The organism is Ruegeria sp. C2, from assembly GCF_056537765.1.
Genome location: NZ_JBQFRZ010000003.1, coordinates 287,652 through 402,994 on the forward strand (window position 1 = coordinate 287,652; position 115,343 = coordinate 402,994).

Here is a 115,343-nt window from a genome sequence, read left to right on the forward strand (position 1 = left end):
TGTAAGCTGGCATTGAACACTGCGGCACCAGTTTGAGGCGGCGCCGAACCAGGCCAAGCTATTCACGCAAAGCCTGATCTTTTACCTTCAGAACCGGTTGGATGAGGTAATCAAACACCGTTTTCCTACCTGACAAGATATCAACCTCTGCAATCATTCCAGGGATGATCTCAACAGCCAAGCCACCCGAATCCAGCATGGTACCTGTGGTCTGGATCTCGACCACAAAAACCTCTTCGTCATTGCGCTCTGAGCGCGTAATCGTGTCGGCCCCGATGCGGACAATTTCACCATCCAGGCTTCCATAGCGCGAAAAATCGTAGGCTGTGATCTTGATCTTTACCGGCTGGCCCGGATGCAAAAAGGCGATATCGCCAGGTTTGACAAAAGCCTCAACCAGCAATCGATCATCCAACGGAACAAGCTCGATCAATTCCTCACCGCTGCGCGCCAGACCGCCTATGGTCGTGCGATGGATGCGGTTCACGACCCCCCGCATGGGCGCGCGTATCTGCGCACGCGACACGCGGTCGCGCAAAGCGGGTAGGGCGGGTTGCAATGCAGCCAATTCTGCGGTCACCAGCGCCAAGTCGGTCAAGGCCGCACTGCGGAACCGGTTGCGGGTGGCGCGGACTTTGTCATCAACCTCATCAAGGCCGATTTTCAATCTGCTGATTACAGCTTCCGCACGAACCTTGCGCCCCTTCCACTCCGCCTCACTGCGTCGTAAAGCCAACAGAGTCGTGATGGGCTCCATACGTTGCTCTACCAATGGCACCATCAATGCGCGTTCTTCCGCCAGAACGTTCAATGTTTCGACCGCTGTCACCTGATCGACCAGCCCCTCTTCGTATTCGCGTTGTCTTTGTTCGCGCTGCTTATGAAGAATGGCAATTTCAGCCGCCAGTTCGGCTTGTCGACCCTGATACAGCGCCGTCTCAGAACGAACGACGCCGGGAGCACCACTCAGCAACTCACCATTGAATATCAGGTCTGTCTCATCGATTTCAGCTTGCAGCCGCTGGGCCCGTGCCATCAAGCCATAGACGCGTTGTTGTTCTTGGCTCAACTCGCGCGCAATCTGGTTTGTGTCGAGTTCCATCAGCAAGGTGCCCGCATCAACCAGCAGGCCTTCTCGTACATGCAAAGCCCGCAATACGCCTGCCTCGGTGGCTTCAATCACCTGCACGTCACCCGAGGGCACAATCCTACCGTCGGCGCGCACCACATCGTCAAGTTCCGTGAAATAGGCCCAATTAAACGCACTGATCATGCAAACGGAAATCATGATCAGCAGCAGCGAACCCCGAAGCGATGTGCGCCCACGCATTTCGCGGGCAAGAGTTTCAAGCTCAGGATGTCGCGACATTCAAATGCCTCCCGGTCTTACGCACGTGTTGCGTAAGCAGGCTTTTGGGCCCGTCGATGCCAACCTTCCCATTTTCGATTACAATCACCCGATCGACAAGTTCGAGCAGGCTCGAACGATGGGTGACAACAACTACCGTTTCCTGCTGTGTGGCTGATTTCAGACGCCGTATGATCTCGGCTTCGGATTTGATGTCCATCGCGCTGGTGGGTTCGTCCAGCAGCAGAACCGGCGGCCGTCCAACAAGTGCCCGGGCCAAAGCAATTGCTTGTCGCTGACCGCCCGACAAACCTTCGCCACGTTCAGCCACGCGCAGGTCATATCCGTGCGGATGCCGCGAGATAAAATCCTCAACCCCAGCCAACAGACCCGCTCTGATCAAGTCTTCATCCCGAACCCGAAGCCCGCCACTCGCGATGTTCTCTCGGACGGTGCCTGAAAACAGCCAGACATCCTGCAATACCGACCCGACATTGCGACGTAGATCGCCCGGATCAATCTGACGGATGTCCAACCCATCCAGCGTCACCGAACCCACCCGAGGACGATAAAGCCCCAACATCAATCGTGTGATGGTGCTTTTGCCTGAGCCGATTTGGCCGAGAATGGCAACTTTCTCACCTGGCTCAATGGTAAATGATACCCCATTCAAAGCGTCATCCACTTGGTCTGGATAAGCAAAATAAACATTGTTGAACGAAATTCGGCCTTTGAATTCGGGACGACTTATCCATTGGCGTCCATTGGGTCTTTCGCTTTCGACATTCATCAAAGTGTCGAGATTGCGATAGGCGCTTCGCGCCTGATTAACACGCGTCAAGGTCTGAGCCAATTGCCCCAACGGTGCCAGAGCACGCCCGGTCAACATCACCGATGCGACAAGCGCGCCCATGCTCGTCTGCCCATCGGTAATAAGAAATACACCATAGAAGACGACCAAGACTTGTGCCGCCTGTTGCGTAAAACCGGTCAGGTTCAGTGCGAATTGTGTAATCGCCCTGGTGCGTGATCCGTGGTTCGATTGCCGTTTGATCGCCTCTTCCCATCGAGATCGCATCAACCGCGAGGCTCCTGTGGTCTTGATCGTTTCAAGGCCTGTCAGGGCTTCAACCAGAACAGATTGTTTTGATTGGCCATCCGAAAAGCTTTGCTCAGCCAACCGGGACAGCATCGGTTGTATCGCAAGACCGGTCAGTAGGACGACTGGAATCGCCAAGGCAGGAATCAACGCCAGTGACCCCCCAACCAAATAGATCGTAAAAAGAAAAAGAGCGATGAAGGGAAGGTCGACAACAGCGACCAGAGTTGCCGAGGTGAAAAATTCACGAAGGGTCTCAAATTCGCGTACGGTATTGCTCGTAGCACCGGTTGACCCCGATTTCCCAGCCATGCCGATGTTGATCAACTGATCGAAAATGCGTCGACCCATCGCCAGATCCGCCCGCTCACCCGCGCGATCAATAAATCCTGCACGCAGTATCTTCAGTAAGAAATCGAAGAGTAGCGCAAGGCCGACACCAAGGGTCAAAGCCACCAAGGATGCTGTCGCTTCGTTTGGCAGCACGCGGTCATAGACGACCATGATAAAAACGGAAGTAGATAACCCGAGAATGTTGGCCAACGCAGCCGCCATCGCGACCTGCGCATATGTCCATCGGCTCGCGGCGAGCGCTGACCAGAACCAGTGGCCTTCGTGGACGTTCCGACCCGTTGTCGCGCGATCCTGATACGCTCTGCGAAAAAGCAACGCGTAACCAGTATAGCTGTCTTTCAGAGCGCTTTCGGGGATTTCCCCAATCCCTTCATCCAAATCGGGATCGAATATCAGAAAGTCACCGTTGTCAGACCGGCCATGATAGACCACTGCCCGCTCGTTTTCCAACAAGAGGATGGCGGGGAAGAGGGTCGTATCGAAATCAGGCAACTTCATTGAACCAAAACCCACCTGCAATCCGGCCCGCTGAGCGGCAGCGATGGCGTCGCGGATCGTCAGATTACCGCTCTTTCCTGATTGCGCAGCATGTATTGATGCGAGCGTCACAGGTCGATCGAGCGTTACGGCGACATTCAGCAAACACGCTTCCAACGCAGTAATAGGGCTGTCCTGAAAACTCATGGTGTCCCGTTCCAATTCGTGAAACTCAATTCGAGCAAATCAAGAATGTCACCGGTCAGGTTTAGAACGGCGTAATTGGTCAGAAAGTAACTCTGTTCCGCCAGGATTAACCTTTCCTGCGCATTCACGTAGTCCCGTTGAGCGTCCAGAATTTCGATCAGGCTGCGTCGACCGATGGTAAATTGTGCGCGGGCGGCAGTGACGCTTTCGGCATTGGCCTGCATCGCCAGCCGGGCTTCTCGCAAGCGATCCGCGCCCGCTTTCTGATCCGATCGTATAAACCCAAGTTCACGCCCGATTTCGCGGATCAAAACCTCACGCTCGGCCTCGACCTGCTTGACCTGTTCCTGCGCTGCGGCGATTGCGGCACGGCGTTGACCAGTGCTGTCGAGTTCGTAGTTAACCGACAAATCGACGCCGAAATCCGTATCCGAGAAATCATCGTGATTGGCAAAAGCGGTGAGGCGCACATCCGGTTTACGCCTGGCCTGAGCCGCAGCCCACTCGGCACGAGCAGCAACCAACGCGGCATCTGCACGTCTAATCTGAGGGCTATCAAGCACGATCTGCTCGTCGCTGCGACTGAGTTCAGGAGCAGGAACTGCGGGAGGAAGAGTTCCCGCAGGTATTCCGAACACTTCCTGAAACCGGGCCTCAGCACGATCCACCCTTGTTCTTGCATCAGCAAAACGTGTTCGCGCATCTGCGGCGCGAGATTGTGCTATAAGAATATCGGCCCGAGATCCAACGCCGCTGTTCACCCGTTCAGAAATTTGTTGCTCAATTTCTTGGTGAACCTCAACATTGCGCTGCGATATGTCATAGATTTTGCGGCGATCCAAAACCACGACATATGCCTCTATCGCAGACAGAGCAGTCGCCGCAGCGGTTTGCAGTTGATCGCCACGGCTTTCCAGCACGCGCGCGCGTGCGGCAGTAAGCGAATTGGCGGCAGCTCCGCCGTCATAGACAAGCTGTGATACACGCACGTAAGGGGTGAGGTCTTCCCGATCCGAATACGTTCGTTCCGAACGCGCATTGAGCCCCAGTGAAACCTGGGGTAGAAATTCACCTCTCGCGGCATCACGATTGGCTTCTGCAATTCCCATCCGTGATGCGCTCTGCGCCAGAGCAGGGCTGTTTTGAACTGCAGCGCGAACGCGTTGTCCAAACCCACTTCGGATCAATGTTGTCGAAGGGTTTATTGCACCGGAGCCTGTCGATCCGTCGGCAAAGGACATGGAAACCTGCGTTAATTCAGGAGTTTGAGCGCAGGCCGACGTCAGAGCCAAGAACACGAGGGAAGAATAACATCTCAAGCCAGACCTAACCCTGCGCATAGGTCACCCGATTTTCATGCTGCAAACGGATCATGTCTTGACCCAACGCTGAGACGAACCCGCATAAGCCGGAGTTCGGCTTTGGTCGGTATTTCTGCCGCTGGCTTTGTGCTTCTGACAGCCACTCGCAATGTGACAACGAAACCTGGTGTGCGTGGATCATCCGCAACGCGGTGACGGGGATGGGTTCATTGGAACCCGAGCCCAAGTATTCAGCCAACTCGTCTTCGTCGACCATCAACAACTCAGGCAGAGAATTTGACCCCGAAGCAGGCCCGAACCGAGAAAACAAGCCCAAAGACTGAATTCGCTTGCATATTTTGTGCGTCTCTCGCACCGCAGCTTCGCGCATTCGGAAGAAGTCCAGAACGCTCTGCAGTTCGGTCGTAACACGCCCGTCTCTCGTGAAGAAAGGCATGTCTTCTGGATCGGATGAAATAAGGCCCGATGCTTCATCGACCAGAAGTCGGTATTGCTTTTCACTCAAGCGCTCAGCTCGAAATGGAAAGCACCGAAGGGCGGACGGCACGTAGCAAGCGAGCCATTTACCATCGTCAGAGACAAACGGCGACGTGAGCCCTGCTGTCATGGAGAATAGAGCAACAGGTTCGATACGCTCACCATCCGACTGAAAGAGCATCGGATATGCAGCCGCTACTTGCAGAACCTCGGGACTGACCACGGGACAAGTAACCTGGCTGGCAGCAAAATCGTAAGTGGTGAAACGCTGCCAGTACCGATGCCCATGCCGTTCATGAGTTACAGGAACAACGCCAATATTTGCCATGATTTTATCATCCATCTGCACCACCAGCCTCAATCAGGCGCTTGCACCCGTTGGGTCCGAAAGCAAAATATTATCTGCATTGAGATCAGTCAGATCAGCGAGCCCATCGAACTGTGCTATCGTCTCAACTGTGGCGGTATCAGATGATGAGTAATCGACTTTCACCAGAAGACTGTCATTCCCATCCGTTGCCATCAGATAGATTTCGTCACCCGCTTGCGCCCCGCCAAAGGTTTCCGCTGCGGCTGCAATCGTGTCGCTATCGAGGTCCGATAATGCCGTCTGCAATCCGACGAAGCCTGTGTCTTGCCCTATCGATCCTCCGAGGTTCAGGCTCTCAAAACCGGTGCCGTTTCCACGCAAGCTGCTGGTATCGAGCCCCGCGAACCTGATTGCATCGGTGACTTCGGCAGCGGGCCCCAAAGTGAAGCCCGTGATCGTATCTGTGCCGTTGATCGTTGGATCAACCTCGAACACGACAACGTCCCGTCCTGCGCTGGTGAGGTCAATCGCATCGTCGCCGCCAGCCCCGCGAATGACATCGTCAAGGGCGCTTGCAGTCAGCGTATCGGCCCCATCCGTTCCCAGGTGAAACTGAGATGGGCCGCCATCCGGGGTTGTTAGTGACAAGATGATCGGCTGCGACGCATCCTGTACGGTCATCGTGAACGTCATGATAGGTTGTGACAAATCACTAAAACTTGTCGAAGCACCTGCGAAACTGATGGTTGCAGCCCCTTGCGGATTTGCGAGGAAGAAGGTGAAATCGCTGTTTTCAACCTCCGAGCTGGTATCATAGGTTGCAACCGCCGGGTCAAACCCAAGATCCGCAGTAAAATCCAGCCCCCCCGAGATATCTCGGTCTGGGTCGGCATAAACTTCGAAGGTCACTGTCGATCCGCTTCGACCAGCTTCAGCGATCGTGTAGGCCGCAGGCATGTGGGCGATGGCCTGATTGGTGGCGGGCGTAGGGTCTTGTCCCGCTGCAACCGATGCCTGCGCTTCAAAGCTCAGGTCGTCCCCGGCTTCGACAGATACGAACTGTGAAGCCGGGATGCTGAGCGACCAGGAGCCATCGACGGCAACAGTCCCGCTGCCTACCGGAGCGCCATTGAACGTAACTGTAACGGCCTGTCCGGCACTCAGCCCAACCGAACTACCTGTAATCGTGGTGCCGCCATTCTGCAAATCGCTCAGCGACAGAGCCTCATTGGTTCCTACGTCGCTCATACTCAGTATCGGGCGGAAATCCGTGGTAAGAGATGTCGTGGCATTCGCAGCCGCATTTCCCGCGGCATCTTGCACTGAAGCAGTGATCGAGAACGTACTCGCGTCCGCCAAAGCGGCCAGATCCAGTGCGGGAACCGTTGCGACCCAACTGCCGTTTGTCACGGTCGCAAAATAGTCCTGGCCATTCAGGTTGACGGTAACGATTTGACCATTCTCTGCGCTTGTTGCGCCGGTGATCTGCAGATCCGTCGCTTGTTCGAGAACATCCAGAGTTCCCCCGACCGCAAGCGCATCTAACGAGAGGGTGGGTGCGCTCAGATCGGTATCAAAGCTGGTATTTGTGCTCGCGCTGTTGCCTGCGGCGTCCGAAACAGAAGCTTTTATCTGGTAGGTTGCTCCATCCTGCAATCCACTCAGATCACCCGAGGGGGCCACATAATTCCAGATCCCGCCGCTTACGGTCGTTGTGCCGCTTGTTTCGAGCGAACCGTCAGGGCGAAGTATCTCGACTAGAATTTGCGAGCCGTCGACAGCATCAGAGGTGCCCGAGATCGTCAGGCCGCTGTCCCTTTCAACCGTGTTCAAAACAGCCCCCCCAGATGTCGTTGCGATTGAAAGGGAAGGTGCAGAGAAATCCGTGTCAAAGCTGCCGGTTGCCTGCACTGCAGGGTTGCCGGCGTTATCAGAGATGTCAGCGGTTACATTAACTGTTGCCCCATCCGACAAAGAACTGAGGTCGGCCGTCGGTACCGTTACGCTCCATGCGCCGCTCATTGTGGTTCCGGTGTACGGCTGGCCTTCGAAGGTAAGCGTCACTGTTTGACCGTCTTCGGCGGTTGTCGACCCGGTGATAACCAAATCCACGCCTTGCTCGGTGGCATTCATCACCGCACCCGCCGAGAATGTATCAATACTCAGCGATGGCGGGGTTGCATCCTTAACAAGCCCGATCCCTGCCTGCGGAGCGCTGAGCCCGTCGGAATCGCTGACATCAGCGGTTAACGTGAATGCGACACTATCTGCCAGTGATATAAGATCCGCGCTGGGGATGGTAACGTTCCACGCACTGCCGGAGACAATTCCGGTATAGGTTTGACCATCCAGAGTGACTGTGACGGTCTGACCATCTGCAACATTCCCAACCGTGCCATTTACCACCAAATTTGAACCTGCCTCAGCCGCATTGAGCACATCCCCAACCGATAGCGGATCGATGGCGATAGATGGACCCGTCAGATCTACGGGCACAGACGCCGAGACCGGCGTTGCGGGGTTGCCTGCGGAATCTGTGACAGCGACCGAGATGGCGACGGGGGTGCCCGTCGACAGGCTGGCTAGATCCTCGCTCGGAATAGTCACGTTCCAACTGCCTCCGGACACAGCGCCGGTGTAGTTTTGTCCGTTGAAGGTAACGGAAACCTGCTGACCGTCCTCGGCGTTCGACAATCCGTTCAGAATCAGATCGGCGCTCACGTCGATCAATTCGATTGACCCTCCGGCAACCGGGTCCAAAGTCAGCGTGGGCGCGCTGAAATCGGTGTCGAAACTGCCACTTGCTTGTACTGCCGGGTTACCGGCGAGATCGGAGACGTTCGCGGTTACCGATATCGTCGCCGCATCTGATAGCGAGGCAAGATCGCCCGCGGGAACCGTAACGCTCCATGCTCCGTTCGTAACGGTGCCGCTGTAATCCTGACCGTTGACCGAAACTGTCACGACCTGTCCGTTCTCGGCATCGGTTGCCCCAGAGATTGTCAGGTCGATCCCCTGTTCGGCTGCATTCAGAACCACGCCATGGGAAAAGGTGTCGATGGAAAGAGTTGGGGGTATGGTATCAACATCAAACTGCGCGACCCCAACCGACAGGACTGTTCCATCACCGTCGAGATATTGAACGGTCACGGCCGAAATCCCCTGAGAGAGGGCCTGAGCCTCGGCCTGTGTTAACGACACACTCCAGCTTCCGTCGACTGCTGGGGTAGCGGTTTTGGTAACCGTTCCGATCATGACTTCAACTGACGCCGTCCCATCAGGTGCAACGGTCTGTGTGCTGATATCGCTGAGCGCGTTAGATTGCAGCTCAGCCAGATTTAGGCTTGGAGGTCGGGGCGTGGGGGGAACCACGGAAGGTTCCTCGGTATTCTCATCATCACGACCCCCACCACCACCGCCACCTCCGGCGGCGGCTGCCGCACCGGCAAGGCCGAGACCGCCCAACGCCAGTCCGGCACCACTGATGCCACCGCCCGCAGCGGCTGCGCCCGCAACTTCGACAGCCGCGAGCTGTGCAATTTCCATCGCAGCTTCGTCAGCGATCATGATTGAACCGTTTTCAAGAACCTGAATGTTCTCGGCCTCTACAACGACTGTACGTCCATCCATCATCTTCAGTTGCACGTCCCCGTTCGGCATGAGTTGTGCCGAGCGCACACCAGTAATTGCTTCGGCGAACTGGAACGAAGAAAGCGCATCATCCGTGGCCTGCGCCAGCGCAGGCAGAGCCATTAAGGTGGTGCCCAACCCCCCCAGCAATCCGCGACCTGCCCAGCGTTGAAGCTTCTTGTCGATCCAGCTCCGCGTCTGTCCATTGTGCTGTGATGTCTCGGAGATCCGAGTTTCGGTCGAATCGATGTCTTTGGTCATCTTCCCTCACAATCGGTGGTCGCGTTCTGTCAGTCGACAGATGGCAACCCGCCGGAACCGGTTGGTCTTCCCGTCCTGATGGCAATGGGGCCAGATGGGAAAACTTGAATAAAACTGAAACCGAAGTCCTTGTTTTCACCACATTCCTGCTCTGGTTTCGCACCGGAGCATCGGGTCATTCTGATTGCAGTGCCGATGTTGGCATTGGGGGCAAACAACGATGATGCTTCAGTTCGATAGAGTGGTTGCAACGGGGACCGCAGCGCTCGATTCAGGTATCGGCGATCTGGCTTTAAAAACGTTTAACGGCGAAACGTATCTCTATAGTGCGACCGGGCTGCAGGGGGGGATTGCCTCGTGGCACCTGACAGATACCGCTGCTCCGGTATTGCAGGATCAGGAATATTTTGGAGCCTCCATCGCACAGCAGGTCGGGCGCGGCGGAGCACTTGTTACTTTGGGCACCGAGACCCGGTTGATATTGGATGTAGATACCGCTGCGGGGCTGGTCGGGTATGATCTGAACACCGATGGGACCATCGGTGCGCTGCAAGAAACCACGGGGCTTTCGGGCGGAGGCGATATCTCGGCCGTGGCGCAATCCGCGATCGGAACCGACAGTTTTTTAACCCTTGCACACACGGATAGCGCCCAGATTGGCACCTATCGCGTGAACGGAGATGGGGCTCTGACCCTGACGAGTCTGACCTCGGGTCGCGCGGACGCGATGCAGGCCGCGCAATCGGGTGGAAACCACTTCATACTCACGGTGGATACGGCAAGCAGCACGATCAGAAGCTTTGCCGTAGATCCAAACACGGGGGCTCTGACCCTCACGGATGGGGCCGCCAGCCTTCAAACGTTGGGTATCGGCGCGCCGACCGCGATTGAGGTGGCGCAGGCATACGGTAAGTCTTGGGTTGTTGTCGCGGGCGCGGACAGCAATTCCATTAGCGTCATGAGCCTGAGCAGTAACGGAACGCTAAAAGCAACCGATCACGTGCTCGATACCTTGCATACGCGATTTGCATCGGTGCAGGACCTTTCGGTGATCGAAGTTGATGGCCGCGTCTTTGTCGTCATCGGGGGTGGGGATGATGGCATTACCTTGTTTACAATGACCCCGGATGGTCAGCTGATCCATATGGACAGTTTCGAAGACACGGCCGCAAGCGGGTTGCAAAATGTCGAAACGCTAAGCGTTGCGCATATCGGGGACGAACTGCAGATCTTTGCAGCCTCACAACAGGACCCGGGCCTCACGCAATTAAGTGTTTCGGTCGCAATTCTGGGTATTATCGATCAAGGTTCTGGGTCGCTCAGCGGTACTGCCGGGGATGATATGCTGAAAGGCGGGCTCCTGGATACCAATCTGAACGGCGGGGCAGGGGATGACATTCTGATCACGGGCACCAGCGCAACCACCATGACGGGTGGGACGGGCGCAGATATCTTCGTACTGCGCGAAAGCAGCGGTGTCACAACCATCACAGACTTTGAGGCCGGAAACGATCGGCTTGATCTGACCGACTATTCATTTCTACGCTCCCCGGCGCAATTGAGTTTTACCACAACCGCGCAAGGTGCTCGAATTGCATATCGCGAAGAAACGATTGAGGTAATTTCGGCGCAAGGCACCTCTCTAACCAGCACGGATATCTTTGGCACCGGCTTTGACGGCCCGGACCATATCCCAACAAATCTTGGCAGCGGACCGGACAACAATGCATCTGATGGGGTTTCCGGCCCGGTTACCATTGACTCAAGCAGCCAGAACCCGGCGTTGACCGATGCGGAAATCAGGTTCACTCCTGACGGCGGCGCAACCGTCGTGGCACAGGCGGATGAGCAGGGCGTATTCGATCTGAATGTCCCCGATGGCACCTTTTCCGGCAAGCTGGATATCGTCAAATCCTATTCGAACGCGAGCAATGATATCACCGCCCTTGATGCGCTTCAGGTGCTACGCATCGCGGTCGGGCTGGACCCAACCTGGGGACCCGCGACACCTCAGAACCTCATAGCGGCAGATGTCACGCAGGATGGAAAGGTGAGTGCACTGGACGCTTTGGTCATTCTGCAAACTGTCGTCGGCCTACCCTCTCCGCACGAACCGGAGTGGGTGTTTCTGGAGGCGGATCAGGACCTGTCAGGGATCACCAGAAACAATGTCGACTACACTACAGGAACGGATATCACCATTGTCGATGGTGCATTCACCACCGACATGACATCAATCCTGCTCGGCAATATTGAGGCCCCGTAAGGCTTATTCCCTGAACGCGCGATAGAAGTAGTCCGCCAGCGGTTTGATCAGATAGGACAGGGGGGTACGCTCATCTGTCTTGATCATCGCCTCAACCGGCATACCGGGCAGCAACTCCTGACCGTTCAGGCGTTCAAGTTGTCCGTCATCGGGCTCCACCTCGGCGCGGTAGAAGGTAAAGCCGGTCGTTTCATCGGTGAATGTATCTGCGGACACGTTGATTACATGACCGTCAAGCTCGGGCGTTTCGCGCTGGTTGAAGGCAGGAAAGCGCAGGGCGACCTCCTGCCCGCGGTGCAACTGATCGACGTGCAATGCATCAACGCGTGCGGCCACAAGCAAAGGCGTATCCTGCGGAACAACGTACATCATGGGCTCTGCAGGCTGAATGACCGACTGGATGGCAAAGACCTGACTGTCGTAAACGGTGCCTGCCACCGGTGCACGAATATCCAGACGCGACAATCTTTCGGTCAATGACAAACGGCGTTCGGCGAGTTCCACAACCCGGGATTGGACATCCCGAAGCTCAGCAATCGCCTCTTCCCGACGGGTTGCTTTCAGCTGAACAATCTGGATCTCGGTAGTGGAGATTTGTCCATTCAGGCGTGCAATCGTGGATTCCAGCTGTCCGATTTCACCGTTCAAACTGGCCTCTTCCCGCTGCAGCGCCGAGACGCGGCTGGCCTGTGTCAGGCCGCGTTGCAGCAACCCTTCCTGATCTCTCAACTCATTGGTGATCAGCTCAACCTGCGTGCGCAATGCAGTCAATTGCGCCTGTATACCCTCGATTTCATCTTCGATCTGAATCTTCTGCTTACCCAACTGGTCAATCTGCTGAGTGAGCGTGTCCAGACGCGCATCGAACAGGCGCTGCTGGCCCGCTAGAAGGTCCTCTCCGATATGCTCCTGCGCCTGAAGCTCACCGAGACGGGCATCTAGTTCGGTGGCGTCTACACCATCTCGTTCTGATTCCAGCCTCGTTTTGCGCGCCATAAGCTCGAACAGCTGTGACTCAACGATCGTCTTCTCGGACGCAAGAAACGTGTCATCGAGACGCAACAGCAATTGCCCGCGCGCGACGTCGTCGCCATCGCGCACAAATATCTCGCCGACCACGCCACCATCGGGATGTTCGATCACCTGACGGTTGCTTTGGACTTCAACCACCCCTTGCGAGATGATCGCGCCCGCCAGTTGAGTCCGGATGCTCCAAACGCCTAGTCCCAGAACAAGAATGGCCAGCGCCAACAGCCCGACCAAAGCGGGTGCCGTGATGCTCCACGCCGTCTTTTCACCCTTCTTGAACATTACTCACCCACCTTGTTCAGATGCCGTTTGATAACATTGGCATTCTGCACCATCGTGCTGAGCACCTCATCGCGCTTGCCAGATTTCACGATCTGGCCTTTTTCGACGACCACCAGATCATCACATTCCGAAATCGCTTGCGGTCTGTGCGTCATGATGATGACGGACTTACCCGCGGCCTTGAACTCACGCACGGCGTTGTTCAGCGCAAGCGTACCATCTGCATCAAGGGCCGAGTTCGGCTCGTCCAGAATCAGCAACACCGGGTTTCCATAAAGCGCACGCGCAAGAGCGATACGCTGTTTCTGGCCACCTGAAAGCTGGCTGTCATTGCCTTCCAGAAAGGTATCATACCCTTTTTCGAGGCTTAGAATAAGCTCATGCGCATTTGCGGTTTTGGCCGCGGCGACCACAGCCTCTGGGTCCGGAGTTTGTGACATCCGTGCGATATTTTCGGCGACGGTACCGTTAAACAGTGTGACTTCCTGCGGCAGATACCCGATGTGGCGCCCCAGATCATCCGGGTCGTACTGATCCAAAGTGGCTCCGGCCAAACGGATCTCACCTGCGGCAGGCATCCACAATCCAAGCAGAGCTTTTGCAAGTGTTGTCTTGCCCGAACCGCTTTTACCGATCACGCCCAGAGCTTTTCCCGGTTCGAGGTTCAGGTTCGCATTCCGCAAAGTGGGAATTTTAGCGCCGGGTGGCACCACCGTCAGAGTCTTGGACACAAGATGCGCCTTGGGCACCGGCAGCTTCGTACGCGACGCCTCGGGCGGTGTGGCATCCAGAAATTTGTTCAGGTTGATCCAGGCGGTGCGCGCCCGTTCGATCATCGACCATTGCCCGACAGCCATTTCCACGGGGGCAAGTGCGCGACCCAGAAGAATGGTCCCCGCAATCATTGCACCCGGCGTCATCTCATTGCGCAGAACAAGCAATGCCCCCAAAGCGAGCATCGCAGACTGCAGGAATAGCCGCAGAGATTTGGTCAGCGAGGTAAAGCTGCCTGTCCAGTCGCTGGCGGAGATCGATTGAGACAACGCTTCGGATCGCTGTTTCATCCATCGGCGCGCCACGTCCTCCTGCATACCTTGCGAACGGACAACTTCGGCCGCCTGTCGCGCATGCTCAGAGAACGCATTAGCCTTGGCCGACGCACTCTGTGCTTCGGCGACCTTCCGGTGGGTCAGCATTTGGTTCAGCATGGCGATCACTATGAGAAGCGTACCGCCGCCGACAGCCAACCATCCCAGAAGCGGGTGGAACAAGAAAATCGCGGCGACAAAGATCGGCGTCCAGGGCAAATCCATCACGGCCAGCAGCACGGGTGATGCACAGAGGGACCGGATCGATTCAAGATCACGCAAGGCAGTTGCAGGGGCCGAGCGGAATTGCGGAAACAGTGCCCGCCGCATCGTTCCTTCGAAGACCCGTTCATCCAGCGAGGACTGAAACCGTGCCCCGAACCGGGCAACGATACGCCCGCGCGCATAGTCGAGCATGGCCATCAAGCCGTAGAGCAAGGCGACAAGTAGGAACAACGCCGACAATGTCTCGACCGAGCGCGATCCCAAAACGCGATCATACACCTGCAACATAAACAGAGGGCCAGTCAGCATCAGAAGATTGACAAAAACGCTGAACAAAAAGGCCAGCGCCAGAAAGCTTCGCCCCTGACCCATCACCTTTCGCAGTTCATGGCGCTGCGACGCATTTGGCTGATTTTTCATACTCACTAAAGTTGGCCCCCAACCAATGATAAGTAATACGCGCCCGAAGCCGAACATTCTGATCTTATACGCGACCTGACCTGCGGGCTAACTATATCTATCCCCCAAACCACGAACAACGGGCGTTTAATTCAGGCAAACAGGTTTGAGCAAGCAATGAACAGGTTCGCGCGTGCTGCAGGCAGAATTACGCTGAACATCACAACTCCTCGCTGGTCTCGGGATCCGGTCAAGACAAGGTTAATCGCATCGAAGGTTTCAGAGACCGCCAAAGCTGTCGGCGACTTTCAACCCTTCCAATGAGGTGGACGTATGTTGATTGTTGCAGTCGGTAATCAGGGGTCAGAGCCGGTTAAACGGGTTCCTTTGAAATCGGCGTTTCGCCAAACCGTGTCAATTTGCGCGCCCAAACACGATTGATCCCAATCCAATCCTGATTTATGGGAGGCCCTGTCAAATCAGAGTCATCCGTGGGGCGTCACCGCCTCGTTACGGCTCGGTGCCAGTATTGAGCGTTGGCACACACTCTTGGATCGCACGCCCCGAAAGGCTTTAAAAAAGGTAAGGGAATATGGCAGAAAAATCGAACTTCGATATATTGTATACCATTGTAGACGAAGCGCCGGAGCTGGCGAGCGCATCGTTCCTGCCCATCATCCGCAAGTTCGCATCCGCCGCGGGCGTCAGCGTCGGAACCAAGGATATTTCTCTGGCTGGGCGCATCATTGCCACCTTCCCGGAAAACCTGACTGACGAACAGCGAATCACTGATGATCTGGCTGCTCTGGGTGAACTGGTGAAGACACCCGACGCCAATGTGATCAAACTGCCGAACATCTCAGCCTCGGTACCGCAATTGGTGGCCGCCATCGAAGAACTGCAATCGCAGGGCTATGACATCCCCAGCTATCCGGAAGAACCCTCAAGCGATGAGGAAAAGGCGATCCGTGCGCGTTACGACGCCATCAAGGGCTCAGCCGTGAACCCTGTTCTGCGCGAGGGGAACTCTGACCGCCGCGCGGCGCGTGCGGTGAAGAACTACGCCCAGAAGAACCCACACTCGATGGGTGAGTGGGCTTCGGACAGCAAGACAAAAGTATCGTCGATGTCCGGCAATGATTTCTATGCGAATGAGAAATCAGCGACCATCACAGCCGCGCAAGCAGGCGATGCGAAGATCGAATTTGTTGGCAATGACGGCAACGTCACCGTTCTGAAAGACGGCTGGCCTTTGGCTGAAGGCACCGTGGCCGACGCAACCTTTATGTCGGTAAAGGCGCTGTCGTCCTTCCTGGCAGATGCCATCGAAGACACCAAGAACGACGGTACCATGTTCTCGCTGCATATGAAGGCGACCATGATGAAGGTCTCTGACCCGATCATCTTCGGTTACGCGGTCAAGGCGTGGCTGGCCCCGGTGTTCGAGAAGTTCGGCGCAGAGCTGGACGCGCTGGGTGTGAACCCGAACTCGGGTCTGGGCGACCTGCTGGAACGAGTGAAGGACAATGCAGATATCGTGGCGGCCATCGACGCGCTGAAAGGTGACCGCCCGTCGATGTACATGGTCGACAGTGACAAGGGCATCACCAACCTGCACGTGCCGTCTGATGTCATCATCGATGCCTCAATGCCCGCCGTGATCCGCGCGGGTGGCAAAGGCTGGGACGAGACCGGTGCCAAAGGTGATACCAACTGCGTCATCCCCGACCGCTGCTATGCGCCGGTGTATGACGAGGCGATCAACTTCTTCAAAGCCAATGGTGCGCTGAACCCAGCCACTGCTGGCGCCGTCGCCAACGTTGGCCTGATGGCGCAAAAGGCGGAAGAATATGGTTCGCACCCGACCACATTTGAAGCGCCCACGGATGGCACCATCCGCATTGTTCTGGCCAATGGTGAGACATTGCATGAGCATGCGGTGGAAAAGGGTGATATCTGGCGTGCTTGCACCGTGAAGAAGGCACCGATCGAGAACTGGATTCAGCTGGCGATGGATCGTCAGCGTTTGACAGGCTCCGAGGCGATCTTCTGGCTGGACGCGAACCGCGCCCATGATGCCGAGCTGATCAAATACGTCAAACCGGCGCTGGAAGCTGCTGGCGTAGCCGACAAGTTCCTGATCATGGCGCCGCGCGAAGCGACCCGTCAGTCGTTGGAAACCATCACTGCAGGGAACGACAGCATCGCTATCACCGGTAACGTGTTGCGGGATTATCTGACCGATCTGTTCCCGATTCTGGAGCTGGGCACCTCGGCCAAGATGCTGTCCATCGTCAAACTGATGAATGGCGGCGGCCTGTTCGAAACCGGTGCTGGTGGCTCGGCCCCGAAACATGTTCAGCAGTTGGTTGAGGAAAACCACCTGCGCTGGGACTCGATGGGTGAATTCTGCGCGCTGGGGGAATCCTTGAACTTCCTGGCAGACAGCAAAGGTAACGCCAAAGCTGGTGCGCTGGGTGCCGCTGCCGAGGCTGCAACGCAAGGCATTCTGGACAACAACAAGTCGCCCAGCCGCAAAGTCGGTCAGCCGGACAACCGCGACAGCCACTACTGGTTCGCACGCTATTGGGCCGAGGCTTTGGCTTCGCAGTCAGATGATGCAGATCTGGCAGCTGAGTTTGCGCCTTTGGCAAAGGAACTGGCTGACAAGGAAGGGCAAATCCTGTCTGAGCTGGCAGCAGCCCAAGGTGCGGCGGCAGACTTGGGAGGTTATTATCATACCGACCCGACCAAAACAGCGGCTGTAATGCGCCCCAGTGCAACACTGAATGCACTGATCGGCTGATCGCCGCCTCAAATTTGTTGATGAATGATCAAGCCGGCCCTTCTGGGCCGGTTTTTTCGTTGGTCCAATAAGAAAAGGGTTGGCCCCCATAGCCAACCCTTTTCTGAGTGAGTGGTGGGGCTGACGCCTCACCGGTGCTGTTGAATCCACATTACGCGGAATACTCGCGCTGAATATTGGGGGATTCCCGTAGCGAAGTGCTTTTTATGCGCTAAAAGAGGCATTCATATATATTATGACTATACAAAAAGGTGCATACCTTGTTTCGCAACCGTATGCGCTCCCGACGTAGAAGTGAAACCCGGTCGCACAACAAAAAAAGGGCCGGTCCTGAGACCAGCCCAAATTTGGTCTTTTCGACCGAGGGATTAGTTGGACGCCGCGTTCAGCTTTTCGTTCTGTTCGCGCAGCGTGTCCGAGATAATCGCGTACCATTCGCCGGATTCACGCATCTCAATCAGACCCTTGTTCATCATCGCGATGTATTCACGTGCGAACGGGTTGGTGCGATGCGCGAGGAAGCTCATCGACGACAGAGTGGATACATACGGGTTTTCAACGATGTCAGCCGAAGTCAAACCCATGTCTTTCATTGTCGACGCGAACAGGTCAACCTCGAACGCCGCCACATCTGCAGTTCCGGTCAATACCGCATCAAGGCATTCTCGGGCCGAATTGGGCTGAACAACAGTTGTATTCTCGCGGTTCAGACCTTGTTCTTCCAGCACCACCATGCTCCAGCCTGCCATGCGGCAAACGGTCGAGCCCTCAAGGTCGGAGAAATCCGTCGCCTTTGCGTATTCGCTTTCAGGCAAAGTGAAGAAGCCACCAACGATGTCATATACCGGAACTGAAGCGACAAATTGAGTACACCGGGCTTCGGTTTCTGCAGACCACTCATAGGAGCGGTTGGTACAATCCGGTACAGTCCACGCGATCGAAATATCAAATGCACCCAGTGGCAATAGTGTGTCCAGATGCGAACTCCAGTCATCTACGAAGCTGACCGAGAAGTCGCGGCTATTGCCTGCACGCTGAAGGCTTGTTGTAGCCAGGCGAGTCATGATGCCACCACCGTTCAGGGCTTCAGTCGTGAACGGCTCCCAGCCGTTGCCCGCAACCATCTTGATCGGCGGTGCATAAACATTCGAGCGTTTGACACTCGCTGCACGCTTTTCTTCAGCAGCAATAAGTTCCTGCGCGCTCTGGCCATTTGGCAGGCTGCCATCCTCACAGGGCAAAGCCAGAACCAAGCCATTTTCAAGCGAACCTGGATTGGTGATAGCGTTGCGGTTCGCATTGAAAATCGGCTGATAGTTCGAGGTGCCATAGGCGGCAATGGCGATGGTTGCCAGTGTATCACCATCCTGAACAGTATAGTTAGAGCAGGCCTCTTGCGCGGCAGCTGCACCTGCGCTCAGCGCGGTGAGGGCTGTTGCCGACAGTACTGCTTTCTTTAGTTTCTTGTTAAACATGTCCACTTCCTCCAGACTTTTGTTTTGCCAGGCCAATTGGGGCCTTAACCATTTTCCATTTGATGGCGCAGGGCGGTTGAAACGATATCGCGCCACTCGCCTGATTGCTGCATGATCGCCAGACCTTGGTTCAGCGTTTCGAGGATCGCTTCTCCATCTGGATTATCTTTGTGGGTCATAACGTTAAGCGACTTGATTGCCGCCAGATTGGGGTTTTCGATAATCTGATGTTCATAGCCCAGTCGCCCAATGGCCTCGACGGCCAGATGGGCTTCGACCGCAACGATATCGGCCGAACCATCCATCACCGCGTGGAAACAGTCATCAGGTGAGACCGGGCGTATCAACTTGATCGCAGGCTCATAAAGGCCGACCGCATCCATATGCGACAGGGACCATCCCTCGGGTCGGCAGATCGTGGCGTCGACGAAATCTGAATAGGTCAGAGTTTCCTCATAGCCCGAACCAGCCTTTGCGAAGAATGTATCGACCACTTCATAGAAAGGGTTCGAGAAATTGTAGGTCTCGCAGCGGGTTCGATCGCTTTCGGACAAGGCCTCAGCCTCTTCGCAATTCGGGCGCGACCACGGGAAGGTCGCGTCGAACGCGAGGGTCGGCATCAGCAGGTCCAGATGCGATGACCAGTCGTTGACGAACTGAATCTTGTAAGGCTGTTCGGGCGCAGCCCGTAGCATCGCGGTTTCGACTAGATCGGTATAGAGACCCCGGTTCGGCAGTGCCTCATCGGTGAAGGGTGCGTAGTTACCCCCGGTGATCAGCAGAAGCTGACGATCGCGGATTTCGGGACGTTCACCACCATCCGCATTGCGGATCAGCGCAGCACCCTCGGCGCGGGCGGCCTCGATCTCTTTCTTGGCTTCTACTTTGGCCGCGAGGACTGCATCTTCGCTGGCCTTTTTGGCCTCGGCCTCAGCTGCGGCGACGCGGGCCTCGGCCTCGGCGATCGCTTTTGCAGCACGCTCTTCTGCGGCCTTGACCAGTTCCGATGCCATTTCCGCTGCCATGCGGCCCGCTTCGGTATCCGGCAATTCAGGGGCGCGGCCGATATCTTCCAGGCAAGGGAAGGCCAGAATGTCGCCAACACGAATGATATTCGGGTTAGGACCGATGACATCGCGATTCACATCATAGATAAACCGGTAATCTTCGGTGGCGTAGACCTTTATCGCCAGTTCTCGCAGGCTGTCGCCACGCTGGATCTCGTAGGTCGAACAGGCTTCTTGCGCGGAGGCCGCACCTGTTGCGGCCGCAAGAGCCAGACTGGATATGATCAGATGGGTTCTCATGTTGTCCTGTATCCCTGCCTTGTTTAGTTCTGCGCCGGTTTGACCACGGCGATTGAGATATTGTCCTGATCCGGATCCGCCTTGGTATGCAGCGCCTGTATAAGCGCATCCGCGATGTCACGTGCCGGGGATTGCTTGTGCTGACGCAGAAGTTCTTCGATCTCGGCATTGCTGAGATATTGAAGCCCATCGCTCCCAAGGATCAGAATATCTGCCGCGCTAAGCGCCAGCGGCTTTTCGGGGCAATCCACCTTTGGAATAGCGGCCCCCATGATGACCGAGGTCAGCTGGTTGCGGTCAGGATGACCCTGCGCTTCTTCCGCGCTCAGCAGACCTTGCGCCAGCTTCGCATCGATCTCAGGCGCCATCGAGTGGTCCTCGTTGATCTGCGACAGAGTCTCGTCACGAAACAGATAGAGAGGGCTATCGCCGATCGAAATCCAGAACAGGTTCTGGTTCACCAGCAAGGTTCCCAGCAAGGTTGATCCCAGCCGGGCCCCGGAGGTTTCGCCATGGCTCGCCACCTCGGCATTCGCCTGCATCGCTGCCATGGGCAGGGCGTCGAGCAGAGCGCCCTCAGTCACGTCATTGCGTTCAAGCTGCGCGTCCAGCGCCTCTTGCCAGGCCGAGATTACAAGTTCGGATGCAACCTCGCCCGCGTCGTGCCCGCCCATACCGTCAGCGATCACGACATAACCCGCATTGGCCGTATCAAAGACCCGCGCGGCAATCGCGTCTTCCTGCGTGTCGCGCTGACCCTGGTCCAGGATCAGAGCAATGTCATATGCAGGGGTCGCCAGCATCAATCAGCATCCCGCCAGTCAAAGCCATCATCGCAGAAGGCGGCAAAGCGGATCGAAGTTTCGCTGATACGGATCAAATCGCCGCTGGACAGAGCAACAGTGCTGAGAACCGGCTTACCGTTCAGCCGCACGAGGTTCGCTTTGCCACCATGTCCCAGATAGCATTTCCGGTCCTCGGGATCATAGGCGATCACAGCATGGTTGCTGCGCGAGATACCGGTATCTCCGAAATCCAGTTGAATGGCCTGATCGTCGTTCCGGCCAATCTGCATCAGACCTTCGGTAAGGGTAATGCACGACCCACGGCCAGGACCGGCTGTGATGACGAGCCAGCCGACGGGGAAAGTCTGCTGCGCAGTTTCCGTCTTGGCAACAGGTTCGGCGGTTTCGATCAGTTCCTGAACATGCGTGTCTGCTCGTTCAAAACCCAGGAATGTGGTCTTTACGCGCGACCGGCGATCTTCGACCGGGGCAGGGGCCGCGACCGGAGCTTCAATGACAGGCGCTGGGGTGGGTTCCGGGGCAGGTTGGGGCTCCTCTGCCACAACCTCCGGCTCCGTTTCAGCTTCCGGCTGCAGCTCGGGCGTTTCTTCAGGCTCAGACGGTGCGGTCTCTTCGACAACCGCGGCCATGATATTTTCCTCTTCGATCTCTTCGACAGCCTGAACTGCATCTTCCGCGCTGAGATGAAGGGTAACGATCGGTTCTTCTTCTTCGACCTCTTCCGGTGCGGCAAGTTCTTCTTCGATCTCTACAGTTTCGACCGTGGATGCATCCTCATCGAATTCGGGCATCGCCTCTTCGGGGATCAACTCGTCTGAGTCTTCGTAGCTCTCCGTCGCCATATTGCCGCCACCCAGCGCAGCGCGCAGAGCGTTGAAATCCGCGATCGGTTCAGGCTTGTCCTCCTGTACCGCTTCGGGTTCTACGTTTTCTTCTTCTTTAGGTTTTCCGGCACCTTCGAGAAGCCGGCTGAGAGGGCTTTTATATTTGAACATGGTGTCGACACCTTCTTGAATTCTGACACGGGTTTCGTCCCGCGGGGCTGCTACAAACCGCCGTGCATCACGCACAGGGGCACTGATGAATGGGAAACATGGAAACTTGTAACTTCGCGCCGGGCCGGTTCCCGACGGGGTGACGATGATGCGCCACCCTCAGCACACACACGCTGGCGATTTTCACAATGAACCGGTTTGAATTACTCCTTTGCCAGCGGCATGACCGCCGAGCTTTCGCCGCCGTTGCGCAGAACACTCAGGCGCGCATCGGGTTGGTTTTCAGACACAAGCTGGGCAAGAACGGCATCCAGACTTTCGGGGCCGTCGATCGCGACGCCGGTCTGAGCCTCACGCAGCAGAATGTCACCAGCCTGCAATTCACCAGCTGCTTCGGCCGGGACAGCGGCTACAACGGTTTGCCAACCGGCGTCCCCCGCATGCCGAACATCGAATGCGTACCCATTTTGCAAGCCAAACATCCGGTAAGCGGGCAAAGCCAGTAACCCGTTTTGCGCCCGGGTCTGACCCAGCGGGCGATAACGCGCGGCGACACGAATATAGCCGTCGGGATCGACCGAGAAATTGTCCAGAATCTGTCCCGCGAGCGAGGCATCTGCCCGAACCGGCTCACCGTTCAGCGTAAAGATCGTAGCACCACGCTGCACCCAGTCACCGATCACCGACATATCCTGCCCCTCGTCCACGCCATTGATTGCAATGACGTTGCCGGTGGAACTGCGGCGTTTAGACATTGAGAACGGAACTTCGACGTCCCAATGCCCGAATGCAATCTGATCCTGCACTAGGTTGACCGCAGTTGTCGAAGCCTCTGCAACCTTGGCAGGCTCGGCCGCCGCCGCGTCAGGCGCCACTTCCTCAGTAGCAATTGGAGGCGTTTCCTCAGTTGGAACCTCAGTAACAACCGGATCCTCCAACGCGGTCTGCGTCTGCTCGACAGGTTGTTCTGGCGTAGGTTGTGGTTCCGATGCCAAAGCGGGTTCGGCCTGTTGCGGCTCTGTCGTGGCTTCGGCGGTCTGCTCGACCGGTTCCGGTTCAGCAGGCGCCAGAGTTGCCGGTGCCTGCGCTGTTGACGGGGTTGCCTCGGGCGTCGATTGATCGCCCGACATCGCGAAATATCCTCCGGCGGCAAGAGCCGCGACAACGACCGCAACCCCTGCAATCATCTTGCCGCTGCCACCCGAACCGCTTTTGACCACGGTATCAACGGCGGCGACGTTCTGCTCCTGCGGCGAAAACTGTGCCAGCTCGTCTTCGGACTTCTCTTCGTTGCCAAGTGTCAGATCCGCGTTTCCAGCCAGCAGAGCGGTCACAACGGCTTCGGCGTTTTCGCTTTCGGCCTTAATGCGTTCCTTTTCTGCCTGCTCATCCAGACGATCCATACCCACAATGACCGAGACCGGCCGATAGGCAAAAGTATCGAACATGACGCCCGGACCTCGGAACATCCGCAACCAATCCAGAGCGGATTGCAGGCGATCAGTGGTGTGGACTTCCATCGCTTTGTCGATCGCTTCGAGGAACCCATCAGGATAACCTTTGAAACGCCCGGCCAGAGGTTCATAGGGATCGTCTTGCCCGTTATTGAAGGCGTTCAGGCGGGTCTGGCCATCAATCGGGCGCTCACCGCTGATTGCGTGATAGAGCGTGGCAGCCAACACATAAAGGTCGCTGCTTGGACCCTGTTCCGCGCCGCGCACATAGAATTCATGCGGCGAATATCCATCCTTGATCACCCGCAGGGTCAGCAATGCCGCCGATTTGTTGGCCGCCTGTTCGCGCGCCGCACCAAAGTCGATCAGGATCGGTTCGCCGTTTTCATCGATCAGGATATTGTCCGGCGAGATATCGCGATGCAGCATGCCACTTTGATGGATGAACGAGACCGCCGACAGCATCTTTTCAGTGACCTGGACGATGAAGTCAGGGCCGCTTTTGTTTTCAGGGTTCTCGACATAGTCCAGCAGATCGCAACCCCGGATCAGGTCCATCGCGATATAGGCGGTGTTGTTGTCCTCAAATACCTGGTGCACATCAACGATGTTGGGATGGACCAGCCGGGCATGATTGCGGGCTTCCTGAATGAACAGGTCGATGATAGCACGCAAGTCGTCCTTGTGATCGGGATTGGCGGGCTCAACTAAGTCACCATTCCGTTGGCAGAGCGCACCCGGATAGCATTCCTTGATGACTACATCCCGGTCTAGGCTATCGCGTGCAAGATAGGTAATTCCAAACCCACCGTTGCTGAGGAAACGGAGGATTTCATACTGACCCCGCAGCAGCTTTGCGCCCGGTTGCAATCCTTCGATCTGAGGTTCGTCGTGCGTTGCGCCGACAGCCTGGTTGTGGCTCATATCTTCCCGCCCATATTACTCATTGTTGCGGTATGGATAACCAGGGCTTTAGCCCGCGAACTCACAACCAAACACAACCGCAGGACACTTGAGACGGTTAGACGTTTCAAATTTGACTTTATTGGGGCCGCCTGATGGCTTCACTAAGGATCAAAATTTTGTAAACAGCTTATTTTGTGTCTATATCGTTAGTGAATACTATATATTGTAATATACGGTGGAAAAATCTGAAGTCTATCTTCCAGAATTCGCTGTTTGGTCTACGAATTCGAAACAATAACGGATTGATTCTTGCAGCCTCGAATCGCCGCATTGCGGCTCAATTTTAGCGGGAAATTCTTAGGTGCCGGTTCTGGGTGGCGCAGACGCAACCGTGCTTCCAGCCCAGGCGAGGTTGTCGCTGAGCTGTGCGAGGATGCTGATTGCGTCCTTCAGAGGTGCATCGCCGCTCTCGAATTGCAGTAGTAGAAGCAAATCCGTTGCCTTTTCGAACTCTGCTGGAATCCAGTCGGCCTCTGGGTCGATTTCCTGACCGGACTCCAACCGTTCTGCAAAATCCTCGACGATCTCCTGACAGCTTTGAAGGAAGGCTGCAGGTTCGATTTCAGAACTTTCGCGCAGATCGTCATAGATGCTCGCAATCGCAGCCAGCCAGTCCTCGAGAATGGGGTTATCCAAAGGGGGGAGGGCGGATTCCAGGCTGGTGTGAACCGCGTGGCTTTCCGTGCTGATGATCTCGGGATCCTCACCTTTCAACTGATCCAGATAAGGCAGGAATTCCTGCGCCAAATCCTTGCGTGCCGCGTCCAGATCATGCTGACGATGATCCAAAGCGATTTGAAGCACCTGCTCGGCCAGATTTTGTCCACCGCAGGATTCCCAAAGCTCAAAATCAGGCTCGGGCTCGCGCTCCATCGCGCGTACAGCCACAGGGGTTCCAATCGGCACAACAGCACGAAACAGGCCGTCTTTTTCCTTGTTCAAGCGCCCAACCACCCGGTCCAATGCATCGCGAACGGGGGGGAGATCCGCGTGTGTAACGGCCAACAAGCTGTTATCGCGCAATTTTTGTGGAACCTTCGACCACAAATGACGCTCGGTTTCGCGCCACGCATTCGTACCGTTGGTGCACCAGATCGCGCAATCCACATATCTTAAAAGATCCAGGGTTGGCTTGTAGGTGTCGTCCAACGCACCCGCACCGGGCAGATCAAACAATGAGATTTCTTGCAGGGCAGGGGTGTTCAACCCAACTGAAATGAAGTCCGGATTGTCGGCTGCAGCTTTTTCCAAAGCGATCCCTGAATAGACTTTGGGCTCCTTGTCCCACCATCCGACAGTGGTTTCCGGGACCTCTGCATAGGCCACTATGACCAAAGGCAGTTTCAGATGCTGCGGCCCCGTTGGCAGGATGTCCGCACCGGCCAGCATATTGGCGAGGCTGGACTTCCCTGCGCCAAACTCCCCGGCAAACCCGATCGACACCGCATTCGACAGCCGCTCGGCATGGGCCAGAGCCCGAGCACGCATCTCGTCCAACTCAGACGAGGAAGGCTGCTTTTCGGTGACGGTCAAAAAGCGCTCCAACTGGCGCACTTCCTGCTCGGTTCCGGGGAATTCAATCATTCTGCAGCCTCTGCCTGTCGTGTGTCTACGGGCGCGGTGCCATGCACCGAGCCCAGCTCATCCGTAATGCGACGCGCCTGATCGACGGCTCGTTGCGCTTCGGCGCGTGCATTTGTGCCGCTGCCGCTCCGGTGTTCCAGATGTCCGGCCAACAGCGCCAGATAGTGATCCAGAACAGTTTGCAACCGTTCTGTCAGATCGCTACGGGCGGTGTCCACAAGATCGTCGCCGATCATCTCAAATTCCTGCACGATCATCCGCTCGGCCCGGTTCAGAACACTACGGCGCGAGATCAGGCGGGACAGCCACGTGACACGTAGCTCTACCGTAATACCCCGGGTCAGGGCGCTGGTATCCGGGCGGAACCACCGGACAGCGCTGGTGTTCATACGATTGTCCACCGGTTCCTGCCAACCGGGCAGGGCACGCAAGGCCGCGTTGCTTTGCATGTCGACAGCATAAAGCTCGCTCAGCATCCGCTGGCGCACGACCTGCGTCGCTCCTTGCACCAGTTCCCGCATCCGTTCGCGCAGAGGGGTAAAGTTCAGCTCGGTTTCGCCATCCTTGGCCAGCAGAGGCGATTGCCCATCGGGTCCGCGAACGACAATCGAGACCGCCTCAGCCACGGTGTCATCCATCACGCCTCGCAGATTGGCCAGCACGTTATCCATGTCATTGGTGATCGCCTCGGTCTTTTCGGCAACCATCGCGCGCAGTTCGGCCAGCGTCTGATTGTTTTCATCTGCATCTGCGGTATCCGGTTCGTCCTGCGCTTCGATCGCGCGCAGATGGGCGGTGCTGCGCTCCAGCTCGCCCTGCGCAAAACTGTTCAAGTGCTGCCACGCCATGTGCAGCTGTTCCTGACGCGGCCCTTCGGTCAGCGCCTTAGTGACATGCCGGCGTAAGTCGGGCAGCCCTGAGGCGATCATGGCTGCAAAACGCAACACGCCTTCGCGGCTGATAGGGCCGGGGCCTTGCTTGATCTCTTCGACACCCGACAGATATTGCTTCATCTGCTCTGGGTGCGCTCGCAACCAGGCCAGAATCTCATCGTGATCGATGCCGGTCTCATCCCCGGTCAGCGCGTAATGCGCCCACTGAGCACTGCCCATGAGTACATCGATATCCGAGTTTCCAAGTGCCTGTTCCAGCCCGTCCATCACGTCGGCGCGGACTTTCGAGGCATCGTCGGCGCCACCGCCCAGTTCATCCACACGGTTGATAAACACCACGATCTGACCCAATTCCAACGCCTGCATCAGGCGGAACAGTTTCAGATCTGCCCGCGAAAGGGCCTGATGCGCGGACAGAACGACCACGAAGAAATCAGATTCCTTGAGATACTGGCGCGAAATCTCTTCACGGATCAGTAAGGGATCATTGACGCCCGGCGTGTCGGTCACCGTAACCGGATACGGGAAATGGCCAATGTCGAAATAGACCTCGGCCTTACGGGTGATATCGCTGTACAGACCCCGGTCCGAGCCCGGGTCATGGCCACCTTCTTCGGTTGGATCATCCCCCGCGCACACGTAGCGGGCAAGATCATCCGAGGTCAGCTCGTCCAGATCGTGATGCTCGCCCAGAAGGTGCTTGTAGCTTTCGCCCAAACGCAGCTTAGCGCGGGTTTTCATCGCTTCGACCTGCTCTTCGATCATCTCGCGCTTATAGCTGTCCTCTTCATCCGGGAACATGTTGCGCAGCTCTTCGCCTTCGGCAATCAGGGCCTGCCATTGGCGGTTGTCAAAGAAATGGAACTCAGCGCCCGAGGTCCGACCCGAGGGATGGCCGAAATGCATGTCGGTGATCACGGTGGTCCAGGGGTTCACATCCGAAGGCAGATATTCGGCCTGACCGGTGAAGCCGTTGATCAGGCGCGACTTTCCTGCCTTGATCTGACCAACAAAGGCAATCGACGGCTTCAGGTTCGACAGATCGTCGATGATCCGCGAGATGAATTGACGGGTCTCGTCATTGCTCACCTCATTCATGTCTTCGGCTATGCGAATAAGTTCGCGACGATTCAGTTCACTCATTAGATTTACCCTGGTAACTCGTATTTTAGATTTAGTTTTGCAAAATGGACACTATTTGGCAGGAACGCGGTCATTCGACGGCGGTTTTCAAGGACTTCCACAGGTTTACGACGGCCCCCAACTTGCGGGCATCATGGACGGCAGCGGCGGTATGTTGACCGTCGCTTAGTACAGCAAGACCTGCACCCTGACCGCCTGACGGGCGCATGACGATCAGTTGCGGTTGTGACAGGGCATCAGATCCATCTGCATTCCATCCGGCAAGATCACGCGCGAAGCGGGACAGCAGATCATTTCCGGGATGTGCAGGTTGATCCGACGCGCAGATGCCATCAAAAGAGTGCTCCTCAGCATCTCCGATCAGGACCCGCCCAAGAGCAAACCGCTCAGATCCCGTGTAAAACTGCATCGCTATGTCGGATTCAGGCTGCTGATCGACATCGGGCTCGGGGTCAGGCACGACTGACATGCGAGGTTCATCAGAGATCTCGATTTTATCGCAGGCGGCTTCAATCTCAGAGAAGGTGATACCGACATCGTCCGCCTCAAGCGCGGTATCAGGGCGCAGCGACACCATCTCCAGCGGGCCAGTGGCCGTCGATATGTCCGTCACCAACTGGGCCAGTCGTTCCGTCAGATCTTCACGAGTTTCGGTTCCGAAATCCGGCACAGGCCCCGAGGCGCAGGTGAAAACTTCGGTGATCCGCGAGCTGTTGACCTCGATGGCCAATACCGCGCCATCCGCAGCAGTAAATTCGATCCGCCGAGGCAGGATCGTACGTCTGATTGTGCCCAGAACCTGCTGCCTGCGAGACTTGGCATTGTCACCCGCAAGAAAGGTCACCGGCGACAAACGAGCCACCGACGAACGCCCGATGTCTTCGAGCAGTTCCAGAATTTCGCTATCCATCATACCGTGACCCCCTCTGGTCCCGTCTAAACCGCCGCCGCTACCGGCCCGAGGCTGAGATGTGATTTCGTAAGTGCAAGTCCCACGTTCGTATTGTTGCGACAGATGTAGCACACCACATGATCAGGATATTTCTGCGTCCTGAGAAAGATGTGCAGACGATCGTCAGAAAACACCGCGATTTCCCCAAATCCCGGATGCTCAACGTCGTCAATCTGAGCTGTCCGCAACAGCTCCTCGAACCCTTTGACGCCCCGCCCTTGGAACAGGTTCGCCACCGCAAGTGCCAAATGATCCAGTGCATCTGCGCTGTCAGAATCTTCGGCGCTGGTCCCCAACAACATCCCGGTTTCCATATCGACATACCCGGCTGCAACGCAGTCGGGTATCGTCTCGATGGCCGAACTCAAAGCAAGCTCAATCGACATATGGTCACCTGCCTTCGTGTCTTGAAATCAGGTTCGGATCAAACCGCATGCCATTCCGCTCCGCCATTGTCGGTGGGTTTGGGAACCGCGCGTAGTACCTCTTTGTCCTTACGCGCGCTGTGTTCGCGGGCGATCTGATCGAACTCGGTCAGGAAGGCGGCAAAGGCGCTTTGCAGGCCTTTTGCATCATCCGGCAGAGTCTCGCTCGCGACAATTTCATTCCACATCGCAAACGCGCTGGGTTGTGTGCCTGGCGAAGCGTTCATCGCGCTGTCCACGGACGGAGTGGCCTCTTCAGCTTCGTCGGTTTCCGCATCCGATAGCTCAGAGTTCACAGCGACCACGCGTACCGATGTCAGCGCATTTGACTCCGGCTCTGGCTCATAGTCTTCGTCCTGCGCTTCGTCCTGTTCAGCAAGCAGTGCAGTGATCGAAGACACTGAGGTCGCAATGTCATCCTCAGAGCGCTGTTGCTCCTCTGCGCCTTCTTGGTCCTCTATCGCCGTCTCCTGCGTTTCCCGCTCGTCGGCATCGGGACCCAGGACGATCAGCTCTGCCTCGGCGTCATCTTCTTCATCGTCGTCTTCGACGAAGTCGAACTCATCGACATCAGTAACGGGATTTGCCAATAGGTTGAGATCAAGCAGTTCCTCTTCTTTTTCAGCGAAGAGGGCGCGCAGATCTTCCTCGGCCGGTTCTGCTTCAGCTTCCATTTCGGCCCGCATGCGCTCTGCTTCGCCCGCATCGATGCGGGGACGTTCAGCCTCGTCCGAGCGGCGTTCCACCCGTGCGGGGCGCACCGGGAAGCTAGTGACTACATCCACCTCATCCACAGGCTGATCTACCGGATCAACAAGCTTGAGCGGTGTCTCTTCCTCTTTCCCAGCCGGGCGCAAAGGCTGCACTTTCTGTGCGTCCGTCAGAGATTTATCGATCTGGTAACGCGCCAGCATGTCGGCACGGTTGTCCATGATCTGTTCTGTGATCTCAAGGAAGCTGTCCACCATTTTGCCGCCACCGCTGCGTGACCAAAGCTCGGCATCGCCGGTCTTGTCACGGGCCAGAATGGCGTCGCGGGCAGAGAACAGGATTGTGCGATTGAACAGATGCCCGGCTTCGCGGTTCACGCGGCGCAGGACTTTCTGGCGATCCTTTTGGTTCAGCGCGTCCGCTCGGGTCACCAACAACAGCGATTTATGCTGCAACCGTTCTGGCAGGGACACCCACGTGGCGCGCTCAGTTTCACGCCATGCTTGTGTCGAATGAGTACACCACAGGACGCCATTGGCCTGTCCTACGGCACGCTGCCACACATCGGTCGAGATTTTCGGATCCGAAATACCGGGCGTGTCGATCAGGTCGACGGCCTCAAGAATGTCGGCCTCAAGAAAAATCCGTACAAATTGCGCGTCATTGACGCCGACCTGTTCAAGCTGATCCAGTTCGATCGTCTGCGTGCTGCCATCGTGGCGTTTTATATATGCCGGTCGATTACCCCAACTGAACCAGATCGGTGGCAGCTGCGTCGCTGTAACCTGCGTTGGCAAGGCCTGCTTGCGCAAAAGAAAATTCATCAGCGTGGATTTGCCTGCGCTGAACTCACCCATGAGCGCAAACACTGGCTTGCGTCGGGACCACTGCTCGATGCGGTTCCAGGCCTTGGGAGAGACGAAGCGGGTTTGTGATTCTTTTACCATAACTCTTCTTATGCTGCTTCGTTACTAAGGTCTTTCAGGATGTCACCCAGAATGTCGTCACGCGACTTCTGCGGCTTCTGCTCGGCCACCTGTGCCGCAGCCCTGTCTGGCGATTGCGAAATACTGAGCAATGTATCTTTCTGCTCAGCCATGAAATCGGTCAGGGTAGCGCGGACATTTTCCAGAACGGCTGCAATCTGGTTTTCCTCGATATCCTTGGTGATCGAGTTCGCCTCTGACGCTATCAGGCGCGTGTAGTCCGCCGCATAGGCTTCGAACCCTTTGCGTTTTTGCCACCATCGGCGCCACCATGTGCTTTGCAAATCCAGCGCAATGGTGCGGCCAATCCCCAAAGGTGGCGGAACACGCGGTACGATAGGTGCTTCGATGTTGAACTCACCCAGATGGTTGCCCAACAACTTATGATAGAGCGCTTCGACATCCGCAGCGGCGGCCGCATACAGTGCACCGGCATCCTTCCGCATCGCCCGCGCAAAACTGAAATACGCCGCTTTTTGCAAGGTGCGCAGACCTGCGGGATCATATTGCCACGTCCCCTGCTCCCCATTCTGTTCCAAATGAGAAATCAGCGAATCCGTCGCGCGTTTGACAAAATTTGCCTCGGCTGAGGCCAATCGTTCCAACACCTTGTCACGCAGTTTGCCCGTAAGTTCAGCGACTTTCTTTTGGTATTCGTCGGACACCGTTGCGATAGCATCTTCCGGTGAAGCACCATCCAGATCACGGACAATGCCATCTGTGCTGGATAGCGTTTTGGCGACGGCGGTCGCTCGGATTTGGCTGGCAATGTTGCGTGCACGGTGGCGGACGCGATCCAGAAGGCGGCCCCCCGCCCCTTCGGCAATCCGTTCATTCATTGCAAGCAGCAGATCAGGCAGTCCTGAAAGCGCCCAGATCTTATCCAATGACGCGGCCTGATCACCGAACCCGGCGGCCAGATAGAATGTGTTCAGCGCCTCGCGTGATTCCTCAGTCAGAATGTCCGGGTTTCCGGTCAGCGCGGCCTCGGCCCACAGCGCACTGCCAAAAACAACGCTAGTGTTGGCGTCGATATTGTTCTGCTTCAGTGTGTCCTGAATGCGATCCCGAATCTCGGGCACCTGAGTAACCGGGTCGGACAGTTCATCGATCCGGTTCACGAACAGAATGATCTGGCGATTCTCAAACTGCGCGATGATCCGCATCAGCGCCATATCCATGGTGGTCAATGCCTGACTTGCCGCCAGCACCACGACACAAACCTCGGACCCTCGCAAGCTGCGCAGCGTAATCTGCTCGCGCACCATAAACGTGTCATTGACGCCGGGCGTATCGCACAGCTTTAGCGAGATCGGATATTGCGGGATATCCATGAACAATTCAGCCGACTTCGTGACGTCGGCGAAGCGACCGGTCTTGGGATTGATGTCCGGATCGTCTTCATCCCCAAGGCAGACATAGCGCTGGATCAGCTCGTCGTCGAAATAGTCGTACTGGTGGCTTTGGCCCAATATCAGATCAAAGTGCTTACCCAGGCGATCTTCGGATTTCGCTTTCATTTCAGCGATCTGACGACGGATATCGTCCATCTCGTCATCCGCACCGGCACGATTGGCAAGCTCACCAAGACGCCCACCGCCAACCATCAGGTTGTCCCATTCTTCCTGCTCGAAGAAGGTAAATTTGGACCTTGTATCGCCCTCAGTCCGGGTGTTGATGTTCAGGGTGGTAACAACAGATGTCCACGGGTTCACATCCGAGGGCAGCAAGTTCGGCCGACCCGCCAGAATGTTCACGATCGAAGATTTCCCCGCCTTCACCTGCCCCACAAGCGTGACGCTTGCGGTGAAATTCTCCATCTTGGTTTTCAGCGCCGCCAGCCGCGCCGAGGAGCGCGCATCCGCCACCTCTGTCAATTGATCGATCTGTGTCGTCAACGAGGACATTGCCTCTGTCATCTCAGACAGAGCCTCGTTTCCTACAGACAGAAGATGGTCGTTGCGCGCCATATTTAGCCTCCGGTGCCAGTTGCGGCGATCTGGTCCCCTGCACCGTCCGGCAGGCTCGCAAGCGTGTCGATACGTGCGATCAGGTCCAGCGCATTGCCGAGGATTGCGGCCTCGGAACGTGGGGAAATTGATTCATAAGCCAGGGAATCAGCCAAGATTTCGATCGAGCTGAAGCCTTCACCATTTTCCAGGCACGCCACGCGGCGTCCAGTTGGGAAGTCCTGGGATTTATGTGCAGGCAGCGGCATGCGGGCATTGGCCAGCAGGTATCGATTGCCTGAATGGGTACGAAGAGCGATCCCGAAACCCGTGCCAGGATGCTGGCGATTAAGGGTTTTCAGCTCGCCAATGAAACTTTCGCGTGCAAGACCTACAACGTCTTGCTCGGAGGCAGCGGTTTTGATCTGGTTGGTCACGACAGAGACCCTTGTACTGGAGTTGAGCAAAAACTCGTACGGTGCCAGATGGCAAAAAGACTCATTAACTCCTGCGCTTAATCAATTACGATCACCACGGTGTTATTTTGACGCGAATAAGATTTTTTGGCGTTTGAAATGTGGCGCAATTGTGGTCGCGCCCCATAGAAATGTCTCAACCAATGGGGGAGTGATGTTGAGCGTACCGCCCGAAATTCAGCATGCTTGATGTGCTGACTTTGTTTCAAGTGCAGGGTAACAGGCGCGTTTGAAATTGTACGTAGAGTCATATAATAACCATATCTATCAATACTCTATCCCTTAAACCCCTTTGCTCCTTTCAAAGCCTTGGCGGTCAAGAAAAGCCTCGCAATACCATCGCTCGGAAATATCCGGAAGCGATGCTCGGCTTGGTAAAATCAGGTATAATCTACCTAAAGTAGTAAAAATAACACTAGAAATTTGCACTTTGTTTCCATATTGGAAACGAAATTACGACCAAAGAGCTACGAATTAATGTGTGGACTTGATTTTATACGCTATACGAGGTGGATTAACGCCAAGGAACGAGTGCTTCCAACGCAAACACGATAGTATGCAACAAGCTGGCATCCAATCTGGCCCATAAAACGCCCATCCAGCGACTGTTTCCCAATGCCCCAAACATAATCTTGCGATGAGTTAGATTTTACCTCTCGCCCTCACCCAAAAGCTTTGCTATTCAGCGCCTCACAACGGTGCTTCGGCACCGGACTGCGGGTGTGGCGAAATTGGTAGACGCACCAGATTTAGGTTCTGGCGCCGCAAGGCGTGGGGGTTCAAGTCCCTCCACCCGCACCACAACTTTCTCAGATTAGACGCCGTAACGGGCCATGAACATATCGACTGCTTGCAACGCAATCTCGTCGATTTCGTCTTGTGAGAAACTGCTTTGAATGCCGAATGCCGCTTTGCCCCAAAGGCGAACCTTGCAGAGTTCTGAGAACTGTTCGGCTGCAATGCTTACATCTTCAATGGCCAACTCGCCTTTGGTGACGGCCTTGGTCAGGTATTCAGCCATCTTCTGCTGACCATTCTGCGGCCCGGCCTCATAGAAAGCGTTGCCAAGGTCGGGAAACCGGTCGCGTTCGGCCACGCAGATGCGGAACACTTGCTGCGCAAACTCTGATACGAGGAAAGCGGTAAGCTGTGTTGCCGCGATTGTAAGCACTTCGCGTGCAGGTTTGGATTCGTCGATCATGGCGATGATCCGTTCGGACATCAGTCGACACTCGGTTTGGACAACCTCGGTGAATAAAAGTCGTTTATCGGGGAAATAGCTATAAAGTGTAGCCTTTGACACGCCCGCTGCACGCGCGATGTCGTCGACGCTTGCACCTTCGAAACCATCTGCCATGAAGACCTCTCGAGCCCCGCGCAGAACCTGATCGAATTTTCGGCCTGTGCGCAGAATGGTGGCGGCTTGGGTCATGATGGCTCCTGATTTGCTTGCCCGTCACAGTATAAACCGGTCGGTTCAGTTTCAATGATTTTCGCCGGATTCGCGAATTTGTCGCGAATATCGATAACCTACGTCTTCGCGGTCTTGCCGCCGCAAAAAACCGTGCTACGACTTTCGCATGGTCGAGATTTTTCTGCGCACCCTGCCCTTTTTTGCAATCATCGGCCTGGGCTATTGCGCGGGGCGCGGCAGATTCTTTCCCCCTGAAGCAACGGCTTACCTGACTAAGTTCGTCTTCTTCTTTGCGCTGTCGGCAATGTTGTTCCGCTTTGCCGCCACGTTGCCCTTTGCCGAGATCTTCGATGGCCGACTGGTCATCGGGTATCTTCTGGGCACCGTCGGCGTTTATGCGCTGGCAACGCTTGTGGCTTATCTGCGCAAACTGGACATTCCGACCGCTGCGGTCGAGGCGCAGTGCGCAGCAATCGGGAATGTCGGGTTTCTGGGGCTGCCAATGCTGGCGCTTCTATTCTCTGAGGCTGCAATTGGTCCGGTGATGTTGGTCCTAACCGTGGATCTTGTGGTGTTTTCATCGCTGATCGTAATTCTGATCAACGGCGGGCGCGAAGGCCGGATCAGCGCCAGCACCTTGCGCCTGATCGGCCGCGGGTTGCTGAAAAACCCGATGATCCTGTCGATATCGGCTGGATTGATCTGGTCAGCTCTGCGCGTCCCCATGCCCGCGCCATTGAACGACTTTCTGACCATTCTGGGCGGAGCGGCCACACCAGGTGCGCTATTTGCAATCGGAGCATCGCTGGCCGATAAATCCGCAGAGCGCATACAGATCGCAGGCTGGTTGAGTTTCTGCAAACTGGTGCTGCACCCGCTTTTCGTGGCGGTCATAGTGATCTGGCTGATCCCGGTTGCGCCCTTCCCGGCCATGGTTGCGATTGCGGCAGCCTCGCTACCGGTGGCGGGCAACGTCTATATGCTTGCGGCGCATTACGGTGTGGCCCCACAACGCGCCTCGGCTGCAATTCTGCTGTCGACCATCGCGAGTATCGTGACCGTGCCTTTCGTGATCGGCTGGGTCAGTACGTTCTGATCTTCACCTTCCCGAAAAATACTCGCGTTAAAGGCGCTCGGACTTTACGCCAACGCCGCAGGGCGTTAGCCATGGCACAAACCCAATGCGAGGAACTAGCCTGATGGAAACCCTTTCGGAAAATGCCTGTTTCGGTGGTGTGCAGGGCGTCTACCGCCATGCCTCCTCGGCCTGCAAATGTGATATGACATTCGGTCTGTTTCTTCCCGTCGAAGCGAAGGACGGCCCGGTTCCGATACTTTGGTATCTGTCGGGGCTGACCTGTACGCATGAAAACGCCATGACCAAGGCAGGCGCTCAGAGCTGGGCCGCCGAACAAGGCATTGCACTGGTGTTCCCTGATACCTCGCCGCGCGGCGAAGGTGTGGCGGATCATGAGGATTACGACCTGGGTCAGGGCGCAGGGTTCTATGTTAACGCAACACAGACACCCTGGACGCCTCATTTTAATATGTGGGACTACATCGCCGAAGAGCTTCCCACGCTGTTGGCAGAGAATTTCGCAATCGATCCCGAACGTCAGTCAATCACCGGGCATTCCATGGGCGGGCATGGTGCGTTGACGCTTGCGATGAACCTTCCGGGCCGGTTCCGCTCGGTCTCGGCCTTTGCGCCGATATCGAACCCGACGGGCTCGGATTGGGGCCGCAAGCAACTGGGCGCTTATCTCGGTGAAGATGAGGCCGCATGGAAAAAACATGACGCCTCGCTGATGATGCGTAGTGTTGGTTTTGATGGCCCGATCTTGATCGATACCGGTGCAAATGATCAATTCATGGATCTGCTGCGCCCCGAAGCGCTGGCGCAGGCAATCGCCGAGCGTCGTCAGCAGGCCACTTATCGTCTGCAGCCCGGCTATGATCACTCCTATTACTTCGTGTCCACCTTCATGGAGGATCACGTCACTTTCCACGCCGAAGCGCTGTACGGAGACTGAGGCATGAGTAAATATGACTATGACCTGATCATAATCGGGTCAGGCCCCTCGGGCCGTTCGGCGGCTATTCAGGCTGGCAAATTGCAGCGACGCGTGCTGGTGATCGACCGCAAGGACCGGTTCGGCGGGGTTTCGGTGCATACCGGCACCATCCCCTCAAAAACATTGCGCGAGACTGTGTTGAACCTTTCGGGCTGGCGCGAGCGCAGTTTCTACGGACGTTCCTACAGAGTGAAGGATCAGATCCGCGCTGAGGACCTGAAAGCCCGGTTGCACATGACACTCGATCATGAGGTTGATGTGCTTGAACATCAGTTCAATCGCAACCACGTTGAAACCCTGAACGGGCTGGCGACGTTCACCGGCCCGCACGAGGTCGAAGTTGCCACGGACGCGGGCGAGACTACGCGACTCACTGCGGCCAAGTTCCTGATCGCCACCGGTACCAAGACCTATCGGCCCGATTATGTGCCATTCAACGGCAAGACTGTCGTTGATGGCGACGATTTCCTCGAGATGGAGGAGATCCCGCGTTCGCTCTGCGTGATTGGTGCCGGCGTGATTGGCGTCGAATATGCCACTATGTTCTCGGCGCTTGACGTCCGGGTCACCTTGATCGAACCGCGCGAGACGTTTCTGGATTTCATCGACAAGACGCTGATCCATGATTTCACCCATCAGATCCGCGAGAATGGCGTCGATCTGCGCTTGGGCTCGGCCGTCGAAAAGATTGAAGACGCGGGCACGCATGTCGAGATTACTCTGGACAATGGTCGCCACGTGCGTGCCGAGATGCTGCTGTTTGCAGCCGGGCGAATGGGGGCGACCTCGGCCCTGAATCTGGATGCTGTGGGGATCGAAACGGATCATCGCAACCGCATAAGCGTGGATCGGAAAACCTATCAGACCTCGGTGCCGCATATCTATGCAACGGGCGATGTAATCGGGCATCCTTCGCTGGCTTCCACGTCTCTACAGCAGGGGCGTGTTGCGGCTTGTCACGCGCTTGAGACCCCCACCCTTCCGGAAAGCCCGTGGTATCCGTATGGCATCTATTCGGTCCCCGAAATCTCGACCTGTGGCATGTCCGAAGAAGAACTGCAGGAGCGCGGCATCCCTTATGAGGTAGGCGTAGCCCGGTTCCGTGAAACCTCGCGCGGGCATATCATGGGGCTGGAGCATGGGATGCTCAAGATGCTGTTTTCACTGAAAACCCGCAGGGTTTTGGGCGTGCAGATCGTTGGTGAGGGTGCGACTGAATTGATCCATATCGCGCAGGCGGTGCTGAACCTGAAGGGTACGGTGGACTATTTCGTACAGAACACGTTCAACTATCCGACCCTGGCCGAAGCTTACAAGATCGCAGGTCTGGACGCGTTCAACCGGATGCCGATCCCCGAAGAGTTCAAGGTGCGCAAAGCAGCGGCCAAGGCCAAACCAGCGAAACAGGCCAAAGAGGCGTGACGACGCTTTATATCGACGGCGACGCCTGCCCGGTGAAGGCCGAGGCCGAGCGGGTCGCAACTCGGCATCGGGTACCGATGGCTCTGGTCTCGAACGGGGGGCTGCGTCCATCGGCTAACCCCTTGGTTCAGGTCGTCATCGTGTCCGAAGGCGCTGACGAGGCGGATAAATGGATCGCTGAACGCTGTGGGCCGGGCGATGTGGTGGTGACCTCGGATATCCCGCTGGCTGCCAAATGCGTCGAGGCCGAAGCACGGGTGCTGCGCCCCAATGGCGAGGCCTTCACGGCGGCCAATATCGGTCAACAACTGGCGATGCGCGACCTGATGGCCGACTTGCGTGCGGCGAACCCGCTGGGTGCAGGGGGTGGGGGCAAACCCTTTGGCAAGGCAGACAGATCACGATTTCTGGACGCGCTCGAGCGGGAAATCCGGGCGGCGTTGCGTCGGTAACGCTCCCGCCGGTCGGAGACGCATCAAAGATGCGCCTCCTTCCGTTGGGCCGGGCAGCGCATTCCGCGCTGCGGTTGACGCTTGCATATCGGCCCTGGGATTGGTTCAGTCCATGTGCACTGGAGCAGTTTGAACGGGATCGCATCATGGCCATCGAAGCCGTCATCTTCGACATCGGGAACGTGCTGATCGAATGGCAACCCGAACGCTATTACGACAAGGTCATCGGCGAAGAGCGCCGTCGCGCTATGTTTGCCGAGGTTGATCTGCATGGGATGAATGATCTAGTTGATCAGGGGCATCATTTTACCGACACAATCTATGATTGGGCCGAGAAGTACCCCAAATGGCGCGATGAAATTCGCATGTGGCATGACAAGTGGATCGAACTTGCAACGCCCGAAATACCGCATTCGGTTCGCCTGTTGCGGGCACTGCGTGCGAACGATGTTTCAGTTTTTGCGCTGACCAACTTCGGGGTGCAGAATTTCGATTATGCCACCACTGTTTATCCGTTTCTGAACGAATTCGACCGGCAATATGTCTCGGGCCGGATGAAAGCCGTCAAGCCGCACCAGCCGATCTATGAAATGGTAGAAGCCGATTGTGGTTTGGCACCAGAGACGCTGCTATTTACGGATGATCGCATCGACAACATCGAAACGGCGCGGGCGCGCGGTTGGCAGACCCATCATTTCCACACGCCACAAGGCTGGGCAGAGCGATTGGTCGCCGAAGGTCTGTTATCGGAGGATCAGGCACGGTGAACATTCTTCAGATACGGTTCGCAGAAGGAGAAGCCAACCTGGATTGGATTGAGCTGACCGAAGCGCTTGCCGAGGGCCATCAGCGACCGAAGGCGCAGATAGAAGATACGTTCCTCTACCGAGGCGACGACACCCTTCTGTCGCGCTCGGCCTGGGTGGACGGGTTGGGTATCGCGGTCAAGTCGACAACCATATTCCCGGGTAATGCTCAGATCGGGCGACCCGTGATCGACGGCTCGGTCAGTGTGTATGACGACGCGGACGGTCGGCTTGCAGCACTGGTTGATTTCTTTCTGGTGACCAAATGGAAGACCGCCGGTGACAGCCTGTTGGGGGCATTACGATTGGCGAACCCGGATAGCCGCAGTATATTGATCCTCGGCGCCGGACCAGTTGCGGCTTCCTTGTGTGAAGCGTTTGCAGCGGGTTTCCCCCACGCGCGGATTTCTTTGTGGAACAGGACGAGCGTGAAGGCCGAGGCCCTTGCTGAAAAGTTTGATCATGTCGACGTTGCCTATGATCTGCCGGACGCCGTAGATCGCGCAGATATCGTCGCGACCGCAACGATGAGCACTCAGCCCATCATCCGCGGAGAATGGTTGCGTCCCGGCCAGCACCTGAACCTTGTTGGAGCTTACAGGCCAGACATGCGCGAGGCGGATGACGCTGCGCTTCAGCGTGGGTCTATCTACATGGACAGCTTTGCCTCGACGGTTGAGCACATTGGCGAGATCAAAACCCCTCTTGCCGAGGGGGCGATCTCGGGCGACGACCTGATCGCAGACTACTACGCGCTGGAGAAATTCTCGCCCGACCCGTCCGATATCACGATATTCAAGAATGGTGGCGGAGCGCATCTGGATCTGATGACCAGCCGCTATATCATCGACAAGTATCAGCAGGCCTGATTAGGCTGCGGCGACCACGCCAGAGCGGTCCTCGCGGATCGGCAGGTGGACGATGGCGCTGAACGCTCCGATCCCGACGCCAATCCACCAGACCAGCGTATAGTCTCCGTAGAGATCATACATGCGCCCACCCAGCCAGATGCCCAGAAAACTACCGATCTGATGGCTGAGGAACACGATGCCATACAGGGTCCCCATGTACCGCAAACCGAACAGATGCGCGACAAGGCCCGAGGTGAGCGGGATCGTTGCGAGCCACAGAGAGCCCATAGCCAGTGAGAACGCGATCACGGTCAGCGGTGTGATCGGAAACATGATGAAGGCGGCCGCCGCGATGGTGCGGCCGGTATAAACCGCTGCCAGCAGGTATTTCTTGGGAAAGTGATTTCCGGCCCAGCCCGCCAACAGGGTCCCGCCGATATTCGCAAGACCGATCAGGGAAATCGCAATCGCTCCGAGGGCCGAGGTGGTTGTGATGCCAATTGAATGCAGAAGCCCTCCGGGCTGGATCGGGCCGCACATTTCAGTCACGAAGGCCGGAAAATGTGCGGTGACAAAGCCCAGCTGATAGCCGCAGCTGAAAAATCCGATGGCGATCAGCGCGTAAGACGGATCGCGAAGCGCTTTGCCAAGGATTTGGCTCATGCTTTCTTCCAACTCACTTTTTGCAGCGGGTTTGGGCGCGCGCATGTAAGGCAAAGTCAGCACCAGTGCGAGGATCGCTGCGGCGAAGATCAGAAAGACATGCTGCCATGGCAGGAAACTCAGCAACCACTCAGCCGTTGGTGCGCCGATGACCTGCCCAAAGCTGCCTGCCGCCGTGACGATGGCCAGCGACATTGAGCGGTTCTGATCGGACGAGGCCCGCCCCACGACAGCCAGCACCACGCCAAAGCCGGTTCCCGCTATGCCGAACCCCACAAGCCACGCATACATCTGATGTCCGAACGGCGTCACGGACCACGCGCTCAGAACCATACCCGCTGTATAGGTCAGAGCACCCAGCACGATGGCGCGCCGGTCCCCGATCTTTTCGGCGATAGCCCCGAAGATCGGCTGCCCGATCCCCCAGGCAAGATTCTGAATGGCAATCGCCATCGAGAAATCGGTGCGCAGCCAGCCGAATTCATCTGCGATGGGAATCTGAAATACGCCAAAGGACGCACGCACCGCGAAGCTGACGGTGATGATGATACACCCGACGATCAGGATCGGATTCAGCAGACGTGCGGATTGGGGCATGAAGGCTCCGATTTTGTTGAGGGCTCAGATTACTGTGAACTCAAGACCCGTCAATTCAGGAGATTTGTGGTATCGGTTCAGCAAAATTGATGTGTTCGGAAAAAGGTTTCTTTTCAACGGGTGAACCGAACGTTATGGCTCGGGATATGACGGATTTGATATCGCTTTACGAGGCGCGCATCGCGGATGGCACGCTGACGCGTGATGACGCGCAAGAGGCCGTTCTACCCCGGTTTGAACGTATCCGGGTGGCTCTGGCTGAACCGGTCAAGCGTGGTTTTTTCCGCAAGGCCCCGCCCCCACCCCAGGGTCTGTATCTTTGGGGCGGTGTTGGGCGTGGCAAATCCATGATGATGGATATGTTCGTTGAAACACTTGGCGATATTCCAGCGCGCCGCGTACACTTTCACGCCTTCATGCAAGAAATCCACGCCGGGCTGCACAAGGCCCGCGAAGATGGCATCGAGGATGCCTTGGCTCCGGTGGCCAATGCGGTTGTGGAATCTGCCAAAGTACTGGCTTTTGATGAGATGCAGATCACCGATATCACCGACGCCATGATCGTTGGGCGGTTGTTCGACATGTTGCATGCGGGTGGGGTCGTGGTGGTCACGACCTCGAACCGGCATCCGGATGATCTGTACAAAGATGGGCTGAACCGGCAGCTTTTCTTGCCTTTTATCGCGCATATCAAAGAGCAGCTTGAAGTCTGGGAACTGATTTCGCCGACAGACTATCGCCAAAACCGACTGGAGGGATCTCCGGTCTACTTCTCGCCCATTGGACCAGAAGCACGCGAGAAGATCAGGGGTGTTTGGAAAGATCTATCCGGCGGTCCCGCAGAGCCATTGTCGTTGCAGGTCAAAGGTCGTGAAGTTGTTCTGCCCGCGTTTCGAAACGGGGTGGCGCGAGCATCGTTCTACGATCTTTGCGGACGCATGCTGGGACCCGGAGACTATCTTGCCATCGCTGAGGCTGTGAAGGTTCTGGTGCTGGAAGATGTTCCACGGCTCTCCCGCAACAATTTCAACGAAGCCAAGCGTTTTGTGACCCTGATCGACGCGCTCTATGAAGCCAAAGTGCGGCTGATCTGTTCAGCGGCGGCGGAGCCCGAGATGCTGTATGTCGAAGGTGAAGGAACGTTCGAGTTCGAGCGTACAGCGTCGCGTCTACGTGAGATGCAGGATCAAGATTGGGGGCGGTAGGGGGCACTGCTCCCGTCGCCTTTGGCGACTCCCCCGAGGTATTCTGGCCAGATGAAGCCTTAGCCGTTCTCGCGCAGGATATTGCCCGCCAGATAAAGCGAACCGCAAATCAGGACACGGGCTTGCAGGTCTTTCGCGGTGATCGCGCTGAGCGCTTCTGCTACGCTGCCTGCCGTCGAGGCGGGCAAATCGACTTTTGCAGCAGCCATGGCCGTGTCTTCGGCGCTGAGGGTGTTGGCTTCGCCCGGGATTGAGACGGCGGTGAGGGTATCGGCTTGCGCGGCCAGAGGCGCGAGATAACCTGTAACATCTTTTGTATTGAGCATGCCGCAGATCATATGCGTCGGCTTTTTAGGCAGCTTCGACAATACATCCGCCAAGGCGATTCCGGCGGCGGCATTGTGCCCTCCATCCAGCCAAAGCTCAGCCTGGGGGGCCTGATCGATCAGCGGACCTGTTTTCAAGCGCTGCATCCGGGCGGGCCATTCGGCCTTGGTGACGGCGGCCTCATAGGCGGCATCTCCCATTTGCAGATGGCGCAGGACTGCGAGCGCGGCACCCGCGTTCTGGAGTTGATGCGCGCCTAGAAGATTGGGCAACGGCAGGTCGCGAAGGCCGGTTTCGTCCTGATAGACGAGGCGACCGTTTTCCTCGTGCACATGCCAGTGCTGACCGTGCACCATCAGCGGCGCACCAAGCCGGGCGGCGGTGTATTCGATGACCTCCAAAGCTTCATCTTCCTGGGGGCCGACAATGCAGGGCACGCCCGGTTTGATGATCCCGGCCTTTTCAGCCGCGATCTTGCCCAGTGTATTGCCCAGGAATTGCTCGTGGTCGATCGAGACCGGGGTGATCACCGTTACCTTGGGCTGTTCAATCACATTTGTGGCGTCAAGACGCCCGCCCAGACCCACCTCAAGCAGCGTATAGTCCGCTTTCGTCCGCGTAAAAGCCAGCAAGGCGGCGCAGGTGGTGATCTCAAAATAGGTGATGTTCTCGCCGCCATTAGCAGCATAGCATTCATCCAGTACCGACGTCAGATCGGCCTCTGAAATCAGCTCTCCAGCCAGCCGAATGCGTTCGTGGAATCGCGCCAGATGAGGCGAGGTATAAGCATGGGCCGTGCACCCTGCCCCTTCAAGCCCGGCACGGATCATGGCCTGGGTTGAGCCTTTGCCATTGGTTCCGGCGATATGGATCACCGGAGGCAGTTTGAGCTGCGGGTTGTCGAGTGCCGCCAGCAAACGCCAAACGCGGTCCAAGGTCAAATCGATGATCTTGGGATGCAACGCCATCATCCGATCAAGGATGGCGTCCGAACTCTGGTTGGTCATTTTTCTGCCGTGTCCTCGGCGGGGGCTTCTTCTGTTGCAGCTTCCGGCTCGGGTGCCGGCAGATCGCCCTTGACCGCCGGGGGTTGGTTCATCAGCATTCGGGTGATGGTGATCAGCTCTTCGCGCATTTCGGTGCGTTTGGTGACGCGATCCAGCATGCCGTGATCCAGCAGATATTCAGCACGCTGGAAGCCTTCGGGCAGTTTTTCACGGATAGTCTGTTCAATCACACGAGGGCCAGCGAAACAGATCAGCGCATTCGGCTCCGAGATATGTACGTCGCCCAGCATCGCATAAGACGCGGTGACACCACCCGTAGTCGGGTGGGTCAGGACGACGATGTAAGGCAGGTTTGCTTCTTTCAGCATTTCAACCGCCACCGTGGTGCGCGGCATCTGCATCAGGCTGAGGATGCCTTCCTGCATCCGCGCCCCGCCAGCTGCCGAGAACAGGATAAGCGGGCGCTTCAGCTTCACCGCCTCTTGTGCTGCGGCGATGATCGCATTTCCCACAAACATGCCCATTGAGCCGCCCATGAACGAGAAATCCTGTGCCGCCGCCACGATCGGAGTACGCCCGATCTCACCCGTGGCGACCAGCATCGCTTCTTTCTCGCCGGTCTTTTTTTGCGCAGCCTTCATCCGGTCAGGATATTTCTTCTGATCGCGGAACTGCAGCGGGTCATCCTTGGGCGCGGGGACCTTCACTTCGGTAAAAATACCGCCGTCAAACAGATGCGTGAAACGGTCGCGCGGCGTGATCGCCATGTGATGACCACACTGGGTACAGACATTCTGGTTTTCCGCCAGCTCGCGGTGGAACAACATCGTTCCGCATTCGTCACACTTATGCCAAAGATTTTCGGGCACTTCGCGGCGCGAGAAGATCGAGTTGATCCGAGGGCGGACGTAGTTTGTGATCCAGTTCATGTCGGAACCTTGCTGAGACTGCGTTGACGTCAAATAAGACGCTGGCGCAGGAATTGCAATCAGCGCCTGAGGACTAGTCGCGCAGCGAGCCATCCCACAATCATGAGCCCGAAGTCGACAAGCAGCCAGGGTCGGATGGCCTGCGTATCCGAGACCTCATACGGAAGGTGATACAGCGCCAGGCCGCTCAGGCTATCCGGCAACGAAATCACAAGCAGTGCCGCAAAATTGTTGAAGAAATGCAAGGCAATTGCCGGGCCCAGAGTGCCAGATCTGGCGGTAAGATCGGCAGCCAATACCCCGAAAGCCAGCGCCCAGATGGCTATCAGCAGAGCATTGTCACCAGCTGTCGACGGGCTGTAGTGCCCGACTGCAAACAAAATCGAAGGCAGGACCATCCAGATCAGCGGCGATTGGAACCGCGCCGCCAGACCTTGTTGCAGGTAGCCTCTGAACAATATTTCTTCGGCGCTGGTTTGTATCAAGACCGCGATAACCGACAGAGGCAGTAAGATCAGCCACTTGGACAGCGGCAAATTGGCGACCAGCGGTGCCCCCAGATCATAAGGCGGCAAGATCAATATAACCACACCGAGCAACACCAACGCACGCAAGACACGCCAGAACTGCCGTATCGCCACCGTTTGCGGCCCGATCACAGTCGAGAGCGAGCGGCGTTGGACCCATCTTGCTGCGAGTGCGACCCCCAAAATGGCAAAGATGAAACTGGCCAGAATGACCAGAAGCGCCTCTGGGGATGTTCCGCTCAGGAAATCGCGCGCCCATTTGGTGGATCCCAGATTTGCGATCATGGTGAACAGTATCGTGTTAAGGATGAGCACAACCGCAGCGACAATGACCATCCCAACGATCAGACGCCAAAGCTCGGGGCGTTTCCGAGCTTCGGTTAATAGAACCTGATGGGGGTCATAGGCCCTTTGATAATCAAGTGTCATTCGGCTGCCCGACGTGCTGCGTGGTCGCCTCTTGTCCGGTTGTGGTGCCAGGGTGGAACAGTCGCTCCGCTGCCGATGACAGATAACCTGCCACTGTTTCGAGAAGTTTGACCGCGACGCCTGCGTCGCTTTCGATCACCGCGCGCAGTTCTTCAGCACCGATTCTCAGGAATGCGCAATTCGTAGTCGCCACCAGATCCAGCTGTCGTGGTTCATTTGTGATGATCGCGAGGTCTCCGATCAGACGTCCGGGTTCGACCGTCGAGAGCGCTTCGACCGCGCCATCCTTGTCCAGCAGATTCAGACTGGCCTCGCCCGATATACACAGATAGGCCGCGTCCGGGGCCTGACCGCGCGCGAATATGGTTTGACCCGCCGCTGCCTCATACCATTGGGCGGAGAACGCCAGCAGGCGCTGGTTGCGACCATCAAGGCGCGAGAACAACTCGGTCGAAGAAATGATCTTGAGCTTGCGGCTGAGATCATCTGAGGAGCTATCTTCAGTTTCCGGTCGTACGCGTGACACGCCATCAATGCGACCATCCTTGACCTCGACAAACAGGTCGTAGGCTTCGGGATGGGCAAAATGATCCTCCATGAAGATCATGATCGAGTCGGGCAATAGCTCGCGCAGTTTCAGTCGGGTACGCAAGCGGCTTTCCGAATCGTGGCTGGCAAGCGCCTTGTCGAGGATCAGAATATCGGGCCGCTTGATCCCGGCACGCGAAAACGCGGCACGCTCCTGAAACACCGTCGGCAAATTATTCCCGCCCAGCCCCGAAGGCAGATCATAAATGATCGCCGCCGCGCGGCGGCGCAATCCGGCTTCATTGAGCACTTCGGCCACCAGATCCTCGATCTCTTCTGCATGAGCGCCAGCCATGATCGAAACCCGGCCATAAAGCGCGTTCTCCATCGCAGTCAGCCGCGGGACATAAAGATCAGGTGAGACCGGGACAAACAATCCGTCCATAGCGCTGCGCATTCTTTCGGCCTGGCTGTGGCGAATGGAAAGAATCTTTTCCTTATATTCCTCAGGGAAGCTGGGGCCGATCTGTTCCGCTGTCAGCATGAAAGGCACGGTCAGAAGAAGTGCTCGATCCTGAACACTTATTGCCTCGTCACCTTTGGAATTGCGCTGTTCCTCAATATCCAGAAGACGGTGATACATGTCTTTTGACAGGCCCAAACGTAAGAACAGGGGGTGATCTGCACCATCCCGACCAAAGGTTTGATTCAATGTCTGCAAGACCGCATCGGCAATGCGTAACGCATCGTCATCCAGTTTGTGAGCAGCCAACATCGACATGAATCGCCCGTCACCTGCCAACAAATCGGCTGAGATATCGTGTGACGGCGATGCGAACAGAAGGTTCCCGCCCAAAGGCACCGCAGGGTTAAAGAGATCCGGATCGAAGCGATAAACATACTGATCCAAGCCACGTTCCTGCAGGCGGGCTGCAACGGTTTCGCGCAGATTGACGATCTCTTGCGCCAACTCCGGGTGAACCTCCGGATCGAAGCGAGAGCGCAAGGTTCGGCGGAACATAAACTCATCAATGCCCATCGCTTCGACCAGCTTGAACCACCAGTCGCGGATATCCTCGATATCGTCGAGCCCTGCCAAGCCTGGATCAATCCACTCGTCGCTAAGTGAATCAGGTGGATTGCCTGCCCGGACCGCCTCGATCTGGCGGCGACTGGGTAGCTTCAGTGCGTCTTTTTCATGCTGAGGATGTGTGCGAAGCGGCATCAAAAGATTGTCGCCCAACGTACCGTCAAACAGATAGGGGCGCGAATAGGCGTAACCGATCCTGGCGGCAATCACGGATTGGTGCAGGTCGTTCAGGTTGTGACCCGCCATGACGACTTCGCCCTGCACCGGCAACAATTCACGCGTCAGCAATTGCGCCAATGCGCTACGTTCAGCAGCGTGGGTCGACTGGATGGCAACACGCGCGCCATGGGGAACGGTCAGATCGATGTCTTCAAGAATGGTCTTCCCGTCATCGTCTCGCACGGTCACATTGCGCAGTTCGATATTGCCGATCAGATGTGGGATCGTCTCTGGAACACCTTCGAACAGGCGCTCGGGGATCATGTTTGAAGGCGCAAAGCGCTCGGTCACGATTTCCCAACGCAGCGACATATCTTGCACTTGGTTGTAATAGGTCAGAAGGTCTTTCCACGGGCCACTGAGGTCTTTGTACGCGCCCAAAGCCGCGACCAGCGCACCCACCGTCACCTCACCCGTAATCGCCAGATAACCACCAACCGAATAAAACAGGAAGGGCGTCATCTGCGTGATCAGGTTGTTGAGGAACTTCATGAAGAACTTCTTGTTGTAGATCTTGAAACGGATCTCAAACAAGGTGCCCAGACGGTGGCTGAACTGCGCAAGGCGATAGCGCCAGCCGCCATTAGTGCGCAAGTCGCTGATACCGGCGGCACTTTCACCGATCTCAGAACTCAGGCGGCGAACCTCTTGAATACGGTCCTTGTTCAGCAAGTTGATCTGCCGCTGCAGCTTGGGAATCAGCCACGCCTGCAACGGGATCAGAGCAATACTGGCCAACCCGAACCAGACGCTTTGCATGAACAGGAAGGTGACGATGGTCATCATCTGGCCAAACTGGAACACTGGCTGCGCGATCGCGTCCCCCATCAGGCCGCCCATTGGCTCCGCCTCGGACGTGATCATCGATACCAGCTCACCCTGGCTGGTGGTGGCGAAATAAGACTTCGGGAACCGCATGGATCGGCTGATCAGTGTGAATCGCAGACGGCGCAGCATGCGTTCGGCCAGAATGCCCTTCATCGTGTTGATGCGCATCTTCATCAAACCGCTGACAATAACAGTGGCAAGAAAGGCAAAGCAGAGGATCATCAGATATTGAATCTGAGTCACGGTGATCCCGAATACCGTCACCGTATCGGCGGGCGCACCAATCGCGTCATTGATGATCTGCTTTGGCAGTTCAAGCGAGGCGTAGAGGAAGGGAAACGACAGAACTGTCAGCGCCAACAGCACCATCTGCTGTTTTTTTGAGTACTTCCAGATGAATGAAAATAAGGTTGGTTCCATACACCTGCCTCGCCTTGAAACTGAATGATCCAAAGACGTTGCACAACATCCCAACGATCAGAGAGCCGAAGGTACGCTTCGGCTTGACCTATTGCAAGAATGACAGGGTGCGTATCCTGCGATTTTCGACCTGATTTATAATCTCTGATCCAGGATCAAATTTTGGACAGATCGGCACAAGACGTGTTTGTCCCGCGTGCGGTCTTTGACTAAAGAAGAGGATAGCTTTGGAAGATGGGGCGATGGGCAAACTTCTGGACCGATATCTGCAACGCAAGGTGCTGACCCGGTGGCGCGATGCCGCGCAACGCGCGGATCAGGCTTCGTTGTCTGAACTTCGACGCCAGCGCGACGACGCGCGTCAGTTGCGCAAGCAACTCGACCTTTTAACGCGCGCAGCCGATGGTCGTCTGGTTCAGCCCATGATCGGTTCCGACCAGTTTCCGCGACCATTGGGTACAGATTGGTCCTGGAGACCCGATCTGTGGAAACTGCCATCTGACCGCAAAGGCCTGGCCTCAGTTCCGCGCAAGGCGCGGATGGATGAGCAAATGACCCTGTTTCATGACTGCGACCAGTCTGAAATAGCGATGCAACAAGTCCGAAACCGGCGGGACAAGGACCTCGCGCCTTTTAGTATGGCGATAGAAGTTTTTGATTTTCAAGGGTCTTTCCTGTCATTGTCGGTAGAGCTTCCTGCCTACGCAGCGACGGATTTGACCGGCCAGCATCTGATGCGCATCGATACGGTGGTGGAAAGTGAACGACCAGCCGTTGTGTTCGCCCGCCTCAACATCCAGCATGGCCCGAACACCGAACAGGTTCTGCGTCAACTCGATTTGTCCCGACCCGAGGCCGCAGTGGATTTCGACCTGGCGCATCTGCACCTGAACGAGCGCAGAATAGAAAAGCTATGGCTGGATCTGATTCTGGAGCAACCCGCGATGAACCGCGTTATTCTACGTGATCTGACGTTCTGTCGCCACCATCGAGCCGATCTGTAAGGGGGATGACATGACGCAACCGATCCTGACTCCGATCCGTTTCGAAAATGCTCTGTGGCAAGGGCATCTACGCTCCGAGAGTGAACCGCAGATCGATGTCCGCTACCTTGGCGAGCCCGTACCGGATGTCGAACTCTCCTCCGAAGCGGACGGGTGGACCTTGCGCATTCCAGTGCCCCTCGCAGCGTTGTCTGAAGGGGTCCATTGCATCGCCATCTTTGATGCAACCACAGATCAGAAGCTTGGGGATTTCACAATCATCGCAGGCACGCCGGCCGCTGACGACATGCGTGCCGAGATTGCGCTGCTGCGCGCTGAACTGGATATGTTGAAACGGGCATTCCGGCGATCTCAGGCCAACTAGGATTCGTCCTGATCTCGAACACACCGGGCCGTTTTCCTATCTTTTCAGCCCCATCCGTGCATCATGGAGTAATTTAGCGCGGATTGGGGGCCCCATGGACCGCAAGAGCATCATCAAAGTTATTGCCTTAATGGTGACAGGCTTTGGGATCGGGATCGATTTCACCGGCGCGCTCATGCTGGTCCCGGCAATCGAGAACAGCTTTGACGCAGATATCACAAGTACGCAGTGGGTCCTCAATATTTATGCGCTGTTTTTTGCCATGACCATGGTCGCCGGCGGTCGGCTAGGCGACATGTACGGACACCGCAAGGTGATGATCATCGGTCTTTCGATTTTCCTTTTCGCGTCGATCCTTTGCTTTGTCGCCCCTGGCCTGGACTACCTGATTGGCGCCCGCGCTCTGCAAGGGATCGGGGCGGGCTGTGTCTGGCCCTGCACGCTGGCCTTCGGGGCCACCAAAGTATCGAGAGAAGAGCACCGCGCGTTGGTGATGGGCCTCATTCTGGCAGGGGTAACAACCGGCAATGTGTTTGGCCCATTGATCAGTGGCGCAGCGGTCAATCTGGGCGATTGGCGATTGTTTTTCCTGGCAAATGTCATTTTCTCCAGCATATCGATGGCCACCGCGATACTACTGATGGAGCGCGAGACCCAGCATAAGAAAGGTGAACATATCGACTTTGCCGGGATGGGCATTCTGTCCTTCGCAGTGCTGCTTTTGCTCTACGGGTTGGATGTCGGTGCGGATTGGGGCTGGACCTCGGTTCCGCTTTTGCTGCTGTTCTTCGTCAGCGCGGTGCTGTTCTTCCTGTTCCCGAAGATCGAAAAGCGCGTCAAGGAACCGCTGTTATTGCCACAACTGATGCAGAACCGAGAGTTTCTGATCACCCTTGGCCTGAACATGTTCAACGTCTCGGCGGCTTTTGTGGCCTTGCTGTATTTCCCGCAATACATGCAAAAGGTGCTTGGGTGGTCGGTATTCCAGTCGGCCCTGGGGTTGGCTCCGTTGACTGTATTGCTCGCGGTTGGCTCCATCGTTTCGGGCACACTTTATAATGATTTCGGGCCAAAACGGTTGCTGTTCTGGGGATATGCCTGCGCAACTATTGGTGCGATCAGCGTGATCATCATGCCCGAAAGCTGGGGGTATTTTCAGATCTTGCCCGGCATGGCGCTTATGGGGCTCGGAGCCACGCTAACGGTCGGCCCCTCGGGCACTGCCGCAGTTTGCGCCGTCAAACCCGAACGGGCGGGCCTGGTGGGCGGGCTGAGCTTCATGACTCATCTTGTCTATGGGGCCATTTCGGTCGCGTGTGCAACGGCGATAATGTATGTCGTCAGCCTGTCCAGCTTGCGTGATCAGCTTGCCGCCGCGGGTATCAACATGTCAGAGGCGGATCAAAAAGCGATCAATGGCGGTACTCTGACGACCGACTCGGCAAAGGCCGTGCTGCAAAAACTGGGGCCTGGTGAAGTTGAAAAGGTAAAGGCCGCCATTGCGACGGCCTTTGATAGTGGAATGAATATGACCTTCGTCTTCTCTGCGATCTCGGTTTCGATCGGGATCATACTCTCCCTGATGCTGGACGAGAAGAAGCTGCACAAAGTCGAAGGCTAAACGGGCCACAACGCATGCGGCCCTCTATGCATTACTGCGACGGACCTGCCGGATTAAAGGCAGACAGGCCTTTGAGGATGTCGATGGCATAGGCCAGCTGATAGTCCTGCTCGCGCAGCTCTGCCGTTGCTTCTGCCTTGGCACGATCTTCTTCGATCTGACGGATCTCATCCTCGCTCAGACTGTCGTTGTTCAGGCTGCCCCGCAGGTCGGCCTCAGACCGGGTGCGAGCATTGCTTTCCTCTTCTTCCTCTGTTGCGGGGGCCGGACGCGGCTGTTCCACAATGATGTCCGGGCTGACGCCAAGAGCCTGGATCGAGCGACCCGATGGCGTGTAATAGCGCGACGTGGTCAGACGCATCGCTCCGTCGCCGCGCAACGGCATGACGGTCTGGACCGAGCCTTTGCCAAAGCTCTTGGTACCGACAACGATTGCCCGGTGATGATCCTGCAGCGCACCCGCAACAATCTCGGAGGCTGAAGCCGAACCACCGTTGATCAGAACAACAATTGGCTTTCCACCGGTCAGATCGCCGGGCGTGGCGTTGAAACGCTCACCATCTTCGGGGTCGCGACCCCGGGTCGAGACGATTTCACCCTCATCCAGAAACGCGTCTGAAACCTTGATAGCCTGGGTCAGCAAACCGCCCGGATTGTTGCGCAGATCCAGCACAATACCGTTGACGTTTTCGATGCCGCCAGCCTCGTCGATCTGTTCTTCCAGCCCTGATTTAAGGTTGGGATAAGTTTGGTCGTTGAAGGTGGTGACACGCAGAACAACACTGGTTCCTTCGGTGCGGGCCCGAACGGCCGTCAGCTTGATGGTGTCGCGAATGATGGTGACATCGAAGGGATCAGCCTCGCCCTCGCGCACCACTGTGATCACGATCTCGGACCCGACCGGTCCGCGCATCAGATCGACCGCCTTGTCCAGTGTCAGGCCCAGAATGCTCTCACCATCCACATGGGTGATGAAATCACCCGCTTCGATACCTGCGGCATCCGCCGGGGTGTCATCGATCGGAGAGACGACTTTCACGAAACCATCTTCCTGCGTGACTTCAATCCCCAGCCCGCCAAACTCGCCGCGCGTCTGCACGCGCATCTGTTCCGCATCATCCGGAGACAGATAGCTGGAATGCGGATCCAGCGAGGTCAGCATCCCATCAATCGCTGCTTCGATCAGTTCTTCGGTTTCCACTTCCTCGACATATTGCGCGCGGATGCGTTCGAAGATGTCACCAAACAGATCCAACTGCTCATAAACGCTGGCCTTGTTTTCAGCCTCTTGAGCCAGCAAGGGGCCTGCGATCTGAGTGGTTGCGATAATCCCTGCCACGGTGCCGGCCAGACCGGCCATCACAAATTTCTTCATACTCGTCTATCCATCCTTGTCCGTCCGGAACCAATTGTCCGGATCCACGGGGCTGTTGTCTTGTCTTACCTCTATATAGAGCGTTTCTGACCGGTCAGTTCCAGTGCCATCACTGCTTGTTGACATAATAGCGCCGATTCCCGGTGTTTCACCGGGCATCAGACCGACCGGAGTACCCTCGGGGATCACCTGTCCGGGCTGACCATAGACCTCTTGCAGGCCAGAGAACACAAAAAGCAGATCAGGCTGAGGCTCCAGGATTACCAGATTCCCCAAATCCAGCAGAGGGCCACGATAGCGGATCGTCGCAGCCGTCGGTGACACAACCAGTGCGCGCGGGCGCGTGCCCAGCACCAACCCCGGACGCGTGACCCCTGCGGCATCCGTCTCACCCGCTCTATGCAGGATCACACCTTGCGTCGGCAGCGCGATCTGGCCTTTGAGATCAGCGATATCGGCAGTGGTCACCGCAATTTCGCCCGCTGAAATCTCGGACAGGCCGCTGGCAAACCCATCCAGTGTTTCTGTCGATGAAATCAGAATGGCTGTGCGCACCGGATCTTCGACAAAACGGCGCGGCAGGTCGGTGCGGTCTGCAATCGCTTGACTCAGCTTCGTTCGAGCATCCTGCACGCCTGACAGGCCCTCGGTCAGCGTATCCGCAGCGCTTTGCTGAAGCTGCCGTAGCGTCTGAACCTCTTGCAGATCAGCCGCCAACGCCCGGGCCTGTGCGTTCAGGCCCGGTGTGACCTCGGACAGCATCATTCCGGTTCGTGCTGCCCCCAAGGGCCCTGACGGGTGCAGCATCAGCACTGGTGGAGCGGTCGTTTCAATGGTTTGCAGCACGCCCAGCAATTGCGCCACATCTTGTTCGCGCGCCTGCAGTTCTGCGGTCAATTGGGCTTCACGCAGCGTCGCTCGACGCAAACCGTCGCGCATCGCCGTCAACCCAACCTCATAGGCCTGGATCGTTTCGGTCAGCGCACGCACGCGGTCACGGGCCGAGTCAGCCTCCGACAGAGCAATCGAGGCCTGCTCCAGCATTTGTGCAGCCTCCAACGCGGCCTCAGACGGGCTGTCTTGAGCCATCGCAGGCCACGACCAGAGCAATGTCAGGCTGAGCCAGAATGCCCTCATGTCAGCAGGCTTTGCCCGGTCATCTCAGCAGGCACCGGTAGTTCCATGAGCTGCAGTAGCGTCGGCGCGAGATCGGCCAGCCGTCCATCGCGCAAACCTGCGCCCTCAGGACCACCGACCAAAACGACAGGCACCGGGTTTAGCGTATGCGCGGTGTGCGGGCCACCTGTTTGCGGATCGACCATCATTTCGCAATTGCCATGGTCCGCAGTCACGATCATCGCGCCACCGACCTGTTTCAAGGCGGCAACCACCTGCCCCAACCCCTGATCGACAGCTTCGCAGGCATCAATCGCCGCTTGCAGGTCGCCCGTGTGGCCGACCATATCAGGGTTGGCGTAATTGGTGACAATCAGATCATACCCGGCTTGTATCGCTTCGACGAATTTCTCGGTCACTTCGACCGAGGACATCTCGGGCTGCATGTCATAAGTCGCCACCTTGGGCGACTTGGGCATAAAGCGGTCCTCGCCCCCTTCAGCCTGTTCCTTACCGCCGTTCAGGAAAAAGGTGACATGAGGGTATTTCTCGGTCTCGGCCAACCGGAACTGGCGCAAGCCCTGTTTTGCGACCCATTCGCCCAGAGTATTCACGATATCGCGCTTGGGAAAAACAGTGGTCATGTAGTCATTGTGGCCATCGGAATACTCGACCATGCCAAGCAGCGCCGACAGTTCTGGGCGCGGGCCGGTGTCGAAATCGGCAAAGCCGGGCTCACCGATGGCGCGCAGAATTTCGCGGGCGCGGTCGGCGCGGAAGTTCAGGCAGAAGAAGCCGTCACCATCTTTCAGCCCCGCATAGCCCTCAAGCACCGTGGGCGTGATGAACTCGTCCGTTTCCGATTGGTTATAGGCATGATCCACGGCAAAATGGGCGGTGTTTTCCACCCTGCCCTGCGCTTTGATGATGGCGTTGTACGCCTCGGACACCCGCTCCCAACGATTGTCTCGATCCATGGCAAAGTAGCGGCCGCAGACGGTGACGATCTTTGCTCCTTCGGGCAAACGGTCTTCAAGCTCCGAGATATAGGTAAAGGCTGATTTCGGAGCCACATCGCGCCCGTCCGTAATGGCATGCAATACGACCGGGATGCCCGCATCGGTGATGGCCTTGGCGGCGGCCACGATGTGATCCAGATGCCCGTGTACTCCACCATCCGAAACCAAACCCATCAGATGGGCTGTCCCACCTGCAGTTTTCACCTTAGCGATGAAGTCCTGCAGCGCGTGATTGTCAAAGAACGAGCCGTCTTCGATGGCCAGATCAATCTGTCCCAGATCCATCGCGACCACGCGCCCTGCCCCGATATTGGTGTGACCAACCTCGGAGTTACCCATCTGACCGCTGGGCAAACCCACATCCGGCCCATGCGTAATCAGCTGCGCACGAGGACCTTCCGCCATAAGGGCATCAAAGTTCGGGGTATTGGCCAGATAGGGTGCGTTGGCTTTGGTGTCTTCAGACAGGCCCCAACCATCAAGGATACACAGGACAACGGGTTTGGGGGCGGTCATGAAAGCTCTCCGGGTGCAGTGTTGCCACCTTCTACCCCCTGCCCGCGCAAGGTTGAACCGTCTTTCGGCGCTGCAAGGGCAGAATTAATCTGCCTTGTAATCCCCAAATGGCCGTGCCTTACGGTTGCGGTATTTCACGGTCAGCTCAAGCGGCATATCGTTTTCGTCGTAGATACCAATCACTACGCCTGTTCCACGGCTCGATCCGCGCATGTTCAACAGCTGCTCCTCGGACCGGGTTGTGCGCTGAGACGGACGGCGGGCCCAGGCAAATAGATAGTCATACATCTCGGCGATAATGTCTGCGTGCTCATCGCTTTCGCCCAGATCGATCAGTTCATCTGGATCAGTCTCCAGATCGAACAAAAGCGGGCGATAGCCACCCTCACAATGGACCAGCTTCCATTTCTCGTTTGCGACCATGAACATGACCGCATCCCGCACCGAAGCATTCAGCATCTGGGCAATGGGCGAAGCAGAATAGTCGTATTCGCAGATAACGACATCGCGCGGGGTGTTGTCGGATTGCCCATGTAGAATCGGCAGCAACGAATGCCCTTCGAGGATGTGTCCGGCGGGTTCTCCGCCTGCAACCTCCAGAAAGGTGGGGGCCAGATCGATGGATTCGACCAGCGCGTCGCAGGTGGTGCCGCGTGTCGCGTCAGCTTCGGGTGATGGATCATAGATGATCAGCGGCATTTTGGTTGAGGCATCGTGGAAGAAGGTCTTCTCCCCCATCCAGTGATCGCCCAGAAAATCCCCATGGTCCGAGGTCAACACGATCATGGTGTCCTGCATCCGCCCGGTCTGCTCCATCCAGTCGAATAGCCGCCCCATCTGATCATCGGCCTGTTTGATCAGGCCCATATAGGCCGGGATCACAGCCTCGCGCACATCCTGACGTGAGAATGTCTGGCCAATTTTCGTGTCCATGAACGCCTTGAGCACTGGATGCGCATTCTGCCGCTCAGCCTCGGACCGAACCACCGGCAGTACGTGCTCGGGGCCGTACATCGAGGCATAGGGTTCCGGCACGATGTAAGGCCAATGCGGCTTGATATAGCTGAGGTGACAGCACCACGGCCCTTCATGGCCGTCCATAAACTCAATTCCACGAGAGGTCAGATAGGGCGTTTCGCTGTCTTCCTCGGCGATATTGGCCGCCTCGGATGAGTTTTTCAGAAACCAACCCGACAGCACATTGCCATCTGCATCCAGACCCGAATTGGCAAAATCGTGCCAGGGATTGTCACTGTCGTAACCTTTGTCCTTCAGATATTCGTTGTACTTCTTAGCCCCACCGGGATCATAGAAACCATCGGGTCCCTCGGGGCGCATCCCATCATCGCGTTCAAATACATCAAATCCGCATTCGGCTACGCGCGCACCGATCAGGCTGTCGGGCTCAAGCCCCAAACGGGCCATGCCCTCGGCATCTGCGCGCATATGGGTCTTGCCGACCAACCAGCAACCCATCCCCGCCTTGCGCAAATGATCGCCCATGGTCATCTCACCGACTTTCAGCGGAATACCATTCCACGACGCACCGTGCGAATGCACATAGCGGCCGGTATAAGTCGACATACGGGAACTGCCGCAAATCGGAGACTGGATGTATGCGCGGTCAAAACGCACGCCCATCGCAGCGAGCCGGTCAATATTCGGGGTATGGAGATGTGGATGTCCGTAGCAGCTGAGGTAGTCCCAGCGCAATTGGTCGAACATAATGAAGAGGATGTTCCTGGCTTTGATCATGCCAAGAGGGGTATCCTAGCCTTCCATCTGTTGCAGCATCTTTTTCGCACGCTTGCACTGCAACTGGTCGCGCAGAGGGCTGTCGGGATCGACATCCTTTTGGCAGACCACACATTTATCGGCACCAGAGATCGCGTTCAGGCCACCGCAGCTGCCCTTGATGGTCTTGCCCATCAGCATCACACCCAGCGCCATACCAACCATGACGATCAGCAACAGGAAAAAGGCCAGAATAAAGGTGCTCATAACGGTTCCTACCGGTCAGTTGGTCCCCAGCGCATCCTTGAACGCGCTGCTTTGTACGGTGATATAGGCTTCTTCCCCGCTTGTCACATCCCGCGAGATGAAGAACACGGCAAGTTTATGCTTTTCGGCCAGTTCCATGCCCTTCTCCTGCCCCAAGGCCAGCATCGCCGTCGCCCATGCATCCGCCATCATCGCGCTGTCTGCCAGAACCGTAACCGAAGTGGTGCGATGCGTGATCGGGCGCCCGGTCGTCGGGTCGATGATGTGGGAATAGCGAACGCCATCCTGTTCGAAGAAATTCTTGTAATCGCCCGAGGTCGCCATGCCGAGATTATCCAGAGATACGATCAACTGAATGGCCTGAGCACTGGCCTCCGGCTTTTCGATACCGATCCGCCAGGCCTCACCCTTGTCATTCTCGCCCATGGCCACAAGATCGCCTCCGATCTCGACCATGTAATTCTCGATCCCCGCTTCGCGAAGCCGGGCGGCAACCGCATCAATCCCGTAGCCCTTGGCGATGGCAGACAAGTTAATCCCTACACCCGGTTCAGACTTGGCCAGCGTCCCCGACGCCCGATCCAGAGTCAGCAGGCGCGCCTGACCAACCTGATCCAGAGCGGCGTTGATTTCAGCATCTGCAGGTACCGGATCCTCGGGCTTGCGCGGACCAAAACCCCAGAGCTCAATCAACGGGCCGAGGGTGACGTCAAACGTGCCTTGGGATTTGGCATGAACCTCGTTGGCGGCCTCCACTACCAGCGCGAATTCATCCGAAACCGGCATAGGATCCGTGCTGGCTGAGGCGGAAAAGGTCGAAACCTCGGAGTTTGGGTCCCAGTTGGACATTTGCGCATTGACCTGCGCCAAGGTCTCTTGCACCGCTTCGCCAAGCGCCGCTTCATCCAGATCGTCACCGATTGCGGTGATGTTGAACGTCGTTCCCATGGTCTCACCCGACAGCGAAACCACATCAGGTTCGGTATCGAACAGGCAGCCGGTCACAAAAAGCAGCGAAGCCAGAGCAATCAGATGGCGCATCGGGCGATCTCCTGGGAAAATCCGTGCCCGGCGTATGCCAGTGGCCATGCGCAGAGTCAAACCGGCTTCATATCTTGAGCGGCAGAAAGGCCAGCATAAAAAGCCCGATTGCCGCCGGGACGCCGAACACCCACGCACGCCTCTGCCAGCCGGGGAGTTGCTGCTTCCAGGCCATGCGAAAATTGTGTCCGCAGACAACTACAAAAAAGAAGATCAGCGCGGCTATGGGCGGGGTCAGGTACAGTTCGCTCACGTGATCGAATTTCCTTGTAAAGTGGCCGGGTTACGCCGGTCTGCAAATTTGCACCCTATACAGCGGCTGCCCCTTCGTTAAGGTGGACAGAACAGAGATATCCCAAGACAGAGGAGACCGCCCATGGCCCCAAGCTCTTACCAGCCCCCTACACGTGGCGACAAGGCCGCGTCGACAACCCGCAGTCAGTCGGTTGAAACCAACCTGTCACAGACCCATTCGACGGTTGCGAAACTGCTGGAAGGCAAAGGGGATGCAGTATTTGCGGTGCGCCCGAACGACACGATACATTCGGTTGTCGATATCCTGCGCGACAAACATATCGGTGCCGTGGTTGTAACGGACCAGAACGGCGCACTGCAGGGCATTCTGTCTGAACGTGACATCGTACGCCGTATGGCCGAGACACCGGGTCAGACATTGCCGCAATCGGTGTCTGATCTGATGACGACCGAGGTCAAAACCTGCGCCCCCGAAGACCTTCTGAACGATGTGCTGAAAACCATGACCGAAGGACGGTTCCGCCACATGCCGGTGCTGACCGATGGCAACCTGCGCGGCGTTATTACCATCGGAGACGTGGTGCATTTCCGCTTGAAAGAGCTGGAATACGAAGCGCTCAAGATGAAGCAAATGATTGTCGGCTAAAGGCTCAGGCCGAGCTATATACGATCCCCGAGCGGTTGGTCGAAATGAACCGGATGGTCCCGTCCGAGACTTCGGCCGCCGTAAGCTGGTTTGTCGCAAACGCGCCCGTATCAATTGAAACGACCCTGCCCCGCACGCATGGCTTATCGATGATTGTGTGCCCGTGAATGATCCATTGCCTGTCCCTACGCGCCTTTGCCAGGAAATTCGGATGACCCCACAGACAGGTCCGAGGAAACTGAGCCTCGACCGGTTTTGCTGGGTCCATTGCCGCGTGAACCGCAGTAATATTGCCGCAGGTCCAGTGCAGCGGGCGTTCCCGCAGCCACTCCAACAAGGGCTCACCCATCGCGTGTCTCAATTTCTCGGCCTTAGTTTCCGGCCCCAGGTCCAGCGTGCGGGTCAGACCGAATGAGGCCAATGTCTGCGTTCCTCCGTTATGCATCCAAACGCGTTCAAACTTGGTCGGGTTGTCAAGAAAGCTTAGCAACATCTCTTCGTGATTGCCCTTCAGGCAGATGGCCCTGCCATGGCGGCTGGTGCTGAGATGACGCAAATGGCGCAGGACTTGGGCGCTGTAATCGCCCCGATCAACATAGTCGCCCAAAAAAACCACCGGAACGGAATCGTCCAGCGCGGCCAGAAGTCTCTGCAAAAGATCAAGCCTGCCATGGATATCGCCAACCGCATAAAACCGGCCCTCGGGGGCCAGTGTCGACAGGTCTGTCCCCTGCGTCTGCACCGGTTCCGGGCGCAGAAGGATTTTGATCCATCTCGGCAGCATCGGCCAGATGCCTAACCCGGCAAGCCGGTTGCAGCAATCGCCAAATCCTGATCCCAATGCCTCTGCCCATCAGAAACCTGAAATATCCGCTTGACGATCCGACGAGGAAAGTATCCCTGAGAGGCAGGTTCTGAACAACGGTGTACGATAGATGAAACGGGTTTTGATCACGGGTACGGCAGGCTTTATCGGTTATTATCTGGCCAAACTGCTGCTCTCCGAAGGGTTTCGCGTACATGGCTATGACGGAATGACGGATTATTACGATGTCAGCCTCAAGCATCGCCGGCATCAGATGTTGCTGCAAAACCCGAATTTCACCGCAAACGAAGCCCTGCTGGAAGATCACGAAAAGCTGATGCAAATCGCTGATGAGTTCCAGCCCGAGATCATCGTACATCTCGCAGCGCAAGCAGGCGTGCGCTACAGCCTGGAAAACCCACGCAGCTACATCGACTCGAACGTTGTGGGTACGTTCAACGTGATGGAGGTCGCCCGACTGCATAAGGTCGACCACCTGCTGATGGCCTCGACCTCTTCGGTTTATGGGGCAAATGAGGAGATGCCGTTCACCGAGGTTGAAAAAGCCGATCATCAGCTGACGATCTACGCCGCCACCAAGAAGGCAAACGAGGCGATGGCGCATTCCTATGCGCACCTTTGGGACCTTCCGACGACCATGTTCAGATTCTTCACGGTCTACGGGCCTTGGGGACGCCCCGATCTTGCGCTTTTCAAATTCGTGGATGCGATCCTCGATGGTCGTCCGATCGACATCTATAATCATGGGGATATGTATCGCGATTTCACCAATGTCGAAGACCTCGTGCGTGGTATCCGGCTACTGATCGACGTGCCCCCCGTGCGCCCCTCGGACCGCGATGAGATCGAAGAAGGAGACAGCCTGTCCCCCGTCGCACCGCATCGTGTGGTGAATATCGGGAACGGCGATAAAGTGCGTCTGATGGATTTCATCGAAGCCATCGAAGACGCGATTGGTCAGAAAGCCATCCGGAATTACATGCCCATGCAAATGGGCGATGTGCCAGCGACCTGGGCAGATAGCGCATTGCTGCAACGCCTGACCGGCTATCGTCCGCAGACTGACTTCAAGGACGGCGTTGCGCAATTCGTCAAGTGGTTCCGAGAATATTACGGGAAGTGATCTGAGTGACCGGCATGTTTGAAACCGACCCGAATGCCCGCAAGATTGCTGTGATCGGCCTCGGCTATGTCGGACTGCCGCTGGCCGTAGCCTTTGGCAAGATCGGGCCAGTGCTGGGGTTCGACATCAATGCCGAGCGGATTGCCGCGCTTCGTGCCGGAGAAGATACGACGCTTGAAGTTGAACCTGCTGAGCTGAGCGCGGCAGATGGATTGACCTTCACCACCCACGCGGCGGATCTGGCCACATGTGATACCTTCATCGTGACGGTCCCCACGCCGATTACTGCGGGCAAACAGCCTGATCTTGCCCCATTGCTCAGCGCATCTGAAACGGTTGGCGCAGTGCTAAAGCCCGGCGATCTGGTGATTTACGAATCCACCGTTTACCCCGGCGCCACCGAAGATGATTGCGTGCCGGTGCTGGAACAGATCTCAGGCCTGACATTCAATCGCGATTTCTTTGCGGGGTACAGTCCAGAACGGATCAACCCCGGTGACAAAACTCATCGGATCGCTGATATCTGCAAAGTCACCTCTGGCTCCACACCCGAGGTCGCGGATCTGGTCGATACCCTTTACGCGCGGATCATCACCGCCGGGACCCACAAAGCCGAGAGCATTCGCGTCGCCGAGGCCGCAAAGGTCATCGAGAACACGCAGCGTGATCTGAACATCGCGCTGGTGAACGAATTGGCGATGATCTTTGGTCGTCTGGGGATCGACACCGACGCCGTGCTGCGCGCGGCGGGCACCAAATGGAATTTCCTGCCCTTCCGACCCGGACTGGTCGGCGGGCATTGCATCGGCGTCGACCCCTATTACCTGACCCACAAAGCCGAAGCCGTTGGTCATCACCCTCAAATCATACTGGCTGGGCGGCGCCTGAACGATGGCATGGGCAGTTATGTCGTATCACAACTCGTCAAACGGATGACCCGCGAAGGGATCAATGTCAGCGCGGCGCGCGTGTTGGTGTTGGGGCTAACCTTCAAGGAAAACTGCCCCGATCTGCGCAACACGCGAGTGATCGATATCGTGACTGAATTGCAGGACTACGGCGTTGCGGTGGATGTGCATGATCCGCATGCCGACCCTCAATCCGCGTTCGATGAATACGGTATATCGCTGATCGATAAGGCCCATTCCGGAACGTATGACGGTGTCGTGGTGGCCGTTGCACATCGCGAATACCTGGCGCTCGATCCAAGTGAAATTCGAGGATATGGTAAAGACCAAAGCGTTTTATTCGACGTCAAATCCTGCTTGCCGATAGAGGCAAGTGATCTGCGTTTGTAATCCTTCACCGTAGCCGAGAAGAAAAAACCGGCGCCCTGAAGCGCCGGTTTTTTTGGTATCACCCGCCGAAATCGTCGAGCATGATATCTTCGCGGTCCACGCCCAAATCCAGCAGCATGTTGATGACCGACTGGTTCATGATTGGCGGGCCACACATGTAGTATTCGCAATCTTCCGGCGCGGGGTGGTTCTTCAGATATTCTTCGAACAGAACGTTGTGAATAAAGCCAGTGTAGCCTTTCCAGTCATCCTCGGGCTGCGCGTCCGACAAGGCAACGTGCCACTCGAAATTGTCGAATTCTTTGGCAAGAGTGTCGAAATCTTCGACAAAGAACATCTCTTTTTTCGAGCGCGCACCATACCAGAAGCTGATCTTGCGGTTGCGGTTCTCGAGACGTTTGAGCTGGTCAAAGATATGGCTGCGCATCGGGGCCATACCGGCACCACCACCGATGAAGACCATCTCTTTCTCGGTCTCGCGCGCGAAGAACTCGCCAAACGGGCCCGAGATTGTGACCTTGTCGCCCGGTTTCAGGTTAAAGATATACGACGACATCTGACCCGGCGGGATACCTTCGGACCCCGGAGGGGGCGAAGCCACGCGGACGTTCAGCATGATCATGCCCTTCTCGTCCGGGTAGTTGGCCATCGAATAGGCGCGCTCAATCGGTTCGGCGACGACGGATTTGTACTGCCACAGATTGAAGCGATCCCAGTCTTCCCGATACTCTTCTTCAACATCGAAATCGGTATAGGCCAACTGGTGCGCAGGCGCCTCGATCTGGATATAACCACCGGCGCGGAAGTTCACATCTTCGCCTTCAGGCAGATCCAGCGTCAGAGCCTTGATGAATGTTGCTACGTTCTCATTCGAGCGAACGGTGCATTCCCATTTCTTGACGCCGAAGACCTCTTCGGGAACTTCGATGTCCATATCCTGCTTGACCGCTACCTGACAGGATAGCCGGTCACCACAAGACGCCTCGCGCTTGGTGATGTGGCTTTCCTCGGTCGGCAGGATCGATCCGCCGCCGGAATGCACGCGCACGCGACATTGTGCACATGTACCGCCACCGCCGCAGGCGGAGGGCACGAACAGTTTCTCTGCTGCCAACGTTTGCAGCAGCTTACCACCGGCAGGAACCGAGATGGTCTTCTCACCATTGATGGTGATGTTCACGTTCCCGGTCGAGACCAGCTTGGACCGCGCCGCCATGATGATGGCGACCAGACCTAGAACGATAACGGTGAAAAGGGCTACACCTAAGCCAAAGGTTTCCATTCCGCCCTCCTTACAGTTTCACGCCCGAGAAGGACATGAAGGCCATAGCCATCAGTCCCGCGGTAATGAAAGTGATGCCGAGCCCCTGCAGACCGTCGGGGATGTCAGAGTACTTCAGCTTTTCGCGCACGCCCGCCATCGCAGTGATCGCCAGCGCCCAGCCAAAGCCCGAAGACAGACCGTAGGTCGCCGCCTCAGCAAAGTTGTAGTCCCGCTCGACCATGAACAGAGAACCACCCAGGATGGCGCAATTCACCGTGATCAGCGGCAGGAAGATACCCAGCGCGTTGTAGAGCGGCGGGAAGTACTTATCGAGCACCATCTCAAGGATCTGAACCATCGCCGCAATCACGCCGATATAAGAGATCAGGCCAAGGAAGGTCAGGTCCACATCGGGGAACCCGGCCCAAGCTAGGGCCCCCGGTTTCAGCAAGTAATTCAGCAGCAGGTTGTTGGCAGGCACAGTGATGGCCTGCACCACCATGACCGAGATGCCCAGACCCAGCGCGGTCGAGATTTTCTTCGACACAGCGATGAAGGTACACATCCCAAGGAAGAAGCTGAGAGCGAGGTTTTCGACAAAGATGGCCTTTACGGCCAGTGAAATCAGACCTTCCATCAGTGGGCCTCTACCTGCTGGATTTTGTATTCACGCTCTTCCACCTGGTTCGGCTTCCATGTGCGGAAGGCCCAGATGATCAGACCGATGATGAAGAACGCCGACGGTGGCAGCAGCAGCATGCCGTTGGGCACATACCAGCCGCCGTTATTGACGGTCTCAAGAATGGTCACACCGAACAACGACCCAGCCCCGAACAGCTCCCGAATGAAGCCGACCAGCAGCAGGATCAGGCCATAGCCCATTCCGTTGCCCATCCCGTCAATAAAAGAAGCGACCGGAGGGTTTTTCATCGCAAACGCTTCGGCGCGGCCCATCACGATGCAGTTGGTGATGATCAGGCCGACGAAGACGGACAGCGTTTTGGAAATTTCAAACGCATAGGCCTTGAGGATCTGGTCTACCAGGATCACCAGTGAGGCAATGATCACCATCTGCACGATAATCCGGATTGAGCCGGGGATCTGGTTGCGCAGGCATGAGATGAAGAACGACGAGAACGAGGTTACGAAGATCACCGCCAGCGCCATCACCATCGACACCTGCAGCGACGAAGTCACCGCCAGCGCCGAACAGATGCCCAGCACCTGCAGTGTGATCGGGTTGTTGTCGACAAGCGGGTCGACCAGCATCTCTTTCTTGGTCTGAGACATCAGAGCTCTCCTGCTTGCAGTTTGGCCAGGAACGGAGCGTAGCCCGCGTCGCCCATCCAGAATTTCACCAGGTTATCGACACCGACCGAGGTCAGCGTAGCGCCTGCCAGCGCATCGACATAGAAATCAGGACCTGCTGCGGGCTGCGACTTGGCAACGGTAATCTGCAAATCACCTGCATCGTCACGCAGCTTCTTGCCGTTCCACAGCGCTTTCCAGCGTGGGTTGTCCACTTCGGCACCCAGACCGGGTGTCTCGCCGTGCTGATAGAACTGAAGGCCGAAGATATCGTTGCCGTTGTTTTCCAGCGCGATGAAGCCATAGAGCGTAGACCACAGGCCATAACCGTGAAGCGGCAGGATTACCTTGTCCAGTGCGCCCGCATCATCACGCAATAGATAGATCACGCGGTACTTAGACTTACGCCCGATCCCAGCCGGGTCATCATCCAGAGCGACGCTCAGTTCTGGATCGCTGGCAGCGGCGATATCATCGAAGGTGGTCGGGTCGAACTCATCGTCTACGAAATCACCGGTAGACAGTTCCAGTACATGCGGTTCAAAGGCGGCGAATGCCTCGGTCACGTCAATGCCCGGTTCGTAGATGCCGGCGACCTGCAGAACGTTGACCTGCTTGTCTTTTAGTCGGTTGACTTCCTGCACCGGGCGCAGGCTGACCGCAGCCGCGGACACGACCATCGAGGCAACAAGGCAGACGGCCACGGCAATAAAGATCGTCTTGCCAACCGAGTCCGGCGAAGCCGCCAGAAACTTGGCAATCGCTCCCTTGGGTTCGTTGGATTGCGTATCAGACATGGCGACGCGCCCTCCGTTTAATATTGGCCTGTACGACGAAATAATCGATCAGCGGCGCAAAAACGTTTCCGAACAAGATTGCCAGCATCATACCCTCGGGGAAAGCGGGGTTAATGACTCGGATCATCACAACCATGATACCGATCAGCGCGCCATAGATGTAGCGGCCCATGTTGGTGTGGCTGGCCGAGACGGGCTCGGTTACCATGAACGCCAAGCCGAAGGCATAGCCCCCAAGAACAATGTGCCAGTACCAAGGCATCGCGAACATCGGGTTGGTGTCCGATCCGATCAAGTTCAGCAGCAGCGTGAAGCCGATCGTGCCTGCCAGACAGCCCACGATCAGGCGATAATTGGCAATCTTGGTCGTCAGCAGGAAGGCCAGACCGATCATACAAGCCAGCGTCGATGTCTCACCAAAGCTGCCCTGGATTTGCCCGAAGAAGGCGTTGGCCCAGGTGATCCCGTCAGCCGCCAGCGCCTGAACGCCTTCAGCCGCGGTGATACCCAGCGCGGTCGCGCCAGAGAAGCCATCAACCGGCGTCCAGACCGCATCCCCCGACATCTGCGCGGGATAGGCGAAATAAAGGAAAGCACGTCCTACCAGTGCCGGATTCAGGAAGTTCTTACCAGTGCCACCAAACACTTCCTTACCGATCACGACACCGAATATGATCCCCAATGCAACCTGCCACAAAGGCGCGGTCGCAGGCATAATCAGTGTGTAAAGCATTGAAGTGACAAGGAAACCTTCATTCACCTCATGGCCCCTAACGGTGGCGAAGATGACCTCGAAGATACCGCCTGCCACCAACGTGGTGATGTAAATCGGTAAGAAATACATCAATCCATGCATCACATTGGCGAATATGCTGTCAGGGTTCAGCGAGATCCCGAACATCTGCAGGATCGCAATCCGCCAGTCGGTCGCTGAATCTGGTCCCAACGCGGCAATGGCCGAGTTCGCCTGATAGCCGGTGTTGTACATCCCCCAAAGGATACAAGGGATCGTGGCGATCACGACATAGGTCATGATCCGCTTCATATCTACGTAAGAGCGCGCATGCGGCGCGACAGTCGTGACGGTTTTCGGAGTGTAGATAAAGCTTTCTACCATCTCGTAGATGGGGAAATACTTTTCGTACTTGCCGCCTTTGGTAAAGTTCGGCTCGATCCGATCGAAGAAGCTGCGCAAACCCATGTGGATCAGCCCTCCTTTTCAATCTTGGTGAGGCAGTCGCGCAGCGCCAGCCCGTATTCATATTTTGCCGGGCAGGCAAAGCCCACAAGGCCCAGATCTTCTTCGTCCAACTCCAACGCACCCAGTGCCTGCGCGGTATCGGTATCCATCACCAAGAGCGCGCGCAGCAATTGTGTGGGCAGATAATCCTGCGGCATCAGCTCTTCGAACACGCCCGTCGGCACCATGGCGCGGCGGCCACCGTTCAGGTTCGAGGTGAACGCATAGAGCTTCTTGGCAAAAGCCGATCCCAAAACAGGCTGTACCGAGTATTTGGACGGCATCGGACGGATCCAACCCATCGGGATTTGATCACTGTCTTCGCGAATAATGCTGATCTGGCGCGCGAAACGGCCGAGATAGGCTGTCGGCCCTTCTGCATGCCGCCCGGACAAGATCGAACCCGAGATAATCCGCGCGGTACCGTCGACAGATACCTCGTCTCGGGTCAGGTCATCGGTCGATGCGCCCATCACGGTGCGGATCAGGCGCGGTTGACGTGCCCCCGGCCCTGCCAGCGCAATCACGATATTCGGGTCCAGATGACCGGTCTGCATCAGGCGACCAATCGCGATCACGTCCTGATAGCCAACGGTCCAAACCTGCTTGTCCCCAGCAAGTGGCTCGAGGAAATGGATGTGCGTTCCCGCCAGACCCGAGGGGTGCGGCCCGGAAAACGCAGCAGCTTCAACGCCCGGTAAGTCTGCTCCGGGAACCGATGCTCCCTCTTGCTGGCACAGATAGGTCGTGCCTTCAGTCAGCTTTGAGACGGCTGCGAGACCTTCTGCAAACGCTTCACCGGCATCTGAAATGATCAATGCCGCATCGCCTGCCAGCGGATCACTATCCATCGCGGTCACGAAAATCGCAGCGGGCTTGGTGCCCGGCTCAGGCATCTTCGAATAGGGTCGTGTGCGGAAAGACGTCCACAGCCCGGCGGCGCACAGCTTGGCCGCGACACCTTCGGCGGTCTCGGAGTCTCCGGTGCCCGAGAAATCCACGCCACCAGCATTGGCATCAGAGACCTCAATCACGACACTCTGCAATACTCGGCGCGCCCCGCGATTGATCCCCACGACCTTGCCGGTCAGCGGCGCAACCATCATCGCATCAGGCGCATCCTTATGACAGAATAGCGGAGTGCCACGTTGGACCGCATCGCCCTCTTGCACCAGCATTTTGGGCTTGAGACCGATATAGTCTCCTCCCAGAACCGCGACCGACGAGAACTCGGGCCCCGGCTGGATTTTCTGTTCGGGCGCGCCCTCAACCGGCAGGTCTAGCCCTTTTTTGAGTTTGAAAGTCTGCATGTCGCTCTGTTCTTCCAAGCCTTCTTCCCTGCGCCCCGAAATCCGGGCTGTTGCTTTGGTATGTCCGCACCCGGCAATGGGGCGCGATGCGTTGACACGCATCCAAGACACCGGTCGCGCGCGCAGGCGCAACTTCAATCCACGCTCCTTTACGCAAGCGTGGCTCGAAACGCAAACCTGTTACCGCTGAAACTGGCATGCAGGCACCACTTTCGTTGGAATTGCGTCAAAATGCCAGCGAATTGCGTCGCGGAATTTGCCAGTCGCGCCCGCAGATCATCCGGTGTAAGCATCCGGGATGGAAAATACTGAAGATCTCGAGATATTTCTTGTCGCCACACCGGGGCTCGAAGCCCCCTTATGCGCCGAAGCTCTTGAACGCGGCTTTGCCGGCGCACGCATCACCCCCGGAGGCGTGACATGCCGCGGTGACTGGCCCGAGGTCTGGCGCGCAAATCTGCTGCTGCGTGGGGCAAACAAGGTTCTGGTTCGCCTGGGCAGTTTCCCAGCGGTTCATCTGGCGCAGCTGGACAAACGAGCGCGCAAGTTTCCATGGGCAGAACACTTTCGCTCGAACGTACCGATCAAAGTCGAAGCCACCAGTCGGAAATCCCGCATCTATCACGCGGGCGCAGCGCGTCAGCGTGTCGAGCGGGCGATATCCGAAACGTTGGGCGCCCCGATCTCGGCCGAAGCTCCCATAAGGGTTCTGCTGCGAATCGAAAAGGATATCTGCACATTTTCGGTCGACAGCTCGGGCGAGCCACTGCACAAGCGCGGCCATAAACCTGCCGTTGCAAAAGCCCCGATGCGCGAGACCATGGCCGCAATGTTCTTGCGCGAATGCGAGTTTGACGGATCCGAACCTGTTCTGGACCCCATGTGCGGATCTGGCACATTCCCGATTGAAGCGGCTGAAATTGCTCTCGGGCTGGATCCGGGTCGGACCCGCACCTTTGCGTTCGAAAGTCTGGCATCATTTGACCGGAATACCTGGCAGGATCTGCGACAAAATCCGGCAGCACCCGCACTGGAGCCGATCTATTTCGGCTCTGATCGCAATGCAGGCGCCATCGAGGCCGCAACTACCAACGCAGATCGTGCTGGTGTTGCCAATGTCACCCGTTTTCAACACCGCTCGGTCAGCGACATCAAACCGCCTGAAGGACCTGCAGGCCTCGTGATTGTGAATCCTCCTTACGGGGCCAGAATTGGCGATGAAAAGCGACTGCGCTCGCTTTATGGCACATTGGGGAAGGTGTTGATGAGCCGTTTTTCGGGCTGGCGTGTCGGCATCGTTACCACAACCCCGGGACTTGCACGCGCCACCCGCCTTCCGATGTTGCCACCCGGGCCGATCGTCGACCATGGCGGCACCAAAATTCGCCTATATCGTACAGATCCGCTGACTTAACGTCTTCGCGTGGCTGATACTGTTGTGTCGAGCACCGCCATCCCGGCCCGCGACAGATTTAGCGTTCTGATACCTTCGTCTCGCTTCTGATCAGGTCGATGCGGGCATGCCATTAGGCGGCACTCAGAAGTTTCCCCATGCAGCTTCCTGCAGGATAAGCTTATCGAGCATCAGGTTTAAAACAGCCTTCCGCTGACGCCCATCCTTCTTCCGAAGGCGTTTTAGTTCCTTCAGTTGGTCAGTTCCCATCCCACCATATTGCTTGCGCCACCAGTAATAGGTTTGTTCCGTTATGCGAACCTCGCGGATCACGTCTACATGCAACATTCGCTGGCCGACAGGCACATCAACTTGTCGCAATTTCTGAACTATTTCTTCTGGCTTGTATCTCCTGTTCCCCATTCTCGGTCCCCCGTCTCTCAAGCATAACGGTGGTCCAATTCAAATCGGGCATTCCTGCTCACTTCACCTTGTCCGGTCTCGCTTGAAGAACTCTTCGAACCTGTCGGCATAACCGTCGGAAGTCAGCGTTTCCTCGTTCCGCGCCAGCGCGCCTTCAGCGATATTGTCAGGCAGGATATTGCGCCGGGCTTCAACCAGATCGGCCAGAAAGGCAGAGGTGAATTCCGGATGTGACTGGATGGTCAACGCCTTGTCACCATAGGCCAGAATCGCGTTGGCGCAGAAATCTGACGAGCCAATCACCTCAGCTTGGTCAGGGATTTCTGTCACCTGATCCTGATGCCAGGCCAGGATGCGTTCACTAGGCCCATCCGTGACCTCGTAATCCGTCGCGCCGACCGACCACCCGCCAGCAAACTTCTCTACCTTGCCGCCCAACGCCTGCGCTAAGATCTGGTGACCAAAACACACCCCGACAATGGGAACTCCGGCATCAAAGACATCGCGCAGGAAGTCTTCAAGCGGTGGAATCCAGTCATGCCCCTCGTAGGCACCGAATTTCGATCCGGTAATCAGCCAGCCATCAGCGTCGTGGATCGACGCGGGCAGAACCCCATCCAGCGCTTTATAGGTCACAAAGTCGAAGCCGCGCCCGGCCAACATCTTCTTGAAGAAGTCGTCATAGTCGCCGTGCTTTTCGCGGAGCTCATCAGGGGAGCGCCCGGTCTGTAATATCCCGATTTTCATGTTCGGCCTCTCAGACACGCCCAACTTCGACGCCCTCGGCACCCGCAGCTTTGGCAAGCAGGCACAACCAGTCATGTGCCACCGTGGCAGCTGCAACCGCGGTGATCTCTGACACGTCATAGGGTGGCGAAACCTCGACCACGTCCATGCCAATCAGGTTCAACCCCTCAAGGCCACGTACGAATTCCAGCGCCTGCCACGACGCCAGGCCGCCGGACACCGGCGTACCGGTTCCGGGGGCAAAGGCCGGGTCCATGCCATCCACGTCAAAGGACAGATAAACCGGCGCATCGCCTGCTCTCTTTCGCGCCACCTCGATCGCGGCGTCGATACCGTTGCGGTGAATCCAGGGGCTGGTGAGAATTTCAAAGCCGAAGTCCTCGTCATTAAAGGTGCGTAGCCCCACTTGGGTGGACTTGCTAACATCGATGATGCCTTCGCGCGCGGCGCGCAGGAACATGGTGCCATGGTCCTGCATCTCGCCGTCATCGTCCCATGCATCGCAATGGGCATCGAACTGGATCAACGCCACCGGACCGTATTTTCTGGCATGCGCCTTGAGCAGTGGGTAGGCGATCGAGTGATCGCCTCCCAAGGTCAACATCTTGGCACCGCTTTCGATGATGAGGTCAGCATGAGCCTCGATTGCAGGACGCACGGTATCCGGATGATGAGGGTCAAGATGAACGTCACCGTAATCCACGACCGACAGCGTATCAAACTGGTCGAACCCGAATGGGAAGGCTTTGAGTTCGGCCAGTTGAACCGATGCGGCCCGGATCGCCTGCGGCCCCAACCGGCATCCGGGGCGAAAGGTGACGGCATTGTCATAGGGAACACCCGTCACCGCCACATCGACCCCTTCGAGATCCCGGCTGTAATTGCGACGCAGGAAGCTGAGCACGCCGCCATAAGTCATCTCATGCCAACGGCCTTTGGTGGTTTCCTTGCGCAGGAAGGCCTGATCACCCGTGTGAGGCATATTTCTTGCTCCTGTTGATTTGCAACGCGGCGGCAATGATGCCCAGCGACACCACGCCGATGATGATGGTGGCCAGTGCATTCACATCCGGGCTCACTCCAAGGCGGACCTTCGAGAAGATGACCATCGGCAGGGTCGAGGCACCCGGGCCCGACACGAAGCTGGCGATCACCAGGTCATCCAGGCTGAGTGTGAAGGCCAGAAGCCAACCTGACACCAACGCCGGAGAGATTACCGGCAGGGTCACGTCAAAGAACACGCGCACCGGCTTGGCCCCCAGATCCTGCGCCGCCTCTTCGATGGACATGTCCATATCGACAAGGCGCGATTGGATCACCACGGCGCTATAGGCGGCCCCGAAGGTAGCGTGCGCGATGATGATGGTCAGCATACCCCGACCGCCGGGCCATCCGATCAGCCCCTCCATCGCGACGAACAGGAGCAAAAGCGACAGACCAATGATCACCTCGGGCATCACCAAAGGTGCGGTGATCATCATGCTGAGGATCGACTTGGTTCGGAATTTCTCAAACCGGGTCAGAACGAAGGACCCCACGGTCCCGATTGTCACCGCCAGAGTTGCACTTAGAAAGGCAATCTTGGCACTGATCCAGGCAGCCTGCAGGATTTGCGGGTCCCGGAGCAGCTCACCATACCACTTGGTTGAAAAACCGCCCCAGACAGTGACCAGCTTGCTTTCATTGAAGCTGAAGACCACCAGCGAGAGGATGGGGGCATAGAGGAAGATGAAACCCAAAAGCCCGGTCACCTGAAGAAATCTCGATTTGCGCTTCATCATTTCGCCCCTTCTTCAGCGGCCTGCGCCTTACGCAGCATCATAATTGGAATGACCAGGACGAAGAGCATGACGATCGCCACGGCGCTCGCTATTGGCCAATCACGGTTCGAGAAGAACTCGTTCCACAGAACCCGCCCGATCATCAACGTATCGGGTCCACCCAGTAGCGCTGGGATCACGAATTCACCGACTGCGGGGATAAAGACCAGCATGCAGCCAGCGATGATTCCGCTCATCGACAAGGGTAGTGTGACGGTGAAAAACGTCGTCGCTGGACGTGCGCCCAGATCGGCGGAAGCTTCCAGATAGGATTCGTCCAGCTTCACCAGGTTGGCGTAGAGCGGCAGGATCATGAACGGAAGGTAGGTATAGACGATGCCAACATAGACGGCAAAATCGGTCTGTAGCATGATCAACGGCTCGTCGATGATACCGATGGTCAGAAGAAAGTTGTTGATGATCCCGTTGGCCTTGAGAAATCCGATCCAAGCGTAGACTCTGAGCAGGAACGAGGTCCAGAACGGCAACACCACTAGCATCAGCAGGATGTTGCGTTTGTCGACCGGCGACCGCGCAATCATATAAGCCATGGGATAGCCAATCAGCAGCGTGATTACCGTGGAAATCGCCGCGATCTTGACCGACTCGATATAGGCCGAGAGGTAAAGCGGATCATCCAGCAAAAACAGGTAGTTCCCGAAATTGAGTGTCAGGTTCAGGAATCCGTCATCCCACTCCCAGATCGGAAGATAGGGCGGACGTGCAATTGCCGCCTCGGACAGCGAAATCTTCGCCACGACGAGAAACGGGATGAGAAAAAACAGAAGCAGCCAGAAGGTCGGAATGGCAATGACCAACCCGCGGCCCCCTAGGCCCAGCTTTTCCAGGATACGGCCAAGGAAACGACCGCCCGGAAGTTTGGTGTTGATATCGGCTTCGGTGCTCATGACGTCACCACAACACCGGCATTACCGGCCCATCCGAGATGCACTTTTTCGTCCCAGTCAAACGGATCGTCCCCGGACCGGGTCATGTTGGTCTGGCTGACGCGCACGCGTTTACCGCTGTCCAGACGCACGTGATAGACCGAGGAGTTGCCCATATATGCAATCTCGTCGATCACACCGGTCAATGTGTTGCGCACATCCGGTAGCTTTTCCTTGGAAATCATGACCTTTTCCGGGCGCACGGCCACGGCGGCCTTCTGACCCAGAACACCGCTGATCCCATGGGGGACGTAGAGGTCGCTGCCAGTTTCCTTTGAACTGATGATGACATGATCGTCGCCGTCTTCGGTGATGCGGCCCTCGAACACGTTCACCGAACCAATGAAATCAGCCACGAACCGGTTCTGCGGGTATTCGTAAATCTCGTGTGGCGTACCGACCTGGACGATCTCGCCTGCTGTCATGATACCGATACGGCTCGACAGGGTCATCGCCTCTTCCTGATCGTGGGTCACAACCACGAAAGTCACACCCAGGCTTTCCTGAATCTTGATCAGTTCGAACTGGGTTTCTTCACGCAGTTTCTTGTCCAATGCGCCCAGCGGTTCGTCCAGCATCAGAAGCTTGGGTTTCTTGACCAACGACCGGGCCAGCGCGACCCGCTGACGTTGACCACCCGACAATTGGTGCGGTTTGCGCGAGGCGAACTGATCCATCTGCACAAGCGACAGCATGTCGGTGACGCGGGTGGCGATTTCGGCCTTGGGCAGACCATCGCGTTTCAGGCCATAGGCGATGTTCTTTTCCACGGTCATGTGGGGGAACAGCGCGTAAGACTGAAACATCATGTTGGTTTCGCGGGCATAAGGGGCCACACCGGCCTGATCCTGACCATCAATAATGATCTGGCCCGAGGTCGGGGTTTCGAACCCCGAGAGCATCCGCAGAAGGGTGGATTTACCACAACCGGACCCGCCAAGTAGGCAGAAGATTTCGCCCTTGTAGATATCCAGCGACACGTTTTCCACGGCGGTGAACTGACCGAACATCTTGGTCACGTTCTTGATCTGCAAGAAGGGTTCCGCGTTCGGATCGGCCCAAGGTTTCGTTTCGGTTACGGATCTGGCTTCTGACATGTTCGCCCCCTGAAGAGTGAATTGCATCGGACCGGAACCCGCGTGTCGGGTTCCGGCAATGTTTGCCGGGTTATTGTCCGGTCTTGATTGTGGTCCAGGCGCGGGTCAGCGACCGGTCATAGCGCGAGCTGTGCGGCTTGAGCGAAAACAGGTTCGCTGCGACATCAGCGGGAGGATAGATGCCCGGATCACTGGCCACCTCTTCCACAACGAACTCGGTCGCGGCCGTGTTGGGATTGGCATAGTAGACATAGTTGGTAATCGCGGCTGCAACCTGCGGTTCAAGGATGTAGTTTATGAACTTCAGTGCGTTTTCCGGGTTCGGTGCATCGTCGGGCACCGCCAGCATGTCAAAACCGACCTGACCACCCTCAGCCGGGATGGCATAGGCCACGTTGATGCCCTGTCCTGCTTCGGCGGCACGGTCGCGCGCTTGTAGAACGTCGCCCGAATAGCCGACCGAGACACAGATATCGCCATTGGCAAGGTCGTTGATGTATTGCGACGAATGAAAGTAACGGATGTGCGGTCGCACCGCCATCAACAACTCGGTCGCTTTCTCCAGATCACCCTTGTCTTCCGAGTTGGGGTCCAGACCCAGATAGTTTAGCGCGGGCGCCATGATCTCGGAGGGGCTGTCCAGGACGGCAATACCGCAATCGGCCAGCTTACCGGCGGTTTCGGGATCAAAGATCATGTCCCAGCTGCCAATCTTGCCCTCGTCGATGCGTTCCTTCACCTTGTCGACGTTATAGCCAAGACCCGTGGTGAACATCATGTAGGGCACGCCGTATTTGTTATCGGGGTCGTTGACCGCGATCACGTCCAGGATACCCTGGTCCAAGTTCCCATAGTTGCTAAGCGCGCCTTTATCGATTTCGGCAAATACACCAGCCTGCGCTTGGCGCGCCATGAATTCGATCGAAGGCACAACAACATCATAGCCGCTGGCACCGGTCAGCATCTTGGCTTCCAGCACTTCGTTGCTGTCGAACACATCGTAGTTCACTTTGATTCCGGTTTCGGCCTCAAAATTGGCGATGGTGTCCTCGGCGATGTAGTCCGACCAGTTGTAGACGTTCAACTCACCCTCGGCCATGGCCGCGCCTGCGGTCAGGGCCAGTGTCGAACAAAAGATTGCAAGGTTTTTCATGGAATCCTCCCTTTGGATTTTGAAGATTTTGAGACTTGAGTTGGAAAATCAGACGCCCAGTTTGTCGCGTGCGGCGTACCACCACGATCCAACCATCGAGTACGGTACGCGGAACATCCGACCGCCTGGGAAAGGATACCACGGCACCTTCTCGAACACGTCGAAACGGGTCAGATCGCCGTCGATGGCTTCGGACAGGATACGCCCGAATGTGTGGCTGCCGGTCACGCCGTGTCCGCTATAGCCGTGGGCGAAGTAGGTGTTCTGCCCGATTCGACCCATTTGGGGTACGCGGCTGAACGAGAGGGCAAAGTTACCGCTCCAGGCATAGTCGATCTTGACGCCTTTGAGCTGCGGGAAAACCTTGTCCATGTTGCGGCGCAGCTTGGCCTCGATATTGCTTGGATCGCTGCCACCGTAAACGGTGCCACCGCCAAACAGCATGCGCTTGTCACCCGACAGGCGGTAGTAGTCGAGGATGTAGCGGATATCTTCAACACAGGCGTCCTGCGGCAGCAACGAATGCGCGAGCTCTTCACCCAGCGGTTCGGTCGCCATCACCTGGGTCGACACCGGCATAACGCGCCAGGTCAGTGTGGGAACGACATGTCCCAGATAGGCGTTACCGCACAGAACCAGCGTCTTACAGGTTATCGTGCCTTTGGCTGTCTTGATCACAGGCTTGGCCGCATCAGTGCCTACGTCCGTCACCGGTGACATTTCATAGATCGTACCGCCCAGCTTTTCGAACGCCGCCGCTTCACCAAGCGCGAGGTTCAGCGGGTGCATGTGGCCGCCCGAATGGTCGATCAGGCCACCTTCGTAGAGGTCGGAATTGATGTGCTCGCGCAGCTGGTTCTTGTCGAGCATCTCCTGGTTTTTGATGCCGTAACTGGCCCAGAGGTTCATCCGCTCTTCCAACTCGCGCATATGCGCCTTGGTCAGACCGGTGAAGATGTTCTTTTCTTTCAGGTCGCAGTCGATTTCATACGTCTTGATCCGTTCACGGATGATCTCGCCACCCTCTTGCACGAGACCGGCAACAAAGGTCGCGGTGTCCTGACCATAGCGTTTCTTGATCGTCTGAAGGCTGGCATTCAACCCGTTAACGATCTGACCGCCATTGCGCCCCGATGCGCCCCAACCCACACGAGCGCCCTCAACGATGGCAACTTTGTAGCCTTTTTCGACAAGGTGCAGCCCGGTGGACAGACCGCTATATCCCGCGCCAATGATACAAACATCAATCTCGTTGTTACCCTGCAACTCGGCACGCTTCGGCGACGGATTGGCCGAGGCGGCATAGTAGCTCGTTGTGTGCCGGCCGTCTCCGGCATAGGAATTCGTCATGGCGTTCATCACACGACCTCCAGGTAAGAGTGGTATTCAAAGTCGGTTACTTGGCGGGAGAATTTCCTGAGTTCTTGCTGTTTGCATTCGACAAACATGGTCTGAAGCCGGGATGAGAAGATCTCGGCGACGTGTCCGCCTTTCTGAAACGCTTCGATCGCGGTAGCCCAATCCAGCGGCAGTTGCTCAATATCCTGGTTGTAGGCATCACCTACGATGGCCGGCGCAGGGGTCATCTTGCGTTCGATCCCTATCAGGGCGCCGCCCAAAATACTGGTCAAAACAAGGTAGGGGTTGGCGTCGGCCCCGGCGACCCGGTGCTCGATCCGCCGCGCCTTGTGACTGCCACCCGGGATACGGATCGCGGCGGTACGGTTTTCATAACCCCAGGCCACACCAGTCGGTGCATGCGCGCCCGGCAGAAGGCGACGATAGGAATTGGCATGCGGCGCGAAGGTCAGGGTGTTTTCCTGCATCGTCGCCAAAAGGCCCGCCACGGCGCTCAGCATCGTTTCGGTGCCTTCTTCTCCGCCGTTGTCGAAAACGTTATTGCCCTGTTCATCAAGCAGCGAGAAATGCACGTGGAAACCGCTTCCGGCGCGGTCGCCGTAGGGCTTGGCCATGAACGATGCCGCGAAGCCATGCTTGCGGGCTAAACCCCGGACCAGACGCTTGAACAGCACCGCATCGTCAGCAGCACGCAGCGGATCGTCCAAATGCATCAGGTTGATTTCAAACTGGCCCGCGCCGTTTTCGGAGATCGCCGCATCCGCCGGAATACCCTGCTGGGCGCAGGCATCATAGACGTCATTCAGAAAGCCATCGAAATGCTCCAACTCATCAAGCGACAGCACGCCATCAGAATCCAGCCGCTTGCCGGTTACCGGCGAACGCGGGGGCTCGGGGCGATCACCCGACGGATCGCAGAGATAGAATTCCAACTCAGTCGCTACCACAGGGGTCAGACCACGCGCCTTGAACCGGTCAACAACACCCCCCAATGCGCGACGCGGATCGCCAGTGAAGGGCGTGCCGTCTTCCCGGCGCATCCACAGCATCGCCATGGCGGTGGGGCGCTCTGACCAGGTGATCGGCAGCAACTCGCGCCCGGTGAAATCGCACAGACCGTCCGAGTCACCAGTCTCGAAAACCAATTCGCTATTCTCGATATCCTCGCCCCAGACGTCGACACCAACCACCGAAAGCGGCATCCGCATGCCGCCCTCGACAACCTTACCTGCCTGTTCAACTGGCACGCGTTTACCGCGCAATGTCCCGTTCAGATCGCTCACGCAGGCAAAGATCGACTCGATCTCAGGCTTGTCATCCAGCCATTTGGTTAAGTCTGCCTTGGTCATCTTTTCCTCCGTCGTGATATCGTATCTTATTTTGTGATACCTTTTATAATCTTTAGATGCCATTTTGCACTTGAGTCAATTATTTTTTTTCGAATACTGTCACAAATAACGAAACTTCCACTCGGGTAAGCACATGCCAAAGGATCAGAATTTGATCATCCCTGAATTCGGCTCAGACAAAGATCTGACCACCCAGGAATATGTGTATGAACGCCTGCGCCATTCGATCATGATCGGCGCGATTCGCCCCGGAACCACCTTGACGATGCGCGGATTGGCCGAAGCCCTGAAGCTCAGCCCCACCCCAATTCGCGAAGCTGTTCGGCGTCTGAGTTCGGAACATGCCATCGAAGTCATGCAGAATCGGCGCATGACCGTACCTCGTATGACACTTGGCCGTTTCGAGGAACTCGTGGCGCTGCGCGTTGCCCTCGAAGTGCATTCCGCAGAACGTGCGCTCCCTTATATATCTGATATCATTATAGATAGAATGCGCTCAATCGATGATGCGATGGATGCAGAGATCGAGGAGAACAACCTGGACGGCCTGACGATCCTGAATCAGGAATTCCATCGCACGCTCTATACGGTCAACCCCAACCAAGTCTCTATGCCGGTGATCGAAAGTGTCTGGCTCCAGCTCGGACCGTTCCAACGGCAGGTCATCGAGCAGCTTAAGGAATACTACCTTGTCGATCGCCACAAAGAGATCCTCGCAGCGCTCAGGACTCGCGATGCGGCCGCGCTAGTTGTCGCCACCGAAAGCGATATCCGCGAAGGCATGAGTCGCAACGGGCGGAGGCTTCTGACCCAAATGGCGGGCGAAGCCTAGGCCAATCTCCCCCTAACCAGTTTTTCCAGGGCGTCATATACGGCGCCCTGCTGCTGTTTTTTGTCCAAGATTCGCGATCTTGGGTACAACTTTCACACTCAGTTGACTTTTTGTGATATCATTTAATAAGATGCGATATCTATTTTGCTGCAGAGGACGCGCCATGACCGAACTGACCTTTACCGACTGGCAGAATAAAGCAGCCACCCTTGATATCCGCTCACAAATGCTGATCGACGGCGACTTCGTCAGTGCGGCCTCTGGAAAGACCTTCGCCTCCATCAGCCCAGTGGACGGCCGACACCTTGCCGATGTGGCCTGCGGTGGCGAAGAAGACGTCAACCGCGCCGTCAAGGTCGCCCGCGCTGCCTTCGAAGACGGGCGCTGGTCAAGGCAGGCCCCGGCAGACCGTAAACTTGTGCTCCGCCGCCTCGCCGATCTGATCCGCGCCCATCGCGACGAACTCGCCCTTTTGGAAACTCTCGACATGGGCAAACCGATCTCGGACAGCACCTCAATAGACGTACGTGCCGTGTCGAACTGCTTCGACTGGTACGCAGAGGCCATCGACAAAATTTATGACGAGGTTGCCCCCACCGCCCCAGGCACATTCGCCACGATCACCAAGGAACCGCTGGGCGTGGTAGCGGCTGTCGTGCCCTGGAACTTTCCAATGCTCATGGCCGCCTGGAAGGTCGCACCGGCCTTAGCGACCGGTAACTCGGTCATTCTAAAACCCGCCGAACAATCCTCGCTCTCCGCTATCCGCTTAGCCGAACTGGCGCTTGAAGCAGGCATTCCTCCGGGTGTCTTCAATGTCGTCACCAGCAACGGCCCAGAGGTTGGGCGCGCCTTGGGTCTGCATATGGATGTGGACGGTCTGTTCTTCACCGGTTCGACCCAAGTTGGTAAGTATTTCATGGAATACTCGGCCCAGTCCAACCTCAAACGTTTGGGCCTAGAACTGGGCGGCAAAAGCCCGAATATCATCCTGTCGAGCTATCGCGATACAGAACATGCCGCGACAACCTCGGTCCATTCGGCCTTCTTCAACCAAGGTGAAATGTGCACCTGCCCAAGCCGCCTTGTCGTCGAACGCGCAATCCATGATCAGGTTGTCGAGACATTGATTGAGATTGCCAAAACCTATGTCCCCGGCAACCCGCTGGATCCCCAAACCAACATGGGTGCACTGGTGGATGAACGTCACACAGATCGCGTCATGGAATTCGTAGACCACGCGCGCAACGACGGTGCCGATTTGGTCATCGGCGGCAAGCGTGTCAACCGCGAAACTGGCGGTTGCTATATCGAACCGACAATCTTCGATAATGCTACTAACGACATGCATATTGCACAGGAAGAAATCTTCGGTCCCATGCTGACTGTAATCCCGGTTGATACTGTGGACGAGGCGATCAAGGTGGCCAATGACAGCTGCTACGGTTTGGCCTCAGCGGTCTGGACTGACGATCTTGCGACGGCGCATAAAGTGTCCAAGAGCATTCGCGCAGGTCTTGTATACGTTAATTGCTATGATTGCGATGACATGACCACACCGTTCGGCGGCTTCAAGGAATCCGGCATCGGTCGGGACAAGTCGCTCCATGCGCTCGACAAATATACCGAGTTGAAAACGACTTGGATGAATGTAAGCGAAAGATAAATTGCGTTGTGAGTTTCGACTTCTAGAAGGCGAGTTTCTATCTCGCCCTAAATCCTTTCAAACCTATCAGAGAAAATATCCTGATTGCCAAGGGAGGAAGACGATCCCCAAGAAAAGAGTTAAATCTGCACGTTCTTGAATAAGCTGCCGAACCGTGGATGGATCAACATTCAAGGGGCTTCGCAGTACTCAATGCCGGACTCAATACTGAGCTCTATACACCTTGCTGCAATGCAACTGCCGTTCATCATTCATGCGAGCCAACAAAGCCAATAACGCATATCTAACCCAGAATCCGTCATCCCGATGGAGCGCAGGTCAACCCTTCACTAACATTCAAACTGTGCTGTGTAGACGGGGTTGATCACTAAAAAACCCTCTTGCACATCCAAACCCTCGGGTATAGATCACCCGCCACGGTCGGAGTGTAGCTCAGCCTGGTAGAGCACTGTCTTCGGGAGGCAGGGGTCGGAGGTTCGAATCCTCTCACTCCGACCAATAAAACAAGGCGCCTCTGGGCGCCTTTGATGTTTTCAAGACAGTGATCTGAGGTTCGTTGAGCCTGAGCGTTAGTCGAACTCCAGGGCGCTGGCAGTTTTACTCAGGTGTTCCGGGCTGTAGCGAGCATAGACGGGCGCGGTGATCCGCGAGTCTGAGTCGCTGAGAAACTGGGCTATCTCCTCCTTCGGAATGCCTGCCTCGGCCATATGGGCAGCGGCCGCGTGCTGGAGCACGTGAGGCGAGACATCAAGCAACCCAGCAGCGACCGCCGTCGCTTTGAAGCTCTTCTTGATGGGCTTCACCCGGCCACCTGCCCATTCAATTACATAGTCGGACAACGCGGCCTTTGGCGCCTCCACAAGCGCAGCGCGCAAGCTCACAGTCATAGGAACAATAGCGCACCCCTTTCTCTACCCTTCACCCCTACGAAGGTTGATCTGAACTCGCTCAGGCGCGCTCGTTGGGTGTTAGGTCTTCCTCATGGTCAGACATGAAATTCACCACCTCCCGAAAGTCGCGTTGATCGCTGCGTGTGACCTGCTGATTATCCTGGGATCGGTATTGTTTGAGGCCTCACGGATCGCCTAGAGTCAGCCAATTTCGTTTCTATTAACGGGTTCGCCAAATACTTCCACAACCGCCTCAGCTGCTGCCCGGCCAATCGCCTGTTCCAGCGCAAACTGCATGTCTTCTCTTTAGCGATACTAAGGTTGGGGATGTGCGGAAGGAAACGCGGGATGTTCAACACCTTTATTTTTTGTTGAACATCAGGCATGTTCAACAAAAATGGAATCTGTTGAACACAGCGGGGATAAAGATGTTCACGCACCACTCATCCATAGCGCATGCTGCCTATCACGACCTTCTGCGATCCTTGCAGGACGATGCTGTTTCGGACATCCGCGGCATCCCCACGCGTGTCGAACGAAACGGTAGGACCTACTGGTATGACACTTACCGCATCGGCTCTGATGTCAAGAAGCGCTACATCGGTGAGGATAGCGAAGAGTTGCAGGGAAGGTTGGAGCAGCACGAGGCTTTGAAGACTCGCCAGGAAGAGCGACGCCGTAGCCGGACACGCCTCGTGCGGCTTCTCAGGGCTGAAGGTTTTCTAGGCTTGGATGCAGCGACAGGCAGCATGCTTTCGGCGATGGCGGCGTCCGGTGTGTTTCGTCTCGGAGGCACCATTGTGGGCACCCACGCCTTTCGCCTCTACGAAGGTACCTTGGGTGTCCGTTTCGACATGGATATGACGGCTCACACCGATGACATCGACATCGCTAGCTTCTCCAGATTGTCACTGGTGCTGGAGGATGCCGCATTCCCACCACTTGAGAATGTGTTCGGCGATTTCGACTTCGCTCCGCAGCCCAGTCTCAAGGCTGGTCGCACCTGGCGCTGGAAACAGACACGCGGCGATACACTCGTAGAGTTTCTCACGCCATCCTTCGGTGAGGATGAAAGTGTGCGCGAACTGCCTGCCTTGGGTGTGGATGCACAAGGGCTGCACCATTTGAACTACCTGATCGCGGAACCGATCAAAGCTGCTGTCACTTATCGTAGTGGCGTATTGGTGCAGATCCCGCAGCCCGAACGTTATGCCATCCACAAGCTGATCGTTGCAGATCGTCGTCTCGGCGAAGAAAGCCTCAAGGCTGAGAAAGATCGGCGTCAGGCAGCGTTCCTGATTGACGTGCTTGCTGAAGATCGGCCCGATGAGTTGCAGGACGCCTACGAAGATGCTCTCTCTCGTGGCCCCAAGTGGCGCTCCCGGATCAAAGCCAGCCTGAGCCGGATGCCAAAGATACAGCGCCTGCTACAAGAACAGTAAGGAGCGCGCGATAGTAGACAGTTCTCCTTGGTTCAATGAACCTGTCGAACCGAGGCAGAGCTGGTTGGATTGGTAGATCCGCCTGAAAAACAGCGCTCCTATGACCTAAAATCAACGACTTGGCCATTTACACGGATCTTCGCGAGGCAGCGGTCGGAGGTTCGAATCCTCTCATTCCGACCGATAATTTCAATTTGTTATGTCAACTACTTTTAGATTCTATCCTCGCTTTATCCTCATTGTCGGCTTGCGGAGTTGATCGCCTGGAATTCAACGTGCAGGCCGTACACAGTCCTCGGCACTTAATTCAGGTTCCATTGCCTTTCCTCACTTCGAGTTATGAATCGGCTTCTATGAGCAGCCTTTACTAACGAAGCTGAAGTCAGCTGCTCTAGGGATTCGCAGACCAAGCGAAGCAGCGGAGGCAAATAGTTGTGAGTGCTTATGACCACTAGAGTATCAAGAACCGTGTCTGCCGTCAGCGCCAATGAAGCAGTTTAGGTCGATTTGATAAGAGAAGGTTTCTGGCTCATCGTAACCGCCAAGGAGTGGCGATGAGAAAGAAACTCGGAACCAAGCAGAGCGATGGTGAGAAGGCCGTAAAGGGCAGCCGCTGCGCGACCTGCAAACAGTATCCTCCAGAAGCGAAAATCAGGATCGTGCTGGACGGCCTCAACTCATCGATGCTCGACGTAATGTGTCGCGACTAGGAAGACACTTGGGACATCACGCCTTCTCAAGCCACGACAATTGATGAAAATACCAAGACGTTCCTGTGTTTTTCTGCGCCCTCAGGCCAGAAACGAAGACACGGAATTCTGTTCCAGAAGGTCCTGGACCAAGGGGTTCGGAAACCGACGCCTTAATGTTATGGCGTAAAAGGTTTCCTTGATGCGTGGATGGTCGGCTGCTTCCTTGAGGCGACCTGAATTAAGCTCATCCGTCACTACGATTGGTGCGACCAGAGCAAGCCCGATATCCTCGCGCGCTAACAGGCGCATCATCGCCATGTCATCTACTTCTGCAGCGATCTGAGGCCGGACGGACAGGCGGCTGGCCAATGCATCGAATGCAGTGCGCACGCTGCTGTCGGTTGTCGGCAAAATGAAGGGCTGATTGTTCAGAAGCTCTTTGATCGGGCGGTCCTGTTTCAATCGCTCCGGGGTTCCGACGATGCTGACCGCTTGTTCTCCGATATGGTGTGTTTCATAGGGTGTCAGACTGTCGTCCGGCGGTGGGCGGTTCATCAGGACCATGTCCAGGTTCAACGTTTCCAACCCCTCGAGCAATTCGGTCGGGCTGCCAGAGCGCAGGATGACCTCGACGTCGATGCGCGAGAGAATGGGCCTGAGAAACCCGACCTGAAAATTGCGCGACAAGGTTGCAAGCGCACCGACACGCAGGGCTTTTCGGTCCTGCACGGTGCTACTCAACGTTGCGACAAGTTCCTGCCCAGTCGAGAAAATTGCATCTGCATGATCCAGTGCGATACGGCCAGCCTCGGTCAGATGTAACTGCCGTCCGCGACGCTCGAACAGCGCATGGTCAAGGCGTTCTTCCAATTGCTTGATTTGAACCGAAAGCGCTGACTGCGACAGGTTTAACCGCTGCGCAGTTCGGGTCAGATTCCCGTCATGGGCGACAGCCCAAAAATACCGGAGATGATGATAATTCAATGGCATTACGTTCTAAAATATCGAACGATATTAAAATAACAATGAATTTTTATTGTTAGAATAGCTGCCCTAGTCAGTCCCAACGGCTTCTGGCCTCGAGAACTGAAGGAACGCGATCATGGTTTATCTTTTTTTTCCCCTGCTCAGCCCTCTGGTGCTGATTGCGGCTGCAATTCACGCAGCACAACATCCAGGGAAGCGGCCCGGGACGGTGCCGATACTAACAGAGGTGGCCGCATTTGTGGCCTTTGCAATTGCGACTCTGACTGTTGCGTTGCTGGTTGTAAAAGGTCCCGGCACATCTGCTCTGATCGGGTTCATGGGGTTCGGTTTGTCCATACGCCTTGACGCGGTGAGTTCGATCATGCTCGTGCTTGTCAGCTTTATTGGCTGGATCGTACTGCGCTATTCCAAGACATATATGGACGGGGAACAGCATCAGGGCGCGTTCACAAGCTGGATGGCAGCGACTTTGGCCGCAGTTATGCTTTTGGTCATGTCAGGCAATCTCTTTCATCTTTTTGCAGCGTGGGTGGCAATCAGCCTGCCACTGAAACGGCTGCTGTTGTTTTATCCCGAACGCAAGACAGCGCGACGTGCAGCACGTAAGAAAGCCGTTGTTGCACGTCTAAGCGAAGGCACATTGGCTGCTGCTTTTGTTCTCTTGATTGCCGCGACCGGGACAAGCGATGTCGAAACCATCCTTGCGATGGTTGAGGCGAATTGGATGTCAATGACCGCGGCGCTTTTGATTGCCATCGCGGCCGTCTTGGCATCTGCGCAATTCCCGCTACACGGCTGGCTGACCGAGGTGATGGAGGCTCCGACGCCAGTCTCCGCACTTCTACACGCAGGTGTCATCAACGCTGGTGGGTTCCTGCTGATCCGGTTTGCAGATGTCATGCTAGTTGCCCCGGGGGTGATGGCGCTGCTTGTTATGCTGGGCGGGTTTACCGCGCTGTTTGGCGGATTGGTTATGCTGACCCAGTCGGCGGTCAAAACTTCGCTCGCGTGGTCGACCATTGCTCAGATGGGCTTCATGGTCATGCAATGCGGCCTTGCGCTGTTCCCGCTGGCTCTGCTGCATATCGTGGCGCATTCGCTCTACAAGGCGCATGCCTTCCTAAGTTCCGGTGAGGCTGTGCGCAACGTCGCTGCGATCCGTCGCCCGGGACCGACTGCAGTGCCAAGTGCACGGAACGTTTTGCAGGCGTTCATCTTTGCAATCGTGATCTATGGCCTTGTCGGTACGGTCATCGGATTTGACGGCAAGTCGATCCAGATCATCGCCCTTGGTGTAATCCTGATCTTTGGTGTCGCCTACTTGCTGGCGCAAGGATTTGCAGACTCGGCCCCGCGCGAACTGATGCAACGCACCGCCATTTTCGCCCTTGTCACCTCAGTCAGTTACTTCCTGCTGCAAGCCATCGCACAGCAACTGACAGCTGGTACATTGCCGCAGCCCCCCTACCCCGGCCCGCTGGAATGGGCGCTTATCATACTGGCGCTTGTAAGTTTTGGCGGCGTCGCCGTGGCCCAGGCCACCTTCCCGTTATGGGCCACGCATCCAGCTGCTGCCGGTCTTCGCGTCCACCTGGCCAACGGCCTTTATGCCAATGCGGTTTTCGACAAGCTTCTGGACGGTTGGTCCAGGCGGTCGGTAGCCTGAAAGGAACAGAGTCCATGTTTGCAAAACTAGAAGTTTACCCCGCCGCGCTGCTGGAACTTGTGACCGAAGCCAACGATGCCGCAAAAGCAATCCCACCGCTTTTCCCACTGTCGGCAAATGTAGCGGTGAATCCCTTCTTGGGTCAGACAGGCGAACCACTGGCCGTCGCTGCCGCGCGCCTGGCACGGACGGGTGGCGCCCGCATAATGCCTCCACGGTCACATTGGGCTGCGCTGCTGAAGGCTGGTGACATCCCCAAGACGGATCTGAGTGATGCCGTCACTGCGGTCGAGGATCAATTCAATGCGCCCAACTTGCAGGACATTTGGGAAGCTTTGGAGGTCGAGACAGATGACGCCCAAGCCTTGCCGACAGTCGCTGAGCTGGCAGCGGAAGTCTCGGGTTTCGATTGGCCGGGTTTGATTGACGACCGCATCGGCGCATGGGCGGCCAGCCATTTTGATCAGGGCCAAACGTTCTGGCCGCAGGCCAACACGAGAGGCACCTTTCATTCATGGCGTGAATTTGCATCGCGGGATCTGACGCCCGAGATCCATGGGTTGTCCGGTTTCTGCGCTTTCGTGACCGATACAAATCGCTCGCACTGGCGCGCCATCGGCCGGGCCTCGGAACGGCTTAGCGTTGATATGGGTGCCGCGAAGACCGCTTTTCACCGCTGGCTGATGACGCTCGGCGGATGGGCTCAGTACGGGCGTTATTTCCTGTGGCAAGCTGAACTTGAAGGTGCGAGTGACAGCACGGTGACCGAGCTGCTGGCTGTACGTATGGTCTTCGACGAGGCGTTATTTAATTTCTACGAAGAACAGATTGCCGGGCGTTGGGCTGAAGTTATTGCAGCACACCGAACCCCGGTCACGCCGTCGAAAGAGCTTGTGATCGATGCTGTGCTGCAGGATGCATCCGAGCGGGCACAGCAGCGCCTGCTTGCAAAAACTCTGCTTGGTGGGAAACCACGTAATGCACAGGGCCGCCCCGAGGTGCAGGCGGCCTTTTGCATCGATGTCCGCTCAGAGGTTTTTCGTCGGGCCTTTGAAGCGCAGGATGCCAAGATAGAAACGATTGGGTTCGCTGGGTTCTTCGGCCTTGCCAGCGCACACAAAGCGGCAGGTTCTGATGTGACCGAACTACGCGGTCCGGTTCTTTTACAAGCTGGCATGTCATCCTGCGCGGCGGAGTCAGAGAAAGCTGATCTAAGCCGTCGCTATACCGCTCGGGCCAAACGCGCCTGGGGACGGTTCAAATTGGCCGCCGTCTCGTCATTTGCCTTCGTCGAAGCAACCGGCCCCCTCTATGCCGGAAAACTGATACGAGACTCGCTAGGTTTGGGGAGTAAAGCGAAAGCTGACCCGGCACCACAGCTGGACCCATCCATCGACTTGAAAACTCGGGTTGAACTGGCGAAATCCGTGTTGTCGGCGATGTCGCTTACAAAGGGCTTCGCACCGATTGTGATGCTGGCCGGTCATGGCGCCGACGTTACCAACAACCCGCATCAAAGTGCGTTACAGTGCGGTGCATGCGGTGGCTATGCCGGGGATGTGAATGCCCGTCTTCTGGCGGCACTATTGAACGAGCCTGACGTGAAGCTTGGTCTGCGTGACCATGGCGTCGACATCCCTTCTGACACAGTCTTTCTGCCGGCGTTACATAACACAACCACAGATGAGGTTGCGGTGTACGAACTGGACCTGCCTGCTGGAGTACCGACCGACAAACTCGCGCTTTTGAAAACATGGCTGGATGCAGCGGGAAACCTCGCCCGTGCAGAGCGGATGCACCGTCTGCCCCGCGCTGATGGCGCCGATAGAATTCTAAAGCGGGCGCGGGACTGGGCCGAGACACGTCCGGAATGGGGTCTTGCAGGATGCCGTGCCTTCGTCGCAGCTCCGCGCAACCGCACGGATGGAGTGGATCTGTCCGGCAAAGCGTTCCTGCACAACTACGATTGGCGACGGGATGATGAATTCAATGTGCTGGAGTTGATAATGACTGCACCGGTTGTCGTCGCCAGCTGGATCAGCTTGCAGTATTATGGCTCGACCGTTGCCCCGAGCCTGTTCGGAGGTGGTAACAAACTGCTGCACAACGTAGTTGGCGGTATCGGAGTTCTAGAGGGCAACACAGGCTCTCCGCGTTCTGGGTTGCCGTGGCAGTCCGTCCACGATGGCGCTGTATACCAACACGATCCGTTGCGCCTGTCTGTCATCATCGAAGCCCCGCGAGAGGCAATGTCAGACATTCTGGCACGTCATCCCGGCGTACGCGAACTGTTCGACAATGGCTGGCTTCACCTGATTGCCATGGATAACGAGGGCAAACTGGCCTGGCGCTACCGCAGAGATCTGAAGTGGACAAAATTTAATGAGCACGTCGACGAGGCACAGGCAATAGCCGCCGAGTAACGGGGCTTCGCGCCTCTATAGTAACCAGCACTTGGACGCTGGGATCCCACGATGCCCCTAATGGTATGCGGCCCGGCGGATGTTTCAGACACCGCCGGGCCTGAAGTTACAGGCAATCGGCCAATGTCTGGGCCATATTGCGGATGACCTGTGGGTAGAGCAAAGCTCCGGGTTCGAGGTCAGAACCAAGCGGGTCAATGACACCGGTATTGGCTTCGGTTCCTTCCAGAACGGTTGAAACAATTCCGGGGTTGAACTGCGGTTCGGCCAAAACGCAGTCGATACCTTCATTTTTGAGACGGGTTTGAATCTCTGCGATACGGGCCGGGCTTGGGTCCGAAGCGTCACCGATTGAGATTGCGCCGGCGGCGGGGAAGTCAAACGCATCTTCAAAATACTGATAAGCGTCGTGGAAAACGATAAAGTTGCTACCGCGAACCGGTTCAAGTGTTGCAGCGATCTCGGCAGACAGAGCCGCCATTTCCTCGCGCGCAGCTGCGGCGTTGGCAAAGTAAGTGCCGGCATTGTCAGGATCTGTCGACGACAGTTGTGATGCAATCACGTTCAACCAGATTTCAGCGTTTGCAGGGGACAGCCAAGCATGCGGGTCATTTTCGCCGTGTGCATGGCCATCGTGATCATCGCCATCATGTTCTGCGTGACCTTCGTGCTCGTCCGCATGTTCATTTTCGTGCTCGTCATGCTCTTCGCCTTCAGCATGCTCATCACCATGATCGTCATGATCGTGGTCATCATGTTCCTCTTGTTCGGCGTGCTCGTCATGCCCATGGTCATCGTGGTCTTCGTGTGCCTCGAACAATGCGTTCTCGCGGAATTCGAGAAGTACGGTGCCGTCCGCCTCAAGCAGAGATGTAACAGTCGCGCCGTCGGCAAGTGTTTCCAACGCGCCTTCCATCCATGGGGTCAGGTCTTCACCAATCCAGAAAACGATATCAGCCTCTTGCAAGGCGGCAGCTTCCGAAGGTCGCAGATTGTATTCATGCGGAGAGGCACCAGGCTGCATGATCAGATCGGGCGCTCCGACACCTTCCATGACCCGGGCGACCAGCGAGTGCACCGGCGCAATATCTACTGCAACGTTGGGCACCTCTGCCATGGCCGTCCCGCCCATCAATGCGGTTGTGATCGATAGTGAAAGAAGCTTTCTGGACATCAGACCCTCTGTGTGATTTTATAACATTAAGAGCGGCATACATGATATGGAATAACATGACAAGTGAGACGCACCCTGTTTCGACCGAAGATACGGCTCCGGTCGGGTTCCAGGAACATGACCACAAAAATTGCGTTGAGACCGCACTGACCACAGCGGAAACTCGATGCAAGGAAGAAGGGCTGCGCCTGACCCCGGTTCGGCGCAAAGTTCTTGAGATGCTGTTGCAGGAACACCGCGCGCTTGGAGCTTATGCAATTCTGGATCGCCTGCGCGATGAAGGCTTTGGATCGCAACCGCCCGTGGCGTATCGCGCGCTCGATTTTCTTGTCCAGAACGGGTTCGTTCACAAGGTTGAACGTTTGAACGCATTTGTCGCCTGCTCTCATCCAGGCGCGACACATTCGCCTGCTTTCATGATCTGCAGAAAATGCGATGCCGTCGCCGAAGCACAATCTGCGCCCGCGAAGGGAGCATTGGGCGCTGCAGCACGCGCGGCGGGTTTCGAGATCGAACGCACAGTTGTAGAAGCTGAGGGAATCTGCCCCGACTGCACCCAAAAGGCGTAGAAATGAGCCTGATCACAGTTGAAAACCTCAGCGTGCGCTATGGCGCGAACACCGTGCTTCGTCACGTGGATATGGTAATCGAACCCGGAGAGATCGTAACGATCGTCGGTCCGAATGGCTCGGGTAAAACCAGTCTGCTGCGCGCTGTCATCGGTGCCACCGAACCCTCGGTGGGTAAGGTTTCGCGGAAACCTGGGTTGAAAATCGGGTATGTGCCGCAAAAACTTCATATCGATCCAACGCTGCCAATCTCGGTCGAGAGATTTATGCGTCTGACAACTCATGTCTCTCGCAAACAGTGCCAAGAGGCGCTCAATTCCGCAGGCGTCCCTGATCTTCTAAAGCGCCAGATGTCGCAATTGTCCGGTGGGCAGTTTCAGCGTGTGTTGCTGGGTCGCGCCTTGATCAACCAACCTGATGTGTTGCTGCTGGACGAGGCGACGCAGGGGCTCGACCAGCCCGGATCAGCGGCGTTTTACCGTCAGATCGAAGAGGTGAGACGTGATACGGGTTGCGCCATTTTGATGGTCAGTCACGAACTGCATGTTGTTATGAGCGCTTCGGACCGGGTGATTTGCCTCAATGGTCATGTCTGTTGCGAAGGCTCCCCTGCTGTCGTGGCCTCTGCCCCGGAATATCGAGCGCTGTTCGGATCCGGAACAGGAGGTGCACTGGCCCTCTATCGTCATGATCATGACCATGATCACGACCACTGCGAACACTCTCAGGAAGCAGCAGAATAATGTTCGATGACTTTATGACCCGCGCGACGCTGGCTGGTATCGGCGTCGCATTCGCTGCCGCACCGCTTGGATGTTTTGTCGTATGGCGCCGGATGGCGTATTTTGGTGATGCTACAGCACACGCTGCGATCCTTGGTGTCGCATTGTCGCTTACATTCCAGATGTCGATCTTTGCGGGTGCGCTGGCGGCGGCACTTGTCATGGCGCTGGCGGTAACGCTTTTGGCTGGCCGTGGTTATGCGATCGACACACTGCTGGGGGTCCTTGCGCATTCCTCGCTTGCGTTCGGGCTCGTAGCGGTCTCCTTCCTGTCTGGTGTGCGCATCGATCTTATGGCGTATCTCTTTGGCGACATTCTTGCAGTGTCACGCTCGGATCTGGTTGTGATCTGGGGCGGTGCAGCGCTTGTTGTCGCCCTTATCACCTGGCGCTGGTCTCAACTTCTTACGGCAACGTTAAATGAAGAGCTCGCATACGCCAGTGGCTTTGATCCAAAGCGTGAGCGATTGATCCTGACGTTGTCTCTCGCCGTCACCGTGGCGGTAGCGATCAAGGTCGTCGGCGTTTTGCTTATTGCAGCGTTGCTGATCATTCCAGCAGCAGCCGCACGCAGCCTGGCACGCTCACCCGAGGCAATGGCCTTGATTGCTGCAGCAATTGGCGCATTTTCCGCCGTCGCCGGATTAAGGGCCGCATACGTCTTTGATACACCGGCGGGTCCTTCGATTGTCTGCGTCGCGGCCCTGTTGTTTGCAGGCTTCAACCTTTTTGGGTGGCAGGGACGGCGCAACACTTAGGTCATGCCAAAGCAACGGCGTTTGCAACCGAGTTGAGAGCTTGTTTAACAGCAAGCTGAAAACTGCTATTGCTCTCAACTGAGAAATAGTGGGGCGAATGCCTGCGCCCTCTGCATAAATCGCACCAGACTGCATGCCACTCTCAATTGACAGGCACCGCAGGCGATATTTCGCCGTCAACGTCATCGACAATTTCTGGTGTCAGATCAGTTAGTTTGATCGCGCCCTTTGTCCGTTGTCTCCTAAGGAGCTCAGAAAACTCGATTCTGGTGAATTTGAATGCAAATTCGTGTATACTAGGGTTGAGTAAGGTGTGTCCGATGACACCCAGACTTGCGTCTGCAAGCCACTGTTGGTGGCGCATGTTTCAGATCTGATTTGATCGTCTGACCGCTTTTCCGCGGTGCTGGCTGTTGTATGGAACAGCGGCTAATTTATTGATTTTGAATTCAATTTATTTAAACTGCAGGAGAATAATCATGTCGAATATGGTGATTTGCGCTGAAAAACGCGCTGACCGTCGCCTGTTGAAATCCAGACTCAAACAGCTTGGGATTAGAGTTGTCCATGATAGCGGCAGCCGCTTCATGATCGTTGGGGTTCCTGATGACGAAAAAGGTCTGAAAGATCGCCTGCCACCGGGAACCGAATTGCTCTCTCCCGACAAGGTCTCCCCGGAAGTTGCTGGCGAAGACGATGGGCAAGAACTGCTTTTCCTCAAGGCGCTGCAGTTGCGGCAATCAAAAAAATACCGCGAAATGAAGGCCGGTCAAACGCCGGGTGAATCTCCGGAAGAACAGGAGATCTATTCCGCTCCTTGCATGGAGGAGGATTGAGCCATGGCAAACGAGCGTCTGATCAACACCGTTTCGGTTGGCATCGTCTATGTCGGAAACACCGATGAATATCGCATCACCGATGAGGAGCGCGTTCATATCGCGGCAGAGGTGCAGGAAGGTCTTGAAGATCTGGCATCCAATGAGCCGGCTGCCAATATCGAATGGATTTACGGCCATCTCAACGTCAATATCTCTGGCTATGTACCGTGGGAGGGTGCCCGTTGGCCAGGCTGGCCCGAAACCTGGTATCGTGGCCCCGACGCCCTGCTGTGGTCCGATCCGAATGACAAGATTTATTGCTTCAAGGGTAGCCAGTACATTCGCATCGACCCGGCAAATGGCTGGCAAGTGGACTCGGGTTATCCCAAACCGATCGCAGGCAACTGGCCAGGCTGGCCCGCCAATTTCACCTCAGGTATCAGCGCCGCGCTGTGGAGTGATCCCAACGACAAAATCTATGTATTCAAAGGCGATGAGTATATCCGCATCGATCCCTCAAATGGCTGGCAAGTAGACTCGGGTTATCCCAAGCCGATTGCCGGTAACTGGCCCGGACTCGATGCAGAGTTTGCCGCAGGGTTTGACTCGTGCCTTTATGCAAAAGCGAATGACAAGGTCTATTTCTTCAAGAAATATCCGGGCGAGCCACCAAAGTATGTGCGCATTGACCCCGCGAATGGTTGGAACATGGATGCCGGATATCCCAAACCGGTCGCCGGAAACTGGCCGGGTCTTGATGAGGTCTTTACCGGTTCGGGCAAAGGACCGGCCGCAGCGCTGTGGGGTGAGCCCAATGGAAAGATCTATCTTTTCACGGACGACAACACAGGCTGGGCCAGGATTGTCGGACGGTATGTGCGGATTGACCCTTCAAACGGCTGGCAAGTCGATGATGGATATCCCAAGCCAATCGGATTGAGCGCAGGCGAAGCCGAAGCGCTGTGGCGCGATCCGGCCTTAACCCAACTCGGCTTCGATCCGGGAGGGGACGGTATCAACCAGATATCAGACTTTTTCCAGAACGGTGCCGGAGCTCAATACGGCTATGTTGCATTCTTCACGAAGTTCCCGGCCGTTTGGGCCGCATACGCTGGCGGCAAACGCGTGATGATGCGAAAGGGGGGAACCCCGGGCGCGATATCGTTCCTTGACTGGACGTCGATTGACCGCGTTTTTGCACATGAGACGGGGCACATATTCGGTGCGCCAGATGAATACGGATCGTCAGGCTGTAATTGCACCTCGATACACGGGCGCTTTATCAAAGACGTCAATGGCAACTGCGCCAATTGTGCAGATCCATTGGTGTCCTGTGTCATGCGTTCGGGTGCCCCTAGCCAGGCTTGCGATTTCACACATGCCCATCTTGGCTGGCGTGCATTCCTGACGGGGCTGGGTGCTGGTTTCTACAGCTTTCCCAACGACAAGATCTACATGTTCTCAAAGGGTTACTATGCGCGCTATACCGGCTTCGATCTGGACACGGACTATCCCAAGCAGATGGACGGGAACTGCGTGGGCAACTGGCCGGGCGTTCCCGAGTCTTTCTATGACCTCGACGCTGCGACCTACACGCGCAAAAACCACAGGGTCTATTTCTTCAAGGATGATCAGTATATCCGGATCAATCCTTCAAACGGCTGGCGCGTGGACGCGGACTATCCCAAGCCCATAGCAGGCAACTGGCCCGGAGTTGACGGGACATTTGCAAACAGCGTTGACGCCGTTCTGGAGAGTGTGCCCAACGACAAGGTTTATTTCTTTAAGGGCAACCAATACCTGCGGATTGATCCGAACAACGGATGGCAAGTCGATGACGGTTATCCAAAACCCATTGCGGGCAACTGGCCGGGCTGGCCCTCTCATTTCAACCAGGGTATCGACGCCATCCTTTGGAGCGAAACGAACCAACGGATCTATGCGTTCCGGGGCACCCAGTACATTCGCATCAATCCCTCTGCGGGGTGGAATGTGGATCCCGGATATCCCCGCTGGATCAACAAGAATTGGATGCCGTTCCCCGAGAAGCATGAGATTGGCTTGGGTATTGGTGTCGTCGGCTGAGGTCCACACCCGTTTCGTGGTGAATCTTAACGAGGTCTGGGTTGTCTGTTGATTGCCCAGATCGTTTGTTCTGGCAAATGTGGCCGCGAATATCGGTTGAAAAACGCATACACAACCGCACCGATACTTTCGATCACCGAGAAAGTGTCTAGGTGGCTTTGATCGAGGCTCGGCTGCCGTCGGCAGGCCATAATAAGTTGATGGCATCACCTGGGGGCAATTGACGTCTGAGAAACGACCATCCGAGTTACCTGAAATCCGAGCGTCAAGAGCACGTAAGAGGTTGGAAGCCAATCTGACTTCGTTGTCGCCTCTAGCCCTCGAGCGCGCCCAGGCCATCGGTTGACAGGTCGTCCAGCTTGGGCATCAACCGCAGCAACTCGCGCGCGTAATCGGTTTGCGGGCTGGCGAATAAGTCGCTGGTTTCCTGAATCTCGACCATCTGGCCCTGCTTCATCACGGCCACCCGGTCGCACATCTGGCGCACCACTGGCAGGTCGTGGCTGATAAACAGCATCGTCAGACCGAGATGCTCCTGCAGATCCTTCAAGATATTCAGAATCTGTGCCTGGATCGAGACATCCAGCGCGCTGGTCGGCTCATCGCAGATCAGGAAACGGGGCTGTGTGGCCAGCGCGCGGGCGATCGAGATACGTTGGCGTTGCCCCCCCGAAAACTCATGCGGGTATTTCTGACCGGCCTCGTGCCCAAGCCCCACCTGATCCAGCAGCTCATCCACGCGTCGTTTGATGTCCGCGCCGTCCATCAGCCGGTGATGGCGGATCGGCTCGGCCACGATCTCATCCACCCGCATCCGAGGGTTGAGAGAGGAATACGGATCCTGAAAGATCATCTGGATATTCTTGCGGTATTCGTCCTGAACCGCACGATTACTCAGGTCGCTGACCCGCTGGCCCTGAAAGTCGATAGTGCCGCCATCTACCGGATAAAGCCCCGCGATCATCCGCGCAACGGTGGACTTGCCCGAACCAGACTCGCCGACCACGCCGAACACCTCTCCGGCCTGAATATCAAAGCTGACATTATCTACGGCTGTAAAATACGTCCGATCCCACGGCAGCAACCCGCGCCGTTGCAGGAACTTCTTGGTCAGGTTGCGGATCTCAAAAACCGGCTTGCTGGTGTCGTTGTCCACCTTGGGCCAATGGCGCGCCATATCCTCGATGGCAAAGCGCGTCTCACGACCACCATAGCTGATTTGGGGGAAACGGTGCAGCTTCAACGTCGGGCGCGGCACGGCGGCAATCAGGGACTTGGTGTATTCGTGCTGTGGCTGCCCCATCACCTGCGCGGTAGTACCGCTTTCGACCACCTTACCCGCATACATCACGGTTACCCGGTCGGTCGTATCAGCGATCACGCCCATATCATGGGTGATCAGGATGACCCCAACCTGACGTTCTTGCGCCAGCTCCTTGATCAGGTCCAGAATCTGCGCCTGGACCGAGACATCCAGCGCAGTTGTGGGCTCATCCGCGATAATCACATCCGGTTCAGTGCAAAGTGCCAAAGCAATCACCACGCGCTGCCGCATCCCGCCCGAGAATTGGTGTGGGTATTGATCCAGCCGCGTATCCGGGTCTGGGATGCCAACCCGGTCAATCAGGTCGCGCGCGCGTTTGGTTGCTTCAGCCTCGGACCCGCCCAGATGCGCTTGAATGGTTTCAACCAGTTGCTCGCGCACCGTAAACAGCGGGTTCAACGAGGTCAGCGGGTCCTGAAAGATCATTGAGATCTTCTTGCCACGCAGACTTCGCATCGCCTCGGCATCGATACCACTAATCTGGTCGCCACCCAGCTTGATCTGCCCGCTTGCGATGCGTCCTGGGCGCTCCAGCAGGCCCATAACGGCGGCACCGATGGTGGATTTACCGGCCCCGGATTCGCCCACGAGCCCGTGGATTTCACCGGGTTCTACGGAAAGACTGGCGTGATCCACCGCCGTGAACAGCTGGCGGCGGGTCGGGAATTCAACGGTGAGGTCTTGGATGGTCAGAAGGCTCATGAAATCACCGCAGTTTGGGGTTCAACGCGTCGCGCAGCCAGTCGCCCAGCAAGTTCACCGACAGGGCAAGGGCCAGCAGCGTGCAGGCCGGGAAGAACAGGATCCACCACTCACCCGAGAACAGGAACCCCTGCCCGATCCGGATGAGCGTACCCAGCGACGGCTGGGTCGGCGGTGCGCCAACACCCAGAAAGCTCAGCGTGGCTTCGGCGATAATGGCCAGCGCCAGCGAGATGGTGGCGATGACCAGAACCGGGCTGAGCACATTCGGCAGGATGTGGCGGAACATGATCGGGAACGATCCACGCCCGATCAGCCGCGCAGCCTGCACGTATTCCTTGTTTTTCTCGACCAGAGCGGCACCACGGACGACTCGTGCGAACTGCACCCAATCCGACAAGGCAATCGCGATGATCAGGACGTAGATTGCCATCTCGTCACGGTATTCCGGCGGAGTAATCCCCTTCGCGATTCCAAAGATCAGCATCGCCACTAGAATAGCGGGAAAGGTCAGCTGAACATCGGCGATCCGCATGATCAATGTCTCGATCCAGCCGCCGAAATATGCCGCGATCAGCCCCAGGATGACGCCGATGATCAGCGCCAGCAACACGGCAGAAACGCCCACGAACAGCGAGATACGCAAGCCGTAGAGGATGGTCGAAAACACATCGCGCCCTTGATCATCGGTGCCCAGCAGGAAGGTCTCTTGCGTGAACGCATTAGGCGTGCCGGGCGGTGTGAATCCATTCATCAGGTTCAACGTTGCGGGATCAAACGGGTTATACGGCGCAATCAACGGGGCAAAGACTGCCGCCAGCACCAGAACAACCACGACCAGCGATGCAATTACAGCCACCGGAGAATGTCGAAACGACCAGGCAAAGTCGCTGTCCCAGAACTTCGCCATGCGCGATTTGGGAGCTGATTTCGAGGTTTCCATCGTGTCGGTCATGTGGCCCTCGCGTCGACACGCAAGCGCGGGTCAATAGCATAATAAAGAAGATCGACAATCAGGTTGATCGTCACGAACATCACCGAGATCAGCATCAGATATGCAGCCATGACCGGGATATCCACGAACTGGATCGCGTTGATAAACAACAGACCCACTCCGGGCCATTGGAACACCGTCTCGGTAATGATGGCGAAGGCGATGATCGACCCCAGTTGCAGACCCGTGATGGTGATCACCGGCACCAGAGTATTCTTCAGCGCGTGGCGGAAATTGATCACCCGATCCGACAGTCCCCGAGCGCGGGCAAAGCGGACGTAATCAGCGCGCAGCACCTCCAGCATTTCGGAGCGGACCAGTCGCATAATCAGTGTCATCTGATAAAGGCCGAGCGTGATCGCAGGCAATATCAACGCTTTCAAACCGGACGCTGTCAGAAACCCGGTGGACCAACTGCCAATCATAACGGTCTCGCCCCTCCCGAAGCTGGGCAGCAAATCAAGCTCGACCGAGAAGACATAGATCAGCAGGATACCTATGAGGAACGTAGGCAGCGAAACCCCGATCAAGGAAACCGTCATGATCACATTCGCAGCAATTCCTTGTCGTCGGATCGCCGTGAAGACACCGAGACCGATGCCAATCGTAATCGCGAGAAAGCCCGAGACAAAGGCAAGCTCCAGTGTCGCCGGAGCCCGTTCGACCAGAATTGTCGACACTGGACGCCCCTGTCGATAGGAGACGCCGAAATTACCTTGAACCGCGCCTTGCAGGAACTTGGCATATTGCACCACAAAGGGTTGATCCAACCCAAGCTCGGTCCTCAGACGGTCGATGTCAGCTTGCGTGCGCTCTTGACCAAGCATGTTGTCGATCGGGTCGCCGACAAAGCGAAACATCGAGAATGCAACCAGCCCCACGACCAAGAGCACGATCACGGACTGGAACATCCTGCGGACGATATATGCGAACATTCGTTTCCCTCGTTGATCGGTCTCTCTAGGCCGCCTTTGACCAAATGGTCAAGAGAGCGCTATCAACCCGATGCGACGTTGCCGTCGATCAGTTCACCGTCACCCATCGGAGCAGGAAGAAGTTATCCGGGCGCTGCGTGACCTCGACATTGCTGCGCGTCCCCCAGACCAGCGGCTGAACATACATAGGTACGTAGACCTGTTCGTCCTGATAGATTTGCGTGACCTCATCCAGCATGGCCTGACGTTTGGCCTGATCCAACTCGGACTGGATCATCGGCAGCAATTCATCGACACGTGCATTCGAGAAACCACCAAAATTCCAGCTGCCCAGCTTTTTCTCTTCGTTCGGGGTTGCGACAAGGAACCGGACCGGATGCTCGGCGTCAAAAGTGCCCGGACTCCACCCCAGCAGGTACATATCGTAGTTGTCCTCGCGCAGTTCCGGCCAGTAGTTGCGCACCGGCATGGCATCGAGTTCCGCTGTGATCCCGATTTGGGCCAGCATACCAACAACAGCCTGACAGACAGCCTCATCATTCAGATAGCGGTCATTGGGGCATTTCAGTCCGAACGAAAACCCGTCGGAGTAACCTGCCTCGGCTAACAGTGCTTTGGCGGCTTCGACATCAAACGCGGGACGATCCGCGTTGGCCTCGGAATATCCGCTCATGGCGGGGCTAACGAGCTGCGAGGCGGGCTCGGCATTGCCGCGCATAATGGTGGCCAGAATCGCATCAACATTCACCGCCTGAGCCACTGCCTGGCGCACGCGCGCATCACGGAACGGGTTCGGCTTGCCGGCATCATCGGTGTATTTCAGAGCCTCGGCCTCATGATCAAAGCCCAGCATGATCACGCGCGCTTCGATACCCTGAATGACATCGACCTCAGCATTCTGCTGCAGTCTGGCCACATCCTGAATCGGCACCGGATTGATCATATCGACATCGCCTGAAAGCAATGCAGCAACGGCAGTGGCGGGATTCTGGATCGGATTGAACTCGGCGCGGGTAATGTTGTGTTCGACCTCACCCCACCAGCCATCAAACGGTTCCAGCACTGTCTTCAGCCCCGGCTCCCGCTCGGTCACCTTGAACGCACCTGTGCCATTGGCGTTGATCGTTGCGTAATTGCCGGTCTCTTTGTCGGGCACAACCGCATCGTTGGCTTCGGTCCAGCCCTGATCCACGATCATCCAGTTTGCAATCGACGACGGAAACAGCGGGTTGGGTGCAGTGGTCATGATATCGACAGTGTAGTCATCAACCACGATCACGTCGCTGACGGGCGCAAACCAACTGCGCGTGTCTGCGGCCTCGCCCGAGGCGCGCTCATAGCTAAACAATACATCCTGCGCGTCAAAGCTGCTGCCGTCATGAAAGGTCACACCTTCGCGCAGTTTGAAACGCCAGCCTTCACCGTCGCCAATCGCTTCCCAACTGACGGCCAATGCGGGCTCAACGCTCATATCCTTGCCTCGACGGACGAGCCCTTCGTAGACATTGTTCAGAAACCCGAGCACCGGGGCCGAGTTGACCGCGTGCGGGTCCATGGTCTGAGGATCAGTGGTCGAGGCCCATTTGAACTCGGCTGCTTGCACGGTACCGGCCAGCAACATAGTCAGGCCGATGGCGCTGTTCCTGAGGATCATGACGATTACTCCCTGTTTATGGATCAGAGCTTCGTGGTTTTTGGCTGGTGCGTAAAGGAATTCTCACATTGAGATCACGCGCCCGTTACCATCGGAGACATGGAAGCAGGGCGCGAAATCGCGCCCTGCCCTGCATCCTGAGAGATGCCTTAGTTCATTTCGAAGTATTTGATCTTCGGCGAGTCTTCCGGCTCAACGATGGTGCCGACACCGGACTTCATACCCCAGTTCAGCACCTGATGGTGGATCGGGATATAAAGTTGCTCGTCCTGAACAACCTGCCAGATGTCCGCAATCTGCTGATCACGTGCGGGCAGATCAGTTTCCGAGGCCAATGCTACGATCTTGGCGTCCAGATCCGGGTTGGAATAGCGCGTGCCGTTCCACGAGCCGTATTTCTCACCCTTTGAGTGTACCAGGAAGTTGAAGATGTATTCAGAGTCATAGGTCGGAACACCCCAGCCCAGCATATAGAAGTCGGTCTCGAGATTGTTGATCAGCGGGAAGTGCTGCGCCTTCGGTTTGGCATCCAGATTCACGGTGATCCCGATCTGGGCCAGCATACCGACCGCCGCCTGACAGATCGCCTCATCATTGATGTAGCGGTCATTCGGGCAGTTCAACGTCAGCGAGAAACCATCAGGATAGCCTGCTTCGGCCATAAGCGCCTTGGCGCCCTCGATGTCGGTCGATGACGACGCATCCATACCCGCATCCCAACCATTCACGAACGGGGGTGAAATCATGCCCGCCGGAGCAGACTGGCCACGCATCACAACCTGTTTGATCGCATCGCGGTTGATTGCCTTGGACATCGCCTGACGCACCCGGACATCTGCGAGCGGGTTCGCGCCGTCAACACTATCCGAGGACAGATCGGCATCACCCATGTTCATGCCGAAGAAGATCACCCGGTTCTGCGGCGCTGTGCGCACATCCAGACCGTCGGTTCCGGCCACACGCTCAAGATCCTGCACCGGTACGTCCTGAATGAAATCCACTTCGCCCGACAGCAGGGCGGCAACACGGGTCGCGGCGTTCTGGATTGGCGTATAGATGATTTCAGTCACCTGAAGCGGGAACTCGTCCTTACCCCAATAGTTCTCATTGGCGCTCAAAACGGTCTTCACGTCGGGTTCGCGGCTGACCAGCTTGTACGGGCCGGTTCCGTTTGCGTTCTTGGCCGCAAAGGTATCTTCACCGCCCTCATAATCCTGAACCTTCACAGCATTGTTCGCCTCGGCCCAATCCTTGTCCATCATGAACATGTTGGTCAGGTTGTTGGGCATGATCGGGTTCGGACCGTCAGTTTCGATCTCAACCGTGAACTTGTCCGGCGCGCGCACCTCTTTCACTGAGGCTAACAGTTCCTTGTAATCCGAATCCGGCGTCATCGCGCGATTCAGCGAGAAGACAACGTCCTCACTGTCAAATCCGGCACCATCGTGAAAGGTGACGCCTTCGCGTAGTTTGAACACCCAGACATTCGGGTTTTCTTCGGATGGTGCCCATTCAGTCGCTAACGACGGAACCAGCGCACCGGAGTGATCGCGCATCACCAGCGTTTCCATGATCTGGTGCGCCATGGCCGAGGTCGGGCCTTCATTCTGGGCGTGCGGGTCCAGCGTCAATGCGTCACCGGCACGGGCCCATCGCAGAGTCTCGGCCGAAGCACCGGCTGCAATCATCGCCGTGGCACTTGCGGCAAGCATAAGTGTTTTGAATGACATACGTCGTCTCCCCTGTGTTGTTTTGACCGCATTTGACTGCGGCTGACCGGATTTTCCGGTACTCATGCCAACGCATCATCCAGATCATTTTTCGAGTTGCAACACCCGATTGTGATCAAAGAGGCCTGCCATAGCCACGCGCCAGACGCCAGAAAGGCGGGATACCGTCATGGGGATAATAGCAGGCCGGGGCTTCTTCAGACTGAAGGATCCCCTGCCCGGTCCGATGCCGTAACGTTGCGTCAATGGGGACCAGGCGCGCGAACTCGAAGGGTTCGATCTGCTCGTGCTTCCAGCCTTCGACGGATTGTTTGAGTAGCTGACGCATGGCGACAACCAACCTCTCTGCCGCATCACTGCTCCAGGGTTGCAACCCGGTCCCTTCCAGCAGATTGAAAAGGTTGATCCAGCTTTGCAGGTTGTACGCGCAATAATGCTGGGTCAGCGTGCGGGTCATTTCATGAGGCTGTTCACCATCATCGGTAATACTGCCGAGAATCCGCGCCTGTGCTCGCAGGTTGATCCGCTGCAATGCGGTTTTATCCCCCAGGAAAGCCGCCAGCGACGCCGCCTGCAGGTCGTAACACGTACCGTGGTTGTTCTTCGCCCGACGCTCACCCTGCCCCTGTTCGCTATCGCTTAACCACGCAAAGAACTCGGCGCACCAATCGCGCACCCCCGCGCTGAGTTCCGAATTGCCCAGCATCCGCACCGCATCGAGGAAGAAGTAGAAATCCTTCGTTTCGATCAGGCCGTGTGCCAACCCCTTGTCGCCTTTGTGCCCTAACCGGACCTGCGCGTAGTCCAGATTCGGGTTCATTCTGGTCGCCGGATCGATAAACCAGGTTTCAACCAAACGCGTAGCATGATCCGCATAGCGACTATCACCAGTGAGCCTGGAAGTCAGCGCCAAAGCAATCGAGTCGTCAAAGAGCCTCTGCAACCGTGTCCGGTCAAATCGGTCACTCTCTTTCTCGTATAGTTGCGTGCCAGGCACTCGTTCCCCGTCCCGGAACACATAGGGCCGTCCGTCCTTTTTCTTTGGGTTGGGCCACCAGTAAGGCGACGGATGAAAATAGTCGTGAATGTCCCCGCTGGGACCAGGTTCGGGTTTATCGGTGACCGAAAATGGGCCACGGGTCAGAGCGTCCTCGGCTGCGTCCCGTAACGCGTTAAGATCGGCATCCTTCAACGCGTCGAGCCGAGCCTGATCGTAAAACACGGTTGCGCCGTCGGTATGGGTCTCTTCCATGCGACGCGCTTCAAGCATGTCCAACGTGGCGCAGATCGCCTCATTCCTGGCTGTGCCGCGATTGATAAGGGTCTTAACCCCTTTTTGCTCCAACTTGGCCTGTCCGGAAAACAAACGCGCCACCCAGCCGGCATATCCCACGCGATGGCCTTCCGCGCTAACCTTGCGAGGCGGAAGATCGAAGCTCTCCAGGGGCCAGTCCTGCCAGGGTCCGGGTATGCCCAGATGGACAAACAGTTCGACCTTGGGACGCCGCCCATAAGGGTGCTCTTCATCAAACCGAAGTGGCGCGTCACATCGAAAGGCCATTTGCGGCTCTTCGTTTGCCTCGGGTTTGGCAGAGTTCTGAAGCAGCTCCTCATTGTTCTGCATGCGTGCCATCGGCACACAGAAATACCGCTTATCTCGCTGAGAGATAATATCTTCGCGCACAGCCCCCCAGGCGCTTTGGGTAAAGAAACAGTTCCCATCAAATGGCAGCGCCCACTTGGCGTGTTCCAAGCAGAACTCCAGCGCCTGATTGCGCGCGCCGTTGTTGTTCATCACGTAGTTATTGCGCGCCCGGTAAGCCTGCGTGATCATTTTGTTTCGGGCTTCACCATCCAGCCGTTCAAGCGTTCCGTCGGCAAAAACTATCGGGTCTTCGAAGGGTGCAAAATCATATCCGATTGCCTGCAGCTCTGCCGGATTGAAAGGAATGCGCAGATATTTCTGATTATGTGCCTCAAGCAGGGCCATAAGCTCTGCCTCCGCTTCAGGATCGACGATTCGATTCAGAATCCAGAGCTTTGTGCAATCCTTCAGCTCCGGCTCGTTTTCAAGAATGAAACTGACGTTTTCCCGCGATTGACCGGCCTTGTGACGTGGCACAAGATCGTTTCCAATTACCCGACACAGAGCAAAGGTGTCAGGTCGACTTTCAATCAGCGTTTCCTCAGCTTCATCAGACTGCACCGGTTCCACCGATGACAAATTGCCGGCAACATCCCCCATTTTTTGCGTGGATCGTCGAGGTGACTTTTTCTTACGGCGCCATACAAAAAAGAAAATCGGCAGCAGTATCGGTGAAAGCAGGACAAGAACCGGCGAGAGCAGAATCAAAACACGATTGCGCAGCCGTTTGCGCCGCTCGCGTTCCTTCAAGGACAGTGGGGGTTTACCAGTTACATTGTTCTGACTTTTCGTCACGGGATAGACTGCCATTCTAAACGTTCTACCCGGCAGTGCGGCGCGATGCGTTACAGCGGGAATTCAATCCTCTCCCCATAACCTCTACCCGATCAAACAAGCAACAGCACGCAAAGGATCGCCTTCGCGCTGCCCATAAGCGATATGGTGGCCGAAAATCCTCGCGACCCAGCTAGAATGGCTTGCACTAGGCGGTCCGCCCAAGAATGGCATCGTCACTAAGGAGATCGTGCGGCAAGCGCTCGACGTCCGGGTTCAATTTCTGAACTTTTCCGGCTCAAGAACCGCGTGTCGTCTGCCTGAGTACGAGCCGTACCGGTGTACGCAGGCAATGTTGGGGTTTGGTTGTGCCCTGTAGCCAGCCAACAATCATATCGGCAATCTTCTCTCCAAACCCATGAACACCGCAATGCACTGTGGAGAGCGCAGGCCAATATTCCGAAGCCTCTGCGATGTCGTCAAACCCGATCATCTGAAAATCCGCGCCAATCTGTCTTTGCGCTTCGTGACAGGCGTTGATCATCCCGAATGCAACGAGATCATTGAAACAAACTGCTGCGTCGCAATCTGGCTGATCTGCGAACAGCTGAACGGCCGCGGTATGCCCAAACACGCGGCTGCTGCGGCCAGTTAATACGAGCGGGGCCAGACCGTTTTCTTCCATCACTTCCAGGTATCCAGAATACCTTTCATGAGTAACCTTACGCCCTTCCAACCCGCCGACAAACGCAATTTTCTTTGCCCCGGTTTCAATGAGGTGTCGCGTCGCGATGCGCCCGCCTTCGGTATAGTCCGGCGCAATGAATGGGAAAGTTTTTGTGTTGCTCTCGACCTGACGCAGGACTTGCATCAGAGGTATGCCCGCCCGTTCAACGGCGGCAAATGTTCGGGATACATCCCCATAAGCCGGGGACACGATCAAAGCCGACACGCCATGTTCCAGCATCGCGCCAATGACCTGATCCTGAAGCGCGGGGTCTTCATTGGTGTTGGCTACGACCACCGCATAGCCACGAGAGCCCAACGCCATCTGCAATGATGTCGCAAACTCCGTGAAGAACGGGTTGGTCAGATCGTTGATCACCAAACCAATGAGAGCGGTTCCGGTCGAGCGCAGATTTGCAGCCGACCGGTTGTAGACATAACCGATCTCTTTCATGGCAGCGTGCACCAGCGTCCGGGTTTCGGACTTCACCTGAGCGCTGCCTTGCAGGACAAGACTGACTGTCGATTTCGAAACGCCTGCCTTTCTGGCCACATCTATGATCGTCGGTCTTCGCATTCAGATTATTGTTCAACTCCGTGCAGGTTCAGCAACGTGATCATCCGTGCTTTAGCCAGTTCCGGATCCGAGAGCAAACCAGCCTTATCCGCAAGCCGGAAGACCTCTGCATAGTGGCAAATGTCACGACTGGACTGGAAACCGCCGGGCAGAATGAAGTGAGACTGCGCGCTGTTCAGCCAGGACAGATAGGCGATCCCGGCCTTGTAGAACTGAGTCGGTGCTTTGAAAACCTCGCGGCTCAGGGGCACCGTCGGCGCAAACAGCGCCTGATAGCGGTCCATTTCACCCAATGCGAGCGCCTCAAGTGCCTGACTTGCCGCCGGCGCAATCGCCGCGAAGATACCAAGCAAAGCGTGCGAGAAATGCGTACCATCTCCGGCAATCAGGTCGGCATAGTTGAAATCGTCACCAGTATAGAGGCGCACGTTGGGCGGAAGCCGGGTGCGAAAGGCTTCTTCATGGGTCTGATCCAGCAGGGATATCTTGATCCCGTCTACTTTGTCCGGGTTTTCGTTGATCAGGTTCAGAACAAAATCGCTGGCCGCGGCGACGTCCTTGTGACCCCAATAGCCCGTTAGCGCGGGATCAAACATATCCCCCAGCCAATGCAGGATCACGGGCTCAGCCGCCCCATCGATCAACACCCGATAAACGTCATGATACACGTCGGGGCCGGCATCAATTGCCGGGAAAGCACGCGATGCCATCAGGATCAACTGGCCGCCTGCGGCCTCGATCGCTTCGGCCTGATGCTCATAGGCGGACAAAATCTCACCCGCAGTGTTCAGCGCGCTCAGCGGAAGATGATCGGTCCCTGCCCCGCATGCAACGCGGGGCGACAACGGGTGCGCACGGGCCGCCTGCATCGTGCGCTGAATTAGCTCCAGCGCGGTTTCCCAATCGACGCCCATGCCTCGCTGCGCCGTGTCCATCGCTTCGGCCAGCCCCAGACCCTGATCCCAAAGCCCCTGCCGGAATTGCAGCGTGGCATCCCAATCCACAGCGGGGCGTCCATCCCAGGGGTTCCGCTCGGCCAGTGGGTCCGAGACCACATGTGCGGCGGTAAAGGCCGTGCGTGTCAGCGGCACTTTAGGCGCACGTGGCACCAATGGCGTTCCGCTCAAAGTGTACGGCTGTAGTTGCCCGTCGAGATTCGGCAGTATCAGAGTCATCGCCTCACACCTCCAGATCCAGCACCAGAATGCCGTCGATCCCGCCGACGGCATTTTCGACTAGCTGTGCGCCCAATGTTTTGTGGATCTTGTTGTTTTGATAGGTTTCAAGCGCGGTCCAATCGTCAAAATCGATTACGAAACCGTGCATATAGCCGCGCTCAATCTGTTCAGGACTTTCACTGCGGCCACCGGTAAATCCGCTTGCGCCTGGCAGGGTCTCGGACAGGTCTGCGAGACCCGTGTAGATGGTTTCAACGGTCTCTTCCGTGACATCAGGGAGGAACTTGGTCAGTACGATATGGCGGATCATTGTCAGATACCTTGATCTTGTTTGATCATATAAGCAGCTTTCTCGCCGATCATGATGGTCGGGGCGTTGGTGTTCGAAGAATTGACCGTCGGCATGATCGAGGCATCCGCAACGCGAAGCCCTTCGATCCCGTTAAACCTCAAACGCGGATCCAAGACCGCCTCGGCATCGCTGCCCATACGACAGGTGCCTGCGCAATGATGCGAGGTTTTGGAGTGCACGCAGATGAAGTCGAAATATTCCTGTTCGGTCTGCACACCCGGCCCCGGAAGACGCTCGGCCAGGATATATGGCTTCAGCGCGTCTTGCGCGAGGATGTTCTGCACCAGTTTTAGGCCCCGTATGGACATCTCGCGATCATAAGGATCGGCCAAATAGTTGGGGTTGATCAGGGGCATCGCCGCAGGGTCAGCGCTTTGCAATCGCACGGTACCGCGTGAGCGCGGCCGCAGGAAGCAGGCATTCAGCGTGACGCCACCGTTTGGCATGGCCTCGACACCCGCTTCGATGCCGGTGCCAAGGCCCAGATGCATCTGGATATCCGGGGATCGGGCATCGGGGTCAGCATACCAGAAACCTCCCGTTTCAAAGAGACTTGAAGCGACCGGACCTTTCCGGGTGAAGATGTATTGCAACCCGGCCAGGGCCGAGAGATGCAGCTTGGCAAATCGGTCATAGGTATGCGGTCCGGTAACCTCACAGATCGAATAGAGATCCAGATGATCCTGAAGGTTCGTACCAACCTGCGGTTGATCGTGGACCGTGTTTATCCCAAGGCTTTCCAGATGGTCAGCCGGACCAATCCCCGATAGCTGCAGCAAACGCGGCGATCCGATGGCACCCGAGGATAGAATGACTTCTTTCGCAGCGGTGATCCTGTTGCCACTCATCATTTCGACGCCAATCGCGCGGCCCTTGTCCACAATGATACGACGGACCTGAGCCCCCGTGCGCACGGTCAGGTTGGATCGACTACGGTTCGGTGCGATAAAAGCCATCGCAGCGGAGGAGCGTCGCGCATTGCGCTGGGTCAATTGGTAATAGCCTGCACCGTCCTGCTTTGCGCCATTTACATCCCGCGTTTCGGGAATGCCGAGCTGCCCTGCGGCTTTGATATAGGCATCGCAAATCGGCAGAGGTGCTGCAGGCATCGAGACACCCATCGGCCCGCCTTTGCCATGGAAGTCGTTGTCATAGGTATCGTTGTCCTCGGATTTTTTGAAATAGGGCAGCACGTCGGCATAGCTCCAGCCTTCGCACCCCATTTGACGCCAGTCGTCGTAATCCTGCGCTGCCCCGCGCGTATAAATCTGCGCATTGATCGCAGAACCGCCCCCGATGACCTTGGCTTGAGTATAGTTGAAGACCTTGTTCTGCATGTGTTTTTGCGGAACGGTGGACCAGCCCCAGCTGCCAATGCCCTTGGTCATCTTGGCGAAACCTGCCGGCAAATGAAAAAACGGGTGGCGGTCTGTCGATCCGGCCTCGAGCAGCAATACTTTCGCTGCAGGCTCTTCGGACAGGCGCGCGGCAATGACCGAACCGGCCGAGCCGCCCCCGATGACAATGAAATCATACCCTTCAGACATTCTGATGTGTCCTGATCTAAAGACGTGGAATTGACAGGCCACCATCCACCGCAATGGTGGTGCCGGTGGAAAAGTGCATATGCCCCTGAACAAGCGGTATGACGACGGACCCGATATCTTCGGGCACGCCCCAGCGCGCTGCAGGAACCAGACCGCCTTCGATCCGATCGGTGTATGTGTCACGGACACCCGCCGTCATCTCGGTGGCGATGATACCGGGTCGCAGCTCAAAAACTCCGATCCCGTGGGGCGCAAGGCGAACGGAAAAAAGCTGCGCCATCATCGCAGCGGCCGCCTTTGATACGCAATATTCAGCGCGTTCGATTGAGACCATCGTGGCGCTGACCGAGGTTACGAATATGATCGAGCGATAGATGCCTTGCGGCAGCTCCAGCATGCGCCGCGCCACCTCTTGCGCCAGAAAGAACGCGCCACGCGTGTTGATATTCTGGACGAAATCCCAATTCTCGGGCTCAAGATCCAGCATGTCACCGCGCACAGGTGCACCGACGCCTGCATTGTTGATCAGCGTCGTGACAGGCCCCGCTTCAGCCTCGATCTGATCCAGCAGTGCCGGAACGCGCGAGATGTCAGACACGTCATGCTGAACATAGAAAGCGTTTGCGCCAAGCTCGGTCAAAGCCTCCTGCACCACCGGTGCGTCAATCGCATACTGTGAAGCCAACGCCACCTTGTACCCAGCCGCAATCAACGCGCGTGAGATGCCAAGACCAATGCCTTGCTGCCCCCCTGTAACCAAGGCGATTCCGGTCATGCTGCGAACTCCGTCTCGGTGATGTGACGGCCCGCTCGAAGTGCCAGTGCAGCAATGGTCAACGCCGGATTTACCGCAGCAGATGTCGGCAGCACCGAGGCATCAACGATGAACAGGTTCCTGTGGTCGTGACTGCGACAGTAGATGTCAACGACACTGCCTTTCGGGTCCGCCCCCATACGCGCCGTGCCGCATTGATGAGAAGGCGTTTGGCGATCAAAGGGCCGCGATAACACAATCGGGAAGCCCGCCCTCCGAAGATGGGATTTCAGTCGCTTAACTAGTGCTTCATGCGCAGCCCAGTTCGACCGTTTCCAGTCGAGACAGATTTGACCCCGGTTAATTGTCACGCGGCTTTCGGGGTTTGGCAGATCTTCAGACATCGCATAGAAATCAAAGCTTCTGTTCGCGATCAGGTTTGCAATTAGACCCGGCAAACGGGTCTGCGCCGCTAGAATGGGGCCCGTGATCTTGCCCAGCATCTGGATATTACCGAGCGGGAAGCCACCCTTGCCATCACCATTATAATAATCGTTGAACATCAGTGTTTTCTGATAGATGGCCCGGTTCCTGCGAAATGGATGCAGGGCAAGTACGGCTGAACAATTATGGTTCATAAAGTTCCGTCCCACCTGATCCGAGCGGTTTGCCAGACCCGTCGGACAATTGTCATTGGCAGAATTTAACAACAGGGCCGCGGATTGCACCGCCCCTGTGGACAACACGACCAATGGGGCCGCAAACGTACCCTGCCCCTCGACCTCAACACCGGTTATCTGTCCGTCGTCTCCGGCGATCAGTTTTTGGGCAGATGCTTTGGTCAGAAGGTCGACATTCTTGTAGGTCAGAGCCTGCGCAAGCGCCCGCGTTTCCGCATCCATCTTGCCGCCGCAAGTGTTTGGAAACGCATCCCATGTGGTTTGGCCCGCGGCGAGCCATGTTTCGATATCCACGCCCAAAGGGACAGAGGATGGCGTCAACCCGCAACGGCGCAAGCTATCCCGCAAATCCGCGATGTCTGCCTCATCCGGCACCGGAGGGTGCGGATAGTTCGCGCTATGCTCGGGCTCGGTTGGATCTTCATCAGTCGTTCCATGCACATCGTAGAGCTGTTCAGCAGCCGTATAGTCGGCCTCCAGCTCCTCGTAGGAAATCGGCCAGCCGGGGGCTTCACCTCCCATATGCTGACGGCGCTGAAAGTCCTCCTTCCGATACCGTATCAAAGCGGCTCCGTAGAACTTGGAGTTGCCGCCGACGCAATAGTAGTTCCCAGGGTTGAACGGCCGACCCTCTCCGTCAAGCCAGGTCTCGTCCGGACGAAAACAGCCATCACCAAAAATCGCTTTTGAATTCCGATCCTGAGGCGAGGGGCGTAGATGCTCCCCTCGTTCAAGGATCAGAATGCGGCGACCCGACGGGGCCAGTGCTGCGGCGAGCGTTGCCCCGCCGATCCCGGAGCCGATGATTATGACGTCGGCTTGTGTCACGGGGCGATCCGCATCTCGCTTTCAGGATCAAAGGCCACCGCCTTTTCCATGTTTACGGCAAAGGGGAAGTCCTGACCCGGTGCCACCTCGGCATCCGAGCGCATCCTTGCAATCACGTCCTGCCCTCCAAGTGTCATCGACACAAAGGTGTCAGAGCCTGCGGGTTCCGTGACAACAATCCGATTGGTCATCTGCGCGATGTTGGTCGATTTGCGATCTGCGCCATCCATGTCGGTGATCGTCTCTGGGCGAATGCCCAGCAGAATCTCACGCCCTTCCCATGCAGACAGATTATCCTGGCTGAAAGGCAGTTGCGCCATTGACCCGTCGTGCAAAGCAACCTCGGCATGCGGACGACCGTTCAGAACAGCCACTTTCGCAGGCACCACGTTCATCGCAGGCGAACCCATGAAGGTCGCCACAAAGATATTTGCAGGGGCGTCGTAGATCTCCTGAGGCGTACCCAGCTGCTGCACGTACCCGCCATTCATGACCGCGATGCGGCTGGAAAGAGTCATCGCCTCGATCTGATCATGGGTGACGTAGACGATGGTTGTGCCAAGGTTCTGATGCAGCTTCTTGATCTCAGTCCGCATATCGACACGCAACTTGGCGTCGAGGTTGGACAGCGGTTCGTCGAACAGGAACACATCCGGGTTCCGCACCAACGCCCGCCCCATCGCGACCCGCTGGCGCTGTCCGCCGGAAAGCTGACCGGGCTTTCGATCAAGTAACTGCTCGATCTGCAACAACTTGGCGACCTCTTGCATCGCCTTGTCCCGTTCAGGTTTCGGAACGCCATGCATCTCCAACCCGAAGGTGATGTTCTGTCCGACCGTCATGTTCGGGTAGAGCGCGTAGCTTTGGAACACCATTGCAATGTTACGGTCGGAAGGGTGCACCCCGTTCATCACCTGATCCTTGATGCGAATTTCTCCGCTGGTGATCTCTTCGAGCCCTGCAATCATGTTCAGCAAAGTCGACTTGCCACAGCCCGAGGGGCCGACAAGCACAAGGAACTCCCCTTCATGCACCGAGATGTCCACTTTGTGCAGAACTTCGACCGACCCATAGGATTTGGTCGCATTATCTATGTCCAGAAAACCCATCAGGTCTTATCCTTTCACCGAACCCGCCATCAGGCCGCGGACGAAATATCGACCGGCCACGATGTAGACGAGCAGAGTTGGCATGGCGGCAAGAATGGCGCCTGCGAAATGAACGTTGTATTCCTTCACACCGGTTGACGACTGCACCAGATTGTTCAGCGCCACCGTCATCGGCTGGCTATTGGCGTCGGCGAAGGACGCACCAAACAGGAAGTCATTCCAGATATTGGTGAACTGCCAGATGATCGACACCACGGCGATCGGCCCGGAACTGGGCAGCAGGATGCGCCAGAATATCTGGAAGAAGCCCGCGCCATCGATCTGCGCCGCCCGGATCAATTCGGTCGGGAACACGGCGTAGTAATTACGGAAGTACAGCGTGGTGAAACCTATCCCGTAAACCACGTGGACCAACGCGAGACCCCAGGTCGTGCCCGCCAAACCGATGATGCCTAGCATCCGTGCCATTGGGATCAGGACGATCTGAAATGGGATGAAGCAGGCAAACAGCATCAGGCCAAACAGGATGGTGTCATACTTGAAGCGCCATTTGGTCAGCACATAACCGTTCAGAGCTCCGAGGATGGTCGAGACGATCACGGCCGGAACCACCATCTTGATCGAGTTCCAGAAATAGGGCTTCAACCCGGTTGGATCGACTCCGATCTGAGCCGAGGACCAGGCCTTCAGCCAGGGTTCGATCGTGAACACCTGCGGCAGGTTCATCATGCCGCCGCCGGTGATCTCTTCCAGCGGTTTGACCGAGTTCACTAGCATCACATAGAGCGGCAGCAGATAGAACAGACCGAACAGCAGCAGCACCAGATAGATCAGCGTGCGCGTGACGCGGCCCGTGCGAATTGCGGTATCCTGAGTTGCTTGAGACATCAGCGTTTCTCCCGCAGTTCTGCATACAGATAGGGGATCATGATCGCCGCGATGGTCATCAGCATGATCGTGGCCGAGGCCGCACCAATCCCCATCTGGTTCCGCGTGAAGGTGTAGGAGTACATGAACGTCGCGGGCAGTTCGGTTGCACGGCCCGGCCCACCTCCGGTCAGGGCGATCACAAGGTCAAAGGTCTTGATCGCGAGGTGGCTGAGGATAACGAAGGCCGACAGGAACGCGGGTCTTAGCTGGGGGATGA

General features: G+C 56.6%; 94 protein-coding genes and 2 tRNA genes (2 of these 96 cut by a window edge). 30 read left to right on the forward strand and 66 right to left on the reverse strand.

Annotated elements, in window-relative coordinates; all coding sequences use genetic code 11:
- A protein-coding gene (locus ACR0IV_RS13575) for a response regulator transcription factor (RefSeq protein WP_480658704.1) crosses the window boundary here: on the forward strand, positions 1-16 show its end. It extends 686 nt beyond the left edge of the window; 16 of the gene's 702 nt are visible here — the last part of the coding sequence; its start codon lies beyond the left edge, outside the window; the stop codon is at positions 14-16.
- Between the two features lie 42 nt (positions 17-58).
- Here ACR0IV_RS13575 and ACR0IV_RS13580 read toward each other — a convergent pair whose 3' ends face one another.
- The 5 genes from ACR0IV_RS13580 to ACR0IV_RS13600 form a co-directional block, all read right to left on the reverse strand.
- Entirely contained in the window at positions 59-1,369 is a 1,311-nt protein-coding gene (locus tag ACR0IV_RS13580) for an HlyD family type I secretion periplasmic adaptor subunit (RefSeq protein WP_480658702.1), read from the reverse strand.
- Positions 1,353-3,485 (reverse strand): type I secretion system permease/ATPase, encoded by a 2,133-nt coding sequence (locus ACR0IV_RS13585; protein WP_480658700.1) that lies wholly within the window; start codon positions 3,483-3,485, stop codon positions 1,353-1,355. The genes ACR0IV_RS13580 and ACR0IV_RS13585 overlap by 17 nt, the downstream gene beginning before the upstream one ends.
- Positions 3,482-4,726, reverse strand: coding sequence for a TolC family protein (locus ACR0IV_RS13590; protein ID WP_480561562.1), 1,245 nt, complete (start codon positions 4,724-4,726; stop codon positions 3,482-3,484). Before ACR0IV_RS13590 ends, ACR0IV_RS13585 begins: the two co-directional genes overlap by 4 nt.
- A gap of 85 nt (positions 4,727-4,811) precedes the next feature.
- A complete protein-coding gene (locus ACR0IV_RS13595; RefSeq protein WP_480472737.1) occupies positions 4,812-5,627 on the reverse strand; it encodes a SapC family protein in 816 nt (271 codons plus the stop codon).
- Positions 5,628-5,645: 18 nt separating this feature from the next.
- Positions 5,646-9,485, reverse strand: coding sequence for an Ig-like domain-containing protein (locus ACR0IV_RS13600; RefSeq protein ID WP_480658698.1), 3,840 nt, complete (start codon positions 9,483-9,485; stop codon positions 5,646-5,648).
- Between the two features lie 220 nt (positions 9,486-9,705).
- On the opposite strand from ACR0IV_RS13600, the gene ACR0IV_RS13605 reads away from it, so the two are divergent.
- Entirely contained in the window at positions 9,706-11,751 is a 2,046-nt protein-coding gene (locus ACR0IV_RS13605) for a beta-propeller fold lactonase family protein (RefSeq protein ID WP_480658697.1), read from the forward strand.
- 3 nt (positions 11,752-11,754) lie between these two features.
- On the opposite strand, the gene ACR0IV_RS13610 is transcribed toward ACR0IV_RS13605, so the two are convergent.
- Positions 11,755-13,062, reverse strand: a complete 1,308-nt coding sequence (locus ACR0IV_RS13610; RefSeq protein WP_480658695.1) for an HlyD family type I secretion periplasmic adaptor subunit — start codon at positions 13,060-13,062, stop codon at positions 11,755-11,757.
- Positions 13,062-14,795, reverse strand: a complete 1,734-nt coding sequence (locus ACR0IV_RS13615) for a type I secretion system permease/ATPase (RefSeq protein ID WP_480658693.1) — start codon at positions 14,793-14,795, stop codon at positions 13,062-13,064. Before ACR0IV_RS13615 ends, ACR0IV_RS13610 begins: the two co-directional genes overlap by 1 nt.
- Positions 14,796-15,366: 571 nt before the next feature.
- Here ACR0IV_RS13615 and ACR0IV_RS13620 point away from each other — a divergent pair.
- Positions 15,367-17,580, forward strand: a complete 2,214-nt coding sequence (locus tag ACR0IV_RS13620; RefSeq protein ID WP_480658691.1) for an NADP-dependent isocitrate dehydrogenase — start codon at positions 15,367-15,369, stop codon at positions 17,578-17,580.
- Between the two features lie 368 nt (positions 17,581-17,948).
- Here the strand turns inward: ACR0IV_RS13620 and ACR0IV_RS13625 are convergent, their stop codons facing one another.
- The 12 genes from ACR0IV_RS13625 to ACR0IV_RS13680 all read right to left on the reverse strand — a co-directional run bounded on the left by ACR0IV_RS13625 (position 17,949) and on the right by ACR0IV_RS13680 (position 33,663).
- Entirely contained in the window at positions 17,949-19,055 is a 1,107-nt protein-coding gene (locus ACR0IV_RS13625) for a peptidoglycan-binding protein LysM (protein ID WP_480472749.1), read from the reverse strand.
- Between the two features lie 44 nt (positions 19,056-19,099).
- Positions 19,100-20,362: a substrate-binding periplasmic protein gene (locus tag ACR0IV_RS13630; RefSeq protein ID WP_480472751.1), complete on the reverse strand. Its 1,263-nt coding sequence runs from the start codon at positions 20,360-20,362 to the stop codon at positions 19,100-19,102.
- Positions 20,363-20,385: 23 nt separating this feature from the next.
- Positions 20,386-21,165: a PP2C family protein-serine/threonine phosphatase gene (locus tag ACR0IV_RS13635; protein WP_480658690.1), complete on the reverse strand. Its 780-nt coding sequence runs from the start codon at positions 21,163-21,165 to the stop codon at positions 20,386-20,388.
- Positions 21,165-22,163, reverse strand: a complete 999-nt coding sequence (locus tag ACR0IV_RS13640; RefSeq protein WP_480658688.1) for an FHA domain-containing protein — start codon at positions 22,161-22,163, stop codon at positions 21,165-21,167. Before ACR0IV_RS13640 ends, ACR0IV_RS13635 begins: the two co-directional genes overlap by 1 nt.
- A 203-nt stretch (positions 22,164-22,366) precedes the next feature.
- Positions 22,367-24,541, reverse strand: a complete 2,175-nt coding sequence (locus ACR0IV_RS13645) for a serine/threonine protein kinase (RefSeq protein WP_480658687.1) — start codon at positions 24,539-24,541, stop codon at positions 22,367-22,369.
- A 339-nt stretch (positions 24,542-24,880) separates the two neighbouring features.
- Positions 24,881-26,167, reverse strand: coding sequence for a dynamin family protein (locus ACR0IV_RS13650; RefSeq protein WP_480658685.1), 1,287 nt, complete (start codon positions 26,165-26,167; stop codon positions 24,881-24,883).
- A complete protein-coding gene (locus tag ACR0IV_RS13655) occupies positions 26,164-28,203 on the reverse strand; it encodes a dynamin family protein (protein WP_480658684.1) in 2,040 nt (679 codons plus the stop codon). The genes ACR0IV_RS13650 and ACR0IV_RS13655 overlap by 4 nt, the downstream gene beginning before the upstream one ends.
- Before the next feature lie 70 nt (positions 28,204-28,273).
- On the reverse strand, positions 28,274-29,116 hold the full coding sequence (locus ACR0IV_RS13660) for a hypothetical protein (protein WP_480658682.1): 843 nt from the start codon (positions 29,114-29,116) through the stop codon (positions 28,274-28,276).
- 23 nt (positions 29,117-29,139) lie between these two features.
- On the reverse strand, positions 29,140-29,541 hold the full coding sequence (locus ACR0IV_RS13665) for a hypothetical protein (protein WP_480658680.1): 402 nt from the start codon (positions 29,539-29,541) through the stop codon (positions 29,140-29,142).
- 38 nt (positions 29,542-29,579) lie between these two features.
- A complete protein-coding gene (locus ACR0IV_RS13670) occupies positions 29,580-31,238 on the reverse strand; it encodes a dynamin family protein (protein WP_480658678.1) in 1,659 nt (552 codons plus the stop codon).
- Between the two features lie 8 nt (positions 31,239-31,246).
- Positions 31,247-33,247 (reverse strand): dynamin family protein, encoded by a 2,001-nt coding sequence (locus ACR0IV_RS13675; RefSeq protein ID WP_480658676.1) that lies wholly within the window; start codon positions 33,245-33,247, stop codon positions 31,247-31,249.
- 2 nt (positions 33,248-33,249) lie between these two features.
- Positions 33,250-33,663 carry a hypothetical protein gene (locus ACR0IV_RS13680; RefSeq protein ID WP_480472771.1) on the reverse strand — a complete coding sequence of 138 codons (414 nt, stop codon included), beginning with the start codon at positions 33,661-33,663 and terminating at the stop codon, positions 33,250-33,252.
- 755 nt (positions 33,664-34,418) lie between these two features.
- On the opposite strand from ACR0IV_RS13680, the gene ACR0IV_RS13685 reads away from it, so the two are divergent.
- A tRNA-Leu gene (locus ACR0IV_RS13685) sits at positions 34,419-34,503 on the forward strand.
- 13 nt (positions 34,504-34,516) lie between these two features.
- Here ACR0IV_RS13685 and ACR0IV_RS13690 read toward each other — a convergent pair.
- Positions 34,517-35,134 carry a TetR/AcrR family transcriptional regulator gene (locus ACR0IV_RS13690; RefSeq protein ID WP_480658673.1) on the reverse strand — a complete coding sequence of 206 codons (618 nt, stop codon included), beginning with the start codon at positions 35,132-35,134 and terminating at the stop codon, positions 34,517-34,519.
- A 148-nt stretch (positions 35,135-35,282) separates the two neighbouring features.
- Between ACR0IV_RS13690 and ACR0IV_RS13695 the strand changes: the two genes are divergently transcribed.
- From ACR0IV_RS13695 to ACR0IV_RS13720, 6 genes are all read left to right on the forward strand, one after another.
- On the forward strand, positions 35,283-36,212 hold the full coding sequence (locus ACR0IV_RS13695) for an AEC family transporter (protein ID WP_480658672.1): 930 nt from the start codon (positions 35,283-35,285) through the stop codon (positions 36,210-36,212).
- A 103-nt stretch (positions 36,213-36,315) separates the two neighbouring features.
- On the forward strand, positions 36,316-37,149 hold the full coding sequence (gene fghA / locus ACR0IV_RS13700) for an S-formylglutathione hydrolase (protein WP_480658671.1): 834 nt from the start codon (positions 36,316-36,318) through the stop codon (positions 37,147-37,149).
- Between the two features lie 3 nt (positions 37,150-37,152).
- Positions 37,153-38,613 (forward strand): Si-specific NAD(P)(+) transhydrogenase, encoded by a 1,461-nt coding sequence (sthA, locus tag ACR0IV_RS13705; protein ID WP_480658669.1) that lies wholly within the window; start codon positions 37,153-37,155, stop codon positions 38,611-38,613.
- Positions 38,610-39,065, forward strand: coding sequence for a YaiI/YqxD family protein (locus ACR0IV_RS13710; RefSeq protein ID WP_480658668.1), 456 nt, complete (start codon positions 38,610-38,612; stop codon positions 39,063-39,065). Before sthA ends, ACR0IV_RS13710 begins: the two co-directional genes overlap by 4 nt.
- A gap of 146 nt (positions 39,066-39,211) precedes the next feature.
- On the forward strand, positions 39,212-39,832 hold the full coding sequence (locus ACR0IV_RS13715; protein WP_480659004.1) for an HAD family hydrolase: 621 nt from the start codon (positions 39,212-39,214) through the stop codon (positions 39,830-39,832).
- The gene (locus ACR0IV_RS13720) at positions 39,829-40,740 is read left to right on the forward strand and encodes an ornithine cyclodeaminase family protein (RefSeq protein ID WP_480658667.1); all 912 of its coding nucleotides are present in this window, start codon (positions 39,829-39,831) and stop codon (positions 40,738-40,740) included. Before ACR0IV_RS13715 ends, ACR0IV_RS13720 begins: the two co-directional genes overlap by 4 nt.
- Here ACR0IV_RS13720 and ACR0IV_RS13725 read toward each other — a convergent pair whose 3' ends face one another.
- Positions 40,741-41,982 (reverse strand): MFS transporter, encoded by a 1,242-nt coding sequence (locus tag ACR0IV_RS13725; RefSeq protein WP_480658666.1) that lies wholly within the window; start codon positions 41,980-41,982, stop codon positions 40,741-40,743.
- A gap of 146 nt (positions 41,983-42,128) precedes the next feature.
- Here ACR0IV_RS13725 and zapE point away from each other — a divergent pair, with 146 nt between their 5' ends.
- A complete protein-coding gene (gene zapE, locus ACR0IV_RS13730) occupies positions 42,129-43,187 on the forward strand; it encodes a cell division protein ZapE (RefSeq protein WP_480658665.1) in 1,059 nt (352 codons plus the stop codon).
- Positions 43,188-43,246: 59 nt separating this feature from the next.
- On the opposite strand, the gene ACR0IV_RS13735 is transcribed toward zapE, so the two are convergent.
- The 4 genes from ACR0IV_RS13735 to ACR0IV_RS13750 are packed head-to-tail and all read right to left on the reverse strand — an operon-like array spanning position 43,247 to position 49,491.
- Positions 43,247-44,521: a bifunctional folylpolyglutamate synthase/dihydrofolate synthase gene (locus ACR0IV_RS13735; RefSeq protein WP_480658663.1), complete on the reverse strand. Its 1,275-nt coding sequence runs from the start codon at positions 44,519-44,521 to the stop codon at positions 43,247-43,249.
- Positions 44,518-45,450, reverse strand: a complete 933-nt coding sequence (gene accD, locus ACR0IV_RS13740) for an acetyl-CoA carboxylase, carboxyltransferase subunit beta (RefSeq protein WP_480472826.1) — start codon at positions 45,448-45,450, stop codon at positions 44,518-44,520. Before accD ends, ACR0IV_RS13735 begins: the two co-directional genes overlap by 4 nt.
- Positions 45,451-45,509: 59 nt before the next feature.
- On the reverse strand, positions 45,510-46,406 hold the full coding sequence (locus ACR0IV_RS13745) for a CPBP family intramembrane glutamic endopeptidase (protein ID WP_480658662.1): 897 nt from the start codon (positions 46,404-46,406) through the stop codon (positions 45,510-45,512).
- Positions 46,396-49,491, reverse strand: coding sequence for an ABC transporter transmembrane domain-containing protein (locus ACR0IV_RS13750; RefSeq protein ID WP_480658661.1), 3,096 nt, complete (start codon positions 49,489-49,491; stop codon positions 46,396-46,398). The genes ACR0IV_RS13745 and ACR0IV_RS13750 overlap by 11 nt, the downstream gene beginning before the upstream one ends.
- Positions 49,492-49,733: 242 nt before the next feature.
- Between ACR0IV_RS13750 and ACR0IV_RS13755 the strand changes: the two genes are divergently transcribed.
- The 3 genes from ACR0IV_RS13755 (at position 49,734) to ACR0IV_RS13765 (ending at position 52,480) form a co-directional block, all read left to right on the forward strand.
- On the forward strand, positions 49,734-50,495 hold the full coding sequence (locus ACR0IV_RS13755) for a DUF6478 family protein (protein WP_480658660.1): 762 nt from the start codon (positions 49,734-49,736) through the stop codon (positions 50,493-50,495).
- 10 nt (positions 50,496-50,505) lie between these two features.
- Positions 50,506-50,859 (forward strand): hypothetical protein, encoded by a 354-nt coding sequence (locus ACR0IV_RS13760; RefSeq protein WP_480658659.1) that lies wholly within the window; start codon positions 50,506-50,508, stop codon positions 50,857-50,859.
- A gap of 94 nt (positions 50,860-50,953) precedes the next feature.
- Complete coding sequence (locus tag ACR0IV_RS13765) at positions 50,954-52,480, forward strand: MFS transporter (RefSeq protein ID WP_480658658.1); 1,527 nt, start codon at positions 50,954-50,956, stop codon at positions 52,478-52,480.
- Positions 52,481-52,511: 31 nt separating this feature from the next.
- Here ACR0IV_RS13765 and ACR0IV_RS13770 read toward each other — a convergent pair whose 3' ends face one another.
- From ACR0IV_RS13770 to ACR0IV_RS13800, 7 genes are all read right to left on the reverse strand, one after another.
- Positions 52,512-53,855, reverse strand: a complete 1,344-nt coding sequence (locus ACR0IV_RS13770) for a S41 family peptidase (protein WP_480658656.1) — start codon at positions 53,853-53,855, stop codon at positions 52,512-52,514.
- A gap of 6 nt (positions 53,856-53,861) precedes the next feature.
- Positions 53,862-54,992 (reverse strand): murein hydrolase activator EnvC family protein, encoded by a 1,131-nt coding sequence (locus ACR0IV_RS13775; RefSeq protein ID WP_480658655.1) that lies wholly within the window; start codon positions 54,990-54,992, stop codon positions 53,862-53,864.
- Positions 54,989-56,506 carry a 2,3-bisphosphoglycerate-independent phosphoglycerate mutase gene (gpmI, locus tag ACR0IV_RS13780; protein ID WP_480658654.1) on the reverse strand — a complete coding sequence of 506 codons (1,518 nt, stop codon included), beginning with the start codon at positions 56,504-56,506 and terminating at the stop codon, positions 54,989-54,991. Before gpmI ends, ACR0IV_RS13775 begins: the two co-directional genes overlap by 4 nt.
- A gap of 84 nt (positions 56,507-56,590) precedes the next feature.
- Positions 56,591-58,261 carry a sulfatase-like hydrolase/transferase gene (locus ACR0IV_RS13785; protein ID WP_480658653.1) on the reverse strand — a complete coding sequence of 557 codons (1,671 nt, stop codon included), beginning with the start codon at positions 58,259-58,261 and terminating at the stop codon, positions 56,591-56,593.
- Positions 58,262-58,276: 15 nt separating this feature from the next.
- Positions 58,277-58,507, reverse strand: coding sequence for a (Na+)-NQR maturation NqrM (gene nqrM, locus ACR0IV_RS13790; protein ID WP_170692282.1), 231 nt, complete (start codon positions 58,505-58,507; stop codon positions 58,277-58,279).
- A gap of 15 nt (positions 58,508-58,522) precedes the next feature.
- Positions 58,523-59,548, reverse strand: coding sequence for an FAD:protein FMN transferase (locus tag ACR0IV_RS13795; protein WP_480658652.1), 1,026 nt, complete (start codon positions 59,546-59,548; stop codon positions 58,523-58,525).
- 67 nt (positions 59,549-59,615) lie between these two features.
- Positions 59,616-59,801 (reverse strand): hypothetical protein, encoded by a 186-nt coding sequence (locus ACR0IV_RS13800; protein WP_480471951.1) that lies wholly within the window; start codon positions 59,799-59,801, stop codon positions 59,616-59,618.
- Between the two features lie 123 nt (positions 59,802-59,924).
- Here ACR0IV_RS13800 and ACR0IV_RS13805 point away from each other — a divergent pair, with 123 nt between their 5' ends.
- Entirely contained in the window at positions 59,925-60,449 is a 525-nt protein-coding gene (locus ACR0IV_RS13805; protein WP_480472849.1) for a CBS domain-containing protein, read from the forward strand.
- A 4-nt stretch (positions 60,450-60,453) separates the two neighbouring features.
- Here ACR0IV_RS13805 and ACR0IV_RS13810 read toward each other — a convergent pair whose 3' ends face one another.
- Complete coding sequence (locus ACR0IV_RS13810; protein WP_480658650.1) at positions 60,454-61,290, reverse strand: metallophosphoesterase family protein; 837 nt, start codon at positions 61,288-61,290, stop codon at positions 60,454-60,456.
- A gap of 94 nt (positions 61,291-61,384) precedes the next feature.
- On the opposite strand from ACR0IV_RS13810, the gene ACR0IV_RS13815 reads away from it, so the two are divergent.
- Both ACR0IV_RS13815 and tviB read left to right on the forward strand, forming a co-directional pair.
- Positions 61,385-62,398: a GDP-mannose 4,6-dehydratase gene (locus ACR0IV_RS13815; RefSeq protein WP_480658649.1), complete on the forward strand. Its 1,014-nt coding sequence runs from the start codon at positions 61,385-61,387 to the stop codon at positions 62,396-62,398.
- Positions 62,399-62,412: 14 nt separating this feature from the next.
- Positions 62,413-63,696, forward strand: coding sequence for a Vi polysaccharide biosynthesis UDP-N-acetylglucosamine C-6 dehydrogenase TviB (gene tviB, locus ACR0IV_RS13820; RefSeq protein WP_480659003.1), 1,284 nt, complete (start codon positions 62,413-62,415; stop codon positions 63,694-63,696).
- A gap of 58 nt (positions 63,697-63,754) precedes the next feature.
- Here tviB and nqrF read toward each other — a convergent pair whose 3' ends face one another.
- From nqrF to ACR0IV_RS13850, 6 genes are read right to left on the reverse strand one after another with little or no spacing between them, the layout of a single operon-like run.
- Positions 63,755-64,978 carry an NADH:ubiquinone reductase (Na(+)-transporting) subunit F gene (gene nqrF / locus ACR0IV_RS13825; protein WP_170393981.1) on the reverse strand — a complete coding sequence of 408 codons (1,224 nt, stop codon included), beginning with the start codon at positions 64,976-64,978 and terminating at the stop codon, positions 63,755-63,757.
- Between the two features lie 10 nt (positions 64,979-64,988).
- Entirely contained in the window at positions 64,989-65,597 is a 609-nt protein-coding gene (gene nqrE / locus ACR0IV_RS13830; protein WP_050603817.1) for an NADH:ubiquinone reductase (Na(+)-transporting) subunit E, read from the reverse strand.
- On the reverse strand, positions 65,597-66,250 hold the full coding sequence (locus ACR0IV_RS13835) for an NADH:ubiquinone reductase (Na(+)-transporting) subunit D (RefSeq protein WP_152460184.1): 654 nt from the start codon (positions 66,248-66,250) through the stop codon (positions 65,597-65,599). Before ACR0IV_RS13835 ends, nqrE begins: the two co-directional genes overlap by 1 nt.
- On the reverse strand, positions 66,250-67,065 hold the full coding sequence (locus ACR0IV_RS13840; protein ID WP_480658647.1) for a Na(+)-translocating NADH-quinone reductase subunit C: 816 nt from the start codon (positions 67,063-67,065) through the stop codon (positions 66,250-66,252). The genes ACR0IV_RS13835 and ACR0IV_RS13840 overlap by 1 nt, the downstream gene beginning before the upstream one ends.
- Positions 67,058-68,266, reverse strand: coding sequence for an NADH:ubiquinone reductase (Na(+)-transporting) subunit B (locus ACR0IV_RS13845; protein ID WP_480658646.1), 1,209 nt, complete (start codon positions 68,264-68,266; stop codon positions 67,058-67,060). The genes ACR0IV_RS13840 and ACR0IV_RS13845 overlap by 8 nt, the downstream gene beginning before the upstream one ends.
- Before the next feature lie 5 nt (positions 68,267-68,271).
- Complete coding sequence (locus ACR0IV_RS13850; RefSeq protein WP_480659002.1) at positions 68,272-69,615, reverse strand: Na(+)-translocating NADH-quinone reductase subunit A; 1,344 nt, start codon at positions 69,613-69,615, stop codon at positions 68,272-68,274.
- Positions 69,616-69,913: 298 nt separating this feature from the next.
- Between ACR0IV_RS13850 and ACR0IV_RS13855 the strand changes: the two genes are divergently transcribed.
- Positions 69,914-71,029: a THUMP domain-containing class I SAM-dependent RNA methyltransferase gene (locus tag ACR0IV_RS13855; protein ID WP_480658644.1), complete on the forward strand. Its 1,116-nt coding sequence runs from the start codon at positions 69,914-69,916 to the stop codon at positions 71,027-71,029.
- 123 nt (positions 71,030-71,152) lie between these two features.
- Here ACR0IV_RS13855 and ACR0IV_RS13860 read toward each other — a convergent pair whose 3' ends face one another.
- From ACR0IV_RS13860 to ACR0IV_RS13900, 9 genes are all read right to left on the reverse strand, one after another.
- A complete protein-coding gene (locus ACR0IV_RS13860) occupies positions 71,153-71,431 on the reverse strand; it encodes a transposase (protein ID WP_480658643.1) in 279 nt (92 codons plus the stop codon).
- Between the two features lie 63 nt (positions 71,432-71,494).
- Positions 71,495-72,178 (reverse strand): type 1 glutamine amidotransferase, encoded by a 684-nt coding sequence (locus ACR0IV_RS13865; RefSeq protein WP_480658642.1) that lies wholly within the window; start codon positions 72,176-72,178, stop codon positions 71,495-71,497.
- A gap of 10 nt (positions 72,179-72,188) precedes the next feature.
- The gene (gene speB / locus ACR0IV_RS13870) at positions 72,189-73,160 is read right to left on the reverse strand and encodes an agmatinase (protein ID WP_480658641.1); all 972 of its coding nucleotides are present in this window, start codon (positions 73,158-73,160) and stop codon (positions 72,189-72,191) included.
- The gene (locus tag ACR0IV_RS13875) at positions 73,144-73,956 is read right to left on the reverse strand and encodes an ABC transporter permease subunit (protein ID WP_480472787.1); all 813 of its coding nucleotides are present in this window, start codon (positions 73,954-73,956) and stop codon (positions 73,144-73,146) included. The genes speB and ACR0IV_RS13875 overlap by 17 nt, the downstream gene beginning before the upstream one ends.
- Positions 73,956-74,906, reverse strand: a complete 951-nt coding sequence (locus ACR0IV_RS13880) for an ABC transporter permease subunit (protein WP_480658640.1) — start codon at positions 74,904-74,906, stop codon at positions 73,956-73,958. The genes ACR0IV_RS13875 and ACR0IV_RS13880 overlap by 1 nt, the downstream gene beginning before the upstream one ends.
- Complete coding sequence (locus ACR0IV_RS13885; RefSeq protein WP_480472785.1) at positions 74,903-76,042, reverse strand: ABC transporter ATP-binding protein; 1,140 nt, start codon at positions 76,040-76,042, stop codon at positions 74,903-74,905. Before ACR0IV_RS13885 ends, ACR0IV_RS13880 begins: the two co-directional genes overlap by 4 nt.
- Before the next feature lie 70 nt (positions 76,043-76,112).
- Positions 76,113-77,195, reverse strand: coding sequence for a polyamine ABC transporter substrate-binding protein (locus tag ACR0IV_RS13890; protein WP_480472783.1), 1,083 nt, complete (start codon positions 77,193-77,195; stop codon positions 76,113-76,115).
- A gap of 48 nt (positions 77,196-77,243) precedes the next feature.
- Positions 77,244-78,554, reverse strand: coding sequence for an NAD(P)/FAD-dependent oxidoreductase (locus ACR0IV_RS13895; RefSeq protein ID WP_480658638.1), 1,311 nt, complete (start codon positions 78,552-78,554; stop codon positions 77,244-77,246).
- Positions 78,554-79,903, reverse strand: a complete 1,350-nt coding sequence (locus tag ACR0IV_RS13900) for a glutamine synthetase family protein (RefSeq protein ID WP_480658636.1) — start codon at positions 79,901-79,903, stop codon at positions 78,554-78,556. Before ACR0IV_RS13900 ends, ACR0IV_RS13895 begins: the two co-directional genes overlap by 1 nt.
- Before the next feature lie 133 nt (positions 79,904-80,036).
- Here ACR0IV_RS13900 and ACR0IV_RS13905 point away from each other — a divergent pair, with 133 nt between their 5' ends.
- The 3 genes from ACR0IV_RS13905 (at position 80,037) to ACR0IV_RS13915 (ending at position 82,899) form a co-directional block, all read left to right on the forward strand.
- Positions 80,037-80,735, forward strand: a complete 699-nt coding sequence (locus ACR0IV_RS13905; protein ID WP_480658635.1) for a GntR family transcriptional regulator — start codon at positions 80,037-80,039, stop codon at positions 80,733-80,735.
- A 163-nt stretch (positions 80,736-80,898) separates the two neighbouring features.
- Positions 80,899-82,401 (forward strand): aldehyde dehydrogenase, encoded by a 1,503-nt coding sequence (locus ACR0IV_RS13910; protein WP_480658634.1) that lies wholly within the window; start codon positions 80,899-80,901, stop codon positions 82,399-82,401.
- Between the two features lie 421 nt (positions 82,402-82,822).
- Positions 82,823-82,899 (forward strand) — tRNA-Pro (locus tag ACR0IV_RS13915).
- A 71-nt stretch (positions 82,900-82,970) separates the two neighbouring features.
- Here ACR0IV_RS13915 and ACR0IV_RS13920 read toward each other — a convergent pair.
- A complete protein-coding gene (locus ACR0IV_RS13920; RefSeq protein ID WP_480734338.1) occupies positions 82,971-83,276 on the reverse strand; it encodes a tyrosine-type recombinase/integrase in 306 nt (101 codons plus the stop codon).
- 443 nt (positions 83,277-83,719) lie between these two features.
- Here ACR0IV_RS13920 and ACR0IV_RS13925 point away from each other — a divergent pair, with 443 nt between their 5' ends.
- Both ACR0IV_RS13925 and ACR0IV_RS13930 read left to right on the forward strand, forming a co-directional pair.
- Positions 83,720-84,733, forward strand: a complete 1,014-nt coding sequence (locus ACR0IV_RS13925) for a nucleotidyltransferase family protein (protein WP_480658630.1) — start codon at positions 83,720-83,722, stop codon at positions 84,731-84,733.
- Positions 84,734-85,287: 554 nt separating this feature from the next.
- The gene (locus tag ACR0IV_RS13930) at positions 85,288-85,443 is read left to right on the forward strand and encodes a hypothetical protein (protein WP_480658629.1); all 156 of its coding nucleotides are present in this window, start codon (positions 85,288-85,290) and stop codon (positions 85,441-85,443) included.
- Positions 85,444-85,524: 81 nt separating this feature from the next.
- Here the strand turns inward: ACR0IV_RS13930 and ACR0IV_RS13935 are convergent, their stop codons facing one another.
- On the reverse strand, positions 85,525-86,415 hold the full coding sequence (locus ACR0IV_RS13935; RefSeq protein WP_480658628.1) for a LysR family transcriptional regulator: 891 nt from the start codon (positions 86,413-86,415) through the stop codon (positions 85,525-85,527).
- A gap of 112 nt (positions 86,416-86,527) precedes the next feature.
- On the opposite strand from ACR0IV_RS13935, the gene ACR0IV_RS13940 reads away from it, so the two are divergent.
- Both ACR0IV_RS13940 and ACR0IV_RS13945 read left to right on the forward strand, forming a co-directional pair.
- A complete protein-coding gene (locus ACR0IV_RS13940; protein ID WP_480658627.1) occupies positions 86,528-88,078 on the forward strand; it encodes an NADH-quinone oxidoreductase subunit L in 1,551 nt (516 codons plus the stop codon).
- A gap of 14 nt (positions 88,079-88,092) precedes the next feature.
- Positions 88,093-90,501, forward strand: a complete 2,409-nt coding sequence (locus tag ACR0IV_RS13945; protein WP_480658626.1) for a YbcC family protein — start codon at positions 88,093-88,095, stop codon at positions 90,499-90,501.
- A 106-nt stretch (positions 90,502-90,607) separates the two neighbouring features.
- Here the strand turns inward: ACR0IV_RS13945 and ACR0IV_RS13950 are convergent, their stop codons facing one another.
- Positions 90,608-91,675 (reverse strand): zinc ABC transporter substrate-binding protein, encoded by a 1,068-nt coding sequence (locus tag ACR0IV_RS13950; protein ID WP_480658625.1) that lies wholly within the window; start codon positions 91,673-91,675, stop codon positions 90,608-90,610.
- Positions 91,676-91,731: 56 nt separating this feature from the next.
- On the opposite strand from ACR0IV_RS13950, the gene ACR0IV_RS13955 reads away from it, so the two are divergent.
- From ACR0IV_RS13955 to ACR0IV_RS13975, 5 genes are all read left to right on the forward strand, one after another.
- Positions 91,732-92,244 (forward strand): Fur family transcriptional regulator, encoded by a 513-nt coding sequence (locus tag ACR0IV_RS13955; protein WP_480471976.1) that lies wholly within the window; start codon positions 91,732-91,734, stop codon positions 92,242-92,244.
- Positions 92,245-92,246: 2 nt separating this feature from the next.
- Complete coding sequence (locus ACR0IV_RS13960) at positions 92,247-92,987, forward strand: ATP-binding cassette domain-containing protein (RefSeq protein ID WP_480658624.1); 741 nt, start codon at positions 92,247-92,249, stop codon at positions 92,985-92,987.
- Positions 92,987-93,784 carry an iron chelate uptake ABC transporter family permease subunit gene (locus tag ACR0IV_RS13965; protein WP_480658622.1) on the forward strand — a complete coding sequence of 266 codons (798 nt, stop codon included), beginning with the start codon at positions 92,987-92,989 and terminating at the stop codon, positions 93,782-93,784. Before ACR0IV_RS13960 ends, ACR0IV_RS13965 begins: the two co-directional genes overlap by 1 nt.
- A gap of 479 nt (positions 93,785-94,263) precedes the next feature.
- Entirely contained in the window at positions 94,264-94,620 is a 357-nt protein-coding gene (locus ACR0IV_RS13970; protein WP_480658621.1) for a hypothetical protein, read from the forward strand.
- Between the two features lie 3 nt (positions 94,621-94,623).
- Positions 94,624-96,687: a hemopexin repeat-containing protein gene (locus ACR0IV_RS13975; protein WP_480658619.1), complete on the forward strand. Its 2,064-nt coding sequence runs from the start codon at positions 94,624-94,626 to the stop codon at positions 96,685-96,687.
- A gap of 313 nt (positions 96,688-97,000) precedes the next feature.
- Here ACR0IV_RS13975 and ACR0IV_RS13980 read toward each other — a convergent pair whose 3' ends face one another.
- The 15 genes from ACR0IV_RS13980 to ACR0IV_RS14050 form a co-directional block, all read right to left on the reverse strand.
- Positions 97,001-98,713 carry an ABC transporter ATP-binding protein gene (locus ACR0IV_RS13980; RefSeq protein WP_480658618.1) on the reverse strand — a complete coding sequence of 571 codons (1,713 nt, stop codon included), beginning with the start codon at positions 98,711-98,713 and terminating at the stop codon, positions 97,001-97,003.
- 4 nt (positions 98,714-98,717) lie between these two features.
- Positions 98,718-99,668 (reverse strand): ABC transporter permease, encoded by a 951-nt coding sequence (locus ACR0IV_RS13985; protein ID WP_480471981.1) that lies wholly within the window; start codon positions 99,666-99,668, stop codon positions 98,718-98,720.
- Positions 99,665-100,642, reverse strand: a complete 978-nt coding sequence (locus ACR0IV_RS13990; RefSeq protein WP_480471982.1) for an ABC transporter permease — start codon at positions 100,640-100,642, stop codon at positions 99,665-99,667. The genes ACR0IV_RS13985 and ACR0IV_RS13990 overlap by 4 nt, the downstream gene beginning before the upstream one ends.
- Before the next feature lie 88 nt (positions 100,643-100,730).
- Complete coding sequence (locus ACR0IV_RS13995; protein ID WP_480658617.1) at positions 100,731-102,296, reverse strand: ABC transporter substrate-binding protein; 1,566 nt, start codon at positions 102,294-102,296, stop codon at positions 100,731-100,733.
- Positions 102,297-102,445: 149 nt separating this feature from the next.
- Positions 102,446-104,026, reverse strand: a complete 1,581-nt coding sequence (locus tag ACR0IV_RS14000) for an ABC transporter substrate-binding protein (RefSeq protein WP_480658615.1) — start codon at positions 104,024-104,026, stop codon at positions 102,446-102,448.
- Positions 104,027-104,141: 115 nt separating this feature from the next.
- Positions 104,142-106,232: an alginate lyase family protein gene (locus tag ACR0IV_RS14005; RefSeq protein ID WP_480692703.1), complete on the reverse strand. Its 2,091-nt coding sequence runs from the start codon at positions 106,230-106,232 to the stop codon at positions 104,142-104,144.
- Positions 106,233-106,743: 511 nt separating this feature from the next.
- Positions 106,744-107,748: a LacI family DNA-binding transcriptional regulator gene (locus tag ACR0IV_RS14010; protein ID WP_480658612.1), complete on the reverse strand. Its 1,005-nt coding sequence runs from the start codon at positions 107,746-107,748 to the stop codon at positions 106,744-106,746.
- A gap of 5 nt (positions 107,749-107,753) precedes the next feature.
- Positions 107,754-108,923, reverse strand: coding sequence for a dihydrodipicolinate synthase family protein (locus ACR0IV_RS14015; protein ID WP_480658611.1), 1,170 nt, complete (start codon positions 108,921-108,923; stop codon positions 107,754-107,756).
- Positions 108,924-108,927: 4 nt separating this feature from the next.
- Complete coding sequence (locus ACR0IV_RS14020; protein ID WP_480658610.1) at positions 108,928-109,236, reverse strand: Dabb family protein; 309 nt, start codon at positions 109,234-109,236, stop codon at positions 108,928-108,930.
- A 2-nt stretch (positions 109,237-109,238) separates the two neighbouring features.
- Positions 109,239-110,825 carry a GMC family oxidoreductase gene (locus ACR0IV_RS14025; protein WP_480658609.1) on the reverse strand — a complete coding sequence of 529 codons (1,587 nt, stop codon included), beginning with the start codon at positions 110,823-110,825 and terminating at the stop codon, positions 109,239-109,241.
- Positions 110,826-110,841: 16 nt separating this feature from the next.
- The gene (locus ACR0IV_RS14030) at positions 110,842-111,600 is read right to left on the reverse strand and encodes a 3-ketoacyl-ACP reductase (protein ID WP_480658608.1); all 759 of its coding nucleotides are present in this window, start codon (positions 111,598-111,600) and stop codon (positions 110,842-110,844) included.
- Positions 111,597-113,087, reverse strand: a complete 1,491-nt coding sequence (locus ACR0IV_RS14035) for an FAD-dependent oxidoreductase (RefSeq protein WP_480658606.1) — start codon at positions 113,085-113,087, stop codon at positions 111,597-111,599. The genes ACR0IV_RS14030 and ACR0IV_RS14035 overlap by 4 nt, the downstream gene beginning before the upstream one ends.
- Positions 113,084-114,196, reverse strand: coding sequence for an ABC transporter ATP-binding protein (locus tag ACR0IV_RS14040; protein ID WP_480658605.1), 1,113 nt, complete (start codon positions 114,194-114,196; stop codon positions 113,084-113,086). Before ACR0IV_RS14040 ends, ACR0IV_RS14035 begins: the two co-directional genes overlap by 4 nt.
- A 6-nt stretch (positions 114,197-114,202) precedes the next feature.
- Positions 114,203-115,084, reverse strand: coding sequence for a carbohydrate ABC transporter permease (locus tag ACR0IV_RS14045; protein ID WP_068340098.1), 882 nt, complete (start codon positions 115,082-115,084; stop codon positions 114,203-114,205).
- Positions 115,084-115,343 carry the 3' portion of a carbohydrate ABC transporter permease gene (locus ACR0IV_RS14050; protein ID WP_480472011.1) on the reverse strand. It continues 634 nt past the right edge of the window, so 260 of the gene's 894 nt are visible here — the last part of the coding sequence; its start codon lies beyond the right edge, outside the window — the gene reads right to left on this strand; it ends in the stop codon at positions 115,084-115,086. Before ACR0IV_RS14050 ends, ACR0IV_RS14045 begins: the two co-directional genes overlap by 1 nt.

Excerpts from the sequence above, each read along its gene's own strand:
- ACR0IV_RS13580 (WP_480658702.1), bottom strand. The coding sequence starts at position 1,369 with ATGTCGCGACATCCTGAGCTTGAAACTCTTGCCCGCGAAATGCGTGGG.
- ACR0IV_RS13585 (WP_480658700.1), bottom strand. The coding sequence starts at position 3,485 with ATGAGTTTTCAGGACAGCCCTATTACTGCGTTGGAAGCGTGTTTGCTG.
- ACR0IV_RS13590 (WP_480561562.1), bottom strand. The coding sequence starts at position 4,726 with ATGTCCTTTGCCGACGGATCGACAGGCTCCGGTGCAATAAACCCTTCG.
- ACR0IV_RS13595 (WP_480472737.1), bottom strand. The coding sequence starts at position 5,627 with ATGGATGATAAAATCATGGCAAATATTGGCGTTGTTCCTGTAACTCAT.
- ACR0IV_RS13600 (WP_480658698.1), bottom strand. The coding sequence starts at position 9,485 with ATGACCAAAGACATCGATTCGACCGAAACTCGGATCTCCGAGACATCA.
- ACR0IV_RS13605 (WP_480658697.1), top strand. The coding sequence starts at position 9,706 with ATGATGCTTCAGTTCGATAGAGTGGTTGCAACGGGGACCGCAGCGCTC.
- ACR0IV_RS13610 (WP_480658695.1), bottom strand. The coding sequence starts at position 13,062 with ATGTTCAAGAAGGGTGAAAAGACGGCGTGGAGCATCACGGCACCCGCT.
- ACR0IV_RS13615 (WP_480658693.1), bottom strand. The coding sequence starts at position 14,795 with ATGAAAAATCAGCCAAATGCGTCGCAGCGCCATGAACTGCGAAAGGTG.
- ACR0IV_RS13620 (WP_480658691.1), top strand. The coding sequence starts at position 15,367 with ATGGCAGAAAAATCGAACTTCGATATATTGTATACCATTGTAGACGAA.
- ACR0IV_RS13625 (WP_480472749.1), bottom strand. The coding sequence starts at position 19,055 with ATGTTTAACAAGAAACTAAAGAAAGCAGTACTGTCGGCAACAGCCCTC.
- ACR0IV_RS13630 (WP_480472751.1), bottom strand. The coding sequence starts at position 20,362 with ATGAGAACCCATCTGATCATATCCAGTCTGGCTCTTGCGGCCGCAACA.
- ACR0IV_RS13635 (WP_480658690.1), bottom strand. The coding sequence starts at position 21,165 with ATGCTGGCGACCCCTGCATATGACATTGCTCTGATCCTGGACCAGGGT.
- ACR0IV_RS13640 (WP_480658688.1), bottom strand. The coding sequence starts at position 22,163 with ATGTTCAAATATAAAAGCCCTCTCAGCCGGCTTCTCGAAGGTGCCGGA.
- ACR0IV_RS13645 (WP_480658687.1), bottom strand. The coding sequence starts at position 24,541 with ATGAGCCACAACCAGGCTGTCGGCGCAACGCACGACGAACCTCAGATC.
- ACR0IV_RS13650 (WP_480658685.1), bottom strand. The coding sequence starts at position 26,167 with ATGATTGAATTCCCCGGAACCGAGCAGGAAGTGCGCCAGTTGGAGCGC.
- ACR0IV_RS13655 (WP_480658684.1), bottom strand. The coding sequence starts at position 28,203 with ATGAGTGAACTGAATCGTCGCGAACTTATTCGCATAGCCGAAGACATG.
- ACR0IV_RS13660 (WP_480658682.1), bottom strand. The coding sequence starts at position 29,116 with ATGATGGATAGCGAAATTCTGGAACTGCTCGAAGACATCGGGCGTTCG.
- ACR0IV_RS13665 (WP_480658680.1), bottom strand. The coding sequence starts at position 29,541 with ATGTCGATTGAGCTTGCTTTGAGTTCGGCCATCGAGACGATACCCGAC.
- ACR0IV_RS13670 (WP_480658678.1), bottom strand. The coding sequence starts at position 31,238 with ATGGTAAAAGAATCACAAACCCGCTTCGTCTCTCCCAAGGCCTGGAAC.
- ACR0IV_RS13675 (WP_480658676.1), bottom strand. The coding sequence starts at position 33,247 with ATGGCGCGCAACGACCATCTTCTGTCTGTAGGAAACGAGGCTCTGTCT.
- ACR0IV_RS13690 (WP_480658673.1), bottom strand. The coding sequence starts at position 35,134 with ATGACCCAAGCCGCCACCATTCTGCGCACAGGCCGAAAATTCGATCAG.
- ACR0IV_RS13695 (WP_480658672.1), top strand. The coding sequence starts at position 35,283 with ATGGTCGAGATTTTTCTGCGCACCCTGCCCTTTTTTGCAATCATCGGC.
- fghA (WP_480658671.1), top strand. The coding sequence starts at position 36,316 with ATGGAAACCCTTTCGGAAAATGCCTGTTTCGGTGGTGTGCAGGGCGTC.
- sthA (WP_480658669.1), top strand. The coding sequence starts at position 37,153 with ATGAGTAAATATGACTATGACCTGATCATAATCGGGTCAGGCCCCTCG.
- ACR0IV_RS13715 (WP_480659004.1), top strand. The coding sequence starts at position 39,212 with ATGGCCATCGAAGCCGTCATCTTCGACATCGGGAACGTGCTGATCGAA.
- ACR0IV_RS13725 (WP_480658666.1), bottom strand. The coding sequence starts at position 41,982 with ATGCCCCAATCCGCACGTCTGCTGAATCCGATCCTGATCGTCGGGTGT.
- zapE (WP_480658665.1), top strand. The coding sequence starts at position 42,129 with ATGACGGATTTGATATCGCTTTACGAGGCGCGCATCGCGGATGGCACG.
- ACR0IV_RS13735 (WP_480658663.1), bottom strand. The coding sequence starts at position 44,521 with ATGACCAACCAGAGTTCGGACGCCATCCTTGATCGGATGATGGCGTTG.
- accD (WP_480472826.1), bottom strand. The coding sequence starts at position 45,450 with ATGAACTGGATCACAAACTACGTCCGCCCTCGGATCAACTCGATCTTC.
- ACR0IV_RS13745 (WP_480658662.1), bottom strand. The coding sequence starts at position 46,406 with ATGACACTTGATTATCAAAGGGCCTATGACCCCCATCAGGTTCTATTA.
- ACR0IV_RS13750 (WP_480658661.1), bottom strand. The coding sequence starts at position 49,491 with ATGGAACCAACCTTATTTTCATTCATCTGGAAGTACTCAAAAAAACAG.
- ACR0IV_RS13755 (WP_480658660.1), top strand. The coding sequence starts at position 49,734 with ATGGGCAAACTTCTGGACCGATATCTGCAACGCAAGGTGCTGACCCGG.
- ACR0IV_RS13760 (WP_480658659.1), top strand. The coding sequence starts at position 50,506 with ATGACGCAACCGATCCTGACTCCGATCCGTTTCGAAAATGCTCTGTGG.
- ACR0IV_RS13765 (WP_480658658.1), top strand. The coding sequence starts at position 50,954 with ATGGACCGCAAGAGCATCATCAAAGTTATTGCCTTAATGGTGACAGGC.
- ACR0IV_RS13770 (WP_480658656.1), bottom strand. The coding sequence starts at position 53,855 with ATGAAGAAATTTGTGATGGCCGGTCTGGCCGGCACCGTGGCAGGGATT.
- ACR0IV_RS13775 (WP_480658655.1), bottom strand. The coding sequence starts at position 54,992 with ATGAGGGCATTCTGGCTCAGCCTGACATTGCTCTGGTCGTGGCCTGCG.
- gpmI (WP_480658654.1), bottom strand. The coding sequence starts at position 56,506 with ATGACCGCCCCCAAACCCGTTGTCCTGTGTATCCTTGATGGTTGGGGC.
- ACR0IV_RS13785 (WP_480658653.1), bottom strand. The coding sequence starts at position 58,261 with ATGATCAAAGCCAGGAACATCCTCTTCATTATGTTCGACCAATTGCGC.
- nqrM (WP_170692282.1), bottom strand. The coding sequence starts at position 58,507 with ATGAGCACCTTTATTCTGGCCTTTTTCCTGTTGCTGATCGTCATGGTT.
- ACR0IV_RS13795 (WP_480658652.1), bottom strand. The coding sequence starts at position 59,548 with ATGCGCCATCTGATTGCTCTGGCTTCGCTGCTTTTTGTGACCGGCTGC.
- ACR0IV_RS13805 (WP_480472849.1), top strand. The coding sequence starts at position 59,925 with ATGGCCCCAAGCTCTTACCAGCCCCCTACACGTGGCGACAAGGCCGCG.
- ACR0IV_RS13815 (WP_480658649.1), top strand. The coding sequence starts at position 61,385 with ATGAAACGGGTTTTGATCACGGGTACGGCAGGCTTTATCGGTTATTAT.
- tviB (WP_480659003.1), top strand. The coding sequence starts at position 62,413 with ATGTTTGAAACCGACCCGAATGCCCGCAAGATTGCTGTGATCGGCCTC.
- nqrF (WP_170393981.1), bottom strand. The coding sequence starts at position 64,978 with ATGGAAACCTTTGGCTTAGGTGTAGCCCTTTTCACCGTTATCGTTCTA.
- nqrE (WP_050603817.1), bottom strand. The coding sequence starts at position 65,597 with ATGGAAGGTCTGATTTCACTGGCCGTAAAGGCCATCTTTGTCGAAAAC.
- ACR0IV_RS13835 (WP_152460184.1), bottom strand. The coding sequence starts at position 66,250 with ATGTCTCAGACCAAGAAAGAGATGCTGGTCGACCCGCTTGTCGACAAC.
- ACR0IV_RS13840 (WP_480658647.1), bottom strand. The coding sequence starts at position 67,065 with ATGTCTGATACGCAATCCAACGAACCCAAGGGAGCGATTGCCAAGTTT.
- ACR0IV_RS13845 (WP_480658646.1), bottom strand. The coding sequence starts at position 68,266 with ATGGGTTTGCGCAGCTTCTTCGATCGGATCGAGCCGAACTTTACCAAA.
- ACR0IV_RS13850 (WP_480659002.1), bottom strand. The coding sequence starts at position 69,615 with ATGCAGACTTTCAAACTCAAAAAAGGGCTAGACCTGCCGGTTGAGGGC.
- ACR0IV_RS13855 (WP_480658644.1), top strand. The coding sequence starts at position 69,914 with ATGGAAAATACTGAAGATCTCGAGATATTTCTTGTCGCCACACCGGGG.
- ACR0IV_RS13860 (WP_480658643.1), bottom strand. The coding sequence starts at position 71,431 with ATGGGGAACAGGAGATACAAGCCAGAAGAAATAGTTCAGAAATTGCGA.
- ACR0IV_RS13865 (WP_480658642.1), bottom strand. The coding sequence starts at position 72,178 with ATGAAAATCGGGATATTACAGACCGGGCGCTCCCCTGATGAGCTCCGC.
- speB (WP_480658641.1), bottom strand. The coding sequence starts at position 73,160 with ATGCCTCACACGGGTGATCAGGCCTTCCTGCGCAAGGAAACCACCAAA.
- ACR0IV_RS13875 (WP_480472787.1), bottom strand. The coding sequence starts at position 73,956 with ATGAAGCGCAAATCGAGATTTCTTCAGGTGACCGGGCTTTTGGGTTTC.
- ACR0IV_RS13880 (WP_480658640.1), bottom strand. The coding sequence starts at position 74,906 with ATGAGCACCGAAGCCGATATCAACACCAAACTTCCGGGCGGTCGTTTC.
- ACR0IV_RS13885 (WP_480472785.1), bottom strand. The coding sequence starts at position 76,042 with ATGTCAGAAGCCAGATCCGTAACCGAAACGAAACCTTGGGCCGATCCG.
- ACR0IV_RS13890 (WP_480472783.1), bottom strand. The coding sequence starts at position 77,195 with ATGAAAAACCTTGCAATCTTTTGTTCGACACTGGCCCTGACCGCAGGC.
- ACR0IV_RS13895 (WP_480658638.1), bottom strand. The coding sequence starts at position 78,554 with ATGAACGCCATGACGAATTCCTATGCCGGAGACGGCCGGCACACAACG.
- ACR0IV_RS13900 (WP_480658636.1), bottom strand. The coding sequence starts at position 79,903 with ATGACCAAGGCAGACTTAACCAAATGGCTGGATGACAAGCCTGAGATC.
- ACR0IV_RS13905 (WP_480658635.1), top strand. The coding sequence starts at position 80,037 with ATGCCAAAGGATCAGAATTTGATCATCCCTGAATTCGGCTCAGACAAA.
- ACR0IV_RS13910 (WP_480658634.1), top strand. The coding sequence starts at position 80,899 with ATGACCGAACTGACCTTTACCGACTGGCAGAATAAAGCAGCCACCCTT.
- ACR0IV_RS13925 (WP_480658630.1), top strand. The coding sequence starts at position 83,720 with ATGTTCACGCACCACTCATCCATAGCGCATGCTGCCTATCACGACCTT.
- ACR0IV_RS13930 (WP_480658629.1), top strand. The coding sequence starts at position 85,288 with ATGAGAAAGAAACTCGGAACCAAGCAGAGCGATGGTGAGAAGGCCGTA.
- ACR0IV_RS13935 (WP_480658628.1), bottom strand. The coding sequence starts at position 86,415 with ATGCCATTGAATTATCATCATCTCCGGTATTTTTGGGCTGTCGCCCAT.
- ACR0IV_RS13940 (WP_480658627.1), top strand. The coding sequence starts at position 86,528 with ATGGTTTATCTTTTTTTTCCCCTGCTCAGCCCTCTGGTGCTGATTGCG.
- ACR0IV_RS13945 (WP_480658626.1), top strand. The coding sequence starts at position 88,093 with ATGTTTGCAAAACTAGAAGTTTACCCCGCCGCGCTGCTGGAACTTGTG.
- ACR0IV_RS13950 (WP_480658625.1), bottom strand. The coding sequence starts at position 91,675 with ATGTCCAGAAAGCTTCTTTCACTATCGATCACAACCGCATTGATGGGC.
- ACR0IV_RS13955 (WP_480471976.1), top strand. The coding sequence starts at position 91,732 with ATGACAAGTGAGACGCACCCTGTTTCGACCGAAGATACGGCTCCGGTC.
- ACR0IV_RS13960 (WP_480658624.1), top strand. The coding sequence starts at position 92,247 with ATGAGCCTGATCACAGTTGAAAACCTCAGCGTGCGCTATGGCGCGAAC.
- ACR0IV_RS13965 (WP_480658622.1), top strand. The coding sequence starts at position 92,987 with ATGTTCGATGACTTTATGACCCGCGCGACGCTGGCTGGTATCGGCGTC.
- ACR0IV_RS13970 (WP_480658621.1), top strand. The coding sequence starts at position 94,264 with ATGTCGAATATGGTGATTTGCGCTGAAAAACGCGCTGACCGTCGCCTG.
- ACR0IV_RS13975 (WP_480658619.1), top strand. The coding sequence starts at position 94,624 with ATGGCAAACGAGCGTCTGATCAACACCGTTTCGGTTGGCATCGTCTAT.
- ACR0IV_RS13980 (WP_480658618.1), bottom strand. The coding sequence starts at position 98,713 with ATGAGCCTTCTGACCATCCAAGACCTCACCGTTGAATTCCCGACCCGC.
- ACR0IV_RS13985 (WP_480471981.1), bottom strand. The coding sequence starts at position 99,668 with ATGACCGACACGATGGAAACCTCGAAATCAGCTCCCAAATCGCGCATG.
- ACR0IV_RS13990 (WP_480471982.1), bottom strand. The coding sequence starts at position 100,642 with ATGTTCGCATATATCGTCCGCAGGATGTTCCAGTCCGTGATCGTGCTC.
- ACR0IV_RS13995 (WP_480658617.1), bottom strand. The coding sequence starts at position 102,296 with ATGATCCTCAGGAACAGCGCCATCGGCCTGACTATGTTGCTGGCCGGT.
- ACR0IV_RS14000 (WP_480658615.1), bottom strand. The coding sequence starts at position 104,026 with ATGTCATTCAAAACACTTATGCTTGCCGCAAGTGCCACGGCGATGATT.
- ACR0IV_RS14010 (WP_480658612.1), bottom strand. The coding sequence starts at position 107,748 with ATGCGAAGACCGACGATCATAGATGTGGCCAGAAAGGCAGGCGTTTCG.
- ACR0IV_RS14015 (WP_480658611.1), bottom strand. The coding sequence starts at position 108,923 with ATGACTCTGATACTGCCGAATCTCGACGGGCAACTACAGCCGTACACT.
- ACR0IV_RS14020 (WP_480658610.1), bottom strand. The coding sequence starts at position 109,236 with ATGATCCGCCATATCGTACTGACCAAGTTCCTCCCTGATGTCACGGAA.
- ACR0IV_RS14025 (WP_480658609.1), bottom strand. The coding sequence starts at position 110,825 with ATGTCTGAAGGGTATGATTTCATTGTCATCGGGGGCGGCTCGGCCGGT.
- ACR0IV_RS14030 (WP_480658608.1), bottom strand. The coding sequence starts at position 111,600 with ATGACCGGAATCGCCTTGGTTACAGGGGGGCAGCAAGGCATTGGTCTT.
- ACR0IV_RS14040 (WP_480658605.1), bottom strand. The coding sequence starts at position 114,196 with ATGGGTTTTCTGGACATAGATAATGCGACCAAATCCTATGGGTCGGTC.
- ACR0IV_RS14045 (WP_068340098.1), bottom strand. The coding sequence starts at position 115,084 with ATGTCTCAAGCAACTCAGGATACCGCAATTCGCACGGGCCGCGTCACG.